The following is a 111,963-nucleotide window of genomic DNA, read 5'->3' as shown; positions in this document are numbered from 1 at the left end:
GTGCCTGCAGTTCGCGGTTGGTGAGGGTGGCACCGGTCCGGCCCACCCGGCCGGTCAGCCGGTCCAACACCCCCGGCAGCAGGCCGGGGTCGAACACGACCTCGCCGGCGGCGACCTTGCGCACCGCCGCGGACAGTTCCTCCAGGCCCGCCGATTTCAACACCAGCCCCGCCCCGCCGACCTCGGCCACCCGCGCCGCGATCGACGGCGTCGCCTCTCCGGTCAGGACCAGCACCCGAGTGTCGCCCGCCGCCTCCAACCGCGAGATCGCGGTGATGCCGTCGCCGTCGGGCAGCCTGCGGTCGAGCACCACGACGTCGGGGGTGTATCGGCGGACATCGGCCAGGGCTTCGGCGATCGAACGCGAACGGCCGACGACCTGAAGGTCCGTGGTCTGTTCCAGCGCAAGCGACAGCGCCTCGGCGACCATGTCGTGGTCCTCGACCAACACGACCCTGATCAGACGCGTGGCCAACGGCTTGGACCGCAGAGCCATACGGCGATGTCCCTCCGCTTGGCGTGCAGAAACCCCATCCTAGCCCGGCGTACCTGCGCACCGCTGATGATCATGCGGTGCGGCCGAGGGCGTCGGCGGTGGTGATCGCGTCCACGACCATGGGCACGGTGACGGGGAACGGCTCGTTGTGGATGGTCTCGCCTTCGGCGGTCGCCCGCCGCGCGATCCGCTCCAGATCCGATCGGCTCGCCTCGGCCAGCCCGAGTTGGGCCAGTGTCACCGGCAGTCCGACCTCGGCGCAGAAACCCAGCGCCGTGGACAGCTCGGACTCGGATGCCCCCTCCAGCACGAGTTGGGTGATGACGCCGAAGGCGACCTTCTCGCCATGCAGGTAGGGATGGGTCTGCGGGACGGCGGTGAGCCCGTTGTGGATCGCGTGGGCGGCGGCCAGACCGGAGGACTCGAAGCCCAAGCCGGACAACAGCGTGTTGGCCTCCACCACTCGCTCCAGCGCGGGCGTGACGGCCTGGTTGCGGACCGCGGCCAGCGCGGAGACGCCGTCGGCCAACAGTGTGCGGTGGCACAGTTCGGCCAGTGCTGCCGCGGATCTGGTGGAGCCGCCGCCGCGCATGTTGCGGACGTGCCCCGCCACGCAGGTGCGGGCCTCGTACCAGGTGGCCAGCGCGTCGCCCATGCCCGACACCAGCAGCCGCGCGGGCGCCTTGGCCACCACTTGGGTGTCCACCAGGACCAGGGCGGGGTTGCGGCGGACGAGTTGGTAGGCCTCGAACTCGCCGTCCTCGGTGTACACCACGGACAACGCGCTGCACGGCGCGTCATTGGAGGCGATCGTCGGGCAGCTGACCATCGGCAGGTCCAGGTCGTCGGCGGCGGCGCGGGCGGCGTCCAGCGCCTTTCCACCGCCCGCGCCAACGATCGTGGCGCAGCCTTGGTCACGGGCGGCGGTGGTGATCCGCGCGATTTCGGCCCGGCTGCACTCGCCGCCGAAGCCGAACACGGCGTACGGGATCTCCGCCTCTCCCAGCGACTTCCGCCATACCTCGCCGAGCATGGATGCCGCTGTTCGGCCCGCCACGATCAGTGCGGGGCCCGCGAGGCCCAGCCGCACAAGCTCGGTGCCCAGGGCGGCGGTGGCGTCCCGGCCCTGGACGTAATGCCCGGGAGAGGAGAAAACACTCAGCATGATCGCAGTCTTGCATGGGACGACAATTCTGCTTACTGCTGTTAATAGTCAAATGTTGAAGTGATTCGGAATACACTCGGACGCGCCGACGGGAGGGGTGCCATGGCGGTTCCGCAAACGCAGGACGACCGGTTGCGTCACGAACTCCGACAGGCCCTGCGCACCGGCCCGTTTCCCGCCGCGCTGCACCTGGCGATCGAGGCCAGTGGGCTCACGCTCGACGAGATCCAAATATGGCTGGCCGAGCGCGGCGCCAGGGTCAGCGTGCCGACCTTGAGCTACTGGCGCCGGGGACGCAGCAGGCCGGAGCGCTCGGGTTCGCTGCAAGCCGTGCACCTGCTGGAGGACCTGCTGGAGCTGCCTGCCGACTCGCTGATCTCCCTGCTGGGCCCACGCAGGCCGCGCGGTCGGTGGATCGGCCACGCCCCGGGCAGCCTGGACATCAGCCAGGTGTGGGCGGACTCCCGTCCATCCGAGCTGCTCAGCGGGGTAGGGGTGGCTCCAGGTGGGGTGAGCCGGGTCAGCACGCAGGTCACGCTCACGCTGGACGCGCAGCGGCGCGCGAGTTCCGTTCGGGTGCGCGCCCTCGTCCGGGCGGGCTCCGACCGTGTTTCCCGGTGCGCCGTGGTGTATCAGTCCGAGGAGCGGCCCGATAACCCGCCGTCGCTGGTGGAGACGCGGTTCTGCCGCCCAGGGCGCATCCAGGTCGATCGGACCACCGGCCTGATCGTCGCCGAGCTCATCCTGGACCGGGTGCTGGACGCCGATGAGCCCGCGCTCGTGGAGTACGTGTGGCGCTTCTCCCCCAGCGTGTCGATGCAGCGCTATGAGCACCGATTCATGGTTCCGACGAGGGAGTACGTGTTGCAGGTGCAGTTCCACCCCGATGCGGTGCCCGCCCAGTGTCATCGCTACGACCGGCGGACGGCGGGCGAGCCGGAAGGCAACCTCCGCGAGCTGTGGATCGGTGGCTCCAACACCGCGTTGCTGGCCGAATCCGATGTGCCCGCCGGCATCTTAGGCATGCGATGGGATTGGTCAGCTCCCTGACCAGATGAATTAGCTTTAGCCGGGGGCGGTTAACAGATTTGCGCCTGCATTCTTCTGCGGCGTCTTAACAACCCTGTTCGCGTCGTGTTCGGCGAACTTACGGTCCTCCGCGGTGTTTCGACCGCTTGGAGGACACATGACGAAATGGAGACGGCGCACGCTCGCGTCGGCCCTCGCGCTGGCCACTGGCCTAGCGCTGGCGCAGGCGGGTGCGGCGCAGGCCGAACCGGAGAAGGACGTGATCAGCGTCGCGACCAATCCGGTCGCGGGCACCTACCTGGTGACGCTGGCGGGCAACGACAGGGCGGACGCGACGGCGGCGACCGCGGCGAGTCTGGTGCGGCGTTACGGCGGCACGCTGGACGGCGTCCTCACCGCCACCATGCGCGGCTTCGTGGTCCGCGGGCTGTCCGAGCCGCAGGCCCGCAAGCTGGCGGCCCGGCCCGAGGTCGCGGAGGTGCGGCAGAGCGGGCGGATGAGCGTCGGCGGTCCCGGCGGCACCCAGAGCAACCCGGTGAACTGGGGTCTGGACCGCATCGACCAGCGGGACCGCCCGCTGGACAAGAAGTACACCTACCCCAACGACGGCGCGGGCGCGAACGTCTACATCGTCGACACCGGGATCCGCTTCACCCACCAGGAATTCGAGGGCCGGGCGAAGAACGGCGTCGACCTGCACGCCAAGCCCAACAACGGCAACGACTGCCACAACCACGGCACCCACGTGGCGGGCATCGTGGCGGGCAAGACCCGCGGCGTGGCGAAGAAGGCCAACCTCATCTCGGTGCGCATCCTGGGCTGCGACGGCTTCGGCGAGGACGCGGACCTGATCGAGGCCGCGGAGTGGATCACCAAGAACGCGGCCAAGCCCGCGGTGGTGAACCTGTCCGTCTACACCGACGACCCGAAGATCGCCACCTCGGCGATCCAGGGCTCGATCCGCGCCGGTATCCAGTGGTCGCTGATCACCGGCAACAACGGCGGTGACGCCTGCAGCTACGGCCCCGGCGGCCAGGTGCCGGAGGCGTTGCAGGTCGGCAACTCGACCAGCAACGACACCAGGGCGTTCGACTCCAACGCGGGCCGGTGCATGGACCTGTTCGCGCCGGGCTCGGGAATCGACTCGGCGTTCAAGGGCAGCGACAGCGCCTACGGCACGCTGAGCGGCACCTCGATGGCGGCACCGCATGTGGCGGGCGCGATGGCGTTGCGGCTGCACGACGCGCCGAACAGCACCCCGGCCGACCTGCACAAGTGGATCATGGACAACGCCAGCAGCGGAAAGATGTCCGGGCTCTCCGCGGAGACACCGAACAAGTTGCTGTTCGTGCCCAACGCGCAAACCCCGCCGCCCAGCGGCCAAGGGCCGTCGGCGAGCTTCACCGCTTCCTGCCAGTCCGGCCTGAACTGCGCGTTCGACGCCTCCGCCTCACGCGACCCTGACGGCTCGATCGCCTCCTACGCGTGGGATTTCGGTGACGGCACCACCGGCAACGGCGCCACGGCCACCCATGCCTATCCCGCCAAGACCGCCACCTATACCGCGACGTTGACCGTGACCGACAACTCGGGCAACGCCGCCACCACGCAGCGCACCATCCAGTGCCACTCGTTCGGCACCGGCCAGGGCTTCTGCTTCAGCTGAGCCCCTTCTCCCTGCACACCCTGCGAAGGATGACCCATGAAAAAGCTCATGCGTGCCCTGTGCGCGTTCGGACTCGCGGCCAGTGCGCTGTCCGTGGCCTCCCCCGCCCTCGCCGATGACCCCGACAACGGCGTCACGCCGTATGTCATCAACGGCCAACCGGCTACGGTCAGCGAGTTCCCGTTCATCATCTCCCAGCACCGCACCGGCGGTGTCCGTCCCGCCGAGCAGTCCTGCACCGGTTCGGTGGTCGCCAAACGGATCGTGCTGATCGCCGCGCACTGCAAGTTCGCCCAGGGCGAGAAGTACCTGGTGTACGGGCGCGACGACCTCAACGACACCAGCAAAGGCACCCGGATCGAGATCCAGGAGTACCGGACCCACCCCAGCTACAACGCCAACGACGGGTGGCGTACCGGCTTCGATGTCGCGGTGATCATCGCCAAGACCGACATCCCGACCCCGGCGGGCATGGCCTACCCGAAGATCGCCAAGTCCGGTGACGCGCTTCCCGTCGGCACCAAGGGCACCGCCGTCGGCTACGGCAAGTCCGACTCCCAGGACGCGCAGAAGAACAGCAAGCTGTGGCAGACCGCGCTGCCGGTGGTGGCCGACCAGAACTGCAAGAACATCAACTTCCAGTTCGACGCCCGCTACATGTTCTGCGACGGCTACGGCGACGGCAGCACCGGCCTGTGCCAGGGCGACAGCGGTGGTCCGTATCTGCACAACGGCACGATCTACGGTGTCTTCTCCTGGCTGCGCACCGACTGCGCGTCCTACAACGCCCACGGCAGGCTGCACGGCGTGATGGGTGACTGGGTGCACCAGCAGCTTGGCGGCGGCGAGACTCCCCCGCCCGGTGGTAAGGCACCCTCGGCGAGCTTCACCGCCTCATGCCAGTCCGGCCTGAATTGCGTCTTCGACGCCTCCGCCTCGCGCGACCCTGACGGCTCGATCGCCTCCTACGCGTGGGACTTCGGTGATGGCACCGCCGGCAACGGCGCCACCGCCAACCACACCTACCCCGCCAAGACCGCCAACTACACCGCGAAGCTGACCGTCACCGACAACTCCGGCCAAAGCACGACCACCGAACGCAAGATCCAGTGCCACTCGTTCGGCACCGGCCAGGGCTTCTGCTTCAACGGCTAGCCCCCCGGCCGCCGGGGGGAGGCATACAGGGGCGCCTTCCCCCGGCTCCCGGTGTCGGCCGCCCGCAATGCGGGCTTGACATGGTGCAGCGCTTCCCGCAGGAGTTCCGCCAGCGGGCGGGGCCGCACCACGACCAGCCCGGTGGCCTCTCGACGCACCCACCGCTCGAAGGCCACTCGCGTGGCGGCCGACACCGCCCCCGCCAGCACCGCGGTCGCCAGTTCGTCGGTGCTGCCGGTGCGGGCCGCGATCGCCTCGGCCAGCGGCCGGTCGATGTCGGTGACGGTGTTGACGAACTCCGCCCGCAGCGACGGCGCGGAGGTGATCATCAGCAACGCCTCCCCGCCGGGTTCGGCGGCGTACTGCTCCACCAAGGCCTCGATCACGGCCTCTGCCAGCGGTTCCTCGGCGGGCCTCGCCCGCAGCGCCGCGGCGATGCGTAGCGTCCGCTCGGCGGCGATGGCGGCGACGATCGCCTGTTCCCGGCTGGAGAAGTAGTTGTTGTAGGTGCGCGGCGACACGCCCGCCGCCTCGGCGATGTCGTCGACGCGCACGTTCTCCGGACCCCGCTCCATGGCCAGCCGCAGGGCGGCCGCGCTGATGGCCTCGCGCGTGGCGATCTTCTTCCGCTCCCGCAGCCCGCCGCTCTCGCTCATGACAGCACTCTATCTGATTTTGCGTCCACGCATTTTTGCGTGCGCGCAACTTTGGCGGTACGGTCGGTGTTGGCACTCTCGCCACGGGAGTGCCAGTCGGTGGTCGGTGCCGGTCGAGTGGTCGTGCCGTCGCGGGCGCCGTGCACCGATCACCTTCAGCTGCCAGGGAGAGGACACACATGGCCAAGATGATTGCGTTCGACGAGGACGCCCGCCGGGGCCTTGAGCGCGGCATGAACACCCTCGCCGACGCCGTCAAGGTGACGTTGGGCCCCAAGGGCCGCAACGTCGTTCTTGAGAAGAAGTGGGGCGCGCCCACCATCACCAACGATGGTGTCTCGATCGCCAAGGAGATCGAGCTTGAGGACCCGTGGGAGAAGATCGGGGCCGAGCTCGTCAAGGAAGTCGCCAAGAAGACCGACGATGTCGCCGGTGACGGCACCACCACCGCCACGGTGCTGGCTCAGGCCCTGGTTCGGGAGGGTCTGCGCAACGTGGCCGCGGGTGCCAACCCGAAGGCGCTCAAGCGTGGTATCGAGAAGGCCACCGAGGCTGTCGCCGAGCAGTTGCTCAAGACCGCCAAGGAGGTCGAGACCAAGGAGCAGATCGCTGCCACGGCCTCGATCTCGGCCGCTGACACCACGATCGGTGAGTTGATCGCCGAGGCGATGGACAAGGTCGGCAAGGAAGGTGTCATCACCGTCGAGGAGAGCAACACCCTGGGTCTTGAGCTTGAGCTCACCGAGGGCATGCGCTTCGACAAGGGATACCTGGCGCCGCATTTCATGACCGACACCGAACGCATGGAGGCCGTTCTCGAAGACCCCTATGTGCTGCTCACCTCGTCCAAGATCACCACGATCAAGGATCTGCTGCCGATCCTGGAGAAGGTGATGCAGACCGGTAAGCCGCTGCTGGTCATCGCGGAGGACGTGGAGGCGGAGGCGCTGGCGACGCTGATCCTCAACAAGCTCAAGGGCGTGCTGCTCTCGGTCGCGGTGAAGGCTCCCGGCTTCGGTGACCGTCGTAAGGCGATGTTGCAGGACATGGCGATCCTGACCGGTGGCCAGGTCATCAGCGAGGAGGTCGGCCTCAAGCTGGACAACGCCGACCTGTCCCTGCTGGGCCGCGCCCGCAAGATCGTGGTCACCAAGGACGAGACCACCGTGGTCGAGGGCTCCGGCGACAGCGAGGCCATCGCGGGCCGGGTCGCCCAGATCCGCGCCGAGATCGACAAGAGCGACTCCGACTACGACCGCGAGAAGCTCCAGGAGCGCCTGGCCAAGCTGGCAGGCGGTGTCGCGGTGATCAAGGCCGGTGCCGCCACCGAGGTCGAACTCAAGGAACGCAAGCACCGCATCGAAGACGCCGTCCGCAACGCCAAGGCCGCTGTGGAAGAGGGCATCGTGGCCGGCGGTGGCGTCGCGCTGCTGCAAGCCGCCGAGACCGCCTTCGGCGGCTTGGGCCTGGAAGGCGACGAGGCCACCGGCGCCAACATCGTCAAGGTCGCCCTGGAGGCCCCGCTCAAGCAGATCGCGGTCAACGCCGGCCTCGAAGGCGGAGTCGTCGTCGAGAAGGTCAAGAACCTCAAGGCGGGCGAGGGCCTGGACGCCGCCACCGGCGAGTACAAGGACCTCATCGCCGCGGGCATCATCGACCCCGCCAAGGTCACCCGCTCCGCACTGCAAAACGCCGCCTCCATCGCGGCGCTGTTCCTCACCACCGAGGCCGTCGTCGCCGAGAAGCCCCAGCGCGAAGCTTCCTCCCCCGCCGATCCGTCCGGCGGCATGGACCTGTGAGGCACCGGCCCGCGGCCGAACGGATCACATCCGCTCGGCCGCGGTTGGGCTGCGGGGCCCAGCGGGTACGTCATGCCCAGGACGGGTGATGGCGGAGGTGGGCTGTGGTGAGCGGTGGGCATCGGAAGGGCTTGAGCGGGAAAAAGCACGTGCCGCAGGGGCCTTCGGAGCTGTCCAAGCGGTCGTGGTGGGGGGTGCTGCGGCGGACGGTGACGGAGTTCCAGCGGGACAACCTCACCGACTGGGCCGCGGCGCTGACCTATTACTCGGTGTTGTCCATCTTCCCCGGGCTGGTGGTGCTGACCGCGTTGCTGGGCATGCTGGACCCGTCGGCGACGCGGGTGCTGATTGACACCGTCACCGACGCGGTACCGGGGCAGAGCCAGGAGATCCTGGTCAACGCGATCCGGGAACTCCAGCAGGCGCAGGGCATCGCGGGGCCGCTGGCCATCGTGGGTATCGCGGGCGCGCTGTGGTCGGCCTCGGGATACGTGGGGGCGTTCATGCGCGCGTCCAACGCGATCTACGAGATGCCGGAGGGGCGGCCGGTGTGGAAGACCTGGCCGCTGCGGCTGCTGCTCACGGTGTCGGTGGTGGTGCTGCTGGCACTGTGCACCATCGGGGTCATCGCCACCGGCACGCTGGCCGACCGCGCGGGCAGGATGCTCGGCGTGGGCGGGACCGCGGTGATGGTGTGGGACATCGCCAAGTGGCCGGTGATCGCGTTGCTGGTCAGCCTGGTGTTCGCGCTGCTGTACTGGGCCTGCCCCAACGTGGTGCACCCCGGCTTCCGGTGGCTCAGCCCCGGCGGCATTTTCGCCGTCGTCGGCTGGGTGCTGGCGTCGGCGGGTTTCGCCTTCTATGTGGCTAACTTCGGCTCCTACAACAAGGCCTACGGCTCGCTGGCGGGCGTGATCGTGTTCCTGGTCTGGCTGTGGATCTCCAACCTAGCCGTGCTGATGGGTGCTCAACTCGACGCGGAACTGGCTCGCGGGCAACGCATCGAGGCGGGGCAGTCCGTCGAGCAGGAGCCTTTCCTGGCGCCCCGCGACACCAAGGCCATGGACGAGGCCGAACGCGCCGAGACACCGCAGGACGCCCGATGAGGTGAAGGGCCGCGCTTCGCGCCGCTGAGCCGCGTCGACGCTGGTAGGCGTTGGGCATGGGCTTGCTGGAAAGCGTTGTCACCCGGTCGTGGTCCGCCGAGGTGGAGTGCGAGGTCGGCTGGGCGGGGCCGGTGGAGCTTCCGCTGGTGGACGAGCTTTCGGTGCAGGCGGCCTGCGGGATCATGCAGGTGCACGGCCGCAAGCTCGGCAGGCCGGTGTCGCTGGGGGTGGACTACGCCTCGACCGTCGCGCAGGTGCTTGCCGGGCAAGGGGTTCTCGCCGCGCTGGTGGCCCGGCGCCGTGGTGCGGCCGTATGCGGGGTGCGGACCTCGGTGGCGCAGGCGGCCCTGCTGTCGGTGAGCCAGTACCTGGCGGCGGCCACCGCCGGGGACGACTGGGCGGAACCGGTGCGCCCCGGCGGTCCGCCGTTCGTCTCGGCGGACGGGGTGCGGTTCGAGATCGAGACGTTCGACGCCTCGGCGTGGCAGGTGTTCTGGCGCTCGCTCGCGGCGCCGGACGCGAGCATCGCCGGGGGGTGGCCCGCGTTCCAGCTTCGCTTCGCCACCGCCACCTGCCCGCTGTCCCCAGACCTGCACAACGCCGCGCGGCGCCGCCCGTTCGCGGCGGCGGTCGACGCGGCGGACACCACGGGCGTCAGCATCGTGCCGGTGCGGTCCGCGCCCACCAAGGTCGGACCGTCGTGGTGGATCACCGAAGGGACGGATGCCGCCGTGCCGCCGCGGCGACACGGCGGAGGTCTGCCGCTCGACGGGCTGACCGTGGTCGAGTCGACCCGGCGCCTGCAAGGCCCGTTGGCCGGGCACGTGCTGCGGATGCTGGGCGCGGAGGTGATCCGTGTCGAGCCGCCCGGCGGAGATCCGCTGCGGGGTGTGCCGCCGATCGCGGGCGACACCTCGGCGCGGTTCCTCGCGCTCAACCACGGGAAACGGGTGGTGGAGATCGACCTGAGGTCCGCCCGCGGGCGTGACGAGGTGCGCGAGCTGGTGGCGGGCTGCGATGTGTTCCTGCACAACCTGGCGCCGGGCAAAGCCGCGGAACTCGGGTTGGAGGCCGACGACCTGGCGGCGGTGCGGCCGGGGCTGGTGCACGCGTGGGCCTCGGGCTGGCACGACGCGCTCGGCGGTGATCCTCCGCTGGGCACCGATTACCTGGTGCAGGCGCACAGCGGGCTCGGTTCGCTGGTGTGGCCCGCTTCGGAGCCGCCAGCTCCGTCGCTGATGACGTTGACCGACATCCTCGGCGGGCTGGTCTGCGCGCAGGGCGTGCTCGCCGGGCTGCTGGCGCGGATCACCACCGGCCGGGGGCAGCGGGTGAGTTCCTCGCTGCTGTCGGCGGCCGGTCTGCTCGGTCCCGCCGCGCCGAGGCCCGCCGCGCCCTCGGTGCCGGTCTGCCGCGACCTCGCGGAACTGGCGACCGATCCGCGGTTCGCCGCAGCCTTGGAACACGACGGCTGCACGTTCGTCCGCCCACCCTGGGAGTTCTGGCCATGACCTGGACCTCCGGCAACGGGATCGTGCTGCGTGACCTGGTGCCCGCGCGGCTGCGCCGCCACTGGGTGGAGGTCGGCCACTGTCCGGGCCGCGACCTGTTCAGCCTGTTCGCCGAACGGGAGCGGGAGCATCCCGACCGGGCAGCGGTGGTCGACCCGGAAGGCGAGCTCAGCTACGCAAAGCTCGGCGCGGCGGCGCGGCGGCTGGCGGGGGCGCTGGCCGTGGCGGGACTGGGGCGCACCGACATCATCGGTATTCAGCTGCTCAACGGCAGGGACGCGCTGGTCGCCGACCTGGCCGTGGCCGCGCTGGCCGCGGTCGCACTGCCGATCCCGTTGGGCCGGGGCGACCGGGACACCCTCAGCCTGCTGCGCCGGTCCCGGGCCGCGGCGTTGATCGTCGCCTACCCGGCGGCACGGGACGGGTTGCGGCCGCGGCTGCCGGACCTGCGGGCGGTCCTCTCCCCGCGCGAGGACGGCCCGTCCGTGGTGGTCGAACCGGTCGATGCGGAGGCGCCCGCGAGAATCCTGGTCACCTCGGGGTCGGAGTCCGAACCGAAGATGATCGCCTACTCGCACAACGCCATGGCCGGTGGTCGCGGCAACTACGTGCGCGCGCTGTACGAGGGTCCGGAGCGGATGCGCAGCCTGATCCTGATGCCGCTGGCGTCCTCCTACGGCTCGCTGGGCCTGGTGACGGTCGTCCGGCACGGCGGCACGGTGCTGCTGCCCGGCCGCTTCGACCCCGACGGCGCGCTGCGGGCGATCGCCGAGTGGCGGCCTACGCATCTGTTCGCGGTGCCGACCATGCTGCGGCGCATGCTCGACCGGCCACGGCTGTCCACTGAGGACCTCTCGGCGCTGCGGGTGGTGGTGTCGAGTTCGTCGCTGCTCAGCCCGGCCGCGGTCGCGGCGTGTGAGGCCAGGTTCGGGCGGCCGGTGGTCAACGTCTACGGCTCTTCGGACGGGCTGAACTGCCACACCGCCAGGCGCAGACAGGGCGTCGGTTTGCCGGACCCCGCGGTGGCGGAGATCCGGCTGAGCGCCGAGGGCGAGATCCGGGCGCGCGGACCGATGACACCGCTCTGCTACGTCAACGCACCCGAACTGGACGCGCGGTATCGGGACGCCGAGGGCTGGGTGCGCAGCGGCGACCGGGGCCGGATCGACGCCGACGGGTGCCTGCACCTGGTCGACCGGATCAAGCAGATCGTCATCCGCGGCGGCCACAACATCAGCCCGGCCGAGGTGGAGTCGGAGCTCAGCGCGCACCCCACCGTGGGCGACGTGGCCTGTGTCGCGGTGCCGGACGCCGACCTCGGCGAGCGGCTGTGCGCGTGCATCACCCTGCGGCCCGGCACCGCGCCGCCGACGCTGTCGGAGCTGTCCGCGTTCCTGGAGCGGGATCGGGGCTTGGAGCGGAGGAAGCTGCCTGAACTGCTGGTGGTGCTGCCGGAGATTCCGCTGGGGGCGACCGGCAAACCGTGCAGGCGCACCCTCAGCCGACTGGCCGCCGAGCACGCACCGAATAGATCACATACGACGACACCATGAACTCGGGGTCGGCCAGCAGCAGCCGGAGGTCGGCCAGTTCACCGGCGGTCATGCCCGCGGCGATGAGCTGATCGTGCAGGGCGGACGAGTGGTGCCGCAGCAGCCGGGCGCCGGGCGAACCGCCCCGCCACAGTTCGACCCGCGGCGCCGGGTCGACGTCCACCAGGCCCACTGCGCGCATGGCGGCGGCGACATCGCGTCCGAAGCACCCGTCGCCGCCGTTGGCCTCCATGACCGCGGTCTTGGCGGCCATGAACTTCTCGTAGAGCCTGCGGGCCTTGAGGTCGGGGGTGAGCAGCGCGGGCGCGTAGCGGTTGTCGAACTCGTCGACCTGGAGCACGCCGCCCGGCTTCAGCGCCCGCGCCAGCCGGGCCAGCACCGCCTGCCGCTGCGGCAGGTGACAGAGCACCAAGCGGGTCACGATCAGGTCGAACGCGGCATCGGGCAACGGGTCGCACACGATGTCGTGCGCGACGACCTCCATGCCGGCCGCGGGCGGGATGCGGTTCGGTTTGATGTCCGTGGCCAGCACCCGGCCGGTGGGCGCGACCCGCCCCGCCAGCCAGCGGGAGACGCTGCCGCCGCCCGCGCCCACCTCGAGGCAGTGCCAGCCGGGGCCGACGCCGGTCTCCGCCAACCTCGCCGTGGTGAACGGGTCGAGCAGGTCGGCCAGCGCCCGGTGCTGATCGTCGGCGTGCGTGCTCGTGTTGTCGAAGACGTAGATCTCGGAAACCATCGACATGATCGGCTCGCCTTCAGGGCGTGGGTACGACGGCGCGCTGTGCCACGCCGATCCGGTTCCAGGCGTTGATGACCGCGATGGCCATCACCAGTTTGGCCAGCGCCGCCTCGTCGAAGAACCGGGCGGCGGCGCGGGTGGCCGCGGTGGGGTCGGAGGGCAGGCGGGTCAGCGCCTCGGTGAGCTCCAGCGCCGCTCGTTCCTGCTCGGTGAACACGTCGGCAGTTCGCCAGTCGGCCAGCGCGGGCACCCGCCGCTCGCCCGCCTCAGTGGCCTGTTCGGTGTGCAGGTCGACGCAGTAGGAACACCCGTTGAGCTGGGAGGCCCTGATCCGCACCAGGTGCAGCAGCGCCGGGTCGAGCCCGCATTCGCTGACCGTTTCCTCCAGCGCGGCGAGTACCCGCATTCCGTCCGGCCACATGGGCGTTCTCCTCCTTCAGTGTTGTGCCACAACGGTGTCGGTGAGCGCGAACTCGCAGACGGCGTCGGCGATCCGGATGACCTGTTCGTCGGTCAGGTGCGGGTAGATCGGGATCGCCACCGACTGGTCGCAGGCCCGCTGGGCGTGCGGCCAGCGGCGGGCGGGTGGGGCGAAGGGCGCGAACGCGGGCTGGGCGGGCAGCGGACGCGGGTAGTAGGCGTGCGAGCCGATGCCCCGTTCGGCCAGGTGCTCGCTCAGCGCGGCGCGGCGCTGTGCCAGTAGCGAATACACGTAGAAGCAGCGGCCGTTGCGACCCGGCGGCGGTGGTTCGATGCCGGGCAGCCCACTGAACCGCTCGGTGTAGAACTCGGCGATCTCGGCCCGGCGCAGCAGGCGTTTGGGCAGCCTGGGGAAGCGGTGGATCTGAAACGCCGCCATGATCTCGTCGAAGCGGCTGTTGTAGCCGATGCGGTGGTGCAGGAACCGGGTGCGGCCGTCCTGGCCGTGGTTGCGCAGCATCCGGACCTGGCGGGCCAGTTCGGGGTCGCCGGTGACCACCGCGCCGCCCTCTCCCGGCATGCCGAAGCTCTTGACCTGCACGAAGGAGAACACGCCCGCATCGCCCCAGCAGCCCGCGGGCACCCCGTCGAGTTCGGCGCCCTGCGCGACCGCGGAATCCTCCAGCAGCCGCACCCCGTGCTGCCGCGCGATGGTGCGCAGCCGCGGCATGTCGGCCATCACCGAGAACACGTGCGCGGGCATGATCACCTTGGTGCGTGCCGTGATCGCCCGTTCTACCTCGTCGGGGTCGATCGTGAGCGCGTGCGGGTCGATGTCGGCGAAGACCGGGGTGGCGCCGAGGTTGACCACGGTGGCGGCCAGCGGGGCGCAGCCGAAGGCGGGCACCACGACCTCGTCGCCCGGCCCGACGCCCATCGCGTGCAGCACGAGGGTGAGCGCGGAGGTACCGCTGCCGCAGGCGATCACCTCGCGTCCGCCTAGCGAGTCGGCGAGCAGCCGCTCGAATTCCGCGGTCCGCTCGCCGAGGATGAACCGCTGCGAGGGGCACAGGCCGATCTCCCCCACGATCCGCAGCAGGTGCTTGCGGTCCGCCTCGAACAGGTCGGGCGGGAAGAACGGCACCATCACGACTCGCTCCCGGTGTAGAAGGCGCGGATTCGGGCGCAGACCAGGTCCACCTCGTCCAGGGACAGGTCCGGGTACAGCGGCAGCGCGATGGCGTGGTCGCAGGCCGCCTCGGCCACCGGGAAATCGCCCCTGCGGTACCCCAGGTCGGCGAAGCAGGGTTGCAGGTGCAGCGGCGTCGGGTAGTAGGTCTCGGTGCCGATGCCGTGCTCGGCAAGGTACGCGGCGAGTTCGTCGCGCCGCTCGACCTCGATGAGGTAGACGTAGAACACCTCGCGGACCGGCACCGGGCGCGGCACAATCGTCGGCAGCCGGAGCACGCCGGGGACGCCGCAGAGCCGCTCGTCGTAGGCGGCGGCCAGTTCCCGCCGCCGGGCGATGTCGGTGTCCAGCCGGGCCAGCTTGGCCAGCAGGACGGCGGCCTGGATGTCGTCGCATTTGCTGTTCACGCCCGCGATGCCGGTGGCGTTGGAGATGCCGGGGAAGTGCGCCAGCGTGCGGCCGAAGCGGCCGTGATGACGCAGTGCCGCAACGGTTTCGGCAAGCTCGGGGTCGTCGGTGAGCACCGCGCCCGCGTCGCCGAGCGCGCCGAGGGTCTTGGTGGGGAAGAAGGACAGCACGCCGCCTGCGCCGAACAGTCCCGCGTGCACGCCGTCCCACCGCATGCCGATCGCCTCGGCGCTGTCCTCCACGACGGTCAGGCCGCGGCGCCGGGCCACCTCGAGCACACCGCCGAGGTCGGCGAGTTGGCAGAACAGGTGCACGGGCATCACGAAACCGCCGGTCGCGGGCGCGACGCGGTCCACCTCGCCGGGATCGATGCCGTAGGTGTCGGGCTCGATGTCGGCGAAGACCACGCTGCCGCCCGCGAGGACCACGGCGGAGGCAGAGGCGATAAAGCTGAAGGCGGGCACCACCACCGGCTCGCTTGCGCGCAGACCGGCGGCGCGTAACAGGAGCACCAGGGCGTCGGTGCCGCTATTCACCGCGACCGCATGCCGGGCCCCGGTGTAGCGGGCGAGTTCGGCCTCGAACTCGGCCACCTTGTGACCGTGGGAGAACTTTCCCCGATCCGCGATGTCGGAAATATGGTGCTCCACCGAGTGCCTGATTTCGGCAAACGTCGCGGCCTGCGAGAAAAAGGGAACCGCGCGGTTATTCGGGATCTTCTGAGTACTCACGCCGAGCTGATCGCCCGAAAGCACTGCCATGAAACGCATGGTAGGTCGACCGAAAGCGGCCCGCCGGGGTGCCGACCGAAGCGAGGGAAGTTCTTCACTCATTCCGGTCAGCACAGGTGGGTAACGCTTGACGAAATACGCAGCCGATCAGTTGGCTGATCACCGGCATGGGAGGTTCACGATTACCCACTTTCTACCGGAAACGGCCAAGGCGGAATTCGCCACCGGCGGCCTCCGCTCACTGATCGTCGGCCTTGGGCACTCGGGGGCGGGGCTGCATCTTCCGGTGCTGACGAGGCTGCGCGGCGCCAGGCCCGACCTGTTCGCCACGGACCTCCCGATGGGCTGCGATCCGCTGCGGCCTCGGGATTCCGAGGTGACCGCGACGATCGCGGAGGCGGCGTTCCTGCTGGAACCGCGCCGGACGGTGGCGCACGTGTGCACCCCGCCCACCAACCGGATCGGGCCGCTGCGGGAACTGGCCGACGCGGGCTTCGACAAGGTGCTGCTGGAGAAGCCCGCAGCCACCACTCTGGAGGATCTGGCGCAGATCGCCGCGCTGCGGTCCCGGCTGAACCTGGTGATCGTCTCCCAGTGGCTCACCAGCGCGCTCACCACCCGGCTCGCCACACTGGTGCGGAACGGGACGCTGGGTGCGCTCACCGGGATCTGCTTCGTCCAGCGCAAGCCGCGGTACCTGCGCTCGCTGCGCGGCGGCGGTCATCCCACCGCCTTCGACGTCGAACTGCCGCATTCGCTGGGGGTGTCGCTGCTGTTGGCAGGCGCCGCCGAGATCACCTCGGCGGGCTGCTGGGACCTGCTGGCCGAGGGCCAGACCGTACCGGACCTGGGCGGCGCGCGGCTGACCCTGCGCCATGAAGGCGGTGTCCACACCGAGATCCTCTCCGACCTGGGCACACCCGTCCGGGAGCGGCGCATCACGCTGACCTTCGAGCGCGGTACGGCCGACGGCCACTACCCGATCGACGCGAGCGATCCGTATGCGCGGCTGGTGGTGCACGGCGGCGCGGGCGAGCAGACCTGGACGTTCCCGGACGACTCGCTGAGCGCGTTCCTGCTGCATGCCTACGAGTACTTCGCCGGTGCCGACCTGCCGTCGTACTTCGACCTCAACGCGGAGGTGGTCCGGCTGCTGTGCGCGGCGAAAGCCGCGGCCAGGAGCGAGACGCCCGCACCGCAGGGGATCGGCGGTCATGCGCGCTGAGCCGTTTCGCTTCGCGGGCATCGGGGACGAGGCAGGTCCCGCGCTGGACACGCAGGTCGCGGCGATCCGCCGATTGGGTTGGGACGCCATCGAATTGCGCACTGTCGACGGCCACGCGCTGGCGGACTTGCCCGAGGAGCGGTTCGCCGCCGTGGCGGCGGGTCTCGGCGGGCTGGATGTGGTGTGCGTTGACTCCCGCATCGGCAACTGGGCGCGGCCGATCACCGGCCCGTTCGAGGTGGATCTGCGTGAACTCGACGTCCTCGCCGAACGCTGCGCGGTGCTCGGCACCCGGTACGTGCGGATCATGTCCTACCCCAACGACGGCCTGCCTGAAGACGAGTGGGGCCGCCGGGTGGTCGATCGGCTGCGCGTGCTGGCCGACCGCGCCGAACGGGCGGGACTGGTGCTGCTGCATGAGAACTGCGCGGGCTGGGCGGCACGGGACGGCGGCCGCATGACCGGGTTGCTGCGTGCCGTGGGCAGTCCGGCGCTGCGGCTGCTGTTCGACGTCGGCAACGGCATCGAGCACGGCTACCGCGCCCTCGAGGTGCTCGCGCAGGTGGTGGAACACGTGGCGCATGTGCACGTGAAGGACGCGGTGACCGGACCGGCGGGCGCCCGTTACGTGCTGCCCGGCGCGGGCGAGGCCGAGGTCGCCGCCTGCCTGCGGTTGCTGGCCGCGGCGGGCTACCGCGGCGCCGTGTCCATCGAACCGCACCTCGCGCTGCGCCCCCACGACGGCTTCACCGCCGACGACGGCGGCCAGTCCTTTGTGGACTTCGGTGTGGCGCTGGAGCGTCTCGTCCGCGCCGAGGTGCTGTCGGAGCCGGTCGGATGAGGATGGCGGCGCTGTCCGAGGCCGACCGGACGCTGTTGGTGGAGTTGTTGCGGCTGCCCACCGCGGGGCCGCTGGAGACCGACTCGCCCGCACCCCTGCTGTGGGAGGCCCAGCGGTGCTACGCCGCGGCCGCCCATGAACTCGGCTTCGCGACCGTGCTGCACGCGACACCACCGTCCGCGGTGCTGGACCGCGAGGACGTGCCGCTCGCGGTGCGGCGAATGGCCGCGGACTCCCCCGGCTTCCTCCAGTCGCAGCCCAGTCTGGTGCTCCGAGCGGGAGACGGGGAGCCCACGGTGATGTTCAACGTGCACCTGGACACCGTCGCGGGCAGGCAGCCGGTCGGGTTCGACGGCACCCGGTTCCACGGGCGGGGCGCCATCGACGCGAAGGGCCCCGCGGTGGCGCTGCTGGCGGGCATCCGCGCGGCGGTCGCCGCCCGGCCGACGCTGCTGCGGGAGATCACGGTGCTGGTCCAAGCCGTGGCGGGCGAGGAGGGCGGGGCGATGGGCACCTTCGGCACCCGCCCGCTGGTGGAGGCCGGTTTCACCGGGAGGCTCAACGTCTTCTGCGAGCCAACCGGGGTGCGTTACCTGCCCAGGGTGACCGCCGCGATGACCGCCTGCGTGAGCGTGCACGGGCAGGACGCCATCGACGACCGGCCCGAGGAGGGCCACAACGCCACGGTGCTGCTCGGCTTCCTCGCCCAGCACTTCGCCCGCGAACTGTCCATGGTGGGACGGCCCTGCGTCGCGGGACTGCACACCGGCCGCATGCACAACCGGGTCTACGGCACCGGATCGCTGCTGCTGAACCTGCCCTACGGCAACCACGAGCAGCAGCGCGTCTGGGAGCGGACCGTGCCCGATGCGCTCCGGTCCGGGCTGGCGGAGTTCGCCGAGACGTTCCGCGGCAGCCCGCTGCTGGCCAAGACGGTCGCCGACGGGACGACCGTGACCAGGCTGGACTGGCACAAGCGCGGCCTGCCCACCCTCGACGGGCCGGACCGGTGGACCGAGGAGTTGCTGGCCGACGCCGAAGTGCCGCCATGGCCCGCAGCCGAGCCGGGCTTCACCTGCGATGCCATCTGGATGAGCGGCGTACCGGGGGCGTCCACTGTGGTCCTCGGGCCGGGATCGCTGGCCGTCAACAACGCCCACGCCGACGGCGAGTTCGCCGACCTCGCCGAACTGGAGCGGTTCGCGGGCGCTGTCGCGCGCACGCTGCTCGCCTTCGCCCGCCGATCGCGGGCCTCGGCACATACCGATGCACACCACAGCCAACAGAAGGGGTGGTCATGACCCTGCTGAATGCCGGGACGGACCTGCGGGTCGGGTATTCGGACCTGCTGCTGTTCACCACCGGCGTGTTCACCGCGCACGGGGTACCGACGGGCCGGGCCACGCTGGCCGCGGAGGCGCTGTGTTACGGCGACCTGACCGGCATGTCCTCCCACGGCCTGACCAATCTGACCCGGCTCTACCTGCCGCTGTTCGAGCAGCGGCGGGTGGCGCCGCAGGCCGAGCCCGAGGTGCTCGCCGACCTCGGCGCCGCGGTGCTGATGGACTCGCACCGCGCGTTGGGGTTGTGGGCGGCGGCGGAGGCGATGGACCTCGCCGCGCAGCGCGCCGCCGCACACGGCGTCGGGCTGGTGTCGGTGCGCTCGGCGACCCACTTCGGCTGCGCGGGCTTCCACACGGCCCGCGCCGCCCGGCACGGTCTGGTCGGGGTTGTCGCCGCGAACTGCGGGCGGCAGCGCATCGCCCGGCCACCCGGCGGGCGGGTGAGCCTGTTGGGCACCAACCCGATCAGCGTCGCCGCGCCGGGTGTCGGCGGCGACCCGTTCGTGTTGGACATGAGCACCACCGCAGTGCCCACCGGGCGGGTCCGCGCGGCAGCCCGCGAGGGCAGGTCCATCCCGGCGGGCTGGTTGACCGACGACGACGGCCGTCCCGTCACCGACCCCGGCGCGTTCGACCGCGGCGAGGCGCACCTGGAGTGGTTGGGCGGCGGGCACAAGGGCTTCGGGCTCGGGCTCGCGGTGGAGGTGCTCGCCGCGCTGGTCGCGGGCGCGGGCCTCGGTCCCGCACCGGAAGCGCTGGCGGGCGACGGCCGTCCCTCCGGTCGTGATGACGACATCGGGTTCCTCGCGTTGGCCATCGCACCGGGCGCGCTGCGTTCGGAGGAGGAGTTCCTGGCGGAGGCCGAGTCACTGTTCGGCTCGGTGCTGGCCTGCCCCGCCGCGCCCGGCGAACTGGTCCGCTACCCGGGATTGCCCGAGGCGGAGCGGGCCCGCGAACACCAGCTGGCGGGCGTTCCGGTGTCCGAGGGCCTGTTCGGCGAACTGCGGGCGGTCGCCGACCGCCTCGGACTCGACGCACCGGAGGTGCTGTGATGCTGCGGATCGGGGTGATCGGCCTCGGCGTGATCTCACGCTTCTATCTGGCCGCGCTGAGCCGCGCCGAGGACGCCCGGCTCGCCGCGGTCTGCGATCTGCGGGCCGAGGCGCTGGCGCCGTGGCGGGGCAAGCTGCCCTGCTACCGCGACCACCGCGACCTGCTGGCCCGCGAACCGTTGGACGCGGTGGTGGTGACCGCGCCCAACGATGTGCACGCGGTGCTGTGCCGCGATGCGCTCGCCGCGGGACTGCCGGTGTGCGTGGAGAAGCCGTTGGCCACCACCGCCGCCGACGGCGAGACGCTGGTGCGGCTGGCGCGGGCGGCGGGGCGGCCGCTGTTCACCGCGTTCCACCGCCGCTACAACACCGAGGTGCGGCGACTGGCCGCCGCGGTGCGCGGTCGAACCGTCGAGTCGGTGACCGTCCGGTACTGGGAGCGCATCGAGGACCACGTCGGCGCCGACGGCTGGTACCTCGACCCCGACCGGTGCGGCGGCGGCTGCGTCGCCGACAACGGCCCCAACGCCTTCGACTTGGCCCGAATGTTCCTGGGCGAGTTGGACGTGCGCGAGTTCGCGGTGACCCGTGACGGGCGCGGCGTCGACCGGCAGGCCGAGGTGCTGCTGACCGCCGCCGCGGGTGGCACCGCGCGGATCGACCTGGACTGGTCCTATCCGGGCGAGCGCAAGGAGGTCGAGATCCTGCTGGCCGACGGCAGCAGGCTGCACACCGACCTGCTCCACGGCCACCGCGAGTTCAAGGGCTCGCTGTGGCACGAGTACGTCGGCGTGGTGGACGACTTCGCCCGCGCCGTCCGCTCTGGCCTGGACTGCTCGGCGCCGGGGCTCGCCGCGCTGGACTTCGTTTCCGCCGTGTACCGCGCCGAGGCGGGCCGACTGCGAACGGGAGTGTGATGAACCGCGATGAGGACGGCGCCAAGCGCGCCGTGTCGGGTGTGCTGGTGAAGGTGCTGGTGCACCGCAGGGACGACCGCGGGATGCGGTTGGAGCCCTTCGCCAGCCGCTGTGTGCGGGTCGGCGAGGTGCACGAGTTGGTCACCACCGACCACGGCGTCGGCGAGCGTATCGACCGGGTGGGCTTCCTCGGTTTCGCCGAGATCTCCGCCGCGGGCGTGATCGACCGCGGCGACGAGTTCTGGATCGGGGACCGGCGGGTGGGCACCGTGTTGGGCTTCGACGCCTGCCACTTCCCCAACCACTACAACATCCTGATCTCCGTCCCGGAGCCCCGCACCGGCGCCGACCTCAGCTTGCGGCCTGAAGCGGCCGTCCGCTTTCATCCACCGCGACCGACCGCCGACTGACCTTCTCGTTCAGCGGGAGCAGCACCAGGCACAACACGATGGGGATGATCTGGGAGGCCAATTCGGCGTAGATGTCGTGCGACTGCACGGGGTGGAACTGGTGCCAGATCAGGTGCGGCACATAGAACACCAGCGAGCTCAGCAGGATCACCCGCACCCAGCGGCGGATCGGTGCGACGGCGCCGTACACCAGCAGCAGCCCGAGTTGGATCGCGGCCATGCCGAAATCCTGGATGAGGTGTTCGTTGTACGGCGGGAACAGCTCGATCCAGCGCCGGTCTGGGGACGGGAAGCCGTGGTAGAACGACTGTGGCCACAGCGCCGCCCACACGCCGGGCACCAGCTGGTTGATGCCCAGCGCCACCATGCCGATGCGCAGCCAGGTCTTGCCGGTCATATGATCACTCCATTCGGGTCAGGTCCACCGACCGCTGCCGCTGGTCTCGGCGCGGCCGGTGAGCTGCCGCAGCAGCTCGGAGCGCCGCACCTTGCCGGTACCGGTGCGAGGCACCTCGTCCCAGGTCAGCGCCACCGGCTCCGGTAGCTCAGGCAGGTCGCGGACGGCTTCCCGCCAGCGGGCGCGGTCGATCGAGCCGTCAGCGGTGACCACCACCGGCAGCGGCGGCAGGTCGGGGCGGCCGAGCAGCACGCACTCGACGACCTCCGGCAGCCGGTCCTCGACCAGGTCCTCGGTGCGCAGGCAGCTTCGATCCGGCACCCGGTCCACCTCGCGGTCCAGCAACTCGACGCTGCCGTCCCTGCGGTACACGCCGATATCGCCGGTGTTCCACCACTGTCCCGAGGGCCCGCCGCATTTGGCCTGCCAGCGGTCGGTCTCCCCCACGTAGCCGAGGCAGCGGGCCGCGGTCCTGGCCAGCACCAGCCCGGCCTGCCCTCGGGGCAGCGGGGCGAAGGTCTCCGGGTCGACCACCCGCAACCGGGTCTTGACCGGCATCGGGTAGCCGAGGTTGCGGTTGTCCCGCCGCCGGGACAGCGCCTTGCGGGTGAGGAACCGGAACGACAGCGGGCCGGTCTCGGTCTGCCCCCAGCCTTCCATCCACAGTGGACGCTTCTGGGCGCTGGCGGACAGGTAGGACCGCACCACCGGCGGATGCATCGCGTCGTAGGTGCTGAGGAAGAGCCGCACCCGCCGGAACGGGTTGTCCAGACGTTGGGTCAGCGGCCGGAACCGGACGTAGGTGGACGGCAGCGCCTCCATGATCGTCGGTGGGTGCGCCCGCAGCAGCGGGTCGGCGGCGTCGGGGTCCGCGCCGGTGACGATGACGATCTCCTTCGGGGCCAGGCACATCACGACCGCGGTCCAGCAGAAGGTGCGGCCGTGCGCGAACGCGCTGGCGTTGACGAGCGTGTCGTCGCGCCGCACTCCGATGACCGGGTACCGCACCGCCTCGGGGCGGGCGAGCTTGTTGATGATCGTGTTGGTGGAGTGCACGACCAGCTTCGGCACCCCGGTGGTGCCGGAGGTGTGGTTGATGGCCAGCGGCTCGTCCTCGGCGCGGCGCACCGGCGGCGGTGCCGTGCTGTCGCGCAATTCAGCCGCGTCGATCGCCCCGGGCGCGCCGCCGTCCAACACGATCGTGACGCGGGCGAGCGAGACCAGGTCCACCCCCGCCTCCGTGCCGCGGGCGAGCAGACCCGTGGTGGTCACCAGGACCGCGGGGTCGAGGCGTTTGAGCAGGATCTCCAGTGTGTCCGGCGGAAGGTGGTCGGAAAGCTGCGCGGGCACCGCCCCGATCCGCACGGCGGCGCAGCCGATGAGGTCGTAGTCCCAGTGGTTGTCCTTGACGATCGCCACCCGGCTGCCCTGCCCGGCACCGGCCGCCGCCAGCCAACCGGAGAGCTCTCGGACCAGCGCCGCCAGTTCCGCCACGCCGTACTCGACGGCGCCGTCCCTGCTGACGTCGAAGGGGCGGTCCAGGTGCACCCTGGTCGCCGTGCCGCGCTCGGCGCACTCGTCGAACAGCAGACCCATGTCGCGGGGTTTCATGCCGGTACCTCCTGAATGTCGGCGGACGAGCGGTGCCGCAGTCTGGACAGCACGCGGGAGGCGACGCGGGCGCCGGAACGCACCGCGGCCTCGCTGAACGGGCTGAGCGTGATCCAGTCACCGGCGTAGTCCACCGGCCCCGCCGGGCGGGCGGCGAAACCGGCGCGCAGGCGCAGGGCCTGCGGGGTCGCCTGGGGTAGGGCGTGTCGGAAGCCGTGCACGAAGTTGGTCTGCGGCACGGTGTCCAGACCCGGAACGAACCGTGCGGCAGCCCGCGTCAGACGGTCGACCACCTCCGCATCGGATGTCCGCACCAACTCCGGGATCAGCCGGGGGTGCGCCAACAGGTTGAGCAGTCCCTTGCCTGCGGGCGCCCGTCCTGGGTGCTTGACGTGGTCAAGGCTGATCCCGGAGATCACCCCGTCCTCGGCCTCGGGCACCAGCAGGATGTAGGGGTCGCCCGCTGCGGACAGCGCAAGCGGCCGGTCGAGTAGGCAGCTGACCTTCAGCATGGGGGTGAATGTGCAGGCGGCGAGATAGGCGTATTCCTCGGTGGGCACGTTGGCGTACAGGTCCGCGGCCACCGGGGCGGGCACGCACAGCAGGACCGATCGGGCGGTGACGGTCCGCGACCCGATCACGGCCCTGGCGGTATGCCCGTCGGCGATCACCTGCTCCACCCTGGTGTTCAGCTCGATCGGCAGGTCCTCGGCGAGCCTGCGGGCCAGGGTGTCCATACCGTCCCGGTAGGTGCACCAGTCGTCGGCCATGCCGACCGCTTGGAGCAGGCTCACCACCGGCGCCGCCGCCGATTGGGCGGTGTCCCAACCGAAGAAGCAGGTGCTCAGCGGCTGGAAGAGGTAGTCGTGCAGGTCCCGGTGGTAGCGGCGGCAGAAGTCCGCGACGGTGGCATCGCCCAGCGGGGTCCGCTCGGGGCGGTCCGGGTCGAGATCGGCGCTGTGCCGCGTGGTCCACGCCAGTAGCCGGGCCAGGTCCAGCCGGGCGCGCGGGCCGAGACCCGCGCCGGTGGCCAACGCCCTGAGCTGCGCGACCCCCGGCCGGGCGCGACCGTCGCGCCAGGTGGCCAGCGGTCTGCCGATCCTGGGCACCTCCTCGGCGGAGAAACCGAAGCGGGACAGCAGTTCCCAGGTGGCGCGGTAGTTCTGCCGCGAGATCTGCTCGGCGCCCTCATCCAGGGTGAAGCCCTCGTGGCGGAAGCTGTGCATCCGCCCGCCGACATGCGGGTTGCCCTCCAGCACCAGCACGTCAAGGCCCGCTCGGCGCAGTTCGTGGGCCGCGGTCAGCCCGGCCATGCCCGCGCCCACCACGATGGCGTCCACGTCGACGCTCACGTGGTGCCCCAGCCCACGAGCAGGTTGGTGATGATCAGCAGCGCCACGGTGGTGCGGTGCACGGCGAAGCCGATCTTGCGGGCGTGCATGATGTCCCCGGCCTGGAACCCGGTCCGGTACTGCCGCAGCCGCAGCAGGCTCGCGGGCAGCATGACCAGCACGAACCACCAGGGCGCGATCCCGGTCACCGAGGCGGCCGCGATCAGCAGGAACTCGGTGGCGGACAGCGCGCCGATGAAGATGGCGTTGCCGCGCGGGGTGGTCAGCGCCGCCACGGTGGGCCTGCCGACGGCGCGGTCGCCTTCGACGTCGTTGGTGTTGGAGTACACGCCGAACATCAGCGGGCCGATTCCGAACAGGATCGCCTGCACCAGCCAGAACCCGGAGAGGTGCCCGGTGAGCAGCCCGAGTGGCGCCACCACCAGCGCGGCGCCCAGCGCGACCAGGAACACCTCCTGGAATCCGTGGTAGCTGATCTTGATGCCGTACGAGTACTGGAGCCCGACGACGAAGATGCCGACCATCACCACGGCCGTCCACAGCGGAACGTGCGGCGCCGCCGCCGAGGCCGCGCCCCACAGCAGCGCACCGCCCGCGGCGGTGATCCAGGCGAAGCGCAGCGCCTGCTCGGGGCGCAGCGCGCCGGAGACCAGCGGCTTGCGCGACTTCTTCCGGTTCGGGTTGTCCGGGCCGTAGTTGTGGATGTCGCTGCCATCCCGGTAGCCGGTGACATCGTCGAAGGCGACGAGCGCGACGATGAAGAGGATCTCGCCGAGCAGGAAGGCCGCCGTGGTGAGCAAGCCCCCGGTGCCGAGTGCATCGGCTTGGAACGCCAAGGCGGAGAGCACGACCAGAACGCTGAGGTAGTAGTCGTAGACGTCCAGCTTGGCCAGCCGGACGTAGCTGAGGAGCCTGCCGTCCCGGTTTGCTTCCCGGGTGCGTTGTCCGGGCGAGTGGGTGGTCATGCGGTGACACCCCCGACGTTCTGCGGTGCGCAGCGGATCAGGGCGGCCGAGGAGCGGTCGCCGCCGTAGCCGAGGACCGTGCTCGCGGCGATCGAGGCGCCGGGCATCAGCGCCAGGTACTCCTCCAGCGACCGCAGCCGCGACCAGCGGCTGACCGGCACCTGGGCGTGGTCGTACTCGATGAGCACCAGGTACCGGCAGGACGCCGCCAGCGACTGGCACACCAGCCGCAGGTGCTCCTCGTCGAGCACGTGCATCAGCACCCACACGCTGACGCCGATGTCGAATTCCTCACCCGCCCACGGGGTTTCCTCGGCCCTACCCAGCTTGAAGTCCACATTGGACATTCCTGCGCAGGACCGGCGCGCCGCGTCCAACATCGGCACGGTCATGTCGAGCGCGCAGACGCGGCCCGCCTTGGCCGCGATGGTGGGGGTCAGCCTGCCGATGCCGCAGCCCATCTCCAGCACCGAGCGCAGCGGGCGGCCGAGTTCGGCCGTCGCGGCATCGAGCAGGTCCGCCACCAACAGGCGGGTCCGGTGGGTGACACCGGCGTTGAGGTCCGAGGGTTGGGAGGCACGCATCACTCTGGCGAGGCCCTCCCGCTGTGCCCGCCTGCGCCATTCGCGGGCGATGTCCTCCTCGGTGATCGCCAGGGTGACGGTTGCCTGGTCGGATTCCACGGTGTCTCCGATCGTCGACGACGGTGTTGCTCAAGCCAGCAGTTCGGTGTCCAGCCGTCCGAAGTGGAACTCGCGGATGGCGGTCAGCAGTTCGGTGGCCGACAGCGGGCCGCGGGCGTCGCGGGTGATCTTCCGGAACGCGGCGTCCGCCTCCGCTTGGCCGACGCCCATGCCCGCCAGCCAGGCGGTGAATTCGCGCTCCCCCATACCTGCCTGCCCGCACAGTCCGAGCACGGCGTCCACCACCGGGCGCAGCAGCCGGTTGAACGCGGCCTCGCCCTCGGTGTAGATCAGGTTCTCGGTGACGTGGGAGAACTCGGCCTCGCTGATCGACGCCGCGGGACCGGCCCCGGTCCGGAGGGCGAGGCCGTCGAACATCGCCGCCAGCGCGGCGCTCAGCGCCCGGGACTCCCGTGCCGCGGGCGGGCGGCCGAACGCGGCGGCGATGCGCATGCCCTCCCGCTCGACATCGGCGCGGCACAACCACCCGTCCCCGTCGAGGTCCCACCGGCGGAACCGCAGGCGCAGCCGGTCGCCGACGCGGGTGGGCACCGGTGCGGGCTCGCAGCCGGGAACGACCTCGGCGGGCGGACCGGCGAGGGTGCCGCGGGTGTCCAGCACCGGGCACTCGGAACCGAGCAGAACCGAGGGTTCGTAGCAGGAGTGGTCCTGGAGCAACACCGCGAGGTCGGCGGTGGCCAGGGCGCCGGGCAACGAGTTCGCCGCGGGTACCGGCGCCGCGTCCACGGTGAAGTCCGCGACGTGCGGGTCGTAGTAGGACACCTCCGCGCCGCGGGCCCGCAGTTCGCGGACGACGGGTTCGGCGGGGGTCTGCCGGGTGTCGGCGACATCCGGCTTGTAGGCGACCCCGAGCAGGACGACCTTCGCTCCCCGCACCGGAAGCCCGTGGTCGGCCAGCAGCGCCGCCGCGCGTTCTACGACCCAGCGCGGCATATCGTCGTGCACCTCGCGCGCCGCGGCCAGCAGGCGGAAGCGGTAACCCTGGGCGTCGGCCTTGGCGGCCAGGTACAGCGGGTCGACCGGGATGCAGTGTCCACCGACGCCGGGGCCCGGCCGAAAGGGGGCGAAGCCGAAGGGCTTGGTGGCGGCGCAGTGCAGCACATCCCACACGTCGATGCCGGACCGCTCGCAGTACAGGGCGATCTCGTCGACGAGCGCGATGTTGATGTAGCGGTAGGTGTTCTCCAGCAGCTTGGCCAGTTCTGCCTCGCGGGTGCCGCGGGCGACGACGACGGAGTCCACCAGTCGGCCGTAGAACGCCACCGCGTACTTCGCGCACAGCGGTGTGCAGCCGCTGACGACCTTGGGCGTGTTGCGGATGCCGTACTCGCGGTTGCCGGGGTCGATCCGCTCCGGGGAGAAAGCGAGGTGGAAGTCGACGCCGACGCGCAGGCCGCTGCGGTCCTCCAGCAGCGGGCGGACCACGTCCTCGGTGGTGCCCGGGTAGCTGGTGGACTCCAGCACCACCAGCGTCCCCGGCCGAAGATGGGCGGCGACGGTGCGGCTGGCATCGCGCACCGCGCCGAGGTCGGGTGCGCCGTCCCCGGTCAGACCGGTGGGCACGCAGATCACCACGGTGTCGGCCAGACCGAGGATCGCTGGGTCGGTGGTGGCGGTGAACCCGGCCGCCAGCAGGTCGCCCACCGCGGCGTCCGGGACGTCGTCGACATGGGAGACACCCGATGCCAAACCGGCGACGACACGGGCGGAGATGTCGTAGCCCGCGACGGAGAGCCCCGCCTCGCAGCTTCGCCGGGCCAACGGCAGTCCGACATATCCCAAACCGACGATCACCAGGTCATACAACGAAGGCTCCGTAGCTGCGTGGGCGACGTATCGCGGGCGGCAGGAACAGACGGTCGGTGCTTCCTCCCTTGAACGGAAAGCACCGACCGCTGGTCTACTTCACGGGCCTGTGCCCCGGGCCCGGAAAGATGAGTTGCGGAATCAGAGCAGTTCGAAATCCGACCGGCCCAGGTGGAAGTCGACACACGCCTGGAGAACCTCTTCAGCGCTCAATTCACCGCTGCCATCGGTGTCGATCTGACGGAATGCCGACTCGCCCTGCGACTTGGCGGCGCCGACCGCCGAGATCCAGCGCGCGAACTCGTCCTCCTGGATTTTGCCGTCGCCACTGCGGTCGCACAGACCGATGACGGCCTCGACCACTGGGCGCAGTTCGCGCCGCAGCGCGGACTCGTCCTCCATCCACCGCCCGGCGGCCTGGTTGAACTGGTCACGCGAAATCGTGCCGTTCGGGCCCGCGCCGGTGGCCTTGGCCAGGGATTCGAACATTCCGGTCAGGGCCTGGTTCAACCGCTGTGCCTGCGGGGAGTTGGGGTCGCCGCCGATCTTCTGGGCGATCGTCCGCGCCTCCCGCTCGAAGTCCGAACGCTCAAGACTGCCGCTGCCGTCGGAGTCCCAGCGCTCGAAGCGCCGATTCAACCTGTCTTGCGCGCCCTGGTTGTACATAACCCCGGTCATGACGATTCCTCCACTGAATATTGAGATTGATCATGGAGTGGGCGCAGCGAGGACTGTCGTTGATTTCCTTAGGACGGATAGTCGTCCGCTCCGCTCGCCCACGAACCCACTGACTTGCAACCATCCGAATCGGCCGCATGAATACGACGACTGGAACGTATCGGGGTCCACGGACCGGTCGCTGCGTGGAAGCCAGCACTTCACTCGAAAGCGTTTACCAAACCGGACTATTCCGGCTTGCCAGGGAGTTTTCCATGCTCAATTCGAGCACTCACAGGATACCTGAACGACAGGTTAACTAATAGATTACCCAGTGCGGAAAGTAATCGCAATCAACCCGGAAGAACACATTCGCACTCTCTCGACGCAGCGGCACGGGACTCCGCCGTGACTCTTCCGCGTAGTCGATTGACCACATAGGGTGATGATCTGCGTTTCGGGTGGAAGTGGTCTCCACGTTGCCGCGGTCCGGGGTGATCACCGATTCGCAGGTGATCGTGCCTGCGGAGTTGGCAGCGCGATCGGGGCGGAGGTGATGCCGCTGATCCCACCGTGTCGGTGCTGCCGAGGTTCGCCGTCCAGCCGGTGCCCTTGTCGGTGGCGTAGTCGACCGCGCGGCCAGCCGCTCGGTGGCCTTTCCATGCGAAACGCTGTTCAGCGAATTCGCACACCACGCAAGGATTTCACTTGTCGTACTGGTAGAGGTTGTGCTTGCGCATGAGACCGATGACCTTCTCGACGTAGCGGGGGTCGGTGGCGTACTTGCGTGCGACCTCGGTGGCGAAGCGGTCGGGCTGCTCGGTGAACGGCAGGGCGCTGGTGTAGGCGCTGCTGGTGTTCAGGTGCCGCGCGTAGTCGCGGAACGAGTCCTGTTGCGACCGGTAGACGCGGAAGTAGGCCTTCACGGTCTGGCAGCCCGGGATGCATTCGGTGGTGTTGTACTCGGCGCAGCCGATGGCGACCGGTCCCGGGTTGTCCGGCGTCTTGCACTTGATGCCGAAGTAGTTGTTGTCCTTCTTGGTCAGCTTGCTGACGCCGTAGTTCGACTCCAGCACCGCCTGCGCGATGGCCACCGACGCCGGCACCTTGGTGTCGGCGTCAACGGCGGTCGCATCGCGCGCCATGGTGACGATCGCGGCTTCCTTGGGGTCGGCGGGAAGCGGAGCGGCCGGAGGCTGCGGAGCGGTCTGACGGGTCGGAACGGCGGATGCCGGTGCGGTCAGCAGGATCGCGAGCACAGCCGCGAAGAACACCACGGACCGCGAAGCCCAGTTATGCAAAGATCGTCCTTTCACAGGGGACGCAGGAGAAAGAGACGGAAGATGTTAACGCGCGAAACACCTGGCGAATAGAACCGCTTTCTCTTGCGCTCGGACACGGAACGTGACGGGCTTGACCGAGATCACTTTTTCTCGGTCGGGTGAATCGGTACCGGCCGGGCCATGCGATTCCGTATGGGAAAAGGGAATCCGCCATTGATCGGAATCATGAAAGCCCGCAAACAATTGATCCACTTAAGCCCACAGCAGACATTTCGGACGGCGCGACGTGTCCCAAATCACGTCCGCCGCAAGGCAACCACGAGCGCTGCGCACCTGATCGGACACGCAGCGTGGATGCCTAAGGTGGGTGGATGGATGCGGATCGCGCGGCGCGGGTCATCGAGGGCTACCGGTCGTTCTTCGCCGACCGGCAGGCCGCGGAACCCGTCTTGGACCTGTTCCGCAGGGTCGCGGCGACCGTGCCCGCCTATCGGGATTTCCTCGCCGAACACGGTATCGACCCTGCCGAGATCGTCACCATGGACGATTTCCGTCGGCTGCCGCTGACCGACAAGGACAACTACCACCGTCGCCATCCGCTGCCGCGGCTGTGCCGGGACGGCAGGCTGGACGGCTGCGACATCGTCGCCGTGTCCTCGGGGTCGAGCGGCAGGCCGACGGTGTGGCCGCGGTCGCTGACCGACGAGTTGGCGGTCACGCGCCGGTTCGAGCAGGTGTTCCGCGACGGGTTCCGCGCCCATGAACGCAGCACGCTCGCGGTGGTGTGCTTCCCGCTGGGCACCTGGGTCGGCGGGCTGTTCACCACCTCCTGCGTGCGTCAACTCGCGGCCAAGGGCTTTCCGATCACGGTGGTGGCGCCGGGCAACAACAAGGCCGAGATCCTGCGGGTGCTGCCCGAGCTTGGGGGCCACTTCGAGCAGGTGGTGCTGCTGGGCTACCCGCCGTTCGTCAAGGACGTGGTCGACACCGGTCTGGCCGCCGGGTTCGACTGGTCGCGGCACGCGGTCAAGCTGGTGTTGGCCGGTGAGGTGTTCAGCGAGGCCTGGCGTGACCTGATGGCGGCGCGGCTGGGCATGGCCGATCCGGTCCGCGACTCCACATCGCTGTACGGCACCGCCGACGCCGGGGTGCTGGGCAACGAGACGCCGCTGTCGGTGTCCATCCGCCGGTTCCTGGCGGGCAGGCCCGCGGTGGCCCGCGAACTGTTCGGCGAGGACCGGCTGCCGACACTGGTCCAGTACGACCCGGCGAGCCGCTATTTCGAGGAGTCAGAGGGCACGTTGCTGTTCTCCGGCGATAACGGGGCGCCGTTGATCCGGTACCACATCGCCGATCAGGGTGGGGTCATCTCCTCGGTGCGGATGCGGGAGTTTTGCGCGCGTCACGGATTCACTCCCGCTTTCGACAATGACCTGCCGTTCGTGTTCGTCTTCGGCCGTTCGCTGTTCACGGTGTCGTTCTTCGGCGCGAACATCTATCCGGAGAATGTGACCGTCGGACTGGAGCAGCCGGGTATCAGCGACTGGGTCACCGGCAAATTCGTGCTGCAAACCGTGACCGACGATGACGAGAACACGTTGTTGCGGATCACGGTCGAGCTGGCGCCGGACAAAAGCGGCGACCCCGAGTTGCTGGCCCGCTCGATCCGCGATCAGCTGCTGCGATTGAACAGCGAGTTCGCGCACTACGTTCCCGCCGAGCGACAACTTCCCCGGGTTGTCCTCCGGCGAACCGGCGACCCCGAGTACTTCCCGGTCGGCGTGAAGCACCGCTACACCCGCCCGTCCTGACTTCCGAGCTCAGGTGGGCACCAGGGCCGAGCGCTGCTCGTGTTCGGCCACGGCCTCCAACGCGGTGCGCAGCGCGCCGATTTTGGCGCGGCCGCGCCGCGCGGACTCGGCGGCGTACCGCAGCATCATCGGCACCCGTTCCCAGGCGTCGGCGAGTTCGCGGGCGGCCTGGGCTCGCGGGCTGCCGGGGTGCCGCTGCTCGATGACGTGGTGGCGCAGTCTGCGGTGTCGGGCGGTCACCCAGAGGTCTTCGCGCTGGCGGTAGGCGTGCGGGTCGGCGCCGTGGTCGGTGAAGTGCCCGATCAGGCTGTGCAGGGCGTCGGCGCCGTGCCGCCAGGTGCCGGTCGGTGCCCGCGCCTGGCTGGGCGCGGGCGCGAACCACTGGTACCGCGCGTCGGGGAGGGCTGCTTCCTCGTCGCCGAAGGCCAACCGCTCCCGCAGAGTCTGCTCGGGGGTCAGGGTGGCCGCGGTCAGCAGGTCGGGCAGGTCGGTTTCGGCGACGCGGCCCTGGTGCGGGGGCTGGTCACCGTTGGCGTCGAGCATGCTGAAGCGGTCGGTGACCCGCCAGGTGCCGTCGCGGGGATCGTCCAGCACCCACCAGTGCGGGGCGTGCCTGGTGCGGAAACCGGTGCTCCACGGCAGGTTGTGCACATCGCCGGTGACGATCACGTGGCCGTCGCGGGCGCAGGCCGTCCGCAGGTCGGTGACGAGTTCCTCGAAGCTGTCGGTGCCGGTGCGGCACAACGGTTCCAGCGGGGAGCGCAGCGGGGTCTCATGGTGGCGGAAGGCGAACAGGTCTGCCTCGGGGCGGATCGCGAGAACCGACCCGAGGCCGATCGCGGCGGCCCAGTCCAGTCCGCGGCGCCACATCGCCTCGGCGATGGCGGCGGTGTAGCAGGACAGCAACGAGCCGTCCGGGACGGCGTGGTGTGCCTCGTTCATGGGACCTCCCGCATCGGGTGTCTTCCGACCGGGCACTAGGAGGCCAACGCCTCGGTGCCCGCCGCTTTGCACACCGCGGCGTAGAGCGCGGCGGGGGTGGCGAAGGTGTCGGCGTTGAGTGCGTCCTCGTCCAGCGTCACCTGGTACTCGTCCTCGAGGTCGAACAACAACTCGACGGACTGCATGGAGTCCAGGCCCAGTTCCCGCAGGGACGCGTCCGGCGCCAGTGGCTGGTCGGACGGCGCGAACCTCAGGTGTCGCAGCAGGATCTGCTCGAACGTCGGCGTCAGCATGGACCCGCCTCCTCGTGATGTCGGCTGGTTCCAGGCAACCCCGGCGGCAGAGCGTTCTCAACCTGGCGACACCTAGCGGACACGGCGGCAGGCGGCACGAAGTGGGCCGCGCGTTGCCTGCGGCGTGTCCGCGGCGCCACGGTTGGAGCGGTCGCTCGGCAAAGCAGGTGACCGCGGGGTCAGATCCAGCCGCGGCGGGAGGCCAGCACGCCTGCCTGGAACCGGCTGGAAGCCCCCAGCCGGTCCAGCAGGCTGGAGATCTTCCGCCGCACCGTCCGCACCGACAGCCCCAACTGGCGGGCGGCCTTCTCGTCCTTCACCCCTTCGCCGAGGAACTGGAGGAGCACGAGATCCTCGTCGCTGAGGCAGTGGTCGCCGCCTGTTTCGTCCACTTCGGACGGTGCTGCGCGGCCCATGCCCCACCAGGTTTCGAAGAACGTGTGCAGCACCCGCACCAGTGGCCTGCCGTGGATCACCAGCGAGGTGCTCGGCTCCGCCTCCGCGCCGTCCTCCAGCACCGCGACGCGGCGGTCGAACACGTGCAGCCCGACCGGGGGCCGGGTCACCACGCGCATCGCCGAGGCGTCGATGCCGTCCGGCACCAGCGGGCGGTCCCCCAGCAGGGACGAGGAAGGGCAGATGATGCGCACGTGCACTCCGCGCCGCACGGCCTTGAGCTCACACCCGGCGGGATGCAGCGGGTCGACGTTTCCCTCTTCCTGGGCAGGTGTCCACATCCGCAACAGTTCGTGCCGGGTGTGATTGATCAATGCGAGCAGTTGTGCCCTGGACGCGGCGGAATTGGTCAGCACATCGACCGGTGAACCGGATTCATCGGTTCCCGCGAGCAATCCTTCACCGACGATCTGGCTGAGTTGACCATGCAGCGCCGCCGCTTTCCTGCGCTTCTCGTTGTACTCCGCGTCGATTCCCACCCTGAGTCGCTCCAACACGATCTCGGGACCGGCGGGATTGGCCTGGAGGCAGTCGAACTCGCCCACGACCAGCAGGCCGACGGCGGCAAGGCGGTCCCGGCTGGCGACGGCGGCGGAACGCGGAAAGCCGGTGGATTCGACCGCATCGGCCAGGGTGCAACCGGGGCGGCAGATCACAAAACGGTACAAACGAACATCTAAGTCATTCAATCCGAGCCCTTCGAGCATGGGTTGATCCCCCAAAACGAAAAGTCGAGAGGTCCGAGGTTGCCAGGTGTTTACCCGACCGAAACACACAGAAACCCCATGCGGCACAAAGCCTCACGGGGATGCGAAAAAGGAATAACTCGACTCAGCCGAGCAACAGCCGCAGCAGCGCGCTCACCAGCGCGGCACCGGCCATCGCGGTCAGGATGGACCGCTTCGCGGCGAGCAGCAGCACACCGACGCCGACGCCTGCCACCGCGGTGGCGGTCCGCATCGCAGGCACGTGCTCCCCCGCTGGCCACACCAGCATCACGACCAGTCCGGCGAGCAGCGTAGGGCCCGCGTACAGCAGCGCGTTGCGCAGCCAGGCGGGCAGTTCACGGCCGCCGACGGTCAGCGGAACGACCACGCGCATCAGCAGCGAGACGACCGCCAGCGCCAGCACGACCTGCCATCCGTAGCTCATCGCCGTCCTCCGATCACGGCACCGACCACGGCGCCGCAGGCGCCCGCCACCAGCACCGGGACGCCGGGCGGAGCCAGCGGCGCGAGTGCGGCCGCGACGAGCATCCCGCCACCGGCCAGCAGCCAGGACCGGGCGTTGGTGAGGTGGGAGCGCAGCAGGCCGAGGAAGAACACCGGGTAGGCGGCGTCGAGCCCGAAGTTCGCCGGGTCGCCGATGACGCCGCCGAGCAGCGCGCCGACGGCGGTGCCCACGGTCCAGCCGCACAGCGAGAGCAACCCGGCGACGGTGAGCACCCTCAGGTCGTAGCGACCCTCCCCGCGGTGCGCGACCGCCCACGACGCGTCGGTGATGAGCAGCGCCCGGCCGATCCGCGACCAGGCGGAGCCGGTGAGCGCGGGGGCGATCGTGGTGCCCATCAGCAGATACCGGGCGTTGAGGGCGGCCGCGGTGCCGACAACGGCCCACAGCGAGCCCTGTTGGCTCATCACGGCGATGGCGCCGTACTGGGCGCTGCCGGAGAACACCAGCGCCGACATCGCGATCGGCACCACCAGCCCCATGCCGAGCGAGACGGCCAACGCCCCGAAGGCGGCGCCGTCGGCGAAGTCGGCGACGGCGATGGGCAGCACCGGCCGCACCACTCGCGACAGCTGTTCCTGTTCGGTTCGCTCCGCCACCTCGGCACCTCCCTGACCGCCGGGTACCCCCTACGTTACCGACAAAACCAAGTGTTGGTAACTCAGCAGTAGGAGCCGCGGAAGAACAGCAGCGGTTCCTCCTCCAGCCGGAAGTCGGCGTCGAGCACCCTTCCGATGAGGATGCGGTGGTCACCGGCCTCCACTCGGTCTTCGAGGCGGCAGTCGAGGTAGGCCAGCGCCGACTGAAGGATCGGCGCCCCGGAGGCCCCGACCCGCACGGCGAGCCCGTCGAACCGGCGTTCGGGCGGCCCGCAGAAGCGCTGGGACAGCTGTTCCTGCTCGCGGCAGAGCACGTTCACCGCGAACGCCCCGGACCGCTCGATGTGGTCGCCGGTCTGGGACTCGTGCCGTGCGCAGACCAGCACCAACGGCGGGGACAGCGACACGCTGGTGAAGGAGTTGGCGGTCATCCCGACGTAACCGCCGGGTCCGGCGGAGGTCACCACGGCGACCCCGGTGGCGAAGTGCCCGAGCACCTCGCGCAGCCGATTCGGGCTGAGCTGGTGGTGGCGATGCGTCTTCATCGGCGCTCCGTTTCGCTGGCGTGCTCCCACCGTGCGGGGCGCTCCCCTTACCCGCCACCGGATGCGGCAGTTCTTGCCGGCCCGGCCGTTGGCAGCAAGGTGCCGCCGCGTTGAGCGGCCCCTCCCGGCGAGGTTTGGTCGAGATACGGACGTTGGAGCCTTTCCGCGCCAGAAAAGGAGATCAGCCCATGATCGAGGAGATGCTGACCTCGGCGCGCCGAGCGGTGGCCGAGGGACCTCAGCCCGGCGACCCCGCTCACTTCGCTTTCCCCCAGCGGCTGCGTGAGCGGTTGGAGCAGGGCTGGGACGAGGTGGTCTCGGCCAACGAGCAGGACCTCGCCGAGGCCCGCGACTCCGGCCACCCGGAGCCGCTCGTCGACCGGATGCGGTTGACCGCCAAGGAGTTGGACTGGCTGCGCGGCCTGGTGGACCAGGTCGCCGAGCACCTGCCGGAGGCGTTGGCGCCGGGCCCGGAGATCAAGGGCGCCTCGGGAATCGTGACCCGCCGCAGACCCAAACCTCTCGGCGTGTTGTTCGTGATCTACGAGGCCCGTCCCACGGTCACGGTGGAGGCGGCGCTGCTCGCGGTGAGCGCGGGCAACGCGGTGCTGCTGCGCTCGGGCCGCGAGCTTCGCGCCACGAACGCGGCGCTGTCCGAGCTGATCGGCGCCGCGCTGCGCGACGCGGGACTGCCGCCGGGTTTGGTGCAGGTACTGCACGATCCGGACCGCTCGGTGCTGCGTGAGCTGCTGAAGCGGCACGACGCGATCGACGCGCTGGTGCCGCGGGGCAGCCCGACGCTGGTGGACTACTGCCTGCGGCATTCGCAGATCCCGGTGATCGCCAGCGGCGGCGGCGTGAACCACCTCTACGTGCACGCCTCCGCCGACGCCGAACTGGCCGCCGACCTGGTGCTGGACAGCAAGCTGCCGCAGCCCGCGGGCTGCACCGCCGTGGAGATGGTGTTGGCGGACAGCGCCATCGCCGATGACCTGCTGGCCGCGTTGCTGCGCCGGGCGGGCAACGGCACACCGGAGTTCACGTTGCGGGTGCCGCCCGAACTGGCCGACCGGCTGCGGCCACGCAACGGGTCGGTGGGGATCGACGAGTTGGCGGAGGCCGACAGCGGGCGGGAGTTCCTGGACCGCACCCTCGCGGTGCGGGTGGTGGACGGGGTGAAGGAGGCGGTCGAGCACATCCGCGTGCACGGCTCGGGCCACACCGAGGGCGTGATCGCCACCGACGACGAGGCCGTCGAGGCGTTCTGCGCCGAGGTCGACGCGGCCTGTCTGGTGGTCAACGGCTCGCTGCGGCTGGACGACGGCCCGACCATGGGACTCGGCCCCGAGCTGTCCATCAGCACCGGGCGGCTGCATGTGCGCGGTCCGGTCACGCTGGACGCGCTGCTCACGCACAGCTGGGTGGTGTACGGCAACGGCGTCACCCGCTCCGAGACCGAGCACCCCGACACCAACGGCACGGCCGAGCCCGCGAAGCGGGAGGCGGTAGGCGATGCGGTGCGGCGGCTGGTGCTGCGCGAGTCACGTTCGCCGCTGTCGCCCGAGGAGATCGCCGACGACGAGCCGCTCAACGGCGCGAAGCTGCGGGTCAATTCCTTCGGCTTCGTCGGAATGCTCGTCCACCTTGAGGACGAGCTTGACGTTCGCCTGCCCGACGACCTGTTCGTTGGCCGCCGCTTCGACACCGTCGGCGACCTGGTGGACCTGGTCGGCACCGCCTGCGCGAAGGAGACGACCGGATGAGCATCGAGGTCCCGACAAGCTGGCGCAATGTGCTGCCGCTGCTCGGCTACCCGCTTCCCCCCGACCACCTGCCGGAGCACTCCGCCGAGGGTTCGGGCGGGATCGGGGTGAACCTGCCGCTGGAGTTGGTGCGGCAGTCGATTGGCGGCGGGCAGCGGTGGGAGATCCCGGAACCGGTGCGGCAGCGGTATCTGCGCTACCGGCCGACGCCGCTATGGCGGGCGCGGGAGTTCGAACGCGCGGTGAACGCGGCCGTGCCGATCTACGTCAAGTACGAGGGCGGCAACATCTCCGGCAGCCACAAGCTCAACACCGCTCTGGCGCAGGCGCACTACTACCGGCGGGCGGGCGTCCGGGAGCTGGTCACCGGCACCGGAGCGGGCCAGTGGGGCACAGCGCTCGCCGCGGCCTGCGCGGTGTTCGGGTTGCGCTGCACGGTGTTCATGGTGGGCACCAGCCTGCGGCGCAAGCCCTACCGCGGCTCGCTGATGAAGCTGCTCGGCGCCGAGGTGCTGGCCAGCCCGAGCGAGGTCACCGAGGTGGCCCGCGCGGGCGGCAACGGTCTGGCGCTGGCCATCGGGGAGGCGGTGGAGTACGCGGGCCGCACCGAGGGCTGTGCCTTCGCCATCGGCAGCGGCGAAACCTACAGCCTGCTGCACCAGACCGTCATCGGCGAGGAGAGCCTGGCCCAGCTGGCCGCGGCGAGGTCCGAAGTGGACACCGTGGTGGGCTGTGTCGGGGCGGGCTCCAACTTCGGCGGGATCGCGTTGCCGTTCTTCGCCGACGCGGCGACCGGCGTCCGGCCCGCGACTCGGCTGCTGGCCGCGGAGTCCAGCAGCTGCCCAAAGCTCAGCCGCGGCGTGTACGCCTACGACCACACCGATGCCACCGGCACCGGGCCGATGGAGGCGATGTACACCGTCGGCAGCTCGTACAAGATCCCCGACGCGCATTCGGCGGGCCTGCGCTTCCACGCCGCCGCCAAACTGATCAGCGCGATGCGCCACCACGGCCAGGTGGACGCGACGGCGGTGGACCAGCGCTCGGCGATGGAGGCCGCGCGGCTGTTCACGCTGTCGGAGTCGGTGCTGCCCGCCCCGGAGTCCGGTCACGCGCTGGCGGCCGCCGCCACCGCCGCCCGCGAGCCCGGCGCCGGGGTGCTGGTGTGCCTGAGCGGGCACGGCTATCTCGACCTCGGCGCCTACGACCAGCACCTGGGCGGTGAGCTGGGCGACGAGAGCCCGTCGGCGGACAGCCTGCTGGCGGCGACCGCGGACCTGCCGAAGGTGGAGCCCGAGGCGCTCGTGAGCGCCCGATGAACCTCGAACAGGCCATGGCCGGGGTGCCTGCCGCCGCGATGGACTGCGTCCTGGTCAACCTCGCGGTGCTCGCCGACGCACACCACGGCCCCGGCACACACCTCGCGTTGGGCGGTCCGCTGCGGTTCGAGCCACGCCGCTCCGATGGCCTGCCGACCGTCGAACCGACCGCGGCGCAACGGCTTGAGCTGGCGGAGACGCACCTTGGCATCGCCACTGAGGAACTGCCCGGCCTGACGCGGGAGCACGGCCCTTTGTACGTGTTGGCCGACGCGTTCGAGCTGCCGTGGGTGCCCTACCACCAGCGCGAACACATGGAGCACAGCTTCCTCGTGCACGGCGACCGGGTGGTGGACGCCTACCACAACGACACCGCCTGGGGCAGCGCCCGACCCGGCACCTGGGACCTGCCCGTCGGGTGCCCCGCCGATCGGGTGTTCCGGGCGTGGCCGGTGCCGCCGTCCCCATCGGACCCCGACGAGGTGCTGAGCGAGAACGCCAAGCACGCGGCGGCGCAAGGTGAGGCGGTCGAGGACTACGTCGCGGCCTACCGCTCGCATCCCGACGCCGAGTCCGCGATGAGCGCGTTGACGTTGGAGACCTGGCTGCTCGCCCGGTCTCGGGCGCTGCATGGGCGGTGGCTCGCCGAGCACCGGCCCGCGGCGGCGCCGCGTTTCGCCGAGCACGTCCGGCGTTGGAATGGGCTCACCGAACAGGTCTACATCGCGTTGCGCAGGCTGCGCCGCGGCAGGCAGGCCCCGCCGGGTGTGCACGACCGGTTGGCCGAACTGCTGCATGCCGATTCCGAGGAACTCTCAGCACCCCAGGAGGAACAGTGGACACCCGTGAAGTCGAAGACCTCGTGAAGGACACGGCGGCCTCGGTGCTCGCGGTCGACAAGACCACCTTGACACGCACCTCCAACCTGGCCGACTTGCCTACGTTCAGCTCGTTCCGGATCGTCTCGATCGTCGAACGCGCCGAGGAGGCGCTGGGCGTGCAGGTCGACGCGGCGGAGCTCACCCCGGACAACCTGCACTCGCTGGACGCGTTGTGCGCCATGTTCGTGCGCGCCGAGAAGGCGGTGTGAGCGATGGAGTTGCTGCACGACCTGCTCGACACCGCCGCCACCCGGCGCGGTGGTGCCGAGGCGGTCAGCGGGAAAGGCGAGAGCCTGGACTACGAGCGGTTGCGGGTACTCAGCCACCGGGTGGCGGACGCGCTGCTGCGGAGGGGGTTGCGGCGTGGCGACCGGATCGTCGCGATCACTCCGAACGACGCTCGGCTGGCGGCGCTGATCTTCGGCGCCTCGCGGGTCGGCGTGCCCGTCGCCATCGTCCACGACCAGGTGCGGGGCGCCGCTCTCGAACACATCCTGGACGACTGCGAACCGGGTCTGCTCATCACGCCCGACAGCTCCTTGGAGGCCGCGTGGCAGCGCGGAATCGGGACCGTGCCCCTGCCCGACCTGGCCGCAGAGTCCACAGTGGACACCGTCATCGGCGAGCAGCCGTTGGCGGTGGACCCGGCGCTGTTGATCTACACCTCCGGCACCACCGCGATGCCCAAGGCTGTGGTCTCCACCCACGCACAGGTCGTGTTCGCGGCGCGGGCCATCCAGTCGCGGCTGCGGTATCGGGCGGAGGACGTGGTGTACTGCCCGCTGCCGCTGTCCTTCGACTACGGCCTCTACCAGCTGTTCCTCGGTGCCTTGGCGGGCTGTCACGTGGTGCTCGGGGATGCCGCGGAGGCCGGGCCGAGCCTGGTGCGCAACCTGGTGCGGTCCTCGGCCACGGTGCTGCCCGCGGTGCCGCCGGTGGCGGCGGCCCTGCTGCGGCTGCTGCGCCGCGATCCGCTGCGCACTCCCCCGCTGCGGCTGATCACCAACACCGGCGCCGCGATGTCCCGCGAGGTGCTGGCGGGACTGCGGGATCTGCTGCCGGAGCTTCGGGTGCAGCTGATGTTCGGGCTCACCGAGTGCAAGCGGGTGTCCATCATGGACCCCGACGAAGATCTCCGCCGCCCGGACGCGGTAGGCAGGCCGCTGCCGGGTACCGAGGTGTTCACCGTGGACGACAACGGGGCCCGGCTGCCGATCGGCGCGCCCGGTGAGCTCACGGTCCGCGGCCCGCATGTGATGGCCGGGTACTGGCGGCGCCCGGAGCTCACCGCCCAGCGGTTTCCGCGGGTGGAAGGGCTGTTCCCCGAGTTGCGCAGCGGCGACTACGGCTGGGTCGACGCCGAGGGCTACCTGCACTTCCTCGGCCGCCGCGACGACGTCTACAAGCAGCAGGGCTTCCGGGTCAGCGCCATCGAGGTGGAGGCCGCCGCCCGCCGCATCGACGGGGTGGAGGCCGCCGCGGTGCTGCCGCCGTCGCCGGAACAGCCGGACGCGGTGCTGATCGTGACCGGTGGACTGGAGCCGGGGCAGGTGCTGCGACTGCTGGCGCGGGAGATCGAGGGCTTCAAGGTGCCCGCGCACTGCCGGGTGGTCGGCTCGCTGCCGTGCAACGCCAACGGCAAGACCGACAAGAAGGCGCTCAGGGAGGGCATCGATGTCTGAGATCGACCTCGCCGCACTCGACACCCCGGCCTACGTCTACGACCTGGCCGAGGTGCGCGCCTCGCACGCGCTGCTGCGTTCCCAGCTTCCGCGGCCGAGCGGGCTGTACTACTCGCTGAAAGCCAACCCGCATCCGATGTTGCTGGGCTGCCTGCGGGAACTCGGCTGCCGCGCCGAGGTCAGTTCGGTCGGCGAACTGCGGACCGCGTTGGAGGCCGGGTTCCCGGCTGCCGAGGTGCTCTACACGGGTCCGGCGAAACGCGATGAGGACGTGCGGTTCGCGGTGGCCTGGGGTGTGCGGGAATTCTCCGTCGACTCGCCCCGCTCGCTGGACCAGCTGGACACCATCGCCGCCGAGTACGGCGCGGAGCTGTCGGTCCTGTTGCGGGTCAACGGAACCAAGCCGGCGCCCGGCGTCGGCCTGGCCATGACCGGGGTCCCCTCACCGTTCGGCGCCGACGCCGAGTGGGTCGAGGCCGAACCGGCGGCCTTCACCGGGCGGCGCCACCTTCACCTGACGGGCCTGCATCTGTACATGGCGACCAACGTCAGCGAGGAGGACCACCTCGTCGCGCAATACACGCTGGCCGTGGAGGTCGCGGCCCGACTGCGCTCGGTGCTCGGCACGTCCTTCCACACCCTGGACCTTGGCGGCGGGTTCGGCGCCCCCTACGCACATGCGGGAGCGCTGCCCAGGTTCCAGACGCTCGCGCCTCGGGTGGAGGCGTTGCTGGACAACGACTTCCCTGGTTGGCGGCGCGGCGAGCCGGAGGTGGTGTTCGAGTCCGGCCGCTACCTCACGGCGACCTGTGGGCGGCTGCTGACCAGGGTGCTGGAGGTGAAGCGCTCGCACGGCAAGCGGGTCGTGGTGTTCGAGTCGGGCATCAACCACCTCGGCGGCATGTCCGGTCTGCGCCGGGTGCCCGCCATCGCCCCCGACCTGCTCGCCCCGGACCGGGGCACGGCGTCCGAGCAGGCGTTGGCCGTCGGTCCGCTGTGCACGCCGCTGGACAGCTGGAGCCGGTCGGGCGAGATGCCCGACTTCCGGCCGGGTGACCTGGCGGTGGTGCCCAACGTGGGCGCCTACGGGCTGTCCGCGAGCCTCGCCCTGTTCCTGGGGCACCCGATGCCCACCGAGGTCGTCACCGACGGCGGCGCGCTGGTGGAGAGCACCCGGCTGGAGGTGCGCCGCGAACACGTCGACGCACCCGCGCCGAAGATCCCCGCGATGGCAGGAGGTCGGTCATGACGAGCACCCTGATGACGCAGCGGGAACAGGTCGCCGAAGTGCGGCGCGTCGCTGCGGAGCACGCCGCCGACACCGATGAGCAGGCGGCGTTTCCCGTCGAGGCGTTGCGCGCCATGCGGGAGACGGGGCTGCTCGGGCTTTCGGTGCCCCTCGAGTACGAGGGCCCGGGCGGCACGCTGGCCGACGTGGTGCGGGTGAGCAGCGAGCTGTCCCGCGACTGCATGTCGGTGGGGATGATCTTCACGATGCACTGCCAGCAGGTCGCCACGCTGGCGCGCTTCGGTTCCCCTGCACTGAAACAGCGGCTGCTGCCCGGCATCGCACGCGGCGAGTCGTACCTGGCGTCGGTCACCACCGAGGCGGGCAAGGGTGGGCACCTGCTGTCCTCCGGTGCCGCGCTGGGCGCCGATGCCGATGTGCTGCACGTGGACCGGTTCGCGCCGGTCGTGACCGGTGGCGCGCACGCCGACGGGTTCCTGATCACCATGCAGGCACCCGACGCCACCTCGCCGGGCCAGGTGTCGCTGGTGTACGCGGACCGCGACCAGCTGGACCTCACCGTCAAGGGCGGTTGGAACCCGCTGGGCATGCGCGCCACGCACAGCGTGCCCATGCACATCACCGGGACCGTGCCCGCGGATCAGGTGGTCGGCGAGCACGGCCGGTTCCCGGACATGGCGGTGCTGACGTTCGCGCCGTACGCCCATCTCGGCTGGTCCGCGTGCTGGCTGGGCGCGGCGGCGGGTGCCTTGTCGCGCACCGTGCGGCTGCTGCGGTCCCCGGCCGAACGCAAGAAGCGCGACCTCGGCTCGGACCTGCTGCTGCACCGGCTGTCCCGTGTCCGCGAACGGCTGGAGTGCGTGCATGCCCTCATCCAGCACGCCGTCTCCGTGCTGGCGGCCGGTGACCCGAAGGCCAACCCGGTGCAGTTGCTGCTGAACACGGTGAAGCTGACCGCCTCCGAGCAGTGCGTGGCGGCGGTGGACGAGCTGATCGAGGTGGTCGGCCTGCGGCACGGCTACCTGCGGGACTCCGACCTGGCGTTGGAGCGGGCGCTGCGGGATCTGCGATCGGCGTCGCTGAACTACGCCAACGACCGGCTGCGCTCCGCCGACGGGGCGCTGGTGCTGATGGACCAGGAGGTGCGCTTTGCCTGACACCGGCGACGCACGGCGCCTCTGGCGGCTGCTGGGCGAACGCGGGCTGCTGCACGCCCTCTACACCGAGGAGCGCGGGCGGGTCCGGGTGGACACCGACCGGGCGCGGGAGGTGTTCACCGAGGTCGACGCCGAATGGCCGCTGGGCGTGACGCTGTCCGCCTGCGTGCAGGCATCTTCCGCGCTGCCCGCCCTGCTCGGTGCGGGCAGCGGGGACACGGTGCGCAAGGTCGCCGAGACCGCGTTGCGCGGCGAGACGATGCTGGCGCTCGCCGCCACCGACGAGGCCGCCGCGGGCTCCGACCTCACCGCGCTGGGCACCAGCGTCGACATCGACGGCGAGCGGGTGGCGGTGCACGGCGGCAAGCGGTGGATCGTCAACGCCACCTGCGCGGAGCACTTCGTGGTGCTCGCCAGGCACCGGGCGGGCACGCACTTCACCAGCTTCACCACCGTCCTGGTGCCCGCCGATGCGCCTGGCGTGTCGGTGGAACCGGTGGACACCCGCCTGTTCGACGGCTCCGGGGTCGGCACCGTGCGCTTCGACTCGGTGCGCCTGGACACCGGCCACCTCGTCGGCCGCCCAGGGCAGGGGTTGCAGCGGTTCGCGCACGGCATGGTGGCCGAACGCCTCGTCGGCGGGGTGTGGGCCGCGGCGCTGCTGCGTCGGGTACTGGCCGACACCCATCGGAGCCTGCTGACCTCGCGGCGCGGGGCGGCACCGTTGTGGGACAGCGAGGTCGTGCGGCACCGCTTCGCCCGCTGCGTGCTGGCCCAACGCGGCCTCGACGCTCTGTGCAGCATGCCGGGCGAGGCCGCGCACGCCATAGTGGTCAAGGCCGCATCGGCGCGCGCCGTGGAGGAGGTGCTGGCCGAATGCGCCGCGCTGAGCGGCGCCGACTCCTTCGCGACCGGCGGGCTGCATGAACTGCGCGCCGCCGGGGCGATGTGGGGCGTGGCAGGCGGCACCACCGACACCATGCTGGCGGGCATCGCCGACCACGCCCGGGAACTGCTCACGCCATGAACGTGCGCATCGCCGTCGAGCCCATCGCCCACTGGGAATCCACAGTGGACAACGCTGAGGGCATGCCGCCGTGGCGGGCACGCGAACACATTGCGGGCCGCGCTCTCTTGCGCGAGCTGCTTCGGCGGCACACGGGCGTGGGCGATGACCCGATCGAGACCGAACCATCCGGGCGCCCGTTCCTGTCGCGACGGCCGGGGATCGGCATCTCCGTCTCGCACTCCGGCGGCCTGGTCGCCGCGGCGATCGGCATCGGCTGCCGGGTCGGCATCGATGTGGAACAACCCGCGCCCGCCGATCAAGCGCTCGTCGAACGCTGCTGCCGCCCGGAATCCGTCGCTGTGCTGGCGGGCCTGCCCGCCGAGGACCGGACCCGGGAGTTCACCCGGATCTGGACCGTGCAGGAGGCGTGTGTGAAGGCGTTGGGCCAGGGCCTTTCCGGCAGGCCGTGGACGGTGCCGGTGACGCCCGGCCTGCTGCGCGGCCGCTGGCGCGACCTGCGCTGGTCAAGCTGGCCGGACCGCTGGGCATGGCCGGTGTCCTGCGCCTACGGCTGACAAACCTGGAGGAGACATGACCCCGTTCGAACTGTTCGACACCGCCGTACGCCGCCACCCCACCGAGGTCGCCCTGGAGGTCGGCGACACCGCGATGACGTACGCCGAACTGCGGCTCGCCGTCGAGCGCACCGCCGCCGACCTGGTCACCCGGCACGGCCGCAGGCCCCACCGGATCGGCCTGCTCGCCGCCAGAACACCCCTGGCGTACCTCGGCTACCTGGCCGCGCTGCGCTTGGGCGCCACGGTCGTCCCGTTGAACCCCACGTTCCCCGACTCCCGCAACCTCACCATCGCCCGCCTCGCCGAACTGGATGTCCTGATCGCACAGGAGGACGCGGAGCCGCTGCCCGGCCCGTGGACGGTGCTGCGCGGCGTCGAAGGCGACGACGCGGAACTGCCGCCGTACCGCGGCGCCGACGAGGACACCGCGTACATCCTGTTCACGTCGGGATCGACGGGCACCCCGAAGGGCGTGCCGATCGTCAACGGCAATCTGTCCGCCTACCTGGACTTCAACCGGGCGCGCTACCGGATCAACCCCGGCTCCCGGCTGTCGCAGACCTTCGACCTGACCTTCGACCCCTCGGTGTTCGACATGTTCCTGGCCTGGACGACCGGAGCCACGCTGGTGGTGCCGAGCAAGGACGAGGTGTTCGACCCTGTCGGGTTCGTCAACGACCGGCAGGTCACGCACTGGTTCTCGGTGCCTTCGGTGGTGTCGCTGGCCCGCCGGATGCGCAGGCTGCCCGCCGACTCGATGTCGACGCTGCGGCTCAGCCTGTTCGCGGGCGAACAGCTCACCACGCAGCAGGCCGCCGCCTGGCGGGACGCGGCACCCGACAGCGTCATCGAGAACATCTACGGCCCCACCGAACTCACCATCACCTGCACCGGCTACCGCCTGCCGACCGCCCGCGAGGACTGGCCGCGGACACCGAACCAGACGATCCCGATCGGCGCGGCCTACCCGCATCTGGAGCATCTCGTGCTCGGCGAGGATGGCAGGCCCGCCGTCGAGGGCGAGTTGTGCGTGCGCGGGCCGCAGCGCTTCGGCGGTTACCTCGACCCGGCGGACAACGCGGGCCGCTTCCTGTCCTTCGACGGCACCGCCGCGCAGGTCTACGACGGCTCCGCGCCGCTGACGCCCGCGCACTGGTACCGCACCGGGGACCGCGTCCGCGTCGACACCGAGCACGGGCTGGTGCACCTTGGCAGGCTGGACAGCCAGGTGAAGATCCACGGCTACCGCGTGGAACTGGGCGAGATCGAGGCGCTGCTGCGGGAGCACCCGGTCGTGGAGGACGCGGTGGTGTTGGTGGACCAACACGGCACCGACACCGACCTGCGCGTGGTCTACACCGGCGAGGAGGTCGCACCGGCCCGGTTCGCCGAACTGCTCGGCACCCGGTTGCCGAGGTACATGGTGCCGCGCGAGTATCGGTGGATGCCGGAGTTGCCGCTCAACAGCAACGGGAAGATCGACCGCAGGCGGTTGGCGGAGGTGCGGTGACCGCGAGCGCCCCACCGGCGCCCGCCCGCACCGCCGGGGTGTTCCCGGCCGCGGCCGGTGCGGTCTGCATCGCGGCCACCGCCACTCTCGTCGAGCTCAGCGGCGCCGACCCGATCACCGCCGCCGTCTACCGGCTGGGCTACGCGCTGCCGTTCCTGGCGCTGCTGGCCTGGCCGGAACGCGCCAGGTTTCGCGCCCTGCGGCCGGGCTTGGCGGCGCTGGCGGGCGTGTTCTTCGCCGCCGACCTGGTGTGCTGGCACGTCGCCATCGCCGAACTGGGCGCGGGCATCGCGACGGTGCTGGTCAACCTTCAGGTGGTGTTCGTCGCACTGGTCGCCCGCGCCGACCGCCGGGTGCTGCTCACCATCCCGATCGTGCTGCTCGGCGTCGTGCTGGTGTCCGATGTGGGCGGTGACCGCGCCTCGGTGACCGGTGTGCTCTGGGGCTTGGCCGCGGCCGCAGGCTACGCCGGTTTCCTGCTGGTATTGAAGAAGGTCAGCGGCGACCCCGGTCTCGTGGTTACCCCGCTCGCGGTGGCGACCCTGGCCGCCACTCTCGGTTCCGCTCTGGTCGGTCTGGTGGTCGGCGGCGTCGACTTCACGCCGCGGTGGCCGTCCCACGGCTGGCTGGTGACCGTCGCACTGAGCAGTCAGGTGGTGGGGTGGCTGCTCATCTCCCGCTCCCTGCCCCGGCTGCCGGTGGTGCTGACCTCGCTGATCCTGCTGATCCAGCCGGTGGCCGCGGTGCTGCTGGCCGCCATCGTCCTGCACGAGCGCCCCACCCCGTGGCAACTCACGGGCTCGGCGCTGATCCTCGCGGGCGTCTGGTTCGCCAGTCGCCGCCGGTAACCATCAGTCCGTTTTGTCGGTAACATCGGGGCATGGCCCCTCGCGCGGCAGCACCGCCCCCGCTCGCGCTGGTGCAGCACCTGGTGAACACCCGCGAGCTACTCGAACACCGGGACGACCTGGGCACCCCCGCCGACCTCACCGCCTGGCTGAGCGGCCACGACCTGCGGCACCCGGCCCGCGGCACCCGAGCCGATCTGGATCGTGTGCTGCGGCTGCGGGAAGCGCTCCGTGACCTGCTCGGCGAACAGCCGGGCGAGGACACCCTTCGCCTGCTCAACACCGAGATCGCCGCCGTGGGTCTGCGCCCCGCCCTGACGCCCGACCTCGGCTGGACGAGCAGTACGAAGCCGATCGACGCCGCGATCGGGCGCGTGTTGTCGGTGGTCGTGACAGCGATGCTGGACGGCACCTGGGCGCGGCTCAAAGCCTGCCGCGCCCCGGAATGCCGGTGGGCCTTCTACGACCGCTCCCCCAACCGCGTCAGCCGGTGGTGCGAGACCGAGGTCTGCGGGGCGCGGCACAAGATGCGTGCGTACCGCGCCCGCCACGCAGCCTCGTGACCGACCGCTCAGTAACCGGGGCCGAGATCGTCGGAGCGACCGGCTTCCAGGCGGGACCACTGGGCGGTGGGACGGCCACAAGTGCGCTGCGCTCCACCGTCGGCCTCCCGCAGTGTGGGCCTGCCTGCCGGGGTGTCCTCCCAGGCCTCTTGGCGGCCGAATACGGTCAGGTCCAACAGCCCGTAGCTGGGGGCCATCACCTCGACGCCGCGACCGCCGGTGGAGTAGGTCTCGAACACCCGGTCGCCGAGGCGCAGGTAACACACCAGTTGGAACATCCCGACCTGGCGCCCGGCGAGCAGGACGTCCGCGGAGTCCTGCACCGAGTACCAGGGCACGTCCCAGCCCATGAAGTCGCGATAGCGGACGCTCTCCTCGTAGGGGCCCTGGCAGAACGTGGCGTAGGTGACGTCGCACGCGTGCAAGTAGGACAGTTCGCGCACCTGGCTGTTGTAGTGCGTGCAGCCCTCGCACTGCTCCTCGGCGGGCCTACCGGTGTGCCACATGTGGAAGTAGGCGATGAGCTGCCTGCGTCCCTCGAACGCCGCCGTCAGCGGGACGGTCCCTTGTGGACCGATCAGCGGGATGGTGGGGTCGATCTCCACCATCGGCAGCCGTCGACGGGCCGCCGCGAGCGCGTCGCCCGCCCTGGTGTGTGCCTTCTCCCTGGCCAACAACGCATCCCGCTCGGCCTGCCAGGTGGCCCTGTCGACCACGGCGGGCAACGCGGCTTCGGTGATCGTGCTCATCACTGTTCTCCTGTGTCGTAGGCGTCGTGCCAGTTCCACCACTGGTAGGGCGGGGTCTGCGGGTAGCCCTCTGGCGAGTCCTCCCAGGTCTCCTGGCGGCCGAGGGCGGTGATGTCGAGGTAGCTCCAGGTGCCGCCCATCACTTCGTCACCGCGGTTGTTGATGAAGTAGGTGCGGAACACCCGGTCGCCGTCGCGGATGAACGCGTTCGTGCCGTGGTATTCGTCGACGCCGAAGTCGGCGTCGAAGGTGTCGGTCGTGGTGTACCAGGGCATGGTCCAGCCCATCCGCGCCTTCACCCGCGCGATGTCGGGCTGCGGTGCGCGGGAGACGAACGCGAGCGTGGTATCGCGGGCGTTCAGGTGGGCCAGGTGGGCGACCTGGTCGGCCACCAGGGAACAGCCGTCGCAGGCGTGGTCGGGCCAGCCGTGCACGCCGGGCTCGAAGAAGGCTCGGTAGACGATGAGCTGTCGGCGCCCTTCGAACAGGCCGAGCAGGTTCGTCCGGCCTTCGGGGCCGTCGAAGGCGTACTCCTTCTCCACCGCCAGCCACGGCATCCGCCTGCGCTGCGCTGCCAGCGCGTCGCGGGCCTTGGTCAGCTCCTTCTCCTTCACCAGCAGGCGTTCGCGCGCCGCCTCCCACTCCTCGGACGAGACGATCGGTGGTGTCTTCACGGCGATTGTCCTTTCCTGTCGTGTCCGGTTGCTGATCTGTCCAGGTGCTCGGTCAACGCGGCGAGCGGGCCGTCCCAGTCGCGGGCGAAGGCGGCCAAAAACTGCTGCGCCACCCGCATCGGCGCGGAGCGCAGCCGGTACCGCACCCGCCGCCGCTCCCCCGGCTCGGCCGTCACCAGCCCGGCCTCGGAAAGCAGCGCCAGGTGCTTGGCGATCGCCTGCCGGGTGATCGGCAGTCGAGCGGCCAGGTCCGTGGCGGTGGCGGGCCCGGCCGAGGCCAGCGCGCCCAGGATGGCGCGCCTGCTCGGGTCGGCCAAGGCGATGAAGACCTGCTCGGCGACCGCCTCGTTGTCAGGCGGCATCGAGGTAGGCGACCAGTTCGCCCAACTCGCGGGTCCAGCCCTCGGTGTTGCCGCCGAACGCCTTCTGGTGGGCGTCCTCCGGAAGCTGGGCGAAGCCGGACTCCACGACGGTCAGCCTCGTGCCCGCGCCGAACGGTTCGAGGGTGAACTCGACGTAGGTGCGGCGCGGGTCGTCCTCGGGCAGGCCGTAGATGTGCCAGGTGAAGCCGAACACCGAGGGCTCCTCGACCCGTTCGATCCGCAGGTCGGCGGTGGGGCCCTCCGTCCACGTCATCGTGGCCGATCCGCCGGGCCTCAGGTCGATCGTGGCCGAATTGCCGAACCAGGAGCCCAGTCCCTCGGCCGTCGTCAACGCGGACCACACCGTGGTCGGCGGGTGGGCGACCTCGACGGTCCGCTCGATGCGATCGGGAAAACTCACGACAACCTCCCAGGAGTAGCAACCCAACGGTTGCTACATTATGGCAACCGATTGGTTGCGTCAAGCCCGGCCCCTAACTGCCGGCAGGGCCGCCGGCCACAACCTGCCGCGGGGTTGAGGGCTGCCGCTGGGCTGTCGTTCGCTGGAGAGACAGGACTTCCGCGACACAGGAGGCAGCCCGATGCCGAGAAACGCCAACGACGCGCTCTGGTACAACACGATCTCCCGGGAGCACATCGACAGCGGTGTGATCGCCGAGAACGCGATCACCTCAGCCGAGGGCTGCTGGGTCACCGACGCGGCGGGCAGGCGCTATCTCGACGCCAGGGCCGCGCTGTGGAACACCACCCTCGGCTACAGCGAGCAGTCCATTGTGGACGCCATGACCACCCAGCTGCGCACCCTGCCCAACGCGCAGGTGATCCGCTACCAGCAGCCTGCGGAGATCGCGCTGACCTACGCCCGGCGCCTGGTCGACGCGCTGCCCGGCGGCCTATCGCATGTCCGTTTCGGCAGCACCGGTTCGCAGCTGACCACCGCCGCGGTGTCGTTGTCGCGCTTCATCCGCAAGGTCGAGGGCCACCGGGACCGCAACGCCGTGATCGCGTTCCGCAAGAGCTACCACGGCACCGGCGGCATGGCCAGCGCACTCAGCGGCGAACGCCAGCTACACGCATTGCAGGCGCCGCTGGTACCCGGCATCTCCCATGTGCCCGCATGGAACCTCGACGCGCTCACCGCCGCCATCGACAAGCTGGGCGCCGACCAGGTCACGGCGATCATCCTGGAGCCGATCCTCGGCACCGGCGTCGTGCCCGCGCCGCCCGGTTTCCTCGCCGAGGTTCGCACGCTGTGCGACACCCACGGCATCCACCTGATCGTCGACGAGGTCACCACCGGCTTCGGGCGCACCGGGGCGCTCACCGCCATCGAGGGCGAAGGCGTCCAGCCCGACATGCTGGTGCTGGGCAAGGGCATCACCGCCGGCTACACCCCGCTGGCCGCGCTGGCCACCACCGACGCCATCTTCGACACCGCGATCTCCCGCCCCGACTTCGCCTTCCCGCACGGCTCCACCGCCGACGGCCACCCGGTGGCGATGGCCGCGGGCTGTGCGGTGCTCGACCGCCTCGCCGACGGCTCCGTCTTCGCCGCGGTGGCCGAACGCGGCCGCCAACTCCGCGACCGCCTCTCCGACCTGCCCTTCCACGAGATCCGGGGCCGCGGCCTGATGATCGGCGCCGAACTCCGCGACGCGGGCGGCGAACCGCTGTCCGCCGCCGCCATGGCCGGCATTCACGATGCCTGCGCCGCCGAGGGCCTGCTCCTCACCTCCACCGACAACACCCTCGTCCTGATGCCGCCCCTGGTGATCTCGGCCGACGAGTGCGATGAGCTCATCACCCGGTTGTCGGCCGCCCTGGACCGAGCCGTCCAACCCGCCCTCGCCGGCGCATCCCGCTGACTGCCCCGTGAAACTTTGCGTACCCAAAGAGTTACCCGAAGTGATCGCACGAGGAAGTCCACTCCCGCGAGAATGACGGCTCCGGCTCGTCAGCGATCTTGGTAATGACGGGCATCGTGGGCTTTGCGGGGAGTGGGCGTGCGGAGATCGTCACTGCTGTGGGTACGCAACCTGCTGCTGGCATTGCTGGGCGTCTTGTTCGTCGTGCTCGCGGTGTGGATGCTGAGAGAAAACCTGGACCGAGCCGACAAGCTGGCGAGCATCGCGGCGATCTTCGTCGCGCTGGTCTCGTTGGCCGCCACCGTAATCGGAATATTCCCCGCAGACACCACTGAGCCGGACCCGATCAAGCAGGCGGACGACCTCCATCGGACCGTGCGGACCGAGTGGCATGAGGAGGCGAATGCTCGGCGGCTGAAGGACCCGACGGTGTTGCCGCTGAGCTGGTCAACGGGTCGGATGGACGGCACCTTCGACGCGGCCACCCGACAACTCGCCGACCACTACCGCCGGATCCGCAGCGGTCGATTGGTGGTGTTGGGGGAACCCGGCTCGGGCAAGTCCGTATTGGCGATCATGCTGACGCTCGGATTGCTCGCCGAACGGAAGGCGGGTTCGACGGAACCGGTGCCGGTGCTGATTCCGGTCTCCTCCTGGGATCCCTTCGAGGAGAAGCTGGACGACTGGATCGTCCGAACACTGGCCATCTCGTATTACAACGGTCGCACGGAGATTCCGCGTAGCCTGCTGGACCACCGGCTGCTCATCCCTGTCCTGGACGGGCTCGACGAGATCCAGGAGTCGGCGCGTCGCATCGCGGTCAGGAACATCAACGCGGCGATCGGTGCCGAGCGCCCGCTGATCCTGACCTGCCGGTCCGCCGAGTACGACGATGTGATCGCGGGCGGGGCACCGGTTCTCCGGCAAGCTCCGGTCGTCCGGGTGGAACCCGTCCCCACCCGCGACGTCATCGATTACCTCAGGACCGTGCCGTGGCCGGAGGACACGACGTGGGACGAGGTCTTCGCCGATCTCGAGCAGCGGCCGAACGGCTTCCCGGCACAGGCGCTGTCCACCCCGCTGATGGTGTCCTTGGCGCGCACCATCTACCAGCGTTGCGGCGGCGACCCGAGCGAACTGCTGGGTTTCCCGAGTAGTCACGCCATCGAGGACTACCTCGTCGACCGGGTCATCGATGCCGCCTACACGGCGGAACGACTTCCCAACGGCGAACCCGCCGAGTTGGAGCCCAGGTGGGATGCCGTGCGGGCACGGACCTGGCTGACGTTCCTCGCCAGGCTCATGCACCAGTACCGGGAACGGGACCTGGCCTGGTGGCGCCTCAGCGACCGGGTCACCTCTGTCTGGTTCGGACCCGGCGTCGGCATCGGTATCGGCATCGCGCTGATGGTCGTGCTGTCCACAGCGGTATCACTGGTGAGGTCCGATGATAAAGCCGCGGAAGCGGGTCTGGACTTCGGCCTCACGGTAGGAGCCGGCATGGCCGTGTTGGCCACAGTGCTCTGGTACGGCGCGACAGGCCGCACGCCGGGACGAATCGCCTTCGTCGCACGGGGCTCGCTCGGCAGACTGCGCCAAGGGTTCAGCGCCGGGGCGTTCGGCGTTGCCGTACTGCTTGTGCCGATTGCCCTTGGCGCGGCGTTGGTGATCTACATCTCCAGTGACTCCAGCCAGTTCACCGAGGTAGCCGATCTCGTACAGGGACTCCTGATGGGCGTGGGGCTGGCATGCGTAGTCGGATCGGCCGTCGCGGTATCCCATTGGCTGAACGCCGTCCCGAAGCGGTCCTCCCGAGCGGGACCGCTCGACTTCATCCGACAGGATCGCCGATCGTCGCTGTTGGGTGCCTTGATCGCGGGTTGCGTCGCGGCGCTGATGATGGTGCCCACTTTCCTCATCGCCGGGACTCTGGGCGAGCTTCTTGGCCAGGCCGCCGCGGGCTGGGTGGGAGAAGAGGGGGTGGTCCAACTTCGACAGGGACACCTCGGGCTGGAGGATTCCGCGCTCAACCTCATCACGTTCACCGTCATCCCCGGCTTGTGCGTCGGCGTTCTCATGTTGCTGACCAGGGCTTGGCCGCGGTTCGTGCTGGCTCATTCGGTGCTCGCGCTGCGCGGCAGGCTGCCATGGCGGTTGCTGCGATTCCTGTCCGACGCACGTGACCGGGAACTGCTGCGGCAATCGGGCGGGACATACCAGTTCCGGCATGTCCGGCTGCAGGAGCTGCTCGCCGATCAGGCTGGAAGGCGCCTGAACCAACAGCCAGGTCACGAGACAAGGCGCAGGCACTCGCGTGCCGCCGCGCTGACCGCGATCATCGCGGTAGCCGCAACCTCGATCGTCGTGCTGGTCACCTTCAACCACCTTCGCTGCGAATCACTGACGCGCGTCAGCATCGGGGCGGACAGGGTGCGGGCGTTCGGAGCAGACGACTCGGTGTGTGTGGGAATCGTTCCCGAGACGTCCTGGCACGAGCTCAGCCTCGACCGGCAATGGCTCGACAAACTGAGGGCGGGCAATCGGGATGCCGAACAGGCGCCGACCCACGTCAAGATCCCCATCGCGGGACGGTTGCGCACCGCCAATGGTGCTCACCAAGCGATTCTCGACAAACAGCTTGTCGGTGTCGTGCTTGCCCAGCACGAAAGTGCGCGGCGCGGACGACCCGTGGAGATCATCCTGGTCGACACATCGGTTGATGGCCGCGACTCCGACGCGCTGAAACGAGTGGAGTCCTTCGACAAGCGCCAGCCTGAACCTGTGCCTGCGGCAGTCCTGCTCGAACACCCGGGGGGAAGCAGATTCAGCACCTCGTTTCCGGTCTTCCCGGCGGGCTTCCGCCACGAGGATGGCGATGCGGACAATCTGTCCCCGGACCCGGCGCTGAACCTGCTGTTCGAGTTTTATCTCGGCGTTGGGATAGCGCAACGCTTCGTTTCGCCCCGAACGGGCACCGCCATACGTATGGTGGACACCGTTTCGGACCCCACCTCCAAGGAATATTGCCCATCTTTCGCCGGACCCGTGTTCGCGGATATCAACCCTCGGGAACTCGAATCCCTTGGCCGGACGGTGCAACTTTGTCGTGACAACCGAGACCAGGAAATCCGGCTTGTGGTCCCCACCGAGGAGGTCGCCGATCAACTCCCTCGGTTGCCCGTGACGCAGTTCCACGGAGTGACCATCTACTACCCGAAACCGGGACCGGTACCTGCCTACCGCCCCTGCGCGGAAGTCGCCGCCGAGTTCCTACCTGACAACACCATCGGTTGTAACCCGCACGACGAAATCAGCATGGCCTATCGCGCCGTGATGAACGCAGGTGGTTCCGAGGACTACGCGGTGTATGCGATGAAACCGGGCAAGGACACGTGGGAGCGCACTCCTGCTGATTCGGTGCGCTGAGAAACTCAGCCGCCGGAAGCCTTGGCAGCGGCCTGGATCAGGCGGCCGTAGGGTTCGCGGATCTCCTCGGAAGCGGCTGGTCGGGATGGACAGGCTCAGGGCGGCGACCGGTCTGCCGCTGACGTCGAGGATCGCGGCGCCCACCGAGGACACGTCGCCTAAGCGGATGGGAAGCGCGTGGCGTCGGCAAGGCCTCCGGTCCCGCACCGCCGCGGCCCGTGGCGAGCCGGTGGTGCTCGCACCCGGCGACCGCGGGCGGATGACCTGCCGACACGTGGCAATGCACCTTGTCAATGACCCCGGAGTAAGGAACGCACCATGACGACCCCTGCCGTGCACGTGGACTACGAGTCCAAGCACGTCGCCGTGATCACTCTCGACAACCCGCCCGCCAACACCCTCGGCTGGGCGAGCCGTGAGCAGCTGGCGACCTGTCTGGAGGAGTTGGACGCCAACGTCGAGGTCCGCTGTGTCGTGGTCACGGGCAAGGGCAAGACGTTCACCGCGGGCGCGGACCTGCGTGAGGGCCAGGCCATGGCCGAGGTCCGGCTCGGCGAGTTCATGCGGGACTTCGACCGCATCCTCAGCGGGCTGGAGAACTTCCGCGTGCCGGTGATCGCCGCCATCAACGGCGCCACCATCGGCGGCGGCCTGGAGTTCGCGATGGCCTGTGACATCCGCATCGCCGCCGAGGACGCCTTCTTCGTCGCCGCGGGCGTCAATGTGGGGCTCATCGCCAACTTCTGGCGGCTGACCGCATCACCGGGTTGGGGCCCGCCAAGGAGATCCTGCTGACCGGCGCCCGCTACACCGCCGAGCAGGCGCTGCGCTGGGGCCTGGTCACCGAGGTGCACCCGCAGAAGGACCTGATGGCGGCGGCGCTGGACAAGGCAGCCTGGATCGCCACCAGGGCGCCGCTGGCGGTGGAGACCACCAAGGCGTGCGTGAACCGGGCGCCGGAACTGCACCGGGAGGAGGCGGCGCGGTTGCAGCTGAAGAGCTTCCTGGAGATGTTCCACACCGCCGACCACATGGAGGCGCTGGACGCGTTCTTCACCGGCAGGCCGGGCAACTACCAGCGCCGCTAGTGTCTGAGTCGGAGGTTCGTTGCCCGGATTTCGTGATCCGAATGGTCGCAGGCAAGGCGGCGAAAAACCGGCTGTACCGGGTGTACCGGGGTTTTCGCCAACACCGCCTGCGCCCATCTGGGCGCGGAAGACGGGTGACGAACCTCCGACTCAGGACACTAGGCCATTCGGCGTTCCATGAGCAGCGTGTCGTGCCAGACGCCGTCGAGATGCACCATGCGCTCGCGGACGCCGACGGTGCGGTAGCCCGCGGCGCGGTGCAGGGCGATGCCCGCGCGGTTGTCGGTGCGGACCGAGGCCTGCAGCGTCCACAGGCCCGCGGCGTCGGCCTCGGTGGTCTGCCGGTGCAGCAGGGCCTTGCCGACACCGCGGCGGCGGTGGGCCGTTGCGACGTGCACGATGGTCTCCGCCACCCCGCGACAGCAGTCCTTTGTGGACACCGGGGTGGCGGCGGTCCAGCCGACCACCTCGCCGCCGCGTTCGGCGACCCAGCGGTGGTCGGGCAGCCAGCGGGCGTCCAGGGTGGGGCGGGGCGGCACCACCGGGTCGCAGGCCGCGGTGGCGTTGCCGTCGGCGTAGATGCGGCGGACCGCGGGCCAGTCTGCGGGCGCCAGGGCACGCACGGTGACGTCTGCGGGCAGGTCCTCCGGACAGCAGGAGCGGGTGGCGAGCAGGCCCATCACGGCGTCCGCGGCATGCGGAAGCCCGGCGCAGCAGCCCTCGTTCGCAGTGACGACCGTCGTGGTGCCCTCCCTGCGCACCTGAACGAACCCGGCGTCGGCGAGCCTGCGGACGTGATGGGAGCAGGTGGGCTGACTGGTGCCGATGAGCTCGGCCAGCGACCCCACGGTGATGCCCGCGGGCGTGGTGGCGACGGCATGCAGCAGCCGCACCCTGGCGGGTTCGGCCAGGCAGGCGAACCACTCGGCGTAGGTGGCGGCTTCCTCGACCGGGAGAACGTTGCCCTGCGGGGGCGCGATCGTCATGGGCAGCACTCTATCGATTTCTATCGATGAGTGCATTGCAGCCATCGAGTGCGATCGATACAGTGGCCTCATTCGATCGAAACTGCTCGATGAAGGAGTCGGAATGACGGAATTGCCAGTCGTCGTGGTGGGCGCCGGGCCGGTGGGTCTGGCCGCGGCGGCCGAGCTTGCCGAACGCGGGCTCCCGCCGTTGGTGCTCGAACGCGGCGAGCACGCCGGTTCCGCCGTGGCGCAGTGGAATCACGTGCGGTTGTTCTCCCGCTGGGCCGAGCTTGTCGACCCGGCCGCGCGGCGGCTGCTGGAGTCCCGCGGCTGGCAGCATCCCGACGAATCCTCCTATCCCACCGGCGCCGAGTGGGCGCGGCGTTACCTGCGTCCGCTGGCCGACGCCCTTGGCGAGCGGGTGCGGCTGGGCACCGAGGTGGTCGGCGTCGCCCGCCGCGGGCGGGACCGCGTTGTCGACGCGGGCCGCGACACCGAGCCGCTCACCGTGCACGTCCGGACCGCGGCGGGCGAGGAACGCATCACGGCGCGAGCGGTGATCGACGCTTCCGGCACCTGGGGCACCCCCAACCCCCTCGGCGGCGACGGGCTGCCCGCCATCGGCGAACGCGCCGCGACCAAGCGCATCACCTACCGGGTGCCCGACCTGACCGACGCGGGCGTCGCCTCCCGGTACACCGGCCGCCATGTGGTGGTGGCGGGCAGCGGGCACTCCGCCCTGACGGCGCTGGTCGCGCTGGCCGAGATCGCTGAGCGGGAGCCCGCCACCCGGATCACCTGGCTGCTGCGCCGCGGCACCACCGGCGCGGTGTTCGGCGGCGGCGAGGCCGATCAACTTCCCGCTCGCGGCGCATTGGGCCTGCGCGCCAAGGACGCCGTCGCCGCCGGGCACATCTCGGTGGCCACGGGCTTTCGCACCAGCGAGGTGCGAGGCGACGGGAGGCTCACGCTGGTGTCCGACGAGGGCGGGCGGATCGAGGACGTGGACGAGGTCATCGTGCTCACCGGCTTCCGCCCGGACCTCTCCTGGCTGTCGGAGGTGCGGCTGGACCTCGACCCGACGCTCCAGGCGCCGGTGGCGCTGGCGCCGCTGGTCGACCCCAACGTGCACTCCTGCGGCACCGTCTACCCGCACGGCGTCGCCGAGCTCACGCATCCTGAGGCGGATGTGTACCTGGTCGGGATGAAGAGCTACGGGCGCGCGCCGACGTTCCTGGCGATGACCGGGTACGAGCAGGTCCGGTCCATCGCGGCCGCCCTCGCGGGCGATTACGAGTCCGCGGGCCGCGTCGAACTCGTCCTCCCCGAGACCGGGGTGTGCGGCGGCGCGGGCCTCTTCGACGCACCCGCCGAGGACGAGGCGGTGGGCTGCTGCGGAGCGCCCAGCACCCCGGAGCCGATCAGCCTCACCGCGGCGCCGCGCTGATCGCGGGAGCAGGGCCACTCGCGGGCTTCGCGGGTGGCCGGAAGTCTCGGGTGCACAGGCAGATCGCGGCGATCACACAGCTTGCCGCGACCGCGAGCATCACCGGCGTGTAGCTGCCCGCCGCCACGTACAGCGCGGCGGCGGCGGTCGGTCCCAGCGCCTTGGCCAGGGTGGCGGGGAAGGCGATCATCCCGGAGTAGGTGCCGAAACCGGCGGTGCCGTAGCGCTGGGTCAGCAGCGCGGGCCGGGCGATCGTGGAGACGCCGAAGCCCAACCCGAAGACCAGCACGCACAGGATCGCGGCGGTCAGGTCGCCGCCCACGAAGGGCAGCACCGCGATGGCGGCGGCCTGCAACACGAAGACCACCGCCGTGACCGTCGCGGTGGACCACCGCCTGCCAAGGCCGGTGGTGGCGATCCGGCCCGCCACCGACATGGCGCCCAGCAGGCCCGCGACCACGGCCGCGGCGGTGGCCGGGTGCCCGAGGGTGATCAGGTAGGTCACCAGGTGCACGCCCGCCACCGCGATGGCGGCGCCGTGCACGGTGAACGCGATCACCAGCCGCCAGAACGGGCCGTCCCGCAGCACCGCGGCAGAACTGTCCGCGGCGCGGTCCGCCTGTTGGGGCGCCACCCTGGGCACGGCGATGGCATGCAGCGGAATGGTCAGCAGCCCGTGCAGCAAGGCCAGCAGCAGCACGGCGTCCCGCCAGCCGAAGCGGTCGTTGAGCAGCCCGGCCAGCGGCAGGAAGATCGTGCTGGCGAACCCGGCCACGATCGTCACGGCCAGGATCGCGCCCGCCCGGTGGCCGCGGCCCACCGCTTGGACCAGGACGGCGAAGGCGGGTTCGTAGAGCACCATGGCGCAGGCCAGCCCGATCAGCGCGAACACCGCGTACAGCTCGGTGAGGTTCTCCACCTGGGACCACAGCGCGACGGCCCCGGTGCCCAGCAGGGAGCCCGCGGTCATCAGTCCGCGTCCGCCGTGCCGGTCGACCCACTTCCCCACCGGGACCGCGCCCGCCGCGGTGACCAGGACGGCGAGGGTCAATGCGCCGGTGACGCCGGTGGCGGTGGCGTGCAGGTCGGTGGCCATCGGCCCGAGGAACACCGCGAAGACGTAATAGAGGACGCCGAATCCCACGGTCTGCGTGACGGCGAGCCCGGCGACCAGCCTCCGCCGGGAACCTGCCGGATGTCGGAAAACAGAGGGTTTATGCACGTAAAACCCCTAAATCGATATCAATCGATTATATCAAAATCCAGAATATCGATGGTTTTCGATTGACGCAATTCGGGGCTGCGGCCGGATAATGGCGGGTATGACCCTTCAGGCACCCGCGGACGAGTTGCTGGCCCACCACGACGCCGCCACCTATGCGGACTGGTTCGGCTGCCTGGCCGACGCCACCAGGGTGAAGCTGCTGCACTCGGTGGCCACCGCGGACGGCCCCGTCACCGTCGGCTGGCTGACCGAGAAGCTGGGCATCAGCCAGTCCACCTGCTCCCACCACGTGCGCAAGCTCTCCGAGGTGGGCTTCGTGCTGCTGCGCCGCGAGGGCACGGCCACCATGGTGTCGGTCAACACCGCCTGCTGCACCGGTCTGCCGCATGCCGCCGACGCGGTGATGGGTGTGCTCGGCCCGCGGCCGTGCTGCCCGGACAACCTGCCCGAGGATGTCGCGGTCCGCGCGATGGCCGAGGCGGACTGGGACGACGTGCTGCGGATCTACCGCGAGGGCATTCTCACCGGCAACGCCACCTTCGAAACCGACGTCCCCACGCGGGAGGCGCTGGACGAGAACTGGCTCCCCGAGCACCGCTGGGTCGCCGAGGTGGACGGCGCGATCGCGGGCTGGGCCGCGGCCACCCCGGTCTCCCGCCGCGCCTGCTACGCGGGGGTGGCGGAGACCTCGGTCTACGTCGGCTCGGCCATCCGTGGCCGCGGCGTCGGCAAATCACTGCTGCACCGCCAGGTCACCGCCGCGGACGAGGCCGGGCTGTGGACGCTGCAGACCTCGATCTTCCCGGAGAACCGGGTCAGCGTGGGGCTGCACCAGTCCGCGGGCTTCCGCACCGTGGGCGTGCGCGAGCGCATCGCCCGGCACCACGGCGTGTGGCGCGACACCGTCCTGCTGGAACGGCGCCGCGCCGACTGATCAGCCGCGTTTGGGTTCCGGTATCACGTACCGGTTGAACAGCAACTCCCGCAGCACGTCGTCGCCGCCCTCCACGATGGACACGAACCGGACGTCCCGCAGGAGCTTGTTGACCACGTGCCCGCTGGTGTAGCCGAGGCCGCCGAACATCTCCGAGCCGGTGGTCGCCGCCTGCCACCCCGACTGGCCGCAGTACATCTTCGCGGCAACCGCGGAGCGCAGCGTGCCGCGGCGCACGAACTCCGCCGCGGGGTCGGGTCCGTCCACAATGGAGTCGAACTCGCGGGCGGCGGTGCGGCACTGGCTTTTCATCACCTCGATCTGCATCTCCAGCTGACCGAGCTTGCCCGCGAACACCGCGTTGTCGGCCAGCGTCGCGCCGTAGAGCGGTTTGGTCTCGGCATAGTCCATGCTCAGGTCGCGGATGCGCCGGGCGACGCCGATGGCGGTGGTGGCGATGAGGATGCGGCTGGCGTTGAGCCCGACCTCCAGCAGCCGCAGTCCCGGCCCGCGCAACGCGTTGACCGCGGGCACCCGGCAGCCGTCCAGGCGCACCTGGTAGGTGCCCGAGGAGCGCAGGCCGATCATCTCCCACCGCTTGATGACGGTGAGCCCAGGGCAGTCGCGTGGGATCACGACGGCGCGGAACTCGCCTTCGTCGTCCGCCGATGCGGCGACGACGATGAGGAAGTCGGCGAAGTCGGTGTTGGTGGAGAAGAACTTCTCCCCGTCCAACACCAACTCCTCACCCTCGCGGCGCACGGTGGTGGTGATGTTGACCAACTCGCTGCCCGCGGCCTGCTCGCTGCCGAGGGTGGCGCAGAACCCGCCGCGGGCCGCCATCGGGGCGAGGTAGCGCTCGCGGACCTCGTCCTCGCCGTAGAGGGACAGCATGGTGGTGCCCAGCACGGAGATGAACAGCGTGAACGCCGCGCCCGCGTCGCCGTAGGACAGTTCGGAGACGATGTCGACGCTGTCCTCCAGGCTCAGTCCGAGGCCGCCGATCTCCTTGGGCAGCCACCAGTTGGACAGGCCCTCCCGGTGGAAGCGCTCATACAGCGGCAGCGGCACCTGCTCGAAGGCGTCCAACTGTTCCTGCCGGTCGAGCAGTTCCCTTGCCGCGAAGTCCCGCACCTGCTCGAGGATGCTCATGGCGGCCCCTCAGATCCGGAAGAACAGGTTGAGGAACTTCTCGGCCACCGCGTGATCGCCGCGGACGGTGCCAGCGTTGGCGCGGCCGAACGCGGTGAGCACCAGGCTCGCCGGGTCGAACTCCAGCACCGTCGGCAGGTCGTCGAGGCTGCCGGGGGCGGCCTCGATGCCCTTCTCGTCGACCAGCAGCCGGGTCTCCCCCGCATTGGGTCCGGAGTGGACCCGCACGCCGATCTCGAACGGCTCGACGCCCGCGGTCTGGCAGGTGTTCTGCCACATCAGGAAGCACACCGGCACCAGGATGTCGGCGGCCTCGCCGTCGAGACCATGGGATTTGCCGGTGCCCTGCCGGATGTCCCAGCCGTGCACGATGTAGTCCAGGGCCTGGCAGATCGGGTAGAAGCAGGCGGGCACCGGGCCCATGTGCCGGTGCGGCACCGACAGGTCGGTCCACTCCGCGTCGGTGAGGTCCTCGGTGACGGCCAGCATGCGGTCCAGGTCGACGCGCAGGCGGTCCAGCAGGTCGGCCCGGTTCACGCCGCGCAGGGCGCGGGCGCCGGTGTCCATCACCTCCGCCATGTTCCGCACTCCCAGCGGCTCCCCGGCCTCGGCAAGGCCGCGGGCGGTGTCGAAGGAGTGCAGGTAGGTCTCGGTGAGGTCGGTGAGGTGCGCGATCACGTCACGCACCCGCCAGTGGCCCGCCGCGGTGGGCGCCTGCCAGGCCGAGGGGTCCGAGGCCGCCGTGAAGACGGCCTCGGCCTCCCTCCGCCAGATCCGCAGAATGTTCTCCCGGCTCGCCGGGTTCATGAAGTTCCAGCTCATGACTCTTGGGCCACCGGTGCGGGCGCCTTGCGCAGCAGCGGAAGCACGGTGATCAGGCAGCCCGCCAGGGCGATGGCGACCGCGAAGATCAGGCCGGGTCGGAACTGCTCCAGCACCTCGGCGGCCGACTGCGATGCCGTCGACCCGGTGATCATGGCGGTGGTGATGGCCAGCACCAGCGCCGCGCCGACCTGTCCGGAGCTCTGCACCATGCCCGCCGCCAGGCCCTGCTCCTCGGGCGCGACCCCGGCGACCGCCTGCACGTTGGCCGAGGGGAACACCAGCGCGAAGCCGAGACCCACCAGGATCATCGTGGGCAGCAACGCGGTGATGTAGGACGGGTCGGTGTCCAGACGGAGCAGCAGCAGGAAGCCGACGCTTTCGGCCAGCAGACCCGCGACGATCAGTTTGGCGGTGCCGAAGCGGCCGATCAGCTTGGCCGCCTGCGGCGCGCCGACCGCCACCATCAGGCCGACCGGCAGCAGCGCCAGTGCCAACTCCAGCGGGGTCCAGCCCAGTGCCGACTGGAGGTAGAGGGTGATGATGAACTGGAAGCTGAAGTAGGAACCGAGCAGTGCTACGAAGGAGAGGTTGGCCCGCACCAGTTCACCGCTGCGCAGGATGCCCAGTCGCACCAGCGGTTGGCGCATTCGCTTCTCGATGAACACGAAGGCCGCGAACAGGGCGATGACCAGCACGAAGAAGCCCAGCGTCCGAGGGTGCGCCCAGCCGATCTCGGGCGCGGTCACCACGGTGTAGACCAGCAGCAGCATCGCCGCGGTGATCGTGGTGGCGCCGAAGATGTCGTAGCTGCCCCGGGCGGCGGGCTTGTCCCTCGGCACGACGGCCAGGCCGACCAGCAGAACGGCCAGCGCGATGGGCGCCGGGAACAGGAAGGTCCACCGCCAGCTGATGCCGGTCATCAGGCCGCCGACGATCAGGCCGGAGGAGAACCCGCTCGCGCCGAACACGGTGTAGATGGCGATCGCGCGGTTGCGCTGGCGTCCCTCGGCAAAGGTCGTGGTGATGATCGACAGGCCCGCGGGGACGGTGAACGCCGCCGCCGCGCCCTTGATCAGCCGGGTGATGATGACCAGCAGGCCGTCGTCGACCAAACCGCCGACGAGCGAGGCGACCGCGAAGATCCCCACCGAGATGAGGAAGACCTTGCGGCGTCCCACCAGGTCCGCGGTGCGACCGCCGAGCAGCAGGAACCCGCCGTAGCCCAGCAGGTAGCCGTTCACGACCCACTGCAGGCCGGTGGTGGACATGGACAGGTCGTTGCCCAGCGCGGGCAGGCCGACGGTCACCATCGTGACGTCGAGGCCGTCCAGGAACAACGCGAAACACAACACGGCAAGCAAGATCCACAGGCGCGCGGACCAGCGATCGCTGGTCTGGCCCGCTTCCTGCACAGCGGCCGTTGACCCCGTCATGACGTCAAATCCCCTCAGAGACGCAGCATGAATGTGCTTATGCAAATATCGACCGAATGCGTCAGCGCCGGTGTGGTGCCTACCGGCGGAATTCGGTTCAGTCCTCCTCGCGGCCGCCGCAGGCGGCCGCCCCCTCGGGGGTCAGGGAGGCAAGGGTGGCCAGCAGGCGGACCGGGTCCGCCAGCTGCTCACAGCACAACGCGTAGACGTTCGCGCGTCCGCGCGGCGTGACCGTGACAAGCTGCTGCTCGCGCAGCGGTGCGAGGTGGTGGCTGACGAGGGTCTGGCTCATGCCGGTCGCCTCCTGCAGCTCCTTGACCGTCCTCGGCTTCTCGGCGAGCAGCAGGGCCAGCATCAGCCGGTTCTCATCGGCCAACGCCTTGAACTTCGGAACCATGAGGCGCGCCATCTCCCGGTTCGACAGATCCGCCGACCCCAGGAGCTGAATGTCCAGTGCCTCATCCATACATATATTCCTATCAACAACGAACGCTGTTGTCAATCGCCGACGCTGGGCTCCTCAACGCAGCAGTCTGCGGAGCAGTACGGCCAGCAGTTCCAGGGCGCCGACGACGGCGAAGATCAGCACCATGATGAGGGTGACGACCTCGTATTCGCGGGTGCGGGTGGCCTGGAGGAGGAAGTAGCCGATGCCCCCGCCGCCCACGATGCCCAGCATGGTGGCGGCGCGGATGTTGACGTCGAGTTGGTAGAGGACGTGGCCGACGAGCGCGGGGGCGGCCTGCGGGAGGGTGGCCGTCCAGTGGGCTTGGAGCCGGGAGGCTCCGGTGGCGAGCAGGGCGTCGCGGGGGCCGTCGCCGATCTCCTCGAGTGAGTCGGCGACGAGTTTGCCGAGCAGGCCGGTGACGGCGATGGCCAGCGCCAGGGTGCCCGCGACCGGGCCCAGGCCGACGATCACGATGAAGACGATGGCCATCACCAGTTCGGGCACGCCGCGCACGGCGAGCACGATGCCGCGGCAGGCCAGGTATATCCCGCGGCGAGGGCTGACGTTGCGTGCCGCCAACGCACCCAGGGGCAGGGCAAGCACCGCGCCGAGCAGGGTCGCGGCGAATCCGATGTGGACGGTGACGAGCAACGCGTCCAGCAGGGCGTCCAGGGAGCCTGCCGAGCCTGGGGGCCAGAAGCGGGCCAGGGTGCGGGCGGCACCGTCCCAGCCGCCGGACAGGCCGACCTTGGTGATGCCGATGTACCAGGCGGTGACCGCCACCGCGGCGAGGAACAGCAGGGCGCCCACCAGCGGACGCCAGAGCGACACCCCCCGGCGGGCGCGGTTACCGCCGCGCAGCAGCAGGCGGCGCAGCGTCATCGACACCAGCTCCACCACAGCGCACAGGGCGAGCATGACCAGTGCCCAGCCGATGCCGAGGGCGAAGTCCAACCTGGCGAAGGCGTGCGACATCTCCATGCCGACGCCCGCGACGCCGACGTAGCCGAGGATCGCCGAGATGCGCAGGTTGATGTCGAAGCGGTGCAGAGCGACCGCCACGAAGGCTGGCAGCACCTGCGGGAAGACACCGGTGGCCAGCTGCTGGGCGCGACCCGCTCCGGTGGCGCGCAGGGCGAGGCGCGGGCCCTCGTCGATCTGCTCGATGGCATCGGCGTAGAGCTTGCCGACCATGCCGACCGAGTGCAGGCCCATGGCCAGCACGCCGGGCAGCGCGCCGAGGCCGAAGATCCGCACCAGCACGATGGCCAGCACCAGGTCGGGGATGGCCCTGGCCACCACGATGACGGTGCGGGCGCCGAGCCTGCTCGTCGTGCCGCGGCCGGTGTTGGCGGCGGCCCACACCGCGATCGGGATGCTGATCAGCACCGACAGCAGGGTGGCCAGGAAGACGATGGACAGCGTCAGCCCGACCTGCGACAGCACCTCGGCGCGGGCAGGCAGCGTCGGCGGCCAGGCCCTGGACAGGAAGCGCAGGGCGTTGTCGTAGCCGGTGGCCAGCGCGCCGACGCCGATGTCCAGTTCGATCAGCGACCACACACCGAGGCCGGTGAGCCCCAACAGGATGGCCGCGGTGAGCGGCCCGCTCAGACGCCGACGGTGCCGTACAGCTCGTTCAGGCGCGACGGGTCCAGAGTCGCGCTGGGGGCGTCCAGGACCAGCCTGCCCGCCCGCAACCCCAGGATGCGGTCGGCGAAGGACAGTGCCAGTTCCACCTGGTGCAGGTTGCACAGTACGGTCAGCCTTTCTTCGCGGGCGATCTCGCCGATCAGGGCCAGCACCGACCGGGCCGACTCGGGGTCCAGCGAGGCCACCGGCTCGTCGGCCAGCAGGATCTCGGGGTTCTGCATGAGCGCCCTGGCCACCGCGACCCGCTGCTGCTGACCGCCGGACAGGGTGTCCGCGCGCTGGTAGGCCTGCGCGCTCAAGCCCACCCGGTCCAGATTCGCCAGCGCCTCGTGCCGCAGCGCCCGTGGGTAGGTGACCAGGCCCAGTCTCGGCCCGGCCAGCCTGCCCAGGGCGCCGCTGCACACGTTCTCCAGCACCGACAGCCTGCCCACGAGGTGGAACTGCTGGAACACGAAGCCGATCCGGCGCCGCAATCGCCGCAAGGCACCGGCGTTCGCGGTGTCGACCCTGGTGCCCAGCACGGTCACCGCGCCGCCGCTGGGCTGCTCCAGTCCGTCCACGTGCCGCAGCAGGGTGGACTTGCCCGCCCCGGAGGGGCCGAGCAGCACGACGACCTCTCCGGGGTGGATTTCGACGTCGACGCCGTCCAGCGCGGTGGTGTCGGGCGGGAAGCGCTTGTGCACTCCCGCGAAGGTGATCACGGGTTGATTTGCTGACACGCCTTGGCCTTGGTGGTCTGGCAGAGCTTGCGGATGGAGTCGTAGACACCGTCGTCCACGGCGGCGAAGCCCCAGCTTCCGCCGATGTTGGGCACGCCGAGGGCTTCGGCGTTGGCGCGTTGGGTGACGGCGGCCGTGATGATCTCGCGCAGCCGGGGGCTGAGCTTGTCGGAGACGGCCATCGGCGAGTTGACGATCGGCTCCGAGGTCCACACCTTGGTGAACTGGGCGGGGTCGATCTCCCCCTGTCGGGGCAGCACCTGGTCGAACATGGCGTCGCGGGTGGCCGCGGCGTCGCAGTCGCCGTCGCGGACGGCCAGGATCGCGGCGTCGTGGCCGCCCGCGAACCTGGCGGTGTAGTCGTTCTCGTTCACCCCCGCCGCCATCAACGCGCCCAGCGGGAACAGGTAGCCCGACGTGGAGTTGGCGTCCACGAAGCACATTCGCTTGCCGCGCAGGTCTGCGACGCCGTTGATGCCGCTGCCGGCCTTCGCGACCAGGTAACCGCGGTAGTTGGGCTGCTGCCCCTTGCCCTGCAACTCGGCGGCCACCGGCAGGATGCCCGCGCCGGAGTCTTTGGCCAGCACGTAGGACAGCGGGCCGTACATGGCCAAGTGCACGGTGCCCGCGCGCTGGCCCTCGATCAGGCCCGCGTAGTCGGTGAGCACCTGGAACTTGACGTCCTTGCCGGTTTCCTTCTTGAGCAGGTCGACCAGCGGCTGCCAACTGTCGGCGATGGTTTTGGAGTTGTCGTAGGGGATCACTCCGAACACGAGGGTGTCCGGTTCGGACCCTGCGGCATTTCCGCTGCTGCCACCGCAGGCCGCGGCCAGCAGCACCGCGACGGCGGCGAGTGCGAGTTTCAGGCTCCTCATACCGTCACCGGCCTCAGTCGCAGGCGGGACACCGGCCGCGCGGCGGTGGGAGCGGCGGGTGTCGTCTCGGCGGCACCGGCCGACCAGACGGGCAGGTGGTCGATGCGGATCACCGCGCAGGTGATGGAGGTGCCGCCGCCGTGCGCGACGACCAACACGTGGTCGCCTGGGCCGACCTGTCCGGTGGCGACCAGGTGCTCAAGGCCCACGATCTGGTCGTTGACGGTCATGTGGCCGAACTGGCGGCCGTAGTCGAGCAGGCCCTTGTCGACGCTGATGCCCATCGGGTCGAGGATCACCTTGAGGTAGCTCTCCATGCCGGTGAACACGTGGGTGACCCGCGCGATGTCGGCGGGGCCGACGCCCGCTTCGGCCATGGTGGCCAGTGCGAGTTCGGCCCGCAGGTCGCCCTGCCTGCCGATGATCTCGTCCACCTTGTCGTCGACTTCGTCGCCCATGCGGTCCTTGAAGGACACCTCGCGGCCGTCGCCCGACGATGGCGGGAAGATCGGCTCGTTGCCGCGGTAGAGGTGCTCCAGGTCCGCGGTGGACGCGGAGCCGATCGCCAGCAGGCTGGCGAATCCATCCACTTTGGACAACAGGATGGCGCTCGCGCCGTCGCCGATGACGCCGTTCTGCAGGCCGAAGCGCCACCGGTTGAAGTCGGGGACGCCGACGTTGTCCGATCCGGTGAGGAGGGCGTCGCGGCGCTCCGGGCCCGCCAGCAGGTAGGAGGCGGCCATCTCCATGCCGCCGACCAGCCCGCTGCACGCCTGCCACACCAGGAACGACGGCACGTCCCGGTCGGTGATGTGCCGCAGGATGTAGTGGTGCGGGGACCAGCCGATCGGGCCCTGCTGCCAGCTATAGGCGTGCACGTGGACGTCGATGTCGGCGGCGGGCCGCCCGGACCGGGCGACCGCCTCCCGGGCGGCGTGGATGGCCATGTCCGGTGCGGGCGTTGTGCCCGCCACGGCGGCGCCGGTCCAGCCGAACCACTCGTAGTCGTCGCGGTCGTAGAGGCCGAGTTCGACGGCCTCCTCCGCGGTCATGATCGGCGGCAGGTAGGTGCCGAGGCCGCTGATCCGGATGCCTGGTGTCTTCACGCTCCCTGCCCTCCGACCCGGACGCTGTCGGCGACCTTGGCGATCGTGCCGCCGCGCAGCAGCGTCGCCACCGGCAGCTTGATGCGGAACTCCCGCTCGATGCGGGTGCGGAACTCCATCGCCATCAGCGAGTCCATGCCCATCTTGTTGAGTGCGGTGCCCGCGTTGATCCGTTCCGGGCGGGTGCCGAGGATCGAGGCGGCCATGCCCGCCAGCGTCTGCTCCAGGCTGTCGGCGGTCCCGTTCGTCGCGGGTGCCGCACCGTTCTGTGTGGGCGCCAGCGGTTTTGCCGCCGCAGGCTTGGACGCCACTGCGGGCTTGGGCGCCGCCGGTTTCGGCGCGACCACTGTGGGTTCGGGACGCTGCACCACGGGCTTGGGCGCGACCGGCTTCGCCGCGACCACGGCGGGTTCGACCGGCGGCGCGGCGACCACCACAGGCTTGGGTGCCGGCGCCTGCGGCCGAGGGCCTTGGGTGGCTGGTGCGGGTTCGGCAGCCGCCTTGCGCTGCGGGGTCAGCCGCACCGACCGGACCGCCGTCGCCTTGGGCGGCGCCATCCGGATCACCGATGCCTGGGTGCCGAGCACCTCACGCAGCACCGGTTCGGCCGCCGCGGCGGGGTAGGCCCTGGCCCACTCCGACCAGTCGACGGGAAGCACGGCCACCTGCGCGGTGTCCTCGGCCAGCACCTGCTCCAGCACGGCGATGCCCGCCTCCGGGCCGAACTTCGCCATACCGCGCGGCTCCGCCTGCCTGCCCTCGGCGCGTTCCTTGCGGGCCATCATGCCGACGCCGTCCCAGTACCCCCAGTCGACCACCGTGGCGGGCAGTCCCTTGGCCCTGCGGTGGTGGGCCAGGCCGTCGAGGAAGGCGTTGCCCGCCGCGTAGGCGCCCAGCAGTGGGGAGCCCAGCACGGCCGAGGCCGAGGAGAACAACACGAAGAAGTCCAGCGGCTCCGCCGCGGTCAGCCGGTGCAGCGCCCAACCGCCCGCGGTCTTGGCCCGCAGCACGGCGGCGGTGCCCGCCGGATCGGCCTCCCGCACCGCCGTGTAGTCCACGGTGCCCGCGGCGTGCAGCACACCGCGCACCGGCGGCGAGCCCGCCAGCCGACGGTCGGCCAGCACGGTCCGCATGGCGTCGAGGTCGGCCACGTCGATCGCGGCGTATTCCACCTCGGCGCCGCGCTCCACCAGGTCACGCAGCAGCGTCACCTGCGCCGTGCGCGGATCGTCGGCGGCCAGGCCGTCCCAGTCCTGCACCGGGGGCAGTTCGCTGCGGCCGGTCAGCAGCAGGTGCCGGGCACCGCGGTCCACCAGCCAGTTCGCCAGCGTGCCGCCGATGCCGCCGAGCCCACCGGTCACCACATAGGTGGCGTCCGCGTCGACGACGGCCGCCCGCGCGGCCGGGGTCGTCCGCACCGGGGTGTCCAGCGGCAGCAGGGCGCCGAGGTCGGCCAGTTCGGCCACCTTCGCCAGCACAGCACCGGTCCGCTCCGCGGCGGCGGCGTCCACCAGGAACGCGTACGGCAGGCTCGCGGCCTGCGCCGGGCTCAGCCGTGCGGGCTTCGGGGCGAGCAGCGCCACGGGCACTGCCCGCTCCGTGGCGCTGCCCGCCAGGGTGATCACCTCGTCGCCGACCGCGAACCTGCCCACGTTCGCGCCGACCGCGGTGACCACCGCTGCGCACTCCCCCGTGTCCGCGGTGTGCGTCGCCCGGATCACCGCTTCCGCCGCGCCCGGCAGCACCTGGCCGCCGTGGCGGGTCAGGCGCGCGGCGAACCGGCGGCCCGCGCGCAGCGCCACCTGGTTCTCCTCATCGGGGCGCAGCAGCCCGTCGATGAGGGCGGTGACGCTGGCGGCGTCGGTGTCCAGGTCGACCAGGGTGGGCCGCCAGGACGGGTGCTCGACGGCGAGCGTGCGGCCCAGCCCCCACAGCGCGGACTGGAAAGGCGCCGAGACCGGGTCGTTGGCGGTCACGTGCTGGGCGTCCCTGGTGACCAGCCACAGCCGGGGCCTGCCCGGCAGTTCCACCTCGTCCATGGCCTGCGCGAGGTTGATCGCGCTGTGGCAGCTGAACATCTCGGCCCGCTCCACCTCGGTGGGCAGCGCGTCCAGCGGCGGCGTCGCGTCCAGGCTCCACAGGTGCACCACTCCCCGGAACGGGCCTTCGCCCGCCAGGTCCAGCAGCACCTTGGCGAGGTCCTCGCGGGAGGCGGGGTCGACCCGGTAGCGGTCCGATCCGCTGGTGGCCGGGGTGGCGGCGGCGGTGGCGACCACGACGCGTTGGCCGTGCTCCCGCAGTCCCTTGACCACGGCGCGGCCGACGGGCCCGCTGTCGGTCAGGACCAACCAGGACGCTTCCTCGGTCTCGGCTGCGGCAGTGGTGGGCGCGGGTCGCCAGCTCAGGTCGTAGAGCCAGTCCTGATGTCGGTTGTCGGTGCTCATGGGTGCCGCTTTCGGTTGGGGCGCACGGCCGAGCAGGTACTGCAGACGCAGTCCCCGAAGCTCGGCGACCAGCGCGCCGTCGGAGTCGTGGATGGCGACGTCACCGGTGAAGGAGTCGACGCGGTCGCTCGGCAGGAGCCGGACGTGGCTCCACGAGAGGGCGGTTGGCCTGCGATAGAGGCGGGCGGAGTCGATGCCGCCGAGCACGAACGCGCCCGCGTCACCTGCCACGATGTCGGGCCGCGCCGCGACCAGCGCATGTGCGGCGGCGTCGAGCAGCGCGGGGTGGAAGTGGTGCTCCCCCATGGTCGGTTCGGCGCACCACAGCCTGGCCAGCGCCTCCCCCTCCCCCCGCCACACCTCGGCCACGCCCTGGAACGCGCCGTTCCACTGGTTGCCGCGTTCGGCGTGACAGTCGTAGAACTCCGTGCGGGTCTCCCGCCGGGGCAGCCGCCGCTTGGTGGCGGCGAGGTCGAACGCGGCGGGCAGCGGTGCGGTGGTCGCGCGGACCACGGCCTCGGCGTTGAGCACCCACTCCCCGCCGTCGAGGCTGTGCAGCTGAAACGCCAGGGCGCCCCCCGCCGGGGTCAGGCTGACGCGGACGGTTGTCGGGTCGTCCTCGTCGAGGAAGATGCCGCGCTTGTAGTCGACCTCGGCGACCTCCACCGGGATGTCGCCGAGCACCTGCTTCGCGGCGGCGGTGGCCAGTTCGAGGTAGGCGGTGCCGGGCAGGATGACCGAGCCCTGCACCAGGTGGTCGCGCAGGTAGGTGTTGTCCCGCAGCGAAATCGGGCCCTCCCAACTGCGGGTGTCCCCTGTGGACTCCGCTTCGGCGCCCAGCAGCGGGTGCGCCGCGGTCCTGGGTGTCACCCAGTGGGCGGTGCGCTGCCACGGGTAGCGGGGCAGCGTGAGGAAGTTGCCGCCGCCGGTGACCGCCTCCCAGGCGATCGGCGTGCCCGCGACGTGCAGGGCGGCCAGTGCGGCCAGCATGGCGGCGCGCTCGGGTTCGTTGCGCCGCAGGCTGCCGATGCCGGGCTCGCCCGTGGTGGCCTGGATCGCCGCGACCAGCACCGGATGCGGGCTGATCTCCACGAACACGGTGCCTTCCGGTTGGGCGGTCACGGCGCCCGCGAAGTCGACCGGCTCGCGGATGTTGCGTGCCCAGTAAGCGGCGTCCAGCTCCTCGCCCGCGACGACCTCGTTGAGCAGCGTCGAGTGCATCGGGATGGCGGACTGCCGAGGACGCAGGTCGGCCAGCGCGGTGGCGAGTTCCTCGCGGATGCCGTCCATGTGGTGGCTGTGCGAGGCGAAGTCCACGTTCACCCAGCGGGTGAACACGTCCTGGGCGTCCAGTTCGGCGAGAAGCTGCTTGAGCGGTTCGCCGTCGCCGGACAGCAGGATGGAGGTGGGGCTGTTCACCGCCGCCACCGAAATGGTTCCGGCATACGGCTCGACCGCGGCCGCCGCCTGCTCGGCCGACAGTTCCACGAACGCCATCGCGCCCTGGCCGCTGCGCTGCTTGGCGAGCCTGCTGCGGCGGCAGATCACCGCACCCGCGTCGGCCAGGCTCAGCGCGCCCGCGATGTAGGCGGCGGCCGACTCCCCCATGCTGTGGCCCAGCACGACATCCGGCTGCACACCCCAGGACTGCCACAGGCGGGCGATGGCGATCTCCATCGCCCACAGGGTTGGCTGGATGACGTCGAGTTCGGCGAACCGCTCCGCGTCGTCCCCGCGCAGCAGTTCCAGCACCGACCAGCCGGTCTCGGCGGCGATCACCTCGTCGCACTCGCCCATGGCCGCGGCGAACACCGGCTCGGTGTCCAGCAGTTCGCGGCCCATCCCGATCCACTGCGAGCCCTGACCGGGGAACACGAACGCGATCCTCGGCGCGGTGGCGTCCACAAAGGACGTCGAGCTGACCCCGGGTGCGCTGCCGTGTTCGGCGAACTCGCGCAGCGCCGCCGCGGCCTCGCCCGCGGAGTCGGCGACCAGGGCGAGCCTGCTCTCGTGGTGGGCCCGCCTGGTGGCGGCGTTGTGACACACATCGTGCAGCGACGCGCCGCCCTCCAGCAGGTCGGCGTAGGACAGCGCGAACGCGGTCAACGCCTCCGGGGTACGCGCTGAGACGGCCAGCAGCTCGGTTCGCGGCGCCTGCTCGGGGCGAGGCGGCTCCGGTCGGGCACCGGAGACCACCACATGCGCGTTGGTGCCGGTGAGCCCGAAGCTGCTGACGCCCGCCAGCCACGGCCGGTCCCGCGGTGGCAGCGGGGTGAGCGTGTCGGGCAGCCGCACCGGCAGTTCGTCCCAGGACAGCGCCGGGTTGGGCGTGTGCTGGTGCAGGTTCGGCGGCACCACGCCGTGCTCGAGGCACAGCACCGTTTTGATCAGACCCGCCATGCCCGCGGCGGCTTCGGCGTGACCGATGTTGGTCTTCACCGACCCCACCAGGCACGGGTTGTCGACACCGCGTTCGGCCAGCACCGAGCCGAAGACGTTGACCTCGACGACATCGCCGACCCTGGTGCCGGTGCCGTGTGCCTCGAGGTAGTCGATCTCGCCCGGGTCCACGCCCGCCTGCCGCCATGCCCGCAGCAGCACATCGCGCTGGCCGTCGAAGCCGGGCGTGACGAGGTATCCGCTGCTTTGCCCGTCGTTGCCGACGGCGCTGCCGAGCAGGACGGCCCGCACCCGGTCGCCGTCGGCGCGGGCCTGGGACAGCGACTTGAGGATCACGATGCCCACGCCGTCGCTGCGCACGAAGCCGTCCGCGGAGGCGTCGCCGAACTTGCAGCGCCCGTCGGAGGCGAGCATGCCCGCTCCCGAGTAGACGGTGCCCTCCTCGGGCAACAGCACCGCGTTGACCGCGCCTGCCACCGCCGTCGTGCACTCGCCGGTGCGGATCGCCTGCGCGGCAAGGTGCACCGCGGTGAGCGAGGAGGAGCAGGCGGTGTCGACCGTCATGCTCGGGCCGCGCAGGTCGAAGGAGTAGGCAAGCCGCCCGGAGCTCATGGCCCTGGCCGCGGAGCCGATCAGTCCGTAGAACTCCAGTTCCTGCGGCTTGCGGGCCTGGAGGTACCAGTAGTCACCGCCGTACTGGCCGACGAACGTGCCGGTGTCCGAGCCTGCCAGCCGGTCGACGGCAAGGCCCGCGTCCTCGAACGCCTCGTAGGTCACCTCCAGCAGCAGCCGGTGCTGCGGGTCCATCTTCGTGGCCTCGCGGGGCGAGATGCCGAAGAACTCCGCATCGAACTCGTCGATGCGGTCCAGGAACCCGCCCCAGCGGCTGCTGGTGCGCCCCGGCGACGATGGCGCGGGTTCGAAGATCGCATCCACGTCATACCGGTCCCGTGGGATGTCCCTGATCGCGTCGACGCCCGCGCATAGCTGCTCCCAGAAGGAGTCGATGGTGTTGGCGCCGGGAAACCGACCCGCCATCCCGATGATGGCGACAGGCTCGGCGAGGGCGCGTTCCTTGTCCGTCATCGCTGTTCCCTGGTCTCTTCTCGGCTCAGACGTGGCTGAGCGCGGGGGCGATGGCGGGGCTCCAGCCGATCGCGGTGAGGAACCCGGCGACGATGGGGTGCAGCTTGTCCGCCGTGCTGGTCAGCTCGGGCTGGAACAGGCAGGCCAGGAAGAACGGGTGGTCCTCGATCTCCAGGGCCCGCGGCGCACCGGCCACGTCCCAGGCGCAGAACCGCACGTCGCCGACGCTGGCGCGGCTGAGGAAGTCGGCGTCCCATCCGTAGTTGCACTGGAGGATCTCGTCGATCTCGGTGCGGTTGCCGAACAGGGCGGAGACGTGGGAGTCGGGCCGCAGCGTCACCTTGATGCGGTTGCGCGGGTCGAAGGAGCAGGCGGGCGCCATGACCAGGTGCATGATGGGCTCGAGGTCGTCGGTGAGGTCGACCACCTCGGGCAGCTTCAGCACGTTCTGGGCGTACTCCAGCACACAGCTGTAGAAGCCGCCGCAGGTGCCGAGCAGGGGTGCCTTCGTCTCGCGGGCGTGGCGGATCGCGCGGTGCACGCCCTGCTGCGAGTGGTACGGCGCGCCGGGCACGACCCAGATGCCGTCGAACCTGCCGAAGTCCGTGTTCTCGTCGATCTCGGTGGTGGGCACCCACTCGTAGGAGACGCCGAGCTGCGGGAGCAGCGCCTCGATCGCCGGGTGAGCGGGCTCATCGTGGTTGTACTGGTCACCGACAAGTGCGAGATACGGTGCGGACATCAATTCCTCCTAGGCGGCGGAGTCGCGCGAGCGCGTTTCTCCGCGGGCAAGTTCTGTTTTTGGTGCGCGCCAATGCACGCCGGAATGACGCCCCAAAAAGCACGAAGCTTCGGGATACGCCGAATAAAGCCCACGCGCCGGATCCGAAGCGCGCAGGTGCGATGCGCCCGTGCTGATGCCAGGCGCATACCCCACCGCATCGAACGTGCTGCTCACGCTCGATGGATGAGTATCGGTTGCAGCTCGATGGAGCTAAGCGTCAGATGGACGTCCAGAGCCGCGGCACTCGCAGCGCATATCCGTTCCCCCACTCGTCAATTCATCCCCAGTGACCGGTATGACTCTGCCGATAACGCGAAATTATCATCGAAGGATATCGATATCAATACTCTGATTGGTCTAATCGGGTGAACTTCCATTGTTCGAGTTATGCACGAACAAGCACGTCAGGCGGGGCACGAGTTCACCGTGTCGGACGTCATCGATACGCATCGATACGTTTGTCCGATTATTTCTCCGAGCCCCGGTTTCGACGTATGCTTAAGCAGGAGATATAACAATACGATTACCGGGGCAACCCCCGCGCTTCGGCGCGCTCAGCATTCGCAGTCGAGCCAGCCGCGTTCGCAGGCCCGCACGCCCGCCTCGAACCGGCTGCGGGCGCCGAGCCGGTCGGTCAGATCCGACATCATCCGCCGCACGGTGCGCAGCGAGACGCCCAGCCGCCTGCCGACGACATCATCGGTGAGTCCTTTGGCCAGCAGGTTGAGCAGTTCCCGCTCCTGACCGCTGACTCCGGCCGGATCGGGCCGCGGCGGCGGACCGCCGAGCGGTTCGGCCGCGGACCACACCTGGTCGAACAGGGCGGCCATGGCGGTGACGAACCCGGGACCGCGCAGCACCACCGCGCCCTTGCGGGTGTTGTCCGGGTCGATCGGCACCAGCCCGACCTCGCGGTCGAACAACACCATCCGCATGGGCAGGCTGGGTGTCGTGCGCACCTCGCCGCCCAGTTCGGTCAGCCAGCGCGCGTAATCCAGGGTGGCCGCGTCGTTGCGCACGCTGTCCAGGTACACGGTCAACACGGAGACCCCGCGGCCGAGCAGGTCGGCGTCCAGCGGCCTGCTCGCCGCCAGGCTCGCCGCCGACTGGGCGCCGCCCGGCATGAACGACAGGCACTCCCCTCGGGCGGCCGCGGCCAACTCCTCCAGCCGCGCCTGGATCGCGTCGATGCCGTCCAGGCATTCCAACTGGTGCTGCTCGCCGCCGGACAGCCCGGCGTACTCCGCCTGAAGTTGGGTGCCTGCCAGTTGGGACAGGCTGAACTCGTGCTGGCGGCGCATGAACTCCGAATGCCTGCGCTGCAACAGCAGCTGCACGGCCATGGTGGGGCTGATCGGGCGCAGTTCCCCTGAGTGGTCCAGCGACGGCCGCAGCAGGGTCAACTCGGTGAGCTCCGCCACCGCCGCGCGCACCTGCTCCGGCGGCAGACAGAGCCGCTCGGCCAGCTGGGAGACGTCCAGCCGCCGGTCGGTGACCAGCAGGCGGTAGACCGCCTCTTCGGTGCGGCCGATGCCCAGGTATTCCAGCAGATCGGGTTTCGCCAGCATGGCCCTCAGCCAGGAGTATCGGTGCCCGTCGAATGTGTCCCGAGCCTATCGCCCTGGGTGCAAGATCTCTTGATCAACTGCGTCTCGGTACCGTCACGAGCCGGTGACTGGCAGCGAGGTGTCAAGGTCGGATGTTGCCACCGGATGTCGCTTACCCCTTCACCTATGCATTCCTCACGATGAGTCGCCATCGCCGCGACGTGAGGGAGGCCGCCATGACCGCGACCACACCGACCGACCAGCTCACCGTGACACCGCTGTCCACAGTGGACAGCGAAGTGCGGGTGCTCGGGTCGAAGAGCTACACCAACCGCTACTTGGCGATGGCCTCACTGGCAAGCGAGGCCACCACGATCGAGGGCGCGCTGCTCTCCGACGACACCCGCTACCTGTGCCGGGCGCTGGCCGCGTTCGGACATGTGCGGGTGGAGATCGACGAGGCGACCGCGCAGGTGCGGGTCGAACCGACCGGCAAGCCCATGACCGCGCCCGCCGAGGACGTGTACCTGCACGGCGCGGGAACACCGCTGCGCTTCGTGATCTCGCTGGCCGGGCTGGCGCAGGGCACCACGACGATCACAGGGAACGAGCGCATGCAGCAGCGCCCCATGGGCGACCTGCTCGCCGCGCTCGCGCCGCTCGGCGTGACCGCGGTGAGCGTGCGCGCCAACGGCTCGCCGCCGATCACCGTCGTGGGCGGCAACTACCGCGGCGGCGCCACCGAGATCAGCGGCGAGGTCAGCAGCCAGTTCACCTCCAGCCTGCTGATCAGCGCCACCCGCGCCCAGCGGGACACCGAGATCACCGTCGTCGACGACCTGGTGTCCAAGCCCTATGTGGACATGACGCTGGCGGCGCTGGCGGAGCGGGGCGTGACGGTGCAGCGGGACGGTTACCGCTGGTTCAAGGTGCCCGCGGGCGCGGAGATCCGCGGCGGCACCGCGGTCATCGAACCGGACGCCTCGGGCATGTCCTACTTCCTGGCCGCCGCCGCGGTGCTCGGCGGGCGGGTGAGCATCCCCGGCATCGGCACCGACTCAGCGCAGGGCGACCGGGGACTTGCGGAGGTGCTTGGCCGGATGGGCTGCGCCGTGGAGGCCTCCGAGCGCGGCCTCACCGTCCGCGGCGGCGGGGCGTTGCGCGGCATCGACGTCGATATGGAGAGCATGCCGGACGTGGTGCCCACGCTGGCCATCGTCGCCGCGTTCGCCGAGGGCCGCACGCACATCACCGGCATCGCGAACCTGCGGGTGAAGGAGTGCGACCGGATCTCCGCCGTCACCACCGAACTGCGCAAGATGGGCATCCAGGTCGACGAGTACCCCGAGGCGATGACCATTCACGGCGGAGTGCCGGGACCGGCGGTGATCGACACCTACGACGACCACCGCATCGCGATGAGCTTCGCCATCGCCGGGCTGCGCACCGAGGGCGTGGTGATCAACGACCCCGGCTGCGTCAGCAAGTCGTTCCCGACCTTCTGGGAGACCCTCGACTCGCTGCGGGGCGGGCGGTGACCGGCGGCGTTCTGCTGATCCTGGACGGCTGGGGTCAGGCGCCGCCCGCGCCGGACAACGCCATCGCGCTGGCCGACACCCCGGTGCTGGACGACCTCACCGCCCGGTGTCCCTCCGCGCTGCTGGCGGCCTCCGGCGAGGCGGTCGGGCTGGCCGCGGGGGTGGTGGGCAACTCCGAGATCGGCCACCTCGTCATCGGCGCGGGCCGTCCCCTGCCGTATGACAGCGTACTGGTGCAGCGCGCCATCGACAGCGGCCTGCTGCGTGGACCGGGTCCGCTGACCGCGGAGTGCCGCAGGCTGGCGGCCTCCGGAGGTGCCCTGCACCTGATCGGGCTGTGCTCCGACGGGCAGATCCACGCCCACCTCGACCACTGTGCGGAGTTGCTGTCCATCGCGGCATCCGGCGGGGTGCGGGAGGTCGTGCTGCACGCCATCACCGACGGCCGCGATGTCGCCGACGGCACCGCGGGCACCTACCTGTCCCAGTTGGAGGCGTTCTGCGCCGAAGCGGGCGCCGGGCGGGTGGGAACCGTGCTGGGCCGCAACTACGCGATGGACAAGGCGGGCAACCAGCGCCTCACCGCGGCAGCCGCCGCTGCGGTGGCTGAGTCGACCGGCGAGCGGGCGCGAAACTGGCAAGCGGCCCTGACTGGCTTCACCTCGGACGGCGCGGTGCCGCCGACGGTGCTGGTGGACGGCCACGGCAACCCGGTCGGGCCAGTGCGGGCCGGGGACACGGTGCTGTTCACCAACTTCCGCAGCGACCGCATCCAGCAGCTGGCGGACGAACTGGTGGTGCGGCTCGCGCCGCGCGACGTGCGGTTCCTCAGTCTCGCCCAGTACGACACCAAGGCCGAGATCACGCCGCTGGTGGGCCGAGCCGAGGCGGGCGGCGGGCTGGCCGACGAACTGGAGCGGCACGGGCTGCGGTCGGTGCGGTTGGCGGAACGGGAGAAGTTCGAGCACGTCACCTACTACCTCAACGGGCGCGACCCTCGGTTGCGGAGCGTCGAGGAGCACCAGGTGATCGACGCGCCGCAGCCGCCGGACTACCGGTCCCGCCCGGAGATGACCATCGGCGGCCTCACCGAGGCCGTGGTGGCCGCCATCGCGCGGCCCGATCAGGCGCTGGTGGTGGCGAACCTGGCCAATATCGACGTGGTCGGCCACTCCGGCGACGCCGACGCCACCATCCGGGCCACCGAGCACGTGGACCGCGCCGTCGGTCGGATCCGCGATGCCGCCGCCGAGGCCGACCGGTGGGTGGTGCTGGTGGGCGACCACGGCAATGGCGAGCGCATGACCACAGTGGACACCAACGGCACGGTGCGGCCCTACGGCGGCCACACCACCAACGAGGTGCCGGTGATCGTGGTTGCCGCGCCGTCGGCGGTCGGGCCGGACCGTCTGCGGACGGGCGGCACGCTGGCCGATATCGCACCCACCGTCCTCGCCCTGCTCGGCCGGGAGCCGGGCCGGGCCATGACCGGGAGGCCACTGTGGACATCGTGACGGACACCGAGTTGACCGGCGCGCTCCAGTTGGCGCTGCTCGGCACGGCCGCGCCCGGCTGGGCCGCCGCGCGTGCCCACCACGCGGTGGCCGCGGCCTTCGCCGAGGACGCCGTGCTGCGCGGCTGCGACCTCGGCGCCGACCTGGTCGCGGTCCGCAGGATCGGTGCGCGGGTGCCGCAACAGGCGCTGTGCGTGCACAACCTCGGCGGGAGGCCGCGGACTTTCCCGCTGCGAGCGACGGAACCGCGGCTGGTGCCGCTGTTCCTCGGCGGGGAGATGGAGACCACCGGTACCGACGCGGAGCCGAGTTGCGTGCTGCAACCCGACTCCTATGTCCACATCGGATTCGTACCGGCGGTCTGAGGACAGGGAACCTCCAGAACTCCGCATCGCGGACACCCGAGATGCGGTGATTTCCATGGGCGTGAAACCCGGGTGGTGAGCCACATGAAGTGAACCTGTTCAACCAACGGAAAGGACCCGGGACGTGGAACTTCTGGTGTTCTTGCTTGTGCTGGTCCTCGCGGCGGCCAACGGCGGCAACGACGTTCCCAAGGGCGTCGCCACCCTGGCCGGTGCGGGCGTGACGAATCTGCGCACGGCCGTCATCTGGGGAACGGTCACCACCGCGGTGGGCTGCCTGTTCTCCCTGACGTTCGCCAGCAAGATGACCGCGTTGTTCTCCAAGGGAATCGTGTCGGCGACACCGACGGCCGTGTTCGCCACGGCCGTGCTGACCGGGACGGTGGCCTGGGTCGTGCTGGCCACCGTGCTGCGACTGCCGGTGTCCACGACGCAGGCTCTGGTCGGTGCGCTGCTCGGAGCGGGCGCGTTGTTCGCCTCCGACGCGGTGCAGTGGCAGGCGCTGGTGCTCAAGGTCGTCCAGCCGATGATCCTCAGCGTCGGCCTGGCCTACCTGATCGCGGCGGCTCTTGTGACGATCGCCAACCGCCTGAACAGGCGCTTTGTCCGCCAACCGGCGCTGGTCGGTGCGGCAGGGGCGGAGGCGCCCACCGAGGTGAAGGCGAAGGTGAAGGCGAAGGTGAAGGCGATCACCGTGGCGCACTGGATCACCAGTGGGCTGGCCAGCGCGGCCAGGGGGCTGAACGACACCCCGAAGCTGGTGGCGATCGGCTCCTTCGCGCTGCTGCCGGGGATGACCCCGGTGTCGCTGCTGTTCTGGGTCACCGCGGCGATGGCGGTGGGCAGCCTGGTGGCGGGGTCGCGTATCGCGGTCCGGCTGGCCAAGGACGTGGTGGTCATGTCGCACGTCGAGGGCTTCCTGGCCAACTTCACCACCGCCATGCTGGTGGGAGTGGGTGCGTCCCAGGGGCTTCCGATGTCCACCACGCAGGTGTCGGTGGGCGCCATCAGCGGCAGCGCGGGCACCCAGTGGTCCCGGCTGAAGGGCAAGACGCTGCGCGAGTTCGGAATCGGCTGGCTGGTGACGCCGCTGTTCGGCGCGGTCGTGGCAGCGGCGACGTACGCGGTGTTGTCCTGACGGTCACGGGTGTTCCGCCCCGTCCTCAGCGGGGCGGAACACCCGTGCACCACCTGTCTAACAGCACAAGGTGAATGCAGGCGAAACGACGTATCACACGACAACGGGGAGAGATGTGATCACCGCAGAGCAATTCTGTGCGGAACTGGAGCACCACGGCTTCGGCATGGCGACCGGGGTGCCCTGCTCGTTCTTCGGCGGCCCCATCCAACTGCTGGAGCGGAGCGGAAAGCCCTATGTGTCCGCGGCCAACGAGGGCGCGGCGTTGGGGGTGGCCGCGGGTGCCGCGCTGGGCGGGGTCCGCACGTACGTGATGCTGCAGAACTCGGGCCTCGGCAACCTGGTCAACCCGCTCACCTCGCTGGTGATGATGTACGAGTTGCCGGTGCTGACCTTCGTCAGCATGCGCGGCTGGCCCGACCCGGCCACCGACGAGCCGCAGCACGAGATCATGGGCGGCCTGGTCCACCCGCTGCTGCGTGAGCTGGGGCTGCCGCACTGGACGTTGGAGTCCGGCGACGGCCTCGAGGAGTTCCGGGCGGTCCTCGCCGAGGCGGACACCGCGCTCGCGGCCAACCGGGCGCCGTTCGTCCTGGTCGCCAAGGGCGCCATCGGAAAGCCCGAGGCGCAGGCCGCCGCGCCGCGGGCGGGGATGCCGAGCAGGCGGGCGGTGGAACTGGTGTCCACGCTGGCGGGGGGCGATCCGGTGATCGCCACCACCGGGTACACCGGACGGGAGCTGTTCGGGGTCGACGACGTGCCGAACAACTTCTACATGCAGGGCTCGATGGGCCACGCCGCGGCTGTCGGCCTCGGGCTGGCGCTGGCCAGGCCCGACCGGAAGGTGATCGTGCTGGACGGCGACGGCGCGGTGCTGATGCACCTGGGCACGCTGTCCACCGCGGGCCACTACGCACCCGCGAACCTGGTCCACGTGGTGCTGGACAACGGCAGCCACGAGTCCACCGGCGGCCAGGCCACCACCTCGGCCACCACCTCCTTCGCTGCGATCGCGACCGCGGCCGGGTACGCCACCGCAGCCACCGCCGACACGCCTGAGCAGCTGGAGCAACACCTGCGGGCGGCGCTGTCCCGCCCCGGGCCGCACCTGTGCGTGGCCAGGACGCTGCCCCGGACCGGGGCGATGCCGCCGCGGGCCACCAACGCCCATACGCCGCAGGGTATTCGGGACCGGTTCACCGAGGCCCTGAAGAACGTGCCCGCGCTGGGAGCGCAGCGATGAGGGGCACGGCGGTGGTCACGGGAGCGAGCAGCGGCATCGGGGCGGCGACCGCCCGCAGGCTCGCCGCCGACGGCTTCGAGGTGGTGCTGGCGGCGCGCCGGGAGGACCGGCTGGCGGCGCTGGCAGACGAGACCGGCGGGCGGCCGGTGCGGCTCGACGTGACCGACGACGACTCGGTGGCCGCACTGGCCGCGCAGGTGCGGCGGTGCGAGGTGCTGGTCAACAACGCGGGCGGCGCGTTCGGCAAGGACGAGGTCGCCACCGCCGATCTCGCCGCCTACCAGCGCATGTACGAGGTCAACGTGCTCGGCACGGTCCGGGTCACCAAGGCGCTGCTGCCCGCCCTGCGACGCAGCGGCGACGGCCGGATCGTGGTGATCAGCTCGATCAGCGGCCGGGCCACCTACCCCGGCGGCGCGGGCTACGCGGCGGCCAAACATGGGCAGGTGGCGCTGGCCAGAACGCTGCGGCTGGAACTGCTCGGCGAGCCGATGCGGGTCATCGAGATCGCACCTGGCATGGTGGAAACCGAGTTCAACCTGGTCCGCTACGGCGACCCGGCGCGCGCCGAACAGGTGCACCGCGGGGTCCGGCCGCTCGATCCCGCCGATATCGCCGACTGCGTCAGCTGGGCGGTGACTCGGCCGTCCCATGTGAACGTCGACCAGCTCACCGTGATGCCCCGCCAGCAGGCGGGCTCGCTGTTCGTGCACCGCCAGGCCGAACAGTCAAGGGGAAACGACGACTCTCAATAACTGCATCCGCTGTTGACAACCCTTATTGCTGGTGAGTACGTTGAAGTCAGGCTTCCGGGCGCCGAGTGGGGGTTCGCCCGAGGGATTCGACTGTGCAGGAAGGACTTCATCGTGGTTGACACGCAACTGCCGGTGGCGGTGATCGGCGCGGGTCCGGTCGGCCTCGCCGCCGCCGCCCAGCTTGTGGAGCGGGGGGTGCCGTTCACCGTCCTGGAGGCGGGTTCGTCGGCCGCCGCGTCGGTGCGGGAGTGGGGACACGTCCTGCTGTTCAGCCCCTGGCGCTACAACATGGACCCGGCGGGCAGGCGACTGCTCGAGGCGAGCGGCTGGACCGCGCCCGTTGACGAGGACATGCCCACCGGCGCCGAGCTGGTCGCCGGGTACCTGGAGCCGCTGGCCGCGCACCCGTCCATCGCGCCGCACATCCGCTACCAGACCAAGGTCGCCGCGATCAGCCGCCACATCGCCGACCGGGTCCGCACCGCGGGCCGGGACGACCTGCCCTTCGTGCTGCGGCTGGCCAACGGCGAAGAGGTGCTGGCCCGCGCGGTCATCGACGCCTCCGGCACCTGGGCCACTCCGAACGTGTTGGGCGCCAACGGCCTCCCCGCGCACGGCGAGCCCGAGTGCACCGCGTGGATCGAGTCGGCCATGCCCGATGTGCTCGACGCGGACCGGGACCGCTTCGCGGGCAAGCACACCATCGTCGTCGGCGCGGGCCACTCGGCCGCGACCTCGCTGCTGGCGTTGTCCGACCTGCGCGAGCGGGTGCCCGACACGAAGATCACCTGGGTGATCCGCGCCGCGGCACCGGAGCGCGCCTACGGCGGCGGTGACGCCGACGACCTGCCCGCCCGCGGCGCGCTCGGCTCCGGCCTGCGGATGCTGGTCGACACCGGCCGCGTCACGCTCGTGCACGACTTCCGCGTGCACACGGTCCGCCGGGCTGGCGACGGCGTGGAACTGGTCGACGGTGCGGGACGCTCGGTCGCCGCCGACCGTGTCATCGCCGCCACCGGCTACCGCCCCGACCACTCCATCGCGTCCGAACTGCGGCTGGAAACCGACCCGATCCTGGGCGCGGCCCGCGGGCTCGCCCCGCTGATCGACCCGAACGTGCACTCCTGCGGCACCGTCTACGCCCACGGCGTCGACGAGCTTGCCCACCCGGAGAACGGGTACTACACCGTCGGCATGAAGAGCTACGGCCGGGCGCCGACGTTCCTGATGGCCACCGGCTTCGAGCAGGTCCGCTCCATCGTGGCCGCGCTGGCGGGCGACTGGAAGGCCGCCCGCGAGGTGCAGCTTGACCTGCCGGAGACCGGAGTGTGCTCGGCGACCGACGGCGCCAAGGCCATCGCCAAGCGGGCGGGGCTGTCCTCGGAGGACTTCGAACGCCTGATGACGGTCACCGCACGCCACATGGGCACCGCCCCCAGCGCCGCGGACGCGGTGCTGGCCGGTGCCGCGGAGTTGGGCGTCGATGAGGGCGTCGCCCTGCAACTGGCCGCATTCGCCCGCGAGCAGTTCGACGCACCTGCCACCGCGTCGGTCTGAACTCCCGCTTCCCCCAGCGCGGGAAACTCGCCGCCGTCCCCCATCCCCCTCGGGTGGGGGACGGCCTCGCGCTGTTCGTGCCCTAGCCCGAGAGGAACGTTTCCGTGGACACCGACATCGCACAGCAGCGGGTGCAACGCGTGCTGGACTGGCTGGTCGCCACCGGCCGGGAGATCGGCGTGCAGGCCGCCGTCTACCACCGCGGCAGTCCCGTGGTGAACGCCGTCGCGGGCCATGACGGCACCGGCAACCCGATCACCGCGGACACGCTCATCCACGCGTTCTCCACCGGCAAGGGCATGACGGCCACCGTCGTCCACGTGCTCGCGGAGCAGGGCAGGATCGACTACGACGCGCCGGTCGCGATGTACTGGCCGGAGTTCGGCGTGCACGGCAAGGACCGGATCACCGTGCGGCACCTGCTGACGCACTCCGCGGGCGTCCCGCAACTGCCCGCCGACACCACGCTGGACCACTTCTGCGACTGGGACGGCATGTGCCGCACGATCACCGAGTCGCGTCCGCTCTGGGAGCCGGGCACCCGCACCGGTTACCACGGCTGGAGCTACGGCTGGCTGCTCGGCGAGGTCGTGCGCCGCGCAACCGGGTCGCCGATCTCCACCGTGCTGCGCACCGAGGTGGCGGAGCCGCTGGGTATCGCGGACTCGCTGTTCTTCGGCGTGCCGGAACCGGCCCGTCCCCGGTTGGCGAAGCTGGTCGACGTGGCGCCGATGCGGTATTCGGAGGCCGCGCTGATGGCCGCGCCGCCCGCCGTGCCCGCCACCGCCGTCCTCGCCAACGACCCCCGCTATCTGGGGGCCGACATCCCCGGTGCGGGCACCATGACCGCCGCCGCCGCGGCCCGCATGTTCGCCGCCCTGCTCGGGCCGGTGGACGGGGTGCGGCTCATCTCCCCCGAACGGCTGGCGCTCGTCTCCGCCCCCGCGACCGGTGCGAAGGACGAGATCCTCGGCATGGCGGCACCGAAAGGCCTTGGCTACTTCGCGGGCATGACCTGGCTCGGCGGCTCGCCGAGCTCCTTCGGCAGCACCGGAACCGGCGGCAGCGTCGCCTTCGCCGACCCCGAACACGACCTCGCCTTCGCGCTGGTCAAGAACGAACTGCACGACGACGGCACGGCGGGTTTGGTGGCCGCCGAGGCCTACCGTGCGCTGCTCGGCGAGACCCGCGGCACCTCCTCGGGGTGCTGCGGATCAGGTTGAGCCGCTTGACGATTTCGTAGAGTCGGAACATGAGCGACGACGCACTCCTGGCCGAGCAGGTCGCCTACTACCGTGCGGGCGCGGGTCAGTACGACCGCCAGTTCACCGAGCGCGCCGACCTGCTGGCGTTGCCTTCGGTGATCGACGACCTGCCGATCGCGGGCGATGTGCTGGAGTTGGCCTGCGGAACGGGCCAGTGGACGCCGCTGCTGGCCGCGCGGGCGCGGTCGGTGACGGCCGTCGACACCTCCGCCGAGGTGCTGGCGCTGGCCCGCGCGAGGGAGGGCACCGCCGAGGTGCGTTTCGTGCAGGCCGACCTGTTCGAGTGGCGGCCTCCGCAGCGCTACGACACGGTGTTCTTCGGCTTCTGGCTGTCCCACGTGCCGCCCGCTCGGCTGCCTGCGTTCTGGAACGCCATCGCCGCCGTCCTCACGCCGGGCGGCCGGGCGGTGTTCGTCGACGACGGCCCGCCGGAAGCCGCGAACGAGCAGGTGCTGGCGGATCAGCCGGTGCCCGCGGTGGTGCGCACCCTGGACGACGGCAGCCGCTACCGCGTGGTGAAGGTGTTCCACGATCCCGCGACGCTCACCGCCGACCTCGCCGCACTGGGCTGGTCGGCACAGGTACGGCCGGTGCTCGGGAACTTCATCGCGGGCGTGGCTAGTCCAGCAGTTCCGCCAGCAACGCCCTGACGCGGCGGTCGATCTCGTCCCGGATAGGGCGGACAGCGTCCACCGACTGCCCCGCCGGGTCGTCCAGCTTCCAGTCGAGGTACCGCTTGCCCGGAAAGACCGGGCAGGTGTCCCCGCAACCCATGGTGATCACCACATCGGAGGCCTCGACGTCGCCGTAGGAGAGCTTGCTCGGCACCTCGGCGGTGATGTCCAGCCCCCATTCGGCCAGCGCCGCCCCCGCGGCGGGGTTGACCTTCTCGGCGGGCTCGGAGCCCGCCGAGCGGACGGAGACACGGCCCATCGCGTGGTGTTGGAGGAGTGCGGCGGCCATCTGCGAGCGCCCCGCGTTGTGCACACACACGAACAGGACCTCGGGAATCGTGCTCACCGGGCGGCCTCGACTTTCACGTACTGGAGCGGACGGCAGCATGATGCCCCGCAGGAGTGCGCACCGGACCCGAACGTGACGCTTTTCCCTGAGCTGACCACGATCGACTCCCCTCCAACACGCACCGTTGGATCGATGTTCATGAATATAATCTTGCCCGGCGCGCACACCAGCGCCGTAACCGTTTTGTATTGGTGATTATCGATTCTGAATCGCTTCATGGGCCGCCGTAGGCTCCCTGGGCATGATGGGTCTGGCACAGGACGAGCGAACCGATCTCGTGGCGTTCCTGGAGACGCTGTCACCGCAGGACTGGGAGGCCGCGTCCCTGTGCGAGGGATGGCGGGTTCGCGATGTGCTCGCCCACGTGATCAGCTACGACGAGCTGTCCACCCGTGCCCTGCTCACCCGATTGGCCAAAGGCCGCTTCCGGCCCGACCGCGCCAACGCCATCGGCCTCGCCGAGTACGGCACCCGCGATCCGGCTGAGCTGTTGGCGCTGCTGAAGGCGCATCTCAAGCCGCGCGGTATGACCGCGGCGTTCGGCGGCAGGATCGCGCTGGTGGACGGCATGATCCACCACCAGGACATTCGCCGCGCCTTGAACCGGCCACGCGAGATCCCTCTGGAGCGCCTGCTCCCCGCCCTGCGCTTCGCCCTCGTCGCTCCACCGGTCGGCGCCCGCCCCCGCGTCCGCGGCCTCCGATTGGTCGCGGCCGACCTCGGCTGGTCCACCGGCCGCGGCCCCGAGGTCCAGGGCCCCGGCGAGGCCCTGTTGATGGCGGCGGCGGGGCGTCGTGGCATCACCGCCGAGCTCACCGGCCCTGGCCAACCTATCCTCGCCGCCCGCATCGGCGACCCCGCGGGCTGACGGTCCCTAGTCGGCGAGCATCGCGTAGACGATGATGTTGTCGCGGTAGCTGCGGGCCGTGGCGTCGAAGCTCCCGCCGCAGGTGATCAGCCGCAACTCGGTCTCGTCGGTGTCGCCGTAGACCTTGTCGGTGGGGAACTCCCTCTTCGCCACCTGCTCCACGTGCCGCACCCGGAACTCGGCCACCGAACCGTCCGAACGGGACACCAGCACTTGATCGCCGACGGCGAGTTCGCGCAGGCGGTAAAAGATGCCCGGCTTGCCTGCGCCGTCCACATGGCCCAGCACCACGGCCGCGCCCGGATCGCCCGGCCGAGGGCCGAGGTGGTACCAGCCTGCTTGCATCGGCTGCTCCACCGGCGGCACCTCGATCGTCTGATCGGGGTTGATCCCCAGCGGAACGAGGCTGGACACGGCCTCGATCCGGGGGATCTCGATGCCCGCGGGCTCGGCATCCGCCTGCTGCTCGACGGCCGGTGGCGCCGGTGGCGCCGGAGTGCTGGTCCCGCAGCCCACGACGAGCAGCAGCGCGACCAGCACCCCGACGATGCCCCGGCACATCACGACAGCGGACCGCCGCCGGTCTCCGGTGCGCCCTTGGGCACGACCGCGACCTTGCCCGGGGTCTTCTCAACCACCGTGACCTTGGTGGATAGCGTCTCGCCGTCACACTTCACCGTGACGGTGTGCTTGCCCGGCTTGGCGTCCTTGCTGATCCGCGCGGGGGCCTTGATCCGCATCTCGTCCTCGATCACGGAGGCGGCCTTGGGCAGGCTGGTGAGTTCGGCACCCGTGATGGTGACCTCCTCGCCGCAGGACGAGCGATGCCACCACAGCGATACCCGCTGCCCGGCCGTGACCTTGCCGGGCAGCACCTTGAGCTCGCCCGGCTCCACCCGCACGTCGTTGTCCGGGCTGGTCAGGTGCACCGTGAGCCTGCGCTCGATTTTCTTGTCCCCGCAGGCGAAGACGACCGGGTAGACGCCCGACTTGATGTCCTTGCGGACCTGGGCGTGCCCGGCGAAGATCCGTCTGCCCTCGCCGTCACCGGTGGCCTTGAGCCGCAGCGGGTGCAGCGCGGGCGAGCCGATCACGGCCTCGACGAACGGGTCGGCGGTGCACCAGCCGTCGATGGGCACGGTGCCGCCCGGCGTGGCAACCACCGACTGACCGCCGAACCCCAGGTAGCCCTCCACCGGAGCCGCCTGGGCCAGCGGCGCCCCCGCGGTCAGTGCCGCCAGCACAAACCCGGTTCCGATCGCGACCGCACGATGTGACATCTTGCATCTCCCCCTCAGCCTGCCCCCGTTACGGCGGCTCAATCGACGTTCACCCCCCAAGACGACCAGGGAGACCAGCCGGTTGTCCCCGGCGGGCGGAAACCGCCAGGTTTGCGCAATCCGGGTGGATTCATCGAGGCCAGGGCAACCTGAGCGGATTTCGCTTCACCGCAAAGCTGTGATCCAGCCCGTCTCTCGCAGTATGGCATCGGCCACGTGTTTCGCCTGCGGTTCGGCGTTGACCTGGAAGTCTTCGACGGTCGCCAGAGTCAGGATTCGGTCGAGTTCCACCGCCCGCCGCAGGTGCCGGCGCAAGCCTTCATCGTCGGCGCCGTGACGGTGGACGAGCCGGTCGCGGATCACCGCGGAGGGGGCGGTCAGCCTGCACACGAGGAGGCCGATGCCGAGGGCCTGCGCGTAGCGCTGACGGTCGACTCGGCTTTCCACCACGCCCGCCAGCAGCAGGCGCCGGGCGCCCGCGGCGAGGTAGTTCGCCGCGACGCAGCGCAGGTTGCGCAATTCCAGGCTCAGGTTGAACGGATCGTCCGGCGGACTGGGAAGGCAGCGACTCAGCCAGTCGAGGTCGATCACCGCGTGTGGAACCCCGGTCGCGTCGAGGCGGTCACCCGCGGCCTCGGCGACGGCGGTCTTGCCCACCCCGACGGGCCGGTGATCAGCAGCGCCTGTGCACGGACCACGCCTTGATCATATCGTCTTTCACCCATTCGATGGAGGCCCACAGGGGTTGGCACTCGACGGGCGAGAGTGCTAAAACAGAAGTGAGGCCAAGCGCCGCAGACGTGGATTCATACGCGGGAATGTCATCGAAGGGAGGAGACCCGCGATGTTGATGCGTACTGATCCTTTCCGTGAGCTGGATCGACTTGCTCAGAACATGTTCAACGGCTCGGGCAGCTGGACGAAGCCGGTGGCGATGCCCATGGAGGCCTACCGGATCGGCGACGAGTTCGTGGTGCACTTCGACCTTCCCGGCGTTGACCCGGAGTCGGTGGATGTCGACATCGAACGCAACGTGCTCACCGTCAAGGCCGAGCGCAGGCGCCCCAGCTACGGCGAGAACAGCGAGATCCTGGTGTCCGAGCGCCCGACGGGCGCGTTCAGCCGTCAGCTGTTCCTCGGCGACAGCCTGGACACCGAGCGGATCGACGCGAGCTACGACGCCGGTGTGCTGACGCTGAAGATCCCGGTGGCGGAGGCCGCCAAGCCCCGCAAGATCGCCATCGCCAGCGGGTCCAATGGCCGCAAGGTGATCAACGCCTGACCCGCGGTGATTCACGATGTGCACGGCAAGCGATCCGGGGCTGTCGGCCGCGACCGTCGATGACGTCGACCGGGAGTTCTACGAGCTGATCTGCGCGGATGCCGACCTGCTCCGCCAGGAGTTCGAGTCGATCATCGCGGAGTCGTGGGACGAGCCCCCGACCCGCCCGCGGCCCGGTCCCGGTTCCCCGGGACCGCGGGGCAGGCCACCCTCCCCGGCCGTTCGACACCGACCTGCCCCGCAGGACCGCGGCGACGACCCCGGCTTGGCTCGACAGCGCTCGCCCCCGGTGCCGCGGACGCCGTCAGCACCAGCAGGAAGGTGGTGAGCATCCGACGCACTCGGCCGGGAGGGACAGCCCTCCCCCTTCGCGCCAGGGCCGTCACCGGTTTCCCCCGACCGGTGGCGGCCCTGCGCCGTCAGGCCCGGTCCAGCCGCGGGAAGGTCACCTCCCGCAGGATCAACAGCACCGCGGCCGCGATCGGGATCGCCACCAGCGCGCCGATCACGCCAAGCAGCACGGCGCCCAGTAGCACCGCGACCACGGTCACCAGGTCGGGCACCTTCAGCACCCGGCCGATGATCCTGGGCACCAGCACGTAGTCCTCCAGAAGCTGGTAGACGATGAAGAAGCCGATGGTGGCCAGCGCGACCGGCACCGACACGGTGAAGGCGACCAGCGAGACGATGACCGCCCCCAGGGTGGCGCCGACGACCGGGATGAGGTCCAACAGCGCGACCGTGACGGCCAGCAGCAACGCGTACGGTACGTCGAAGGCCACCAGCCAGAGGAAGGTGACGCTGCCCGCGATCAGCGAGATGATCAGGTTGCCCAGCACGTACCCGCCGACCTTGGCGAAGATCTCGTCCCCCAGCAGGATCACCCGAGGCCTCCGCGAATGCGGCACCAGCCGGTAGAGGCCCTGGCGGATGCGCGGCAGATCGGCGAGGAAGTACACGATCAGCACCAGCACGATCAGGAAGTCCCCAAGCGCACCCAGCACCGCCTGCCCCGCCCCCAGCGCGCCCGCCACCAAACCCTCGGAGCTGCCTTCGACCAACCGCAGCACCTGCTGGTCGACGTGGAACCGTTCGTTGAGCCTGCCCAACGTGGAATTGCTGTCCTGCAACTGCTTGAGGTAACCGGGAAGCTGATCGACAAAGGTGCCCGCCTCGTCGGTGATCACCGGAATGGCCGCGGCGAGAAACCCGCCCACCAACCCCAGCATGCCGACGAACACCGCCGTCACCGCGGCCCAACGCGGCAGTCGCCTGCCCACCAGCCAGGACACCGCGGGCTCCAGCCCGATCGCGATGAACCAGGCCAGTCCGATCAGGATCAGCATGTCCTGAGCCGTGATCACAACCTGGGCCAGCAGATACGTCGCGGCCACCCCGGTCGCGCCCAGCATGCCGATGAAGAACGGCGACCGGTGGTTCAGCGGCTTCCCCGGCTTGCCCAGCGGCCGCTGCGGGGTGCTGATCTCCGCCGCGACGGCCTCGGCCTCGGCGACCGGGCCCTCCTCTTCGCGGTGCGGCTGCCCCACCAGCTCGTGGTGCCCCGCCGCCGCGGACTTCTCGGAGTCGGACCCGCCCATGCCCTGCCCTTCGCCGCCGGAACGCCCCGACAACGGGGCGCGATCATCTTCTACCCGTTCGCGTCCGCCGCCACACCAGGGCCGTGATTGGACCGCCCGCCCGCGGGGAATCGTCAGTTCTGAACACTCCGGTTCGACCAGAGGGAGACACCGCCGTGGCCAAGGACCAGTACACCCGCCAGGACCCGCGCACCCAGTACCGCGGCCCGGAGGAGCAGGCCGCACAGAGCCAGCACACGCCCGGCGAGGACGACAGGATGGGCCCGAAGCCCGACCACGGCGAGGACACCTACCGCGGCAGCGGCAGGCTGGACGGCAGCGTCGCGGTGATCACCGGCGGCGACTCCGGCATCGGCCGCGCGGTGGCGCTGGCCTTCGCTCGCGAGGGCGCCGACGTGGTGATCTCCCACCTGGAAGAGGAACAGTTTGACGCCGACAGCACCCTGGAGCTGATCACTCAGGCAGGCCGCCGCGGGGTCGCTATCCCCGGCGACATCCGCTCCGAGGAGCACTGCCACACCATCATCGACCGGGCGGTCGCGGAGTTCGGCCGGGTCGACATCCTCGTCAACAACGCCGCCTACCAGATGGCGCAGGACAGCATCCTGGACATCACCACCGAGCAGCTGGACCGGGTGTTCAAGACCAACATCTACGCCATGTTCTGGCTCTGCCAAGCCGCCATCCCGCACATGACCCCGGGCGCCTGCATCATCAACAGCACCTCCATCCAGAACACCCAGCCCTCCCCCGAACTGATGGACTACGCCTCCACCAAGGCCGCGATCGTCAACTTCACCAAGGGCCTGTCCTCGGAACTGATCGACCGAGGCATCCGAGTCAACGCGGTCGCGCCCGGCCCGGTCTGGACCCCCCTGATCCCCGCCACCATGCCCGCCGAAAAGGTCGACTCCTTCGGCGCCCAAACCCCCATCGGCCGCGCCGCCCAACCCGCCGAACTGGCCCCCGCCTACGTCTTCCTCGCCTCCCAGGAATCCAGCTACATCACCGGAGAGGTAATCGCAGTAACAGGCGGCCAGTTCTTCTGAGCCTCGCCCGGCATGCCATGCCTTGGCACAGATCCTCAAGGCGATGGCACTCAGGCACAACGACATCGGCCCCGACGCGACCCAGAATCGGAGTGATGGAAGACGCCGATTCGTGATGAGGGGAGAACACATCATGCGCATGCGACGCGCGCTGGTAGGAGCGGTCTTGGGGGGCACGCTCGCCGTTGGGGGCACGGCTATGACGGCCCAGGCAGCCGAGGCGGCACCGTCGCCGACGGTCTCGGCCGGCGAGACGAACGTCGAGATCATGGCCAGCTGGCACTTCTACCGCGCCTACTGGTCCAAGGCGGCATGTATCACTGAGGGCGACGCTCTCGGCGGCACCTACAAGTGCGAGTACAAGCGGGGCAACGACGGCAGGATGAAGTGGTTCCTGTACCGCTGGTACTAGAGCAGGCAGGCGAAGTAGAGGTTTGCGCCCTGGCCCATCCGCGACACTGTTGGGATAGTGCGTCCGACGTCTACAAGCCGACGTAACACCTGTGGCAGCCGGGCCCGTACGGAGCGTTCGCCGACGCATCCATACGGGCCCTGCTGCACTTCGGAGTCGACCGCCCAGCGGGCTGCCCGCTCATGAAGCTGCTAGCGCCGAGTTTGGTCAGACCGCGCCGAGCTCATCCGTCTTGATCGCGTTCAGAAACACGTCGAAGGCGGTTGCGGGAACCGCGATGTAGCCGCCATCGCGGTGTTTGGTATCGCGAACAGCAGCGCAACCCGCTGTTCTTGCGACTTCGACACATTGTCCGTTGCCATCGCTGCGGCTGCTCCTGATCCACCGCGCTCGCGCGAACTCTTGGCTGATCATGTTCGCCCCTTCACGCGTATTCCTGAGCCAGCTGAAGCAGCAACCTCCTCGACGCTTCAGGGCCGAGTGCTGCCGCTGTCACATGGCCCCACAACCTGTTGTACGAGTCCACTGTCTCAGGCTCATCGAGGGGGCGGTCGTCAATGAACTACCACCCACTACCGGGTAGTGGTCTGCGGCCAAGGACCGGTAAGGGGTTAAGGCATGGGGAAGCACAGCCTGCCGCCCCAGCCGGACGAGCACCCGGATGTGGTCACGGTGGCCGAGTTGCTGGAGCGCGCCGTCCGGGAGGGTGGGTCGATTCGGCTCAACTGGCGGGCGGACGACCTCGACGCACAGGGCCTTGCGCCCGTGGATATGGAGCAGTGGCCGACCGGGGAGATACCGGTTCAGGAGCCTTAGATGAGCTTTACGTCGTCGAGCTTCCAGGTGTTGTCCTGGTGGCGCAGGGTGATTTGCATGCGGTTGCGGTCCTCGCGGGGTTGGGGGCTGTTGGAGTTGGTGACCGTCTGGTCTACGAAGAGGACGACGGTGGCCTGTTCGTCGTCGGCGGCGACCAGGCCTGCGGTGACGACCTTGCCCTTGGAGACGGCCTGATATTGGGTGATCAGCTTGCCGAGGTTGTCGCTGACTTCCTTGTACTGCTTGGCGAAGCCTTCGGTGGAGTTGGCGCTGACCTTGGTGAAGTTGGTGCCGATGTCGCGGTAGTCGTAGGTGGAGAGGTCCAGGCCGAATCGGGTAGCGGCTTCCACGGCCTCGGTGCGGCGTTGGTCGGCGACCCGGCTTTGGTAGACCTGCCAGCCGAGGAAGGCGATGCCCGCCAGCAGCAGCGCCACGACGGCGATGGCGAGCAGGCGCCGCGGCGCGCGGGGGAACCGTCGTCGGGGGATCGCGGGCGTTGCTTCAGGTTTCTCACTCGCTGCGGGCTCGGCGTCGGCTGGCGCGTTCGTCACCGGTTCGGTGTTGGCCTGCGCGTCCGGGGTTGGCTCGGTGTCGGCTGCCGCAGCCGGCTTGGGGGTGTCGTTCTCGTCCGGCTCCGGGGGGTCGGAGAGTTCGGTGTCGAGGCTGTTGACCGTCCGAGGCATCACTTCACTCCCTGCAGGTAGATCGAGTACCAGGACTTGCTGCCGAGGGTGGCGGACTGGCCGCCGGTGACGTTGACCGTTGCCCTGCTCCGCACCTCCCCCGTCTTGGGGTCGTGCAGGACGATCTCGGCTGGGCCGGGGTCGGCTTCGGCGGGTGGGCGGGGGGCGCCTGCGGCGTTGCGCATGGCTACGCCTGCGCGGAGGCCGCTGTCGCAGGCGGCGTTCAGGTTGGGGTCGCGGGAGGTGGTGTCGGTGGCGGGTCTGCGGGTTGTGTCGTAGGCGCAGGCCGGGCCGAGGGTGGTCACGAAGTCGATGCGCAGTTTGCCGTCGCGGACGGCGCCTGCCAGCTTGTTCAGGGAGCCGGGGAGTTCCTTGAGCGTTTCGCGCAGGGCCGGGGTGCGGACCGCGACGATCTGGGCGGTGGTCGTGGTGTTGGCCATGAGGAGGGCTATGTCGGGCTGGCTCTTCTCCAGCAGAGGGGTGAGCCGCTCGGTCAGTGTCGGGCCAGTGTCCAGAATGGAGCGCACGCTGTTGTCCTTGGCGCGTACTCGGTCGGTCAGGGCGCGGATGTTGGCGGAGACCTGGGGCAGCTTGTCGGTGTAGGTGAGCAGGCCGGGGTCCTGCGGGGCGCCTAAGAGCTTTTCGCCGTTGCGGGACAGGGCGGCGAGTCTTGGGGAGATCTCGCGCAGCATGGGGACCACGGCGGCGGAGTCGTCCACCAGGCGGCGGAGGTCTTCGCCGCTGGTGCCCAAGGCGGTGCCGAGTTCGTTGCTGATGGTGCGCAGGTCGGCGGGGTCGATGGTGTCCGACATGCGCATCAGGTGGGCCAGCACTGTTTCCATCGGCAGCGGTCTGGCGGACTGCTCGGCGGGGATTACCGCGCCCGCGGCGAGGTAAGGGCCCTGGTCGGTGTCCGGTTCGAGGTCCAGGTGCTGGAGTGCCAGCGGGGTGCGTTGGGTGACGACAGCTTTGGCGCTGGCCGGAATGGGGATGCCGTCGTCCAGCAGCATCCGGACGGTGACGCCGCTGCCGTCGGGGTGCAGCCGCACTTCTTCGACTCGGCCGACCTGTCTGCCGCGGTAGTTGACCTGCGCCTGGGAGCCCAGGCCGCCGCCGTCCGGCATTTCGGCGGTGATCTCGTAGCGGCCGGTGAACAGACTGGCGCCGACGACCTCGACGCCGATGAAGCCGGCGCAGGCCAGGCCGATCGCGGCTAGCAGGGCCAGGCGGATCGTCATGCGGTTGCGGTGGAGGAAGGGCTCCTGCTCCAGGTGTTTGCCGCTCATCGGGTGCCTCCCTCGAGCAGGCCGCCAACGCCGTTGGCCGCGGGTGGGGTGGTTCCGCCACTGACGAGCGGCAGCAGCTTTTTGAGGTCGACGGCGGCTTTGATGTTGAAGTAGTCGCCCGCGTTGTCGGTGCGCAGTGAGTCGGTCATCAGGCCGATGGAGTCCAGGGTGGCGCCGAGGCGGGAGTCGAAGTTCTGCATGCCGTCCAGAACCGGGCGCACGTTGCGGAGGATGTGGTCGATGTTGTCGCCGCCTGCGGTGACCGTCTTCGTTGTGGTCTCCGAGAGGCTTGTGACGTTGGTCAGCAGGCGGTGGAATTCCTGGCTTTGGCTGCGGAGGACGTCGACGGCGGGGCCGATTCTGGTGAAGGCGTCGGCCAGCGTCTGCTTGTCCTGCGCCATCGCGGCCGAGGTGCCGCCCAGGGCGTCGAGGGTGCGGGCGATGTCGCGTTTGTGGCTGTCCAGGGACACGGCGAGGGTGTTCATGCGGGCCAGCAGGTCGCGGACGTTTTGCTCACGGCCGCCTAGGGCGGTGTTGAGTTCGGTGACGATCGTCTGGATTTGGTCGAAGCCGTTGCCGCCGACCAGGCCACCGAGTGCGGCCAGTGTGGTCTCCACATCGGGGCCACGGGTGGTGGACTGCTGCTCGATGGTGTCGTCGGCACCCAGGCGCGGGCCGCCGGGGTCCTTGGCGGGTGGCTTCAGCGCCACGTACTCCTCGCCGAGGACGCTGGACATCTCCAGGCTGGCCGCGGTGCCACGGGGCAGCACGACGTCCTCGCCGATGTCCATCACGACCCTGGCCGTGAAGCCTGAGGTTTCCAGGTCCACCACGCGGCCGACCACGGCTTGGCCGATGCGCACCTGGCCGCCTTCGGGGAGGCCGTTGGCGTCGGGGAACACGGCGGTCAGGCGGTAACTCGGGCCGGAGAGGACTTCGCCGACAGGGAGGTTCTGCAGGCGCAGCGCTCCGCAGCCGGTGGTGGACAGGGCCGCGGCGAGCAGCACGGCGAGTGCGGGTACGCGCTTCACTTTCCTCCTCCGAGGACGGCGTCGAGCGGGTTGGGCGACGGGGATGGCAGCGCGATGGCGAAGGCGTTGCACAGCGGCACCGGTAGCTGCCCGCACAGCTTTCTGGTGGTGTCGAACTGGGTGATCTGGGTGCTCGGACTGAACCGCAGGCGCAGCGCCCCGTCCTCAGAGATGGATCGCTGTTGGTTTTGCGCCAGCAGGGGCAGGGTGTTCAGGATTTCCTTGAGCTGCTCCTGCTTGGCGGTCAAGGTGGTGGTTGTTTTGGCGAGGTTCGCCAGGTCCACGCCGAGGGCGTCGCCGTGTTTGTTCACCAGAGCGGTCACCTCGGCCAGCACGGTGGCCAGGTTTTCGATGGTCACGCCGATGGTCTGTTGCTCGACACGGAGGTCGGCGGCGCCCCGGTTGATGCCGTCGGCCAGCGAGTTCACCGTGGAGCGGTTCTTGGTGAGCGTGGCGACCAGGGTGTCGAGGTCGCCGACGAGTTTGGTGATGTCCTGTGCCGAGCCTGCGGTGACCTGGCTGACCTGGCCGAGGCCTTGGATGGTGTCGCGGATCTTCGCGCCGTTGCCGTTGAGTTGCGCGGCGGTGTCTTTCAGAGCGGTGCCCAGGGTGCCGTCGGCGCCGAACTTCCCGTCCGGGCCGAGTTCGCGCAGCACCTCGTCCACCGAGGACATCAGGCGGTCCCATTTCATCGGTGAGTGGGTCCGCTCGACGGGGATGGTGCCGGTGAGTTCTGGGTCGCCCGGGCGGTAGGCGGGGCCGAGTTCGATGAAGTAGTCGCTGATCAGCTCGGGGCTCATCACCCACGCCTGGGCATTCGCGGGCACCTTGGTGTCGGCGGGCATCCGCATGGTCACCCTGACGACCTTGCCTGCGGGGGTCACGTCGGTGACGGTGCCGACGGGAACGCCCAGGATGCTGACGCGGATGCCGGGGAAGACGTTGTCGGCGCCCGCGAACTCGGCGGTGACCGTGCGGTAGCCGGTCGGCCAGAACGCGGCGAAGGAGAGCACGCCGAGCAGTGCGACCAGCAGCAGCGCCCCGCCTCTTCGGATCGTCATGAGCACCCCTTGATCAGGCCGGCCTGGCAGAGCATGTTGTCGGAGATCAACGCCGTTGGCGCGGAGCCGTCGGCCCACGGGCCGTTGCCGCTGACGTTCGTCATCAGGCGGGAGAACGGGGCTAGCTGGGTGAGGGTGTCGCCGAGTTGGCCGTCGCTGCGCTGGAGCGTGGCGGTGAGCGAGTGCAGCTTGTCCAGCAGCGGGTTGATCGTCTCGGTGTTGGCCTTGAACAGGGTCCTGACCTGTGTGGACAGTCCGGAAAGCTGGGTGAGCAGGGTGCGGATGACCTCGCGGCGGTCGTTGAGCATGCGCACCACCAGGTCGGCGTCGCCGAGCAGCGCGACGAGGGTGTCCTGTTGGTCGACCAGCGCCGAGGTCACCTGCTGAGTGCCATGCAGCAGGCCTTTGAGCTGTTCGGAGCGTTCACCGAGGGCGGTGGAGACCGCGGCCAGGCCGGTCAGGGTCTGCCCGGTCAGATCGGGGTCGGGCAGGTTCTGGTGCAGGGTGGCGATCATGGCGCGGAGCGCGTCGATGTCCAGTTCGGCCTGGCCCTGGTCGGTGGCGGCGCGGGCGAGGTCGTCGAGGGTGAACGGCACCGAGGTGCGGGCCAGTGGGATCGTCGCACCGCCGCGCATCATGACGCTGCCCGCGGGTTTCACGTCCAGGTAGCGCTTGCCCAAGACGGTCTGCACCTTCACGCCTGCCCTGGACTCGTCGCCCAACTCGCGGTCGGTGTCCAGGCGGAAGTGCACCAGGACGCGGTCGCCCGCAAGCTCGACCTTGGTGACGCGGCCGGAGCGGACGCCCGCTAGGTAGACCTGGTCGTCGGTCTGGAGGCCGGAGGCGTTGGCGAACTCGGCTCGGTAGGTGTTGGTGCCGGTGTAGAAGACCAGTTGGGGCAGCACCACGGCCATCGCCAGGAACACGGTGAACACCGCCAGCCCGGCCAAGCCCATCCGGAAGACGTCCCGCTCCTGGAAGGTGCGTTTGCGGTCCAGTAGGGAGCTCATCGGCACACCTCCGACTGGGCTTTGCCGCCGGGGGTGAGGGTGCGGCCGCTGGGGGTGGTGATGGTGAGGTTGCAGATGTAGATGTTCATCCACGATCCGTAGTCGATCTTGCGGTTGACGCCGCGGAGGAGCTCGGGGAGGTCGCGCAGGCCCTTTTCGATCTTGTCCTGGTTGGCGAGCAGTGCGGCGGTGGTGGTGTCGAGGCCGCGGAGGTCGGCGTCGACCTGGGGGCGGATGCGGCCGAGCAGGCCGTTGAGTTCGGTGGTGAGCTTGCTGGTGCTGTCGATCGCGGTGCCGATCTGCTCGCGCTGGTCGGCCGCGCTCCTTGTCAGCGCCTCCAGGCCGGTGACCAGTTGTTTGAGGTCCTCGCGGTATTCGGCGGTGGTGCCGACGACGGTGTTGAGGTTCGCGACCAGGTCGCCAATCACCTTGTCCTTGCCGCCCAGGGTGGTGGTCAGCGAGGCGACGTGGGTCATCAGCGACTGGATGGTGCCGCCCTCGCCTTGGAACACGGCGACGATGCGGCCTGCCAACTGGTTGACCTGGCCGCGGTCGATCGAGTTGAACAGCGGCTTGAAGCCGTTGAGCAGGTCGGTGAGGTCCAGTGCGGGTCTGGTGCGGGACAGCGGGATCGTGGCGCCCTCGGGCAGCGGGCCCTCGGTGTCCTCGCGGGGTGCGGTGATGGCGATGTAGCGCGCGCCGAGCATGTCGGCGTAACGCACCGCGGCGCCCGCTCTGGCCGGAATCCGCTGGCCTGCGTCGATCTCGAATTCCACCGTCGGGTGGCTGCCGGTCAGCGCCACCTCGGTGACGCGGCCGACCCTGATCCCGGCGATGCGCACGTCGCTGCCTTCGCCGAGGCCCATCACATCGGTGAATTCCGCCCGGTAGTCCCGTGTGGACGGGGCGACCGGCTGGCTCAGGGTCTGCCAGACGATCAGGCCGGACAGCGCGGAGACGAGGGTGAAGACGGTGAGCTTGAGCAGTGTCGCGGTGGGCAGTGGCCTGCGGTCGCCTCTCATCGGGTCACCACCTGGGAGCCGCGGGCCAGCGGGCCGAGCACGGTGCCGAGCAGACCCGCGGTCTTGCGCCGCGGGTCGCCGGTGCCTGGGGTCATCCGGTCGCCGATGGTGCCAAGGGCGGCCTGTTCCTGGGCGCTGCCCACCGGTCCGCTGGTGCCGCCGGTGGGCACCACCTGGTCGTATTTGGCGCCGCCTGGGCAGTCCGGGCCCGCCGCGCCTTCGTAGCGGGGGCAGTCCTGGCTGCCGTAGGGCGCGGTCTTCTTGATGGTGAACTTGGTGTCGGCGTTGCTGGCCTGCTCCAGGTTGCCGAGGAAGACACCCCAGCTCCCAAGCCAGTTGCCCAGCGCGTCGACCATGGCGGGCACCTGCTTTGGCTGTTCGGCCAGCGCCGCGGTGAGGGGATCGGCGTAGCCGACCAGGTGGATCATCCGATCGGCGTTGTCCTTGGCCAGCGCGTTGCCGATGCCGGTCAGACCGACGCCGCCCGCGAAGAGCCGCACGACGTTCTCCTTCCTCTCCGCCACCGTGCCCGACAGTTCGGCGGCGTTGCCCAGGGTCTGGACCAGGTCGGGCGCGGATTTGGCCAGCCGCTCGGTCAGCGTCGCCGTCGGACCCAGGAGGTCCACGGTGGACTCGACTTTGGGCTGCCAGAACCGGCCGAGGCGGTCGAGTTCGTCGATGGTGGTGCCGAGCTTTTCGCCGTTGCCTCGCAAGGCCTTGGCCAGTGCGGTCAGCGCGGCGGTGAGCTGTCCCGGCTCGATGGCCGCGACGATGCCCGCCAGCCTGTTGAACGCGTCGTAGAACTGCACGGTCTTGGTCGAGGTGTCGGCGAGCAGCACCGCGCCGGAGCCGAGGCGTCCGCCCTCGGCGGTGGTGTCGCCGACGAGGTCGATGTAGGTGTCGCCGAACAGGGTGCGCGGCATGATGCGGGTCTTGACGTCCCGGCCGATCGCGCCCGCGTGGGTGTCCTTGATGGACATGGTGACCCGGCTGGTGTGCGGATTCGGGTCGACCTTGATGACGGTGCCGACGGCGACGCCCTTGTACTGCACCACCGACAGCGGTTTCACCGGGCCCGCCGCGGACGGCAGGACGGTGGTGACCGTGGGGTCGGTGAGCAGGGACAGCCCGCGGATACCGACGACCGCGAGGCCGACGGCCAGCAGCAGGGCGGCAGCGATGACGCCGCGTCTGCGCAGCACGCGGTGCGGCAGCGCGCCCTCGGTGAGCGCCTCGTGCGGCATCATGATGCCCCCATTCCCGGGACCTGCTGGTCCACTCCCCAAAACAGCAGCGTGAGCACCATGTCGGCGACCATGATCGCGACGAGGCTGGTGCGCAGCGCCCGTCCCGCCGCGCGGCCGACGCCTGCGGGGCCGCCGCCCGCGTGGAAGCCGTAGTAGCAGTGCACCAAGGTGATGATCACCGCCAGGACCAGTGCCTTGACCAGCGAGTAGACGATGTCGATGCCGGGCAGGAAGAGGTGGAAGTAGTAGTCGTAGGTGCCCGCCGACTGCCCGTTGAGGGTCACCACAACGAACTTGGTGGACACGAACGAGGCGAACAGCCCCACCAGGTACAGCGGGATGACCGCGAGCAGCGCGGCGAGGATGCGGGTGGTGACCAGGAACGGCAGCGATGGCACCGCCATCGTCTCCAGCGCGTCGATCTCGTCGCCGATGCGCATGGCGCCGAGTTGGGCGGTGAAGCCGGTGCCGACCTTGGCGGCCAGCGCCACGCTCGCCACGATCGGCGCCAGTTCCCTGGTGTTGGCCAGCGAGGACACCACACCGGAGATGGGTGAGAGGCTGACCAGGTCCAAGCCCCGAAAGCCCTCCAGTCCGATCTGTGAGCCGGAGGCGAAGGACAGGGCGAAGACCACGCCGACGGTGCCGCCCAGCGAGATCAGCGCGGCGCTGCCGAAGCCGATCTCGTTGACCAGCTTGACGACCTCTTTCCAGTAGGAGCGCAACGTGTGCGGGATGGAGGCGAGCGCGCGGGCGTAGAAGGTGGCCTGCGCGCCGATCTCGGCGACGGCCCGCGAGAGGGTGGAGGGGTTGTTGGTGTGCGCCATGTCAGTACGTTCCCTGCGCCGGGCTGAACAGTTCGTATAGCTGGCTGATCCCCACGTTGGCGGCGAAGACCAGGACGAAGGAGAGGACGACGGCCTCGTTGACGGCCTGGCCGACGCCGCCGGGTCCGCCCTTGGCGGTGAGTCCGCGGTGGCAGGCCACGATCGCGGCCAGCAGCCCGAAGGTGCCCGCTTTGATCTCGGAGACGGCGAAGTCGGCCGAGCGGGCGAAGCGCGTCATGGTTTCCAGGAACGCGCCCGCGGTCACGTCGAAGAAGCCGACCTGGAAGACGAAGCTGACCCCGATGCCGACGACCATCACCAGCGCGTCCAGCAGCAGCGTGACCGCGACGGCGGCGAACACCCTGGGCAGCACCAGTCGCTCGATCGGGGAGATGCCCATGACCTGGAGGGCGTCGGTTTCCTCGCGGATCTTGCGGGCGCCGAGGTCGGCGCACATCGCCGAGCCGCCGACGCCTGCGATCATCAACGCGCACACCATGGGCGCGGCCTGCCCGACGACGACCAGCGCGGTGATCGCGCCGCCGTATGCCTGCGCGCCAAGCTGGGTCATCGGGGCGCCGATGCCTACCGACACCACCACGCCGAGCGGCACCATGACCAGCAGCGCGGGCAGCGTGGTCACGCTCGCCAGGAACCAGGTCTGCTCGACCGCGTCCCGCACGTCGACCCGGCGCCGGAGCACGGCCCGGACCAGTTCGAAGAGGGTGTCCAGGGTGAACGCCCACAGCTGCCCGACCGGTGCCACCGCGGGCGACACCGTCGTGCGAATACTCGAAGTGCGCATTGCTCTCCCGCAGGCATTCCGCTTGGTCGTCGGGACGACGACGTGACGGTCACCACCGGAAACGAGCCCCGGTGGCGGCGGGTTACCTGCGAGTCGCGGGCGCTGGTGTGATTATGTCGATGTGAAAACGGGCGTAACCAAACTGGCCTGTACCGAGTTGTCGCGTCCGGAACCGGTGGCCGGATTGTGCGCGAAATTATTCCAGGTGCAGCTCTTCGTAGGCGATGACCAGCTTCTCGGTGAGCACCGCGGTGTCCCTCGCCCTGAGCGTTGCGACCTCCAGGCTCTTCGGCCACGCGTTCACCAGCCGGTATCGCTTGAGCGGGCTGCCGTCGGACTCGTAGATGGTGATCGCACCACCCTTGCGTCCGATTTCCAGCTTTCCGGCGAAGGCTTCCTTGACCCATTTCTCGAAGCTGGTGTCCTGGGTGAGCGAGCGGGTCACGGTGACCTCACCCGCTTTGGGCCTGCCGGGCAGCTTCTTCACCACGTAGGTGCCGTCCGCATTGGCCTGCTTGACCTCGATGACGTCGTGTTCCACTTTCAGGCCGGTGATCTCGGTGATGCCCGCGATGGGCACACCGTCGATCTCGAGGCCGATACGGTATTCGCTCAACTGGTCCCCCCTTGTCGCCGAAACGCGCCCCAGCCAGATAAGCACACCGAGGTCACGAATGTGAGCGGGAACCGCGCCTGTCAGCTTTCGGTAATTTTTGGCGGTTCGAGGCAACTCTTGGGGGGTTTCCCACGTTCTGATTAGGACGGCGTGGGGACGCCGTCGCTCCGGGGGAGCCATTTCAGGGGGAGTTCGTTTCATGGCGATAACGCACGTAAGAATCCATCCGGCGATCGGTATCGCCCGTATGGGCAACAGCCCGGACCAGTTTTTCGTCGGCCCCGAAACGGCGGATGAGCCCGCAGCGCCCAACGGCGGCTACAAGGACGGGCAGGGCCGGATCAAAAGGCAGGCGGCACGTTTCCGGGTCTTCGCCTACCACGATGACGGCACCGCGCCCACCGAGCTCACCGAGGCAGGCGCCGACATCACCTGGCGGGTTCAGCTGGGCAACCGGAAGGCGTGGGTGGTCAACGACGAGCTCACCCCGGAGGAGCGGGAGCGGCTGGTCATCCAGACCCCCAAGGCCGCCTTGAGCGGAACCGGGGCGCGGGTGGTCCTCAACGGCGACATCCAGTTCCCTAACAGCAACCGGGTGCAGGTCAAGCTGGGCGAGGCGCGGACAGAGGCCAGCGGCAGGCTGCTGGTGCTCGGGGGCCACGGTCGCTCGGAGTCGCCCACCGGGCAGCCGCTGACGGGTCTGCACAGCCGTGGCTGGTTCGACGACAGCTCCGACGGTTCGATCGAGGCCACCGTGCGGGTCAACGGCCGGGACTACGAGGCCGCGCCCGCGTGGGTGGTGACCGGTCCGCCCAAGTTCGCGCCGCCGGTGCCGCCCGCCATGCCGCTGTACGAGACGCTGCGCGCCTATTACATCGCCAGCGGCGCATTCGGCCAGCGGGTGCCGGACCCGACCGAGTTCCGCAGGCACGTGCTGCCGATCCTGGCCTCGGGCACCGAGGCACGGGGCGTCCACCGCGGCGCCGGGTCGGCGCACCACACGATCGACCCGTCGCTGTACCCGCTGAGCCCCGAAGCCCGCACCGCGGTGTACGACAAGCTGCGTAGGCAGGGCGGCACCATGCCGCCCATCGCGGGCGACCTCACCGACGCCCAGTACGAGATGATGAAGCGCTGGCGGGACGGCCAGTTCATCGACGACTGGGCGGGCGGTCCGGTTCCCCTGCCGTTGACGCCCGCGGAACTCGACCGAGGGCCGCTGAGCCACAGCATCGGCGCCTCGCTGTCACCGGGCATCGAGGTCGGCAGGTTCGTGGAGTCGGCGATCCAGATCTGGCAGGAGGCGTACCGGTTCAACATCGCGCAGGTGCGGCCGGGCGATGTCACGGGCCACAGCTATGAGTCTGGCGTCCTGTCCTTGCCGTGGCAGGCCGACTTCTACGCCTGCGGCGAGTACTGGTGGCCATCGCACCGACCCGGCCAGACGATTCCGGTGGGCACCGGCACCTACCGGGAGTGGATGGCAGGCATCAACACCATGGAGCAGATGGTCACGCAGTGGCACACCCGTGGCTTCGTGGTGCGCCGGGGCCGGGACCTGGTGGAGGTCGGCCGCCGCAACGTTCCGTTCGCGGTGCCCGAGCCGGTGCTGGCCGCGGCGGGCGTCGGGGCCGGGGACACGGAGTCCAGGTCGTTCCTGGAGATGTTCACCGACATCGCCAACGCCGATGTGGTCACCACCGCGGGCAGCACGGTGGCGGCGGGCCGGCAGGACTCCATCCCGTTCCAGCTGTCCGACGCCGACCACGCCTTCGACGCCGTGCTGGCCTCGCCGGAGGCCGGCAGGCTCGACTTCCGGCTGATCAGCCCGCTGGGCCACGAGATCACGCCCGAAGTGGTCCGGGATGGCGTGACGCAGTTGGCGCACGAGCAGGTGCGGTACTACCGCGTGCGGCTTCCCGTGGACCTGGTGCCGCACCGTGTCTCGCACTACGGGCAGTGGCGGCTGCAGGTGCGGCTGGCCGATGACGGGCAGCCGGTGGCCTACCGCGTGCAGGTGCACTGCTGGTCGGAGATCTCGCTGCGCGCCACCACCGCGGGCGACGGCGGCCTGGAGGTGACCGTGGTGCACGGCGGCGACCTGCGCGGCGAGAACCTCGTGGAGCAGTTGGGCGACGGCCTGGTGCGGGTGGTCGCGCACGGCGTGAGCACCGGTGGGGTGCCGTTCCAGCGGGAGTTCACCCACCACGTCGGCAGCGCCGTGCCCGCCAACGGCAGGGCCGCGATCGGGGTCGGCAGGCTGATCGGTTCGGGGCATGCGGCCTGATCCGGAGGTAGTGGTGGTCGGTGGCGGTCCCGCGGGGGCCGCCACCGCCCTGGCCGCCGCCGGTCGGGGTCACCGCGTCACGCTCGTCATCGGCAGCACCCGCAGGCCGCAGGAGCACGGGGAGGTGCTCAAGGCCGAGGCGGGCATCGCGTTGCGGCGCCTGGGGGTCTGGTCCGAGTTCACCGCCCTCGGCCTGCCCCGCAACGACGCCGTGCTCTCGGCGTGGGGGTCGGCGGAGGTGGTGGAGAACCCGAGCGTGGCCAACCCGTTCGGCGGCGGTTGGCGCATCGACCGCGTGCGGTTCGACGCGATGCTGCTGGACCGGGCGCGGGCCGCGGGCGTGGCCTTCGCCCACGGCGCGGTGACCGAAGCCCGCGCCGAGGAGGGCGGCTGGCTGGTGCGGCTGCACACCGGTGAGGACCTGCGCGGCAGGCTGCTGGTGGACGCCACCGGCAGGCGGGCGCTGCTGGCCCGCAAGCTGGGCACCCGGACCCCGACCGACCGGCTGACCGCCGTGCTCCGCCGGTACCGCCGACCGGGGCCGCTGCCGGGCGCGCTCACCGTGGAGTCCACACCGGACGGCTGGTGGTACACGGTGCCCGCGCCGCGGGACGAGGTCGTCGTCGTGCAGATGACCGACGCGGATCTGTGGCGTTCCTCCGCCGCCGAGTGGTCTGACCGCTTGTCCGCCACCGTGCTCGCAGCGCCGCGTTGCGCTGAGGCCCTGCACCCGCCGGTGGTGCGTTCGGCGGTGGGCGCGCGGTCGACGATCGGGCTGCCGGGAACGCTGTCGGTGGGCGACGCCTGCGTGTCCATGGACCCGCTCAGCTCCGACGGCCTGTGCTTCGCCCTGGTCTCGGCCTGCGAGGCGGCGTCGGTGATGGGCGAGATGGTGGAGGGGGATGACACCGCCCGCCAGGCCTACGAGGAGGGCGCCGACCAGGTCCACCAATCGCATCTGGCCCGCCGGGCCGAGGTCTACGCCGCCGAGCCGAGATGGACCGACCACCCGTTCTGGCACCGTCGGAATTGACAAGCGTTGGCCACCAGGCAGTTCGGTGTTCTGGTGGCTCAATGCCCCCCAAGAGCGGCGCGAAGCACCGTGGCCAGATGGGTGGCGGTGCGGTTGGTGCCCTGGGCGACCTGGGTGCGGCAGGAGAAGCCGTCGGCCAGGATGAGGTCGTCCTCGGCGGCGGCCCGCACCGTGGGGTAGAGCGCTCGTTCGGCGCAGGCCTGGGACACCTCCCAGTGGCCGCGTTCGAAGCCGAAGTTGCCTGCCAGCCCGCAGCAGCCGGTGACCACCACCGGGCGCACGCCGAGCTTCCGCAGCACCGTGAGATCGGCGTCGTAGGAGCCCTTGGCCTCTTGGTGGCAGTGCACTTGCGCCACCGCGCCGCGGTCCACGCCGCGGAAGGGCCAGGGGCCGTCGTGCGCGGCGATGAACTCGGCGAAGGTGGTCATCCGGTCGGCGAGCGCGCAGGCTCGGCGGTCGCCGGGCAGCAACTCGGTCGCCTCGTGCCGTAGCGACACCGCGCAGGACGGCTCCAAGCCGATAACGGGGTGGCCGGCGGCCAACAGCGGTTCCAGGATGTCCAGGGAGCGACGTAGCACCCGTCGGGCGCGGTCGAGCTGCCCGGTGGAGTGCCAGGTCAGTCCACAGCAGACGTTCCCGGCCGGCAGCAGCACCTGGTATCCCAACGCCTCCAGCACCGCCACCGCGGCCTGGCCCACCTCGGGTTGGAGGTGGTTGGTGAAGGTGTCCGGCCACAGCACGACCAGTGTGCCGTCGGTCGCCGGTCTCGTCCTGGCCCAGCGGGTCAGTGGGCGCCGCGCGAACCGGGGCAGGTCGCGGCGGGGTTCGATTCCGCCGAGGCGTTTGGCCAGCGCCGCCAGCGGGGGCCAGGACAGCGCCGTGTTGACCAGCCGAGGCGCCCGGGCGGCCAGCCGGGACCAGACGGGGAGCCAGCCCATCGAGTAGTGCGCCATCGGCCGCGCCCGCCCGGCGTAGTGGTGGTGCAGGAACTCCGCCTTGTAGGTGGCCATGTCCACATTGACCGGACACTCGCTCGCGCAGGCCTTGCAGGACAGGCATAGGTCCAGCGCCTCCAACGCCTCGGTCGAGCGCCAACCGTCCTGAATGGACTCGCCGCGGAGCATTTCGGCGAGCACGCGGGCCCGGCCGCGGGTGGAGTGCACCTCGTCGCGGGTCGCCATGAACGAGGGGCACATGCTGCCGGTGAACGAGCGGCAGGCGCCCACCCCGACGCAGCGGTTGACGGCGGAGGCGAACAACCCGCCGTCGCGGCTCAAGGCCTGCACGGGTTCGAGTTCGAACCGCGCGTGTCCCGGCCCGGGGCGCACGGCGGCGTCCAGCGGGGCGGGGTCGACGAGCACACCGGGGTTGAGCAGGCCACGCGGGTCGAAGAGGTGCTTGAACGCGGCGAAGGACGCCAGCGCCGCGGGTGAGTACATGGCGCCGAGCAGTTCTGAGCGGGCCCGGCCGTCGCCGTGCTCACCGGACACCGAGCCACCGTGGCGGGCGACGGTTTCGGCGGCGGCGGTGAGGAACGAGCGGTACCGGTCGAGCCCGTGCCGGGTGCCCAGTTCGAAGTCGATGCGCAGGTGGATGCAGCCCTCGCCGTAGTGCCCGAATGGGGTGCCGCGCAGCCCGTGCTCGGTGAGCAGGCGATACAGGTCACGCAAGTAGCCCGCGAGGTGCTCGGGCGGCACGGCGGAATCCTCCCAGCCGGGCCAGGCCTCTCCCCCGTCGGCAAGGCGGGTCACGGTGCCCGCCGCGGCCTCCCGGATCCGCCACAGCGCCCGCATCCTGGCCGGATCGGTCACCACGACCGCGCTCTCCCCGCGGCTCGCCAATTCCTTGGCGCGGTCCACCGCCTCGGCGAGGGTGGCGCCCGCCAGTTCGCAGTACAACCAGGCCCGGCCCGGCGGAAGCTCGCTGCCCGCGTGCTGTCTGCCGGGCCTGGCGCGCAACGCGGCGATGAGGTCCTCGCCCATGCCCTCCACGGTCTGCGCGCCCGCCGTGGCCAGCAGCGGACCGACGGTCGCCGCGGCGTACACGTCGGAGAACCCCAGCACGAGCAGGCAGCGCGCCGCGGGCACCGGGACCAGCCGGACGGTGGCCTCGGTGATCACCCCGCAGGTGCCCTCGGTCCCGACCAGCGCGCGGGTCACCGCGAAGCCGTTCTCGGGCAGCAGGTTGTGCAGCGCGTAGCCCGAGACCTGCCGCCCGAAGCGGCCCAACTCGGTGCGCAGCACTGCCAGGTTCGCATCCCGCAGCCGCAGCAGCCCGGCGTCGATGGCGGCGTCCCCACTGGTGGCGGCGACAACGTCGAGTTCGCGGCCGTCGGCGAGCAGCATCCGCAGCCCGAGCACGTTGTCGGCGGTGGTCCCCCACGCCACCGAATGCGGGCCGCAGGCGTTGTTGCCGATCATGCCGCCCAGCGTGCAGCGCGAATGGGTGGAAGGGTCCGGCCCGAAGGTCAGCCCGAACCGCCCGGCCGCCGCTCGCAGGTCGTCCAGGACGACGCCCGGCTGCACCACGGCGGTGCCCGCTTCGGAGATGTCCAGGATGCGGTCGAGGTGCCGGGAGAAGTCGACCACCACGCCCGGTCCCATGGCGTTGCCCGCGACGGAGGTACCGCCGCCGCGGGCGGTGATCGGCACGCCGGTCTCGGCGGCGACCGCCACCACCGCGGCGACCTCCTCGGCCGAGCGCGGCTCGACCACGGCGGCAGGCACGTGGCGGTAGACCGAGGCGTCGGAGGCGTAGGCGGCGCGGGTGGTCAGGTCCGTGCGCACGCTGTCGGGCAGCCGCGCCCGGAGTGCCTTCCGCACCTCCTCGCCGACCGTCATGGAACTCCTTGACATCGCGAACCCGCGGGCACCTGGCGATCCTATGATCGAACTGCCCGACGGGACTAGCGGGGCCAAGGTGCCCGGCTGGTGTGCACATCGCGGGCACGCAGCTGGTCGGTGAAGGGCGAGATGGTGGCCCACACCGTTTTCCCGCCCTGGTCGGCGGGCCAGTAGCCCCAACTGCTGGTGACGAGCGCGATGAGGTCGAGGCCGCCGCCGGGCCTGTGCCGGGGCGGGGTGGGATCGGCGTCCCACACCGAGATGGTCAGCTTGGTCCGCCACTGCCCGACTCTGATTCGGCACGGCGAGCAGGTGTGGGTGAGCACGTTGGCGACCAGTTCGGTGAGGACGAACATCGCCTGATCGGCGAACTCGGACAGCGACCACCTGCGGCACAGCGTGGTGATGAAGGCCTCCGCCGCCGCCAGACTGGCGGGCGTGTGCGGCAGCACGGTGCGGCAGTGCCGAGGCTGGCGGCCCGCGATGTTGCCGAAGGCCTCGGAGACGGTGGGATAGACCGCGATGAAGCGGCTGAGTTCGATCCGGTGGGTCGCGCCAAGCAGGGCGGCGGGCGGCCCGGCCACCAGGAAGGGCACCTCGGGCGCTCGGGCGGCGATGTCCTGCGCCACCAGCAGGACCGACAGCGGCGCATCCGGCGTC

General features: G+C 70.3%; 105 protein-coding genes (2 of these 105 only partly in view). 49 read left to right on the top strand and 56 right to left on the bottom strand.

What is annotated here, in order from left to right; translation table 11 throughout:
* On the bottom strand, positions 1 to 496 hold the 5' portion of the coding sequence (locus ACU6XJ_RS22110; protein WP_476314957.1) for a response regulator. It extends 164 nt beyond the left edge of the window; 496 of the gene's 660 nt are visible here — the first part of the coding sequence; its start codon is at positions 494 to 496; its stop codon lies off the left edge, out of view.
* A 70-nt stretch (positions 497 to 566) separates the two neighbouring features.
* The gene (locus ACU6XJ_RS22105; RefSeq protein WP_476314954.1) at positions 567 to 1,661 is read right to left on the bottom strand and encodes a glycerol dehydrogenase; all 1,095 of its coding nucleotides are present in this window, start codon (positions 1,659 to 1,661) and stop codon (positions 567 to 569) included.
* Positions 1,662 to 1,763: 102 nt separating this feature from the next.
* Between ACU6XJ_RS22105 and ACU6XJ_RS22100 the strand changes: the two genes are divergently transcribed.
* The 3 genes from ACU6XJ_RS22100 (at position 1,764) to ACU6XJ_RS22090 (ending at position 5,511) form a co-directional block, all read left to right on the top strand.
* Complete coding sequence (locus ACU6XJ_RS22100) at positions 1,764 to 2,711, top strand: hypothetical protein (protein ID WP_476314951.1); 948 nt, start codon at positions 1,764 to 1,766, stop codon at positions 2,709 to 2,711.
* 136 nt (positions 2,712 to 2,847) lie between these two features.
* Complete coding sequence (locus tag ACU6XJ_RS22095) at positions 2,848 to 4,356, top strand: S8 family serine peptidase (RefSeq protein ID WP_476314948.1); 1,509 nt, start codon at positions 2,848 to 2,850, stop codon at positions 4,354 to 4,356.
* A 36-nt stretch (positions 4,357 to 4,392) separates the two neighbouring features.
* Positions 4,393 to 5,511 (top strand): trypsin-like serine protease, encoded by a 1,119-nt coding sequence (locus ACU6XJ_RS22090; RefSeq protein ID WP_476314945.1) that lies wholly within the window; start codon positions 4,393 to 4,395, stop codon positions 5,509 to 5,511.
* On the opposite strand, the gene ACU6XJ_RS22085 is transcribed toward ACU6XJ_RS22090, so the two are convergent.
* Complete coding sequence (locus ACU6XJ_RS22085; protein WP_476314942.1) at positions 5,508 to 6,167, bottom strand: TetR/AcrR family transcriptional regulator; 660 nt, start codon at positions 6,165 to 6,167, stop codon at positions 5,508 to 5,510. The genes ACU6XJ_RS22090 and ACU6XJ_RS22085 overlap by 4 nt on opposite strands.
* A gap of 179 nt (positions 6,168 to 6,346) precedes the next feature.
* On the opposite strand from ACU6XJ_RS22085, the gene groL reads away from it, so the two are divergent.
* The 4 genes from groL (at position 6,347) to ACU6XJ_RS22065 (ending at position 12,136) form a co-directional block, all read left to right on the top strand.
* A complete protein-coding gene (groL, locus tag ACU6XJ_RS22080; protein WP_476314939.1) occupies positions 6,347 to 7,966 on the top strand; it encodes a chaperonin GroEL in 1,620 nt (539 codons plus the stop codon).
* A 149-nt stretch (positions 7,967 to 8,115) separates the two neighbouring features.
* Complete coding sequence (locus ACU6XJ_RS22075) at positions 8,116 to 9,072, top strand: YihY/virulence factor BrkB family protein (protein WP_476314936.1); 957 nt, start codon at positions 8,116 to 8,118, stop codon at positions 9,070 to 9,072.
* Between the two features lie 56 nt (positions 9,073 to 9,128).
* Positions 9,129 to 10,583, top strand: a complete 1,455-nt coding sequence (locus ACU6XJ_RS22070; RefSeq protein WP_476314934.1) for a CoA transferase — start codon at positions 9,129 to 9,131, stop codon at positions 10,581 to 10,583.
* A complete protein-coding gene (locus ACU6XJ_RS22065) occupies positions 10,580 to 12,136 on the top strand; it encodes a class I adenylate-forming enzyme family protein (RefSeq protein ID WP_476314931.1) in 1,557 nt (518 codons plus the stop codon). Before ACU6XJ_RS22070 ends, ACU6XJ_RS22065 begins: the two co-directional genes overlap by 4 nt.
* On the opposite strand, the gene ACU6XJ_RS22060 is transcribed toward ACU6XJ_RS22065, so the two are convergent.
* Genes ACU6XJ_RS22060 through ACU6XJ_RS22045 form a run of 4 tightly spaced genes read right to left on the bottom strand, consistent with a single transcriptional unit; the run spans position 12,081 to position 15,653 of the window.
* On the bottom strand, positions 12,081 to 12,878 hold the full coding sequence (locus tag ACU6XJ_RS22060; protein ID WP_476314929.1) for a class I SAM-dependent methyltransferase: 798 nt from the start codon (positions 12,876 to 12,878) through the stop codon (positions 12,081 to 12,083). The two genes, ACU6XJ_RS22065 and ACU6XJ_RS22060, sit on opposite strands and share 56 nt — an antisense overlap.
* 13 nt (positions 12,879 to 12,891) lie before the next feature.
* On the bottom strand, positions 12,892 to 13,296 hold the full coding sequence (locus tag ACU6XJ_RS22055) for a carboxymuconolactone decarboxylase family protein (protein WP_476314926.1): 405 nt from the start codon (positions 13,294 to 13,296) through the stop codon (positions 12,892 to 12,894).
* 15 nt (positions 13,297 to 13,311) lie between these two features.
* Positions 13,312 to 14,442, bottom strand: coding sequence for a DegT/DnrJ/EryC1/StrS family aminotransferase (locus ACU6XJ_RS22050; protein ID WP_476318575.1), 1,131 nt, complete (start codon positions 14,440 to 14,442; stop codon positions 13,312 to 13,314).
* A complete protein-coding gene (locus ACU6XJ_RS22045) occupies positions 14,442 to 15,653 on the bottom strand; it encodes a DegT/DnrJ/EryC1/StrS family aminotransferase (RefSeq protein WP_476314923.1) in 1,212 nt (403 codons plus the stop codon). The genes ACU6XJ_RS22050 and ACU6XJ_RS22045 overlap by 1 nt, the downstream gene beginning before the upstream one ends.
* Positions 15,654 to 15,750: 97 nt before the next feature.
* On the opposite strand from ACU6XJ_RS22045, the gene ACU6XJ_RS22040 reads away from it, so the two are divergent.
* The 6 genes from ACU6XJ_RS22040 to ACU6XJ_RS22015 are packed head-to-tail and all read left to right on the top strand — an operon-like array spanning position 15,751 to position 21,411.
* On the top strand, positions 15,751 to 16,848 hold the full coding sequence (locus tag ACU6XJ_RS22040) for a Gfo/Idh/MocA family oxidoreductase (RefSeq protein WP_476314921.1): 1,098 nt from the start codon (positions 15,751 to 15,753) through the stop codon (positions 16,846 to 16,848).
* Positions 16,838 to 17,689: a sugar phosphate isomerase/epimerase family protein gene (locus ACU6XJ_RS22035; protein WP_476314918.1), complete on the top strand. Its 852-nt coding sequence runs from the start codon at positions 16,838 to 16,840 to the stop codon at positions 17,687 to 17,689. Before ACU6XJ_RS22040 ends, ACU6XJ_RS22035 begins: the two co-directional genes overlap by 11 nt.
* Complete coding sequence (locus tag ACU6XJ_RS22030; RefSeq protein WP_476314915.1) at positions 17,686 to 18,990, top strand: M20/M25/M40 family metallo-hydrolase; 1,305 nt, start codon at positions 17,686 to 17,688, stop codon at positions 18,988 to 18,990. The genes ACU6XJ_RS22035 and ACU6XJ_RS22030 overlap by 4 nt, the downstream gene beginning before the upstream one ends.
* Positions 18,987 to 20,084: an Ldh family oxidoreductase gene (locus ACU6XJ_RS22025; protein ID WP_476314913.1), complete on the top strand. Its 1,098-nt coding sequence runs from the start codon at positions 18,987 to 18,989 to the stop codon at positions 20,082 to 20,084. Before ACU6XJ_RS22030 ends, ACU6XJ_RS22025 begins: the two co-directional genes overlap by 4 nt.
* Complete coding sequence (locus ACU6XJ_RS22020) at positions 20,084 to 21,001, top strand: Gfo/Idh/MocA family protein (RefSeq protein WP_476314910.1); 918 nt, start codon at positions 20,084 to 20,086, stop codon at positions 20,999 to 21,001. The genes ACU6XJ_RS22025 and ACU6XJ_RS22020 overlap by 1 nt, the downstream gene beginning before the upstream one ends.
* Positions 21,001 to 21,411 (top strand): DUF6917 domain-containing protein, encoded by a 411-nt coding sequence (locus tag ACU6XJ_RS22015; protein ID WP_476314907.1) that lies wholly within the window; start codon positions 21,001 to 21,003, stop codon positions 21,409 to 21,411. Before ACU6XJ_RS22020 ends, ACU6XJ_RS22015 begins: the two co-directional genes overlap by 1 nt.
* Here the strand turns inward: ACU6XJ_RS22015 and ACU6XJ_RS22010 are convergent.
* The 8 genes from ACU6XJ_RS22010 to ACU6XJ_RS21975 form a co-directional block, all read right to left on the bottom strand.
* Positions 21,353 to 21,808: a hypothetical protein gene (locus ACU6XJ_RS22010; RefSeq protein WP_476314904.1), complete on the bottom strand. Its 456-nt coding sequence runs from the start codon at positions 21,806 to 21,808 to the stop codon at positions 21,353 to 21,355. The two genes, ACU6XJ_RS22015 and ACU6XJ_RS22010, sit on opposite strands and share 59 nt — an antisense overlap.
* Positions 21,809 to 21,826: 18 nt before the next feature.
* The gene (locus tag ACU6XJ_RS22005; protein WP_476314901.1) at positions 21,827 to 23,419 is read right to left on the bottom strand and encodes an AMP-binding protein; all 1,593 of its coding nucleotides are present in this window, start codon (positions 23,417 to 23,419) and stop codon (positions 21,827 to 21,829) included.
* On the bottom strand, positions 23,416 to 24,771 hold the full coding sequence (locus ACU6XJ_RS22000) for a protoporphyrinogen/coproporphyrinogen oxidase (protein ID WP_476314898.1): 1,356 nt from the start codon (positions 24,769 to 24,771) through the stop codon (positions 23,416 to 23,418). Before ACU6XJ_RS22000 ends, ACU6XJ_RS22005 begins: the two co-directional genes overlap by 4 nt.
* Positions 24,768 to 25,736: a UbiA family prenyltransferase gene (locus ACU6XJ_RS21995; RefSeq protein ID WP_476314895.1), complete on the bottom strand. Its 969-nt coding sequence runs from the start codon at positions 25,734 to 25,736 to the stop codon at positions 24,768 to 24,770. Before ACU6XJ_RS21995 ends, ACU6XJ_RS22000 begins: the two co-directional genes overlap by 4 nt.
* Positions 25,733 to 26,419: a class I SAM-dependent methyltransferase gene (locus ACU6XJ_RS21990; RefSeq protein WP_476314892.1), complete on the bottom strand. Its 687-nt coding sequence runs from the start codon at positions 26,417 to 26,419 to the stop codon at positions 25,733 to 25,735. Before ACU6XJ_RS21990 ends, ACU6XJ_RS21995 begins: the two co-directional genes overlap by 4 nt.
* 30 nt (positions 26,420 to 26,449) lie before the next feature.
* Complete coding sequence (locus ACU6XJ_RS21985) at positions 26,450 to 28,246, bottom strand: nucleotide sugar dehydrogenase (RefSeq protein ID WP_476314889.1); 1,797 nt, start codon at positions 28,244 to 28,246, stop codon at positions 26,450 to 26,452.
* 141 nt (positions 28,247 to 28,387) lie between these two features.
* On the bottom strand, positions 28,388 to 28,924 hold the full coding sequence (locus ACU6XJ_RS21980) for an EF-hand domain-containing protein (protein WP_476314886.1): 537 nt from the start codon (positions 28,922 to 28,924) through the stop codon (positions 28,388 to 28,390).
* Positions 28,925 to 29,607: 683 nt separating this feature from the next.
* Entirely contained in the window at positions 29,608 to 30,204 is a 597-nt protein-coding gene (locus tag ACU6XJ_RS21975) for a glucosaminidase domain-containing protein (RefSeq protein WP_476314883.1), read from the bottom strand.
* Between the two features lie 353 nt (positions 30,205 to 30,557).
* On the opposite strand from ACU6XJ_RS21975, the gene ACU6XJ_RS21970 reads away from it, so the two are divergent.
* Positions 30,558 to 31,997 carry a phenylacetate--CoA ligase family protein gene (locus ACU6XJ_RS21970; RefSeq protein WP_476314880.1) on the top strand — a complete coding sequence of 480 codons (1,440 nt, stop codon included), beginning with the start codon at positions 30,558 to 30,560 and terminating at the stop codon, positions 31,995 to 31,997.
* Between the two features lie 9 nt (positions 31,998 to 32,006).
* Here the strand turns inward: ACU6XJ_RS21970 and ACU6XJ_RS21965 are convergent, their stop codons facing one another.
* The 6 genes from ACU6XJ_RS21965 to ACU6XJ_RS21940 form a co-directional block, all read right to left on the bottom strand.
* The gene (locus ACU6XJ_RS21965; RefSeq protein ID WP_476314877.1) at positions 32,007 to 32,939 is read right to left on the bottom strand and encodes a hypothetical protein; all 933 of its coding nucleotides are present in this window, start codon (positions 32,937 to 32,939) and stop codon (positions 32,007 to 32,009) included.
* A gap of 35 nt (positions 32,940 to 32,974) precedes the next feature.
* Complete coding sequence (locus tag ACU6XJ_RS21960) at positions 32,975 to 33,232, bottom strand: acyl carrier protein (protein ID WP_476314875.1); 258 nt, start codon at positions 33,230 to 33,232, stop codon at positions 32,975 to 32,977.
* 179 nt (positions 33,233 to 33,411) lie between these two features.
* Complete coding sequence (locus ACU6XJ_RS21955; RefSeq protein ID WP_476314872.1) at positions 33,412 to 34,356, bottom strand: helix-turn-helix transcriptional regulator; 945 nt, start codon at positions 34,354 to 34,356, stop codon at positions 33,412 to 33,414.
* 163 nt (positions 34,357 to 34,519) lie between these two features.
* On the bottom strand, positions 34,520 to 34,840 hold the full coding sequence (locus ACU6XJ_RS21950) for an AzlD domain-containing protein (protein WP_476314869.1): 321 nt from the start codon (positions 34,838 to 34,840) through the stop codon (positions 34,520 to 34,522).
* On the bottom strand, positions 34,837 to 35,517 hold the full coding sequence (locus ACU6XJ_RS21945; RefSeq protein ID WP_476314867.1) for an AzlC family ABC transporter permease: 681 nt from the start codon (positions 35,515 to 35,517) through the stop codon (positions 34,837 to 34,839). The genes ACU6XJ_RS21950 and ACU6XJ_RS21945 overlap by 4 nt, the downstream gene beginning before the upstream one ends.
* A 62-nt stretch (positions 35,518 to 35,579) precedes the next feature.
* Positions 35,580 to 36,062 (bottom strand): flavin reductase family protein, encoded by a 483-nt coding sequence (locus tag ACU6XJ_RS21940; protein WP_476314864.1) that lies wholly within the window; start codon positions 36,060 to 36,062, stop codon positions 35,580 to 35,582.
* Between the two features lie 188 nt (positions 36,063 to 36,250).
* Between ACU6XJ_RS21940 and ACU6XJ_RS21935 the strand changes: the two genes are divergently transcribed.
* From ACU6XJ_RS21935 to ACU6XJ_RS21880, 12 genes are read left to right on the top strand one after another with little or no spacing between them, the layout of a single operon-like run.
* Positions 36,251 to 37,825 (top strand): glutamate-5-semialdehyde dehydrogenase, encoded by a 1,575-nt coding sequence (locus tag ACU6XJ_RS21935; RefSeq protein ID WP_476314861.1) that lies wholly within the window; start codon positions 36,251 to 36,253, stop codon positions 37,823 to 37,825.
* Positions 37,822 to 39,144: a TrpB-like pyridoxal phosphate-dependent enzyme gene (locus ACU6XJ_RS21930; protein ID WP_476314858.1), complete on the top strand. Its 1,323-nt coding sequence runs from the start codon at positions 37,822 to 37,824 to the stop codon at positions 39,142 to 39,144. Before ACU6XJ_RS21935 ends, ACU6XJ_RS21930 begins: the two co-directional genes overlap by 4 nt.
* The gene (locus tag ACU6XJ_RS21925; RefSeq protein ID WP_476314855.1) at positions 39,141 to 40,010 is read left to right on the top strand and encodes a hypothetical protein; all 870 of its coding nucleotides are present in this window, start codon (positions 39,141 to 39,143) and stop codon (positions 40,008 to 40,010) included. The genes ACU6XJ_RS21930 and ACU6XJ_RS21925 overlap by 4 nt, the downstream gene beginning before the upstream one ends.
* The gene (locus tag ACU6XJ_RS21920; protein ID WP_476314852.1) at positions 39,980 to 40,234 is read left to right on the top strand and encodes an acyl carrier protein; all 255 of its coding nucleotides are present in this window, start codon (positions 39,980 to 39,982) and stop codon (positions 40,232 to 40,234) included. Before ACU6XJ_RS21925 ends, ACU6XJ_RS21920 begins: the two co-directional genes overlap by 31 nt.
* Positions 40,235 to 40,237: 3 nt before the next feature.
* Positions 40,238 to 41,707 carry a class I adenylate-forming enzyme family protein gene (locus ACU6XJ_RS21915; RefSeq protein WP_476314849.1) on the top strand — a complete coding sequence of 490 codons (1,470 nt, stop codon included), beginning with the start codon at positions 40,238 to 40,240 and terminating at the stop codon, positions 41,705 to 41,707.
* Entirely contained in the window at positions 41,700 to 42,956 is a 1,257-nt protein-coding gene (locus tag ACU6XJ_RS21910) for a type III PLP-dependent enzyme domain-containing protein (RefSeq protein ID WP_476314846.1), read from the top strand. The genes ACU6XJ_RS21915 and ACU6XJ_RS21910 overlap by 8 nt, the downstream gene beginning before the upstream one ends.
* Positions 42,953 to 44,113, top strand: a complete 1,161-nt coding sequence (locus ACU6XJ_RS21905; protein WP_476314843.1) for an acyl-CoA dehydrogenase family protein — start codon at positions 42,953 to 42,955, stop codon at positions 44,111 to 44,113. The genes ACU6XJ_RS21910 and ACU6XJ_RS21905 overlap by 4 nt, the downstream gene beginning before the upstream one ends.
* Positions 44,106 to 45,140: an acyl-CoA dehydrogenase family protein gene (locus tag ACU6XJ_RS21900; protein WP_476314840.1), complete on the top strand. Its 1,035-nt coding sequence runs from the start codon at positions 44,106 to 44,108 to the stop codon at positions 45,138 to 45,140. Before ACU6XJ_RS21905 ends, ACU6XJ_RS21900 begins: the two co-directional genes overlap by 8 nt.
* Positions 45,137 to 45,697, top strand: a complete 561-nt coding sequence (locus ACU6XJ_RS21895) for a 4'-phosphopantetheinyl transferase family protein (protein ID WP_476314837.1) — start codon at positions 45,137 to 45,139, stop codon at positions 45,695 to 45,697. The genes ACU6XJ_RS21900 and ACU6XJ_RS21895 overlap by 4 nt, the downstream gene beginning before the upstream one ends.
* A 16-nt stretch (positions 45,698 to 45,713) precedes the next feature.
* Positions 45,714 to 47,210 (top strand): AMP-binding protein, encoded by a 1,497-nt coding sequence (locus ACU6XJ_RS21890; protein ID WP_476314834.1) that lies wholly within the window; start codon positions 45,714 to 45,716, stop codon positions 47,208 to 47,210.
* The gene (locus ACU6XJ_RS21885) at positions 47,207 to 48,058 is read left to right on the top strand and encodes a DMT family transporter (RefSeq protein WP_476314832.1); all 852 of its coding nucleotides are present in this window, start codon (positions 47,207 to 47,209) and stop codon (positions 48,056 to 48,058) included. The genes ACU6XJ_RS21890 and ACU6XJ_RS21885 overlap by 4 nt, the downstream gene beginning before the upstream one ends.
* 32 nt (positions 48,059 to 48,090) lie before the next feature.
* Entirely contained in the window at positions 48,091 to 48,621 is a 531-nt protein-coding gene (locus ACU6XJ_RS21880; RefSeq protein ID WP_476314829.1) for a CGNR zinc finger domain-containing protein, read from the top strand.
* 8 nt (positions 48,622 to 48,629) lie between these two features.
* On the opposite strand, the gene ACU6XJ_RS21875 is transcribed toward ACU6XJ_RS21880, so the two are convergent.
* The 4 genes from ACU6XJ_RS21875 to ACU6XJ_RS21860 are packed head-to-tail and all read right to left on the bottom strand — an operon-like array spanning position 48,630 to position 50,827.
* Complete coding sequence (locus ACU6XJ_RS21875) at positions 48,630 to 49,370, bottom strand: DUF899 family protein (protein WP_476314826.1); 741 nt, start codon at positions 49,368 to 49,370, stop codon at positions 48,630 to 48,632.
* Positions 49,370 to 50,044, bottom strand: a complete 675-nt coding sequence (locus ACU6XJ_RS21870) for a DUF899 domain-containing protein (protein ID WP_476314823.1) — start codon at positions 50,042 to 50,044, stop codon at positions 49,370 to 49,372. The genes ACU6XJ_RS21875 and ACU6XJ_RS21870 overlap by 1 nt, the downstream gene beginning before the upstream one ends.
* Positions 50,041 to 50,406: an ArsR/SmtB family transcription factor gene (locus ACU6XJ_RS21865; protein WP_476314820.1), complete on the bottom strand. Its 366-nt coding sequence runs from the start codon at positions 50,404 to 50,406 to the stop codon at positions 50,041 to 50,043. Before ACU6XJ_RS21865 ends, ACU6XJ_RS21870 begins: the two co-directional genes overlap by 4 nt.
* On the bottom strand, positions 50,396 to 50,827 hold the full coding sequence (locus ACU6XJ_RS21860; RefSeq protein WP_476314817.1) for an SRPBCC domain-containing protein: 432 nt from the start codon (positions 50,825 to 50,827) through the stop codon (positions 50,396 to 50,398). The genes ACU6XJ_RS21865 and ACU6XJ_RS21860 overlap by 11 nt, the downstream gene beginning before the upstream one ends.
* 181 nt (positions 50,828 to 51,008) lie before the next feature.
* On the opposite strand from ACU6XJ_RS21860, the gene ACU6XJ_RS21855 reads away from it, so the two are divergent.
* From ACU6XJ_RS21855 to ACU6XJ_RS21840, 4 genes are all read left to right on the top strand, one after another.
* The gene (locus ACU6XJ_RS21855) at positions 51,009 to 52,292 is read left to right on the top strand and encodes an aminotransferase family protein (protein ID WP_476314814.1); all 1,284 of its coding nucleotides are present in this window, start codon (positions 51,009 to 51,011) and stop codon (positions 52,290 to 52,292) included.
* 195 nt (positions 52,293 to 52,487) lie between these two features.
* Positions 52,488 to 55,718, top strand: coding sequence for an NACHT domain-containing protein (locus ACU6XJ_RS21850; protein ID WP_476314811.1), 3,231 nt, complete (start codon positions 52,488 to 52,490; stop codon positions 55,716 to 55,718).
* Between the two features lie 318 nt (positions 55,719 to 56,036).
* On the top strand, positions 56,037 to 56,513 hold the full coding sequence (locus tag ACU6XJ_RS21845) for an enoyl-CoA hydratase/isomerase family protein (RefSeq protein WP_476314808.1): 477 nt from the start codon (positions 56,037 to 56,039) through the stop codon (positions 56,511 to 56,513).
* Positions 56,486 to 56,806, top strand: a complete 321-nt coding sequence (locus ACU6XJ_RS21840) for an enoyl-CoA hydratase/isomerase family protein (RefSeq protein WP_476314806.1) — start codon at positions 56,486 to 56,488, stop codon at positions 56,804 to 56,806. The genes ACU6XJ_RS21845 and ACU6XJ_RS21840 overlap by 28 nt, the downstream gene beginning before the upstream one ends.
* A 158-nt stretch (positions 56,807 to 56,964) precedes the next feature.
* On the opposite strand, the gene ACU6XJ_RS21835 is transcribed toward ACU6XJ_RS21840, so the two are convergent.
* A complete protein-coding gene (locus tag ACU6XJ_RS21835) occupies positions 56,965 to 57,792 on the bottom strand; it encodes a helix-turn-helix domain-containing GNAT family N-acetyltransferase (RefSeq protein ID WP_476314803.1) in 828 nt (275 codons plus the stop codon).
* A 103-nt stretch (positions 57,793 to 57,895) separates the two neighbouring features.
* On the opposite strand from ACU6XJ_RS21835, the gene ACU6XJ_RS21830 reads away from it, so the two are divergent.
* On the top strand, positions 57,896 to 59,221 hold the full coding sequence (locus ACU6XJ_RS21830) for an FAD-dependent oxidoreductase (protein WP_476314800.1): 1,326 nt from the start codon (positions 57,896 to 57,898) through the stop codon (positions 59,219 to 59,221).
* Here ACU6XJ_RS21830 and ACU6XJ_RS21825 read toward each other — a convergent pair.
* Positions 59,202 to 60,443 (bottom strand): MFS transporter, encoded by a 1,242-nt coding sequence (locus tag ACU6XJ_RS21825; RefSeq protein ID WP_476314797.1) that lies wholly within the window; start codon positions 60,441 to 60,443, stop codon positions 59,202 to 59,204. The genes ACU6XJ_RS21830 and ACU6XJ_RS21825 overlap by 20 nt on opposite strands.
* Before the next feature lie 100 nt (positions 60,444 to 60,543).
* On the opposite strand from ACU6XJ_RS21825, the gene ACU6XJ_RS21820 reads away from it, so the two are divergent.
* The gene (locus tag ACU6XJ_RS21820; RefSeq protein WP_476314794.1) at positions 60,544 to 61,380 is read left to right on the top strand and encodes a helix-turn-helix domain-containing GNAT family N-acetyltransferase; all 837 of its coding nucleotides are present in this window, start codon (positions 60,544 to 60,546) and stop codon (positions 61,378 to 61,380) included.
* Here the strand turns inward: ACU6XJ_RS21820 and ACU6XJ_RS21815 are convergent, their stop codons facing one another.
* The 11 genes from ACU6XJ_RS21815 to ACU6XJ_RS21765 all read right to left on the bottom strand — a co-directional run bounded on the left by ACU6XJ_RS21815 (position 61,381) and on the right by ACU6XJ_RS21765 (position 77,870).
* Positions 61,381 to 62,532: an acyl-CoA dehydrogenase family protein gene (locus ACU6XJ_RS21815; RefSeq protein WP_476314791.1), complete on the bottom strand. Its 1,152-nt coding sequence runs from the start codon at positions 62,530 to 62,532 to the stop codon at positions 61,381 to 61,383.
* Between the two features lie 9 nt (positions 62,533 to 62,541).
* Complete coding sequence (locus ACU6XJ_RS21810) at positions 62,542 to 63,354, bottom strand: maleylpyruvate isomerase N-terminal domain-containing protein (protein WP_476314788.1); 813 nt, start codon at positions 63,352 to 63,354, stop codon at positions 62,542 to 62,544.
* Positions 63,351 to 64,790, bottom strand: coding sequence for an MFS transporter (locus tag ACU6XJ_RS21805; RefSeq protein WP_476314785.1), 1,440 nt, complete (start codon positions 64,788 to 64,790; stop codon positions 63,351 to 63,353). Before ACU6XJ_RS21805 ends, ACU6XJ_RS21810 begins: the two co-directional genes overlap by 4 nt.
* Positions 64,791 to 64,887: 97 nt before the next feature.
* Entirely contained in the window at positions 64,888 to 65,256 is a 369-nt protein-coding gene (locus tag ACU6XJ_RS21800) for an ArsR/SmtB family transcription factor (protein ID WP_476314782.1), read from the bottom strand.
* Between the two features lie 54 nt (positions 65,257 to 65,310).
* On the bottom strand, positions 65,311 to 66,798 hold the full coding sequence (phnE, locus tag ACU6XJ_RS21795; protein WP_476314779.1) for a phosphonate ABC transporter, permease protein PhnE: 1,488 nt from the start codon (positions 66,796 to 66,798) through the stop codon (positions 65,311 to 65,313).
* Positions 66,799 to 66,845: 47 nt separating this feature from the next.
* Positions 66,846 to 67,589 (bottom strand): phosphonate ABC transporter ATP-binding protein, encoded by a 744-nt coding sequence (gene phnC, locus ACU6XJ_RS21790; protein ID WP_476314776.1) that lies wholly within the window; start codon positions 67,587 to 67,589, stop codon positions 66,846 to 66,848.
* Positions 67,586 to 68,482, bottom strand: coding sequence for a phosphate/phosphite/phosphonate ABC transporter substrate-binding protein (locus ACU6XJ_RS21785; RefSeq protein WP_476314773.1), 897 nt, complete (start codon positions 68,480 to 68,482; stop codon positions 67,586 to 67,588). The genes phnC and ACU6XJ_RS21785 overlap by 4 nt, the downstream gene beginning before the upstream one ends.
* Positions 68,479 to 69,588, bottom strand: coding sequence for a ketoacyl-ACP synthase III family protein (locus tag ACU6XJ_RS21780; RefSeq protein ID WP_476314770.1), 1,110 nt, complete (start codon positions 69,586 to 69,588; stop codon positions 68,479 to 68,481). Before ACU6XJ_RS21780 ends, ACU6XJ_RS21785 begins: the two co-directional genes overlap by 4 nt.
* Positions 69,585 to 75,518, bottom strand: coding sequence for an acyltransferase domain-containing protein (locus tag ACU6XJ_RS21775; protein WP_476314767.1), 5,934 nt, complete (start codon positions 75,516 to 75,518; stop codon positions 69,585 to 69,587). The genes ACU6XJ_RS21780 and ACU6XJ_RS21775 overlap by 4 nt, the downstream gene beginning before the upstream one ends.
* A 25-nt stretch (positions 75,519 to 75,543) precedes the next feature.
* On the bottom strand, positions 75,544 to 76,260 hold the full coding sequence (locus ACU6XJ_RS21770; protein ID WP_476314764.1) for a glutamine amidotransferase-related protein: 717 nt from the start codon (positions 76,258 to 76,260) through the stop codon (positions 75,544 to 75,546).
* Between the two features lie 596 nt (positions 76,261 to 76,856).
* The gene (locus ACU6XJ_RS21765) at positions 76,857 to 77,870 is read right to left on the bottom strand and encodes a LuxR C-terminal-related transcriptional regulator (RefSeq protein WP_476314761.1); all 1,014 of its coding nucleotides are present in this window, start codon (positions 77,868 to 77,870) and stop codon (positions 76,857 to 76,859) included.
* Between the two features lie 215 nt (positions 77,871 to 78,085).
* On the opposite strand from ACU6XJ_RS21765, the gene aroA reads away from it, so the two are divergent.
* From aroA to ACU6XJ_RS21720, 9 genes are all read left to right on the top strand, one after another.
* Positions 78,086 to 79,387: a 3-phosphoshikimate 1-carboxyvinyltransferase gene (aroA, locus tag ACU6XJ_RS21760; protein ID WP_476314758.1), complete on the top strand. Its 1,302-nt coding sequence runs from the start codon at positions 78,086 to 78,088 to the stop codon at positions 79,385 to 79,387.
* Positions 79,384 to 80,901, top strand: a complete 1,518-nt coding sequence (gpmI, locus tag ACU6XJ_RS21755; RefSeq protein ID WP_476314755.1) for a 2,3-bisphosphoglycerate-independent phosphoglycerate mutase — start codon at positions 79,384 to 79,386, stop codon at positions 80,899 to 80,901. The genes aroA and gpmI overlap by 4 nt, the downstream gene beginning before the upstream one ends.
* Positions 80,889 to 81,266, top strand: coding sequence for a hypothetical protein (locus tag ACU6XJ_RS21750; protein WP_476314752.1), 378 nt, complete (start codon positions 80,889 to 80,891; stop codon positions 81,264 to 81,266). The genes gpmI and ACU6XJ_RS21750 overlap by 13 nt, the downstream gene beginning before the upstream one ends.
* A gap of 124 nt (positions 81,267 to 81,390) precedes the next feature.
* Entirely contained in the window at positions 81,391 to 82,404 is a 1,014-nt protein-coding gene (locus tag ACU6XJ_RS21745; protein ID WP_476314749.1) for an inorganic phosphate transporter, read from the top strand.
* 115 nt (positions 82,405 to 82,519) lie between these two features.
* Complete coding sequence (aepY, locus tag ACU6XJ_RS21740; protein ID WP_476314746.1) at positions 82,520 to 83,647, top strand: phosphonopyruvate decarboxylase; 1,128 nt, start codon at positions 82,520 to 82,522, stop codon at positions 83,645 to 83,647.
* Positions 83,644 to 84,402, top strand: coding sequence for an SDR family oxidoreductase (locus tag ACU6XJ_RS21735; RefSeq protein WP_476314743.1), 759 nt, complete (start codon positions 83,644 to 83,646; stop codon positions 84,400 to 84,402). The genes aepY and ACU6XJ_RS21735 overlap by 4 nt, the downstream gene beginning before the upstream one ends.
* Before the next feature lie 111 nt (positions 84,403 to 84,513).
* On the top strand, positions 84,514 to 85,959 hold the full coding sequence (locus tag ACU6XJ_RS21730) for an FAD-dependent oxidoreductase (protein ID WP_476314740.1): 1,446 nt from the start codon (positions 84,514 to 84,516) through the stop codon (positions 85,957 to 85,959).
* A gap of 104 nt (positions 85,960 to 86,063) precedes the next feature.
* Positions 86,064 to 87,182: a serine hydrolase domain-containing protein gene (locus tag ACU6XJ_RS21725; protein ID WP_476314737.1), complete on the top strand. Its 1,119-nt coding sequence runs from the start codon at positions 86,064 to 86,066 to the stop codon at positions 87,180 to 87,182.
* 29 nt (positions 87,183 to 87,211) lie between these two features.
* Positions 87,212 to 87,874 (top strand): class I SAM-dependent methyltransferase, encoded by a 663-nt coding sequence (locus ACU6XJ_RS21720; protein WP_476314734.1) that lies wholly within the window; start codon positions 87,212 to 87,214, stop codon positions 87,872 to 87,874.
* On the opposite strand, the gene ACU6XJ_RS21715 is transcribed toward ACU6XJ_RS21720, so the two are convergent.
* Positions 87,843 to 88,244, bottom strand: a complete 402-nt coding sequence (locus ACU6XJ_RS21715; protein WP_476314731.1) for an arsenate reductase ArsC — start codon at positions 88,242 to 88,244, stop codon at positions 87,843 to 87,845. The two genes, ACU6XJ_RS21720 and ACU6XJ_RS21715, sit on opposite strands and share 32 nt — an antisense overlap.
* 247 nt (positions 88,245 to 88,491) lie before the next feature.
* Between ACU6XJ_RS21715 and ACU6XJ_RS21710 the strand changes: the two genes are divergently transcribed.
* Positions 88,492 to 89,115, top strand: a complete 624-nt coding sequence (locus tag ACU6XJ_RS21710) for a maleylpyruvate isomerase family mycothiol-dependent enzyme (protein ID WP_476318573.1) — start codon at positions 88,492 to 88,494, stop codon at positions 89,113 to 89,115.
* Between the two features lie 6 nt (positions 89,116 to 89,121).
* On the opposite strand, the gene ACU6XJ_RS21705 is transcribed toward ACU6XJ_RS21710, so the two are convergent.
* From ACU6XJ_RS21705 to ACU6XJ_RS21695, 3 genes are all read right to left on the bottom strand, one after another.
* On the bottom strand, positions 89,122 to 89,676 hold the full coding sequence (locus tag ACU6XJ_RS21705) for a class F sortase (protein ID WP_476314728.1): 555 nt from the start codon (positions 89,674 to 89,676) through the stop codon (positions 89,122 to 89,124).
* Positions 89,676 to 90,395 carry a hypothetical protein gene (locus ACU6XJ_RS21700; RefSeq protein WP_476314725.1) on the bottom strand — a complete coding sequence of 240 codons (720 nt, stop codon included), beginning with the start codon at positions 90,393 to 90,395 and terminating at the stop codon, positions 89,676 to 89,678. Before ACU6XJ_RS21700 ends, ACU6XJ_RS21705 begins: the two co-directional genes overlap by 1 nt.
* A 165-nt stretch (positions 90,396 to 90,560) precedes the next feature.
* Positions 90,561 to 91,052, bottom strand: coding sequence for a hypothetical protein (locus ACU6XJ_RS21695; RefSeq protein WP_476314722.1), 492 nt, complete (start codon positions 91,050 to 91,052; stop codon positions 90,561 to 90,563).
* Positions 91,053 to 91,239: 187 nt separating this feature from the next.
* On the opposite strand from ACU6XJ_RS21695, the gene ACU6XJ_RS21690 reads away from it, so the two are divergent.
* Both ACU6XJ_RS21690 and ACU6XJ_RS21685 read left to right on the top strand, forming a co-directional pair.
* A complete protein-coding gene (locus ACU6XJ_RS21690) occupies positions 91,240 to 91,677 on the top strand; it encodes an Hsp20/alpha crystallin family protein (RefSeq protein WP_476314719.1) in 438 nt (145 codons plus the stop codon).
* Positions 91,678 to 91,693: 16 nt separating this feature from the next.
* Entirely contained in the window at positions 91,694 to 92,005 is a 312-nt protein-coding gene (locus ACU6XJ_RS21685; protein ID WP_476314716.1) for a hypothetical protein, read from the top strand.
* A 91-nt stretch (positions 92,006 to 92,096) separates the two neighbouring features.
* Here ACU6XJ_RS21685 and ACU6XJ_RS21680 read toward each other — a convergent pair whose 3' ends face one another.
* Positions 92,097 to 93,275, bottom strand: a complete 1,179-nt coding sequence (locus ACU6XJ_RS21680; protein ID WP_476314713.1) for an AI-2E family transporter — start codon at positions 93,273 to 93,275, stop codon at positions 92,097 to 92,099.
* 155 nt (positions 93,276 to 93,430) lie between these two features.
* Between ACU6XJ_RS21680 and ACU6XJ_RS21675 the strand changes: the two genes are divergently transcribed.
* Positions 93,431 to 94,324, top strand: coding sequence for an SDR family oxidoreductase (locus ACU6XJ_RS21675; protein ID WP_476314710.1), 894 nt, complete (start codon positions 93,431 to 93,433; stop codon positions 94,322 to 94,324).
* Between the two features lie 199 nt (positions 94,325 to 94,523).
* Positions 94,524 to 94,736, top strand: coding sequence for a hypothetical protein (locus tag ACU6XJ_RS21670; RefSeq protein WP_476314707.1), 213 nt, complete (start codon positions 94,524 to 94,526; stop codon positions 94,734 to 94,736).
* Between the two features lie 207 nt (positions 94,737 to 94,943).
* Here ACU6XJ_RS21670 and ACU6XJ_RS21665 read toward each other — a convergent pair whose 3' ends face one another.
* A complete protein-coding gene (locus tag ACU6XJ_RS21665; protein ID WP_476314705.1) occupies positions 94,944 to 95,150 on the bottom strand; it encodes a DUF397 domain-containing protein in 207 nt (68 codons plus the stop codon).
* A gap of 204 nt (positions 95,151 to 95,354) precedes the next feature.
* On the opposite strand from ACU6XJ_RS21665, the gene ACU6XJ_RS21660 reads away from it, so the two are divergent.
* Entirely contained in the window at positions 95,355 to 95,552 is a 198-nt protein-coding gene (locus ACU6XJ_RS21660) for a hypothetical protein (protein WP_476314702.1), read from the top strand.
* Here the strand turns inward: ACU6XJ_RS21660 and ACU6XJ_RS21655 are convergent.
* The 10 genes from ACU6XJ_RS21655 to ACU6XJ_RS21610 form a co-directional block, all read right to left on the bottom strand.
* Positions 95,549 to 96,235 (bottom strand): hypothetical protein, encoded by a 687-nt coding sequence (locus tag ACU6XJ_RS21655; protein ID WP_476314700.1) that lies wholly within the window; start codon positions 96,233 to 96,235, stop codon positions 95,549 to 95,551. The two genes, ACU6XJ_RS21660 and ACU6XJ_RS21655, sit on opposite strands and share 4 nt — an antisense overlap.
* A complete protein-coding gene (locus tag ACU6XJ_RS21650) occupies positions 96,235 to 97,521 on the bottom strand; it encodes an MlaD family protein (RefSeq protein WP_476314697.1) in 1,287 nt (428 codons plus the stop codon). The genes ACU6XJ_RS21655 and ACU6XJ_RS21650 overlap by 1 nt, the downstream gene beginning before the upstream one ends.
* The gene (locus ACU6XJ_RS21645) at positions 97,518 to 98,552 is read right to left on the bottom strand and encodes an MCE family protein (RefSeq protein WP_476314694.1); all 1,035 of its coding nucleotides are present in this window, start codon (positions 98,550 to 98,552) and stop codon (positions 97,518 to 97,520) included. The genes ACU6XJ_RS21650 and ACU6XJ_RS21645 overlap by 4 nt, the downstream gene beginning before the upstream one ends.
* Positions 98,549 to 99,613, bottom strand: coding sequence for an MCE family protein (locus ACU6XJ_RS21640; protein WP_476314691.1), 1,065 nt, complete (start codon positions 99,611 to 99,613; stop codon positions 98,549 to 98,551). The genes ACU6XJ_RS21645 and ACU6XJ_RS21640 overlap by 4 nt, the downstream gene beginning before the upstream one ends.
* Complete coding sequence (locus ACU6XJ_RS21635) at positions 99,610 to 100,623, bottom strand: MCE family protein (RefSeq protein WP_476314688.1); 1,014 nt, start codon at positions 100,621 to 100,623, stop codon at positions 99,610 to 99,612. Before ACU6XJ_RS21635 ends, ACU6XJ_RS21640 begins: the two co-directional genes overlap by 4 nt.
* Positions 100,620 to 101,645, bottom strand: coding sequence for an MCE family protein (locus ACU6XJ_RS21630; RefSeq protein ID WP_476314685.1), 1,026 nt, complete (start codon positions 101,643 to 101,645; stop codon positions 100,620 to 100,622). Before ACU6XJ_RS21630 ends, ACU6XJ_RS21635 begins: the two co-directional genes overlap by 4 nt.
* The gene (locus ACU6XJ_RS21625; RefSeq protein ID WP_476314682.1) at positions 101,642 to 102,892 is read right to left on the bottom strand and encodes an MCE family protein; all 1,251 of its coding nucleotides are present in this window, start codon (positions 102,890 to 102,892) and stop codon (positions 101,642 to 101,644) included. Before ACU6XJ_RS21625 ends, ACU6XJ_RS21630 begins: the two co-directional genes overlap by 4 nt.
* On the bottom strand, positions 102,889 to 103,719 hold the full coding sequence (locus tag ACU6XJ_RS21620; RefSeq protein WP_476314679.1) for an MlaE family ABC transporter permease: 831 nt from the start codon (positions 103,717 to 103,719) through the stop codon (positions 102,889 to 102,891). Before ACU6XJ_RS21620 ends, ACU6XJ_RS21625 begins: the two co-directional genes overlap by 4 nt.
* Before the next feature lies 1 nt (position 103,720).
* Positions 103,721 to 104,524 carry an MlaE family ABC transporter permease gene (locus tag ACU6XJ_RS21615; protein WP_476314676.1) on the bottom strand — a complete coding sequence of 268 codons (804 nt, stop codon included), beginning with the start codon at positions 104,522 to 104,524 and terminating at the stop codon, positions 103,721 to 103,723.
* Positions 104,525 to 104,720: 196 nt separating this feature from the next.
* Positions 104,721 to 105,140, bottom strand: coding sequence for a phage tail protein (locus tag ACU6XJ_RS21610; protein ID WP_476314673.1), 420 nt, complete (start codon positions 105,138 to 105,140; stop codon positions 104,721 to 104,723).
* Between the two features lie 199 nt (positions 105,141 to 105,339).
* On the opposite strand from ACU6XJ_RS21610, the gene ACU6XJ_RS21605 reads away from it, so the two are divergent.
* Positions 105,340 to 107,427, top strand: coding sequence for a LodA/GoxA family CTQ-dependent oxidase (locus ACU6XJ_RS21605; RefSeq protein WP_476314670.1), 2,088 nt, complete (start codon positions 105,340 to 105,342; stop codon positions 107,425 to 107,427).
* A complete protein-coding gene (locus tag ACU6XJ_RS21600) occupies positions 107,417 to 108,460 on the top strand; it encodes an NAD(P)/FAD-dependent oxidoreductase (protein WP_476314667.1) in 1,044 nt (347 codons plus the stop codon). The genes ACU6XJ_RS21605 and ACU6XJ_RS21600 overlap by 11 nt, the downstream gene beginning before the upstream one ends.
* Before the next feature lie 38 nt (positions 108,461 to 108,498).
* On the opposite strand, the gene ACU6XJ_RS21595 is transcribed toward ACU6XJ_RS21600, so the two are convergent.
* Positions 108,499 to 111,300 (bottom strand): FAD-binding and (Fe-S)-binding domain-containing protein, encoded by a 2,802-nt coding sequence (locus ACU6XJ_RS21595; protein ID WP_476314664.1) that lies wholly within the window; start codon positions 111,298 to 111,300, stop codon positions 108,499 to 108,501.
* Between the two features lie 65 nt (positions 111,301 to 111,365).
* Positions 111,366 to 111,963, bottom strand: the 3' portion of a protein-coding gene (locus ACU6XJ_RS21590; protein WP_476314661.1) for an ATP-binding protein. It continues 122 nt past the right edge of the window; the window shows 598 of its 720 coding nt (coding positions 123-720); its start codon lies beyond the right edge, outside the window; it ends in the stop codon at positions 111,366 to 111,368.

Source organism: Actinorectispora metalli (assembly GCF_056323685.1).
Note: the sequence above shows the minus strand (reverse complement) of the source record. Positions and strands in the feature narration are given on the sequence as shown.

Bases quoted from the DNA above. Each gene is read 5' to 3' on its own strand.
- ACU6XJ_RS21910 (WP_476314846.1), top strand. From the start codon at position 41,700: ATGTCTGAGATCGACCTCGCCGCACTCGACACCCCGGCCTACGTCTAC.
- ACU6XJ_RS22095 (WP_476314948.1), top strand. From the start codon at position 2,848: ATGACGAAATGGAGACGGCGCACGCTCGCGTCGGCCCTCGCGCTGGCC.
- ACU6XJ_RS21685 (WP_476314716.1), top strand. From the start codon at position 91,694: ATGTGCACGGCAAGCGATCCGGGGCTGTCGGCCGCGACCGTCGATGAC.
- ACU6XJ_RS21650 (WP_476314697.1), bottom strand. From the start codon at position 97,521: ATGAGCGGCAAACACCTGGAGCAGGAGCCCTTCCTCCACCGCAACCGC.
- ACU6XJ_RS21880 (WP_476314829.1), top strand. From the start codon at position 48,091: ATGGCCCCTCGCGCGGCAGCACCGCCCCCGCTCGCGCTGGTGCAGCAC.
- ACU6XJ_RS22055 (WP_476314926.1), bottom strand. From the start codon at position 13,296: ATGTGGCCGGACGGAATGCGGGTACTCGCCGCGCTGGAGGAAACGGTC.
- ACU6XJ_RS21605 (WP_476314670.1), top strand. From the start codon at position 105,340: ATGGCGATAACGCACGTAAGAATCCATCCGGCGATCGGTATCGCCCGT.
- ACU6XJ_RS21700 (WP_476314725.1), bottom strand. From the start codon at position 90,395: ATGTCACATCGTGCGGTCGCGATCGGAACCGGGTTTGTGCTGGCGGCA.
- ACU6XJ_RS21720 (WP_476314734.1), top strand. From the start codon at position 87,212: ATGAGCGACGACGCACTCCTGGCCGAGCAGGTCGCCTACTACCGTGCG.
- ACU6XJ_RS21815 (WP_476314791.1), bottom strand. From the start codon at position 62,532: ATGAGCATCCTCGAGCAGGTGCGGGACTTCGCGGCAAGGGAACTGCTC.
- ACU6XJ_RS21690 (WP_476314719.1), top strand. From the start codon at position 91,240: ATGTTGATGCGTACTGATCCTTTCCGTGAGCTGGATCGACTTGCTCAG.
- ACU6XJ_RS21855 (WP_476314814.1), top strand. From the start codon at position 51,009: ATGCCGAGAAACGCCAACGACGCGCTCTGGTACAACACGATCTCCCGG.
- ACU6XJ_RS21905 (WP_476314843.1), top strand. From the start codon at position 42,953: ATGACGAGCACCCTGATGACGCAGCGGGAACAGGTCGCCGAAGTGCGG.
- ACU6XJ_RS21770 (WP_476314764.1), bottom strand. From the start codon at position 76,260: ATGTCCGCACCGTATCTCGCACTTGTCGGTGACCAGTACAACCACGAT.
- ACU6XJ_RS21655 (WP_476314700.1), bottom strand. From the start codon at position 96,235: ATGCCTCGGACGGTCAACAGCCTCGACACCGAACTCTCCGACCCCCCG.
- ACU6XJ_RS21875 (WP_476314826.1), bottom strand. From the start codon at position 49,370: ATGAGCACGATCACCGAAGCCGCGTTGCCCGCCGTGGTCGACAGGGCC.
- ACU6XJ_RS21595 (WP_476314664.1), bottom strand. From the start codon at position 111,300: ATGACGGTCGGCGAGGAGGTGCGGAAGGCACTCCGGGCGCGGCTGCCC.
- ACU6XJ_RS22050 (WP_476318575.1), bottom strand. From the start codon at position 14,442: ATGGTGCCGTTCTTCCCGCCCGACCTGTTCGAGGCGGACCGCAAGCAC.
- ACU6XJ_RS21830 (WP_476314800.1), top strand. From the start codon at position 57,896: ATGACGGAATTGCCAGTCGTCGTGGTGGGCGCCGGGCCGGTGGGTCTG.
- ACU6XJ_RS21965 (WP_476314877.1), bottom strand. From the start codon at position 32,939: ATGAACGAGGCACACCACGCCGTCCCGGACGGCTCGTTGCTGTCCTGC.
- ACU6XJ_RS22015 (WP_476314907.1), top strand. From the start codon at position 21,001: ATGAACCGCGATGAGGACGGCGCCAAGCGCGCCGTGTCGGGTGTGCTG.
- ACU6XJ_RS21670 (WP_476314707.1), top strand. From the start codon at position 94,524: ATGACGGCCCAGGCAGCCGAGGCGGCACCGTCGCCGACGGTCTCGGCC.
- ACU6XJ_RS21940 (WP_476314864.1), bottom strand. From the start codon at position 36,062: ATGAAGACGCATCGCCACCACCAGCTCAGCCCGAATCGGCTGCGCGAG.
- ACU6XJ_RS22105 (WP_476314954.1), bottom strand. From the start codon at position 1,661: ATGCTGAGTGTTTTCTCCTCTCCCGGGCATTACGTCCAGGGCCGGGAC.
- ACU6XJ_RS21710 (WP_476318573.1), top strand. From the start codon at position 88,492: ATGGGTCTGGCACAGGACGAGCGAACCGATCTCGTGGCGTTCCTGGAG.
- ACU6XJ_RS22020 (WP_476314910.1), top strand. From the start codon at position 20,084: ATGCTGCGGATCGGGGTGATCGGCCTCGGCGTGATCTCACGCTTCTAT.
- ACU6XJ_RS21705 (WP_476314728.1), bottom strand. From the start codon at position 89,676: ATGTGCCGGGGCATCGTCGGGGTGCTGGTCGCGCTGCTGCTCGTCGTG.
- ACU6XJ_RS22010 (WP_476314904.1), bottom strand. From the start codon at position 21,808: ATGACCGGCAAGACCTGGCTGCGCATCGGCATGGTGGCGCTGGGCATC.
- ACU6XJ_RS21660 (WP_476314702.1), top strand. From the start codon at position 95,355: ATGGGGAAGCACAGCCTGCCGCCCCAGCCGGACGAGCACCCGGATGTG.
- ACU6XJ_RS21630 (WP_476314685.1), bottom strand. From the start codon at position 101,645: ATGAGAGGCGACCGCAGGCCACTGCCCACCGCGACACTGCTCAAGCTC.
- ACU6XJ_RS21785 (WP_476314773.1), bottom strand. From the start codon at position 68,482: ATGAGGAGCCTGAAACTCGCACTCGCCGCCGTCGCGGTGCTGCTGGCC.
- ACU6XJ_RS21835 (WP_476314803.1), bottom strand. From the start codon at position 57,792: ATGACGATCGCGCCCCCGCAGGGCAACGTTCTCCCGGTCGAGGAAGCC.
- ACU6XJ_RS22005 (WP_476314901.1), bottom strand. From the start codon at position 23,419: ATGAAACCCCGCGACATGGGTCTGCTGTTCGACGAGTGCGCCGAGCGC.
- ACU6XJ_RS22070 (WP_476314934.1), top strand. From the start codon at position 9,129: ATGGGCTTGCTGGAAAGCGTTGTCACCCGGTCGTGGTCCGCCGAGGTG.
- ACU6XJ_RS21805 (WP_476314785.1), bottom strand. From the start codon at position 64,790: ATGACGGGGTCAACGGCCGCTGTGCAGGAAGCGGGCCAGACCAGCGAT.
- ACU6XJ_RS21970 (WP_476314880.1), top strand. From the start codon at position 30,558: ATGGATGCGGATCGCGCGGCGCGGGTCATCGAGGGCTACCGGTCGTTC.
- ACU6XJ_RS21950 (WP_476314869.1), bottom strand. From the start codon at position 34,840: ATGAGCTACGGATGGCAGGTCGTGCTGGCGCTGGCGGTCGTCTCGCTG.
- ACU6XJ_RS21625 (WP_476314682.1), bottom strand. From the start codon at position 102,892: ATGATGCCGCACGAGGCGCTCACCGAGGGCGCGCTGCCGCACCGCGTG.
- ACU6XJ_RS21775 (WP_476314767.1), bottom strand. From the start codon at position 75,518: ATGACGGACAAGGAACGCGCCCTCGCCGAGCCTGTCGCCATCATCGGG.
- ACU6XJ_RS22060 (WP_476314929.1), bottom strand. From the start codon at position 12,878: ATGTCGATGGTTTCCGAGATCTACGTCTTCGACAACACGAGCACGCAC.
- ACU6XJ_RS21960 (WP_476314875.1), bottom strand. From the start codon at position 33,232: ATGCTGACGCCGACGTTCGAGCAGATCCTGCTGCGACACCTGAGGTTC.
- ACU6XJ_RS21895 (WP_476314837.1), top strand. From the start codon at position 45,137: ATGAACGTGCGCATCGCCGTCGAGCCCATCGCCCACTGGGAATCCACA.
- ACU6XJ_RS21635 (WP_476314688.1), bottom strand. From the start codon at position 100,623: ATGAGCTCCCTACTGGACCGCAAACGCACCTTCCAGGAGCGGGACGTC.
- ACU6XJ_RS22025 (WP_476314913.1), top strand. From the start codon at position 18,987: ATGACCCTGCTGAATGCCGGGACGGACCTGCGGGTCGGGTATTCGGAC.
- ACU6XJ_RS21810 (WP_476314788.1), bottom strand. From the start codon at position 63,354: ATGAGCTGGAACTTCATGAACCCGGCGAGCCGGGAGAACATTCTGCGG.
- ACU6XJ_RS21615 (WP_476314676.1), bottom strand. From the start codon at position 104,524: ATGCGCACTTCGAGTATTCGCACGACGGTGTCGCCCGCGGTGGCACCG.
- ACU6XJ_RS21620 (WP_476314679.1), bottom strand. From the start codon at position 103,719: ATGGCGCACACCAACAACCCCTCCACCCTCTCGCGGGCCGTCGCCGAG.
- ACU6XJ_RS21600 (WP_476314667.1), top strand. From the start codon at position 107,417: ATGCGGCCTGATCCGGAGGTAGTGGTGGTCGGTGGCGGTCCCGCGGGG.
- ACU6XJ_RS21925 (WP_476314855.1), top strand. From the start codon at position 39,141: ATGAACCTCGAACAGGCCATGGCCGGGGTGCCTGCCGCCGCGATGGAC.
- ACU6XJ_RS21935 (WP_476314861.1), top strand. From the start codon at position 36,251: ATGATCGAGGAGATGCTGACCTCGGCGCGCCGAGCGGTGGCCGAGGGA.
- ACU6XJ_RS22065 (WP_476314931.1), top strand. From the start codon at position 10,580: ATGACCTGGACCTCCGGCAACGGGATCGTGCTGCGTGACCTGGTGCCC.
- ACU6XJ_RS22045 (WP_476314923.1), bottom strand. From the start codon at position 15,653: ATGGCAGTGCTTTCGGGCGATCAGCTCGGCGTGAGTACTCAGAAGATC.
- ACU6XJ_RS21735 (WP_476314743.1), top strand. From the start codon at position 83,644: ATGAGGGGCACGGCGGTGGTCACGGGAGCGAGCAGCGGCATCGGGGCG.
- ACU6XJ_RS21995 (WP_476314895.1), bottom strand. From the start codon at position 25,736: ATGACCACCCACTCGCCCGGACAACGCACCCGGGAAGCAAACCGGGAC.
- ACU6XJ_RS21915 (WP_476314849.1), top strand. From the start codon at position 40,238: ATGGAGTTGCTGCACGACCTGCTCGACACCGCCGCCACCCGGCGCGGT.
- ACU6XJ_RS22035 (WP_476314918.1), top strand. From the start codon at position 16,838: ATGCGCGCTGAGCCGTTTCGCTTCGCGGGCATCGGGGACGAGGCAGGT.
- ACU6XJ_RS22100 (WP_476314951.1), top strand. From the start codon at position 1,764: ATGGCGGTTCCGCAAACGCAGGACGACCGGTTGCGTCACGAACTCCGA.
- ACU6XJ_RS21800 (WP_476314782.1), bottom strand. From the start codon at position 65,256: ATGGATGAGGCACTGGACATTCAGCTCCTGGGGTCGGCGGATCTGTCG.
- ACU6XJ_RS21680 (WP_476314713.1), bottom strand. From the start codon at position 93,275: ATGGGCGGGTCCGACTCCGAGAAGTCCGCGGCGGCGGGGCACCACGAG.
- ACU6XJ_RS22030 (WP_476314915.1), top strand. From the start codon at position 17,686: ATGAGGATGGCGGCGCTGTCCGAGGCCGACCGGACGCTGTTGGTGGAG.
- ACU6XJ_RS21640 (WP_476314691.1), bottom strand. From the start codon at position 99,613: ATGACGATCCGAAGAGGCGGGGCGCTGCTGCTGGTCGCACTGCTCGGC.
- groL (WP_476314939.1), top strand. From the start codon at position 6,347: ATGGCCAAGATGATTGCGTTCGACGAGGACGCCCGCCGGGGCCTTGAG.
- ACU6XJ_RS21890 (WP_476314834.1), top strand. From the start codon at position 45,714: ATGACCCCGTTCGAACTGTTCGACACCGCCGTACGCCGCCACCCCACC.
- ACU6XJ_RS21845 (WP_476314808.1), top strand. From the start codon at position 56,037: ATGACGACCCCTGCCGTGCACGTGGACTACGAGTCCAAGCACGTCGCC.
- ACU6XJ_RS22090 (WP_476314945.1), top strand. From the start codon at position 4,393: ATGAAAAAGCTCATGCGTGCCCTGTGCGCGTTCGGACTCGCGGCCAGT.
- aroA (WP_476314758.1), top strand. From the start codon at position 78,086: ATGACCGCGACCACACCGACCGACCAGCTCACCGTGACACCGCTGTCC.
- ACU6XJ_RS21865 (WP_476314820.1), bottom strand. From the start codon at position 50,406: ATGCCGCCTGACAACGAGGCGGTCGCCGAGCAGGTCTTCATCGCCTTG.
- ACU6XJ_RS21765 (WP_476314761.1), bottom strand. From the start codon at position 77,870: ATGCTGGCGAAACCCGATCTGCTGGAATACCTGGGCATCGGCCGCACC.
- ACU6XJ_RS21820 (WP_476314794.1), top strand. From the start codon at position 60,544: ATGACCCTTCAGGCACCCGCGGACGAGTTGCTGGCCCACCACGACGCC.
- ACU6XJ_RS21665 (WP_476314705.1), bottom strand. From the start codon at position 95,150: ATGATCAGCCAAGAGTTCGCGCGAGCGCGGTGGATCAGGAGCAGCCGC.
- ACU6XJ_RS21930 (WP_476314858.1), top strand. From the start codon at position 37,822: ATGAGCATCGAGGTCCCGACAAGCTGGCGCAATGTGCTGCCGCTGCTC.
- ACU6XJ_RS21980 (WP_476314886.1), bottom strand. From the start codon at position 28,924: ATGACCGGGGTTATGTACAACCAGGGCGCGCAAGACAGGTTGAATCGG.
- ACU6XJ_RS22085 (WP_476314942.1), bottom strand. From the start codon at position 6,167: ATGAGCGAGAGCGGCGGGCTGCGGGAGCGGAAGAAGATCGCCACGCGC.